The sequence below is a fragment of the Salibacterium lacus genome, from assembly GCF_042684865.1.
GTDB classification, from domain to species: Bacteria; Bacillota; Bacilli; order Bacillales; family Marinococcaceae; genus Salibacterium; species Salibacterium lacus.
Window position 1 is genome coordinate 112843 of record NZ_JBHUML010000002.1, and the last position, 110593, is coordinate 223435.

General features: G+C 46.0%; 140 protein-coding genes and 2 pseudogenes (2 of these 142 running past the window's edge). 115 read left to right on the forward strand and 27 right to left on the reverse strand.

Going from position 1 to position 110593, the window contains the following annotated elements; genetic code table 11:
• The 3 genes from recD2 to ACFSUB_RS00980 all read left to right on the forward strand — a co-directional run.
• Positions 1-444 carry the final stretch of an SF1B family DNA helicase RecD2 gene (gene recD2 / locus ACFSUB_RS00970; protein WP_380711318.1) on the forward strand. It extends 1854 nt beyond the left edge of the window, so the window shows 444 of its 2298 coding nt (coding positions 1855-2298); the start codon falls outside the window, past its left edge; it ends in the stop codon at positions 442-444.
• A gap of 103 nt (positions 445-547) precedes the next feature.
• Positions 548-739 carry a hypothetical protein gene (locus ACFSUB_RS00975; protein ID WP_380711319.1) on the forward strand — a complete coding sequence of 64 codons (192 nt, stop codon included), beginning with the start codon at positions 548-550 and terminating at the stop codon, positions 737-739.
• A gap of 105 nt (positions 740-844) precedes the next feature.
• The gene (locus ACFSUB_RS00980) at positions 845-1921 is read left to right on the forward strand and encodes an AI-2E family transporter (RefSeq protein WP_380711320.1); all 1077 of its coding nucleotides are present in this window, start codon (positions 845-847) and stop codon (positions 1919-1921) included.
• A 99-nt stretch (positions 1922-2020) separates the two neighbouring features.
• Here the strand turns inward: ACFSUB_RS00980 and ACFSUB_RS00985 are convergent, their stop codons facing one another.
• The gene (locus ACFSUB_RS00985) at positions 2021-2164 is read right to left on the reverse strand and encodes a hypothetical protein (RefSeq protein ID WP_380711321.1); all 144 of its coding nucleotides are present in this window, start codon (positions 2162-2164) and stop codon (positions 2021-2023) included.
• Between the two features lie 69 nt (positions 2165-2233).
• Here ACFSUB_RS00985 and alaS point away from each other — a divergent pair, with 69 nt between their 5' ends.
• The 10 genes from alaS to ACFSUB_RS01035 all read left to right on the forward strand — a co-directional run bounded on the left by alaS (position 2234) and on the right by ACFSUB_RS01035 (position 10768).
• Positions 2234-4870, forward strand: coding sequence for an alanine--tRNA ligase (gene alaS, locus ACFSUB_RS00990; protein WP_380711322.1), 2637 nt, complete (start codon positions 2234-2236; stop codon positions 4868-4870).
• A 226-nt stretch (positions 4871-5096) separates the two neighbouring features.
• Complete coding sequence (locus ACFSUB_RS00995; RefSeq protein ID WP_090925686.1) at positions 5097-5369, forward strand: IreB family regulatory phosphoprotein; 273 nt, start codon at positions 5097-5099, stop codon at positions 5367-5369.
• Positions 5366-5794 carry a Holliday junction resolvase RuvX gene (gene ruvX / locus ACFSUB_RS01000; protein WP_380711323.1) on the forward strand — a complete coding sequence of 143 codons (429 nt, stop codon included), beginning with the start codon at positions 5366-5368 and terminating at the stop codon, positions 5792-5794. The genes ACFSUB_RS00995 and ruvX overlap by 4 nt, the downstream gene beginning before the upstream one ends.
• A gap of 13 nt (positions 5795-5807) precedes the next feature.
• Complete coding sequence (locus ACFSUB_RS01005) at positions 5808-6101, forward strand: DUF1292 domain-containing protein (RefSeq protein WP_380711324.1); 294 nt, start codon at positions 5808-5810, stop codon at positions 6099-6101.
• Positions 6102-6213: 112 nt separating this feature from the next.
• Complete coding sequence (mltG, locus tag ACFSUB_RS01010; protein ID WP_380711325.1) at positions 6214-7341, forward strand: endolytic transglycosylase MltG; 1128 nt, start codon at positions 6214-6216, stop codon at positions 7339-7341.
• A 164-nt stretch (positions 7342-7505) separates the two neighbouring features.
• Positions 7506-8147, forward strand: a complete 642-nt coding sequence (locus ACFSUB_RS01015) for an O-methyltransferase (protein ID WP_380711326.1) — start codon at positions 7506-7508, stop codon at positions 8145-8147.
• A 138-nt stretch (positions 8148-8285) separates the two neighbouring features.
• Positions 8286-8762, forward strand: coding sequence for a transcription elongation factor GreA (gene greA / locus ACFSUB_RS01020; protein WP_380711327.1), 477 nt, complete (start codon positions 8286-8288; stop codon positions 8760-8762).
• Between the two features lie 199 nt (positions 8763-8961).
• On the forward strand, positions 8962-9711 hold the full coding sequence (locus tag ACFSUB_RS01025) for a YrrS family protein (protein WP_380711328.1): 750 nt from the start codon (positions 8962-8964) through the stop codon (positions 9709-9711).
• 33 nt (positions 9712-9744) lie between these two features.
• Positions 9745-10440: a 5'-methylthioadenosine/S-adenosylhomocysteine nucleosidase gene (mtnN, locus tag ACFSUB_RS01030; protein ID WP_380711329.1), complete on the forward strand. Its 696-nt coding sequence runs from the start codon at positions 9745-9747 to the stop codon at positions 10438-10440.
• Positions 10441-10528: 88 nt separating this feature from the next.
• Positions 10529-10768: a YrhC family protein gene (locus ACFSUB_RS01035; protein WP_090925694.1), complete on the forward strand. Its 240-nt coding sequence runs from the start codon at positions 10529-10531 to the stop codon at positions 10766-10768.
• Here ACFSUB_RS01035 and ACFSUB_RS01040 read toward each other — a convergent pair whose 3' ends face one another.
• The 3 genes from ACFSUB_RS01040 to ACFSUB_RS01050 form a co-directional block, all read right to left on the reverse strand.
• The gene (locus ACFSUB_RS01040) at positions 10769-11389 is read right to left on the reverse strand and encodes an NUDIX hydrolase (protein WP_380711330.1); all 621 of its coding nucleotides are present in this window, start codon (positions 11387-11389) and stop codon (positions 10769-10771) included. It lies immediately after the preceding gene.
• Between the two features lie 38 nt (positions 11390-11427).
• On the reverse strand, positions 11428-13410 hold the full coding sequence (locus ACFSUB_RS01045) for a S9 family peptidase (RefSeq protein ID WP_380711331.1): 1983 nt from the start codon (positions 13408-13410) through the stop codon (positions 11428-11430).
• Between the two features lie 323 nt (positions 13411-13733).
• Positions 13734-14030 carry a HesB/YadR/YfhF family protein gene (locus tag ACFSUB_RS01050; protein WP_380711332.1) on the reverse strand — a complete coding sequence of 99 codons (297 nt, stop codon included), beginning with the start codon at positions 14028-14030 and terminating at the stop codon, positions 13734-13736.
• Between the two features lie 134 nt (positions 14031-14164).
• On the opposite strand from ACFSUB_RS01050, the pseudogene ACFSUB_RS01055 reads away from it, so the two are divergent.
• Positions 14165-14602: pseudogene (locus ACFSUB_RS01055) on the forward strand (sigma-70 family RNA polymerase sigma factor); the annotation flags it as partial.
• 2 nt (positions 14603-14604) lie between these two features.
• Here ACFSUB_RS01055 and ACFSUB_RS01060 read toward each other — a convergent pair.
• The 8 genes from ACFSUB_RS01060 to ACFSUB_RS01095 form a co-directional block, all read right to left on the reverse strand.
• Complete coding sequence (locus tag ACFSUB_RS01060) at positions 14605-16170, reverse strand: recombinase family protein (RefSeq protein WP_380713144.1); 1566 nt, start codon at positions 16168-16170, stop codon at positions 14605-14607.
• Positions 16171-16234: 64 nt separating this feature from the next.
• Positions 16235-16846 (reverse strand): hypothetical protein, encoded by a 612-nt coding sequence (locus tag ACFSUB_RS01065; protein ID WP_380711333.1) that lies wholly within the window; start codon positions 16844-16846, stop codon positions 16235-16237.
• Positions 16843-17403 carry a hypothetical protein gene (locus ACFSUB_RS01070; protein WP_380711334.1) on the reverse strand — a complete coding sequence of 187 codons (561 nt, stop codon included), beginning with the start codon at positions 17401-17403 and terminating at the stop codon, positions 16843-16845. The genes ACFSUB_RS01065 and ACFSUB_RS01070 overlap by 4 nt, the downstream gene beginning before the upstream one ends.
• On the reverse strand, positions 17360-18613 hold the full coding sequence (locus ACFSUB_RS01075) for a hypothetical protein (protein WP_380711335.1): 1254 nt from the start codon (positions 18611-18613) through the stop codon (positions 17360-17362). Before ACFSUB_RS01075 ends, ACFSUB_RS01070 begins: the two co-directional genes overlap by 44 nt.
• Before the next feature lie 129 nt (positions 18614-18742).
• A complete protein-coding gene (locus ACFSUB_RS01080) occupies positions 18743-19093 on the reverse strand; it encodes a hypothetical protein (protein ID WP_380711337.1) in 351 nt (116 codons plus the stop codon).
• Positions 19068-19682, reverse strand: a complete 615-nt coding sequence (locus ACFSUB_RS01085; protein WP_380711338.1) for an ImmA/IrrE family metallo-endopeptidase — start codon at positions 19680-19682, stop codon at positions 19068-19070. The genes ACFSUB_RS01080 and ACFSUB_RS01085 overlap by 26 nt, the downstream gene beginning before the upstream one ends.
• A 77-nt stretch (positions 19683-19759) precedes the next feature.
• A complete protein-coding gene (locus ACFSUB_RS01090) occupies positions 19760-20410 on the reverse strand; it encodes a DUF4352 domain-containing protein (protein WP_380711339.1) in 651 nt (216 codons plus the stop codon).
• Between the two features lie 70 nt (positions 20411-20480).
• On the reverse strand, positions 20481-20816 hold the full coding sequence (locus tag ACFSUB_RS01095; RefSeq protein WP_380711340.1) for a helix-turn-helix domain-containing protein: 336 nt from the start codon (positions 20814-20816) through the stop codon (positions 20481-20483).
• 162 nt (positions 20817-20978) lie between these two features.
• Here ACFSUB_RS01095 and ACFSUB_RS01100 point away from each other — a divergent pair, with 162 nt between their 5' ends.
• Positions 20979-21218 (forward strand): helix-turn-helix domain-containing protein, encoded by a 240-nt coding sequence (locus ACFSUB_RS01100; RefSeq protein ID WP_380711341.1) that lies wholly within the window; start codon positions 20979-20981, stop codon positions 21216-21218.
• Here ACFSUB_RS01100 and ACFSUB_RS01105 read toward each other — a convergent pair.
• Positions 21210-21431, reverse strand: a complete 222-nt coding sequence (locus tag ACFSUB_RS01105; protein ID WP_380711342.1) for a hypothetical protein — start codon at positions 21429-21431, stop codon at positions 21210-21212. The genes ACFSUB_RS01100 and ACFSUB_RS01105 overlap by 9 nt on opposite strands.
• A gap of 29 nt (positions 21432-21460) precedes the next feature.
• Here ACFSUB_RS01105 and ACFSUB_RS01110 point away from each other — a divergent pair, with 29 nt between their 5' ends.
• The 12 genes from ACFSUB_RS01110 to ACFSUB_RS01165 all read left to right on the forward strand — a co-directional run bounded on the left by ACFSUB_RS01110 (position 21461) and on the right by ACFSUB_RS01165 (position 28143).
• The gene (locus ACFSUB_RS01110) at positions 21461-22237 is read left to right on the forward strand and encodes a phage antirepressor KilAC domain-containing protein (RefSeq protein WP_380711343.1); all 777 of its coding nucleotides are present in this window, start codon (positions 21461-21463) and stop codon (positions 22235-22237) included.
• Between the two features lie 18 nt (positions 22238-22255).
• The gene (locus ACFSUB_RS01115) at positions 22256-22501 is read left to right on the forward strand and encodes a hypothetical protein (RefSeq protein ID WP_380711344.1); all 246 of its coding nucleotides are present in this window, start codon (positions 22256-22258) and stop codon (positions 22499-22501) included.
• 72 nt (positions 22502-22573) lie between these two features.
• Entirely contained in the window at positions 22574-23221 is a 648-nt protein-coding gene (locus ACFSUB_RS01120) for a hypothetical protein (protein WP_380711345.1), read from the forward strand.
• Complete coding sequence (locus tag ACFSUB_RS01125; RefSeq protein WP_380711346.1) at positions 23218-23499, forward strand: hypothetical protein; 282 nt, start codon at positions 23218-23220, stop codon at positions 23497-23499. The genes ACFSUB_RS01120 and ACFSUB_RS01125 overlap by 4 nt, the downstream gene beginning before the upstream one ends.
• Positions 23496-23660: a hypothetical protein gene (locus tag ACFSUB_RS01130; protein WP_380711347.1), complete on the forward strand. Its 165-nt coding sequence runs from the start codon at positions 23496-23498 to the stop codon at positions 23658-23660. The genes ACFSUB_RS01125 and ACFSUB_RS01130 overlap by 4 nt, the downstream gene beginning before the upstream one ends.
• Before the next feature lie 151 nt (positions 23661-23811).
• Positions 23812-24024: a hypothetical protein gene (locus tag ACFSUB_RS01135; RefSeq protein WP_380711348.1), complete on the forward strand. Its 213-nt coding sequence runs from the start codon at positions 23812-23814 to the stop codon at positions 24022-24024.
• Entirely contained in the window at positions 24018-24176 is a 159-nt protein-coding gene (locus ACFSUB_RS01140; RefSeq protein WP_380711349.1) for a hypothetical protein, read from the forward strand. The genes ACFSUB_RS01135 and ACFSUB_RS01140 overlap by 7 nt, the downstream gene beginning before the upstream one ends.
• Before the next feature lie 70 nt (positions 24177-24246).
• Positions 24247-25188: a YqaJ viral recombinase family nuclease gene (locus ACFSUB_RS01145; protein ID WP_380711350.1), complete on the forward strand. Its 942-nt coding sequence runs from the start codon at positions 24247-24249 to the stop codon at positions 25186-25188.
• A gap of 11 nt (positions 25189-25199) precedes the next feature.
• Positions 25200-26042, forward strand: a complete 843-nt coding sequence (locus ACFSUB_RS01150) for a recombinase RecT (RefSeq protein ID WP_380711351.1) — start codon at positions 25200-25202, stop codon at positions 26040-26042.
• A gap of 243 nt (positions 26043-26285) precedes the next feature.
• Positions 26286-27167 carry a hypothetical protein gene (locus ACFSUB_RS01155; protein WP_380711352.1) on the forward strand — a complete coding sequence of 294 codons (882 nt, stop codon included), beginning with the start codon at positions 26286-26288 and terminating at the stop codon, positions 27165-27167.
• Positions 27064-27873 carry a DnaA ATPase domain-containing protein gene (locus tag ACFSUB_RS01160; protein WP_380713145.1) on the forward strand — a complete coding sequence of 270 codons (810 nt, stop codon included), beginning with the start codon at positions 27064-27066 and terminating at the stop codon, positions 27871-27873. Before ACFSUB_RS01155 ends, ACFSUB_RS01160 begins: the two co-directional genes overlap by 104 nt.
• A gap of 126 nt (positions 27874-27999) precedes the next feature.
• Positions 28000-28143 carry a hypothetical protein gene (locus ACFSUB_RS01165; RefSeq protein WP_380711353.1) on the forward strand — a complete coding sequence of 48 codons (144 nt, stop codon included), beginning with the start codon at positions 28000-28002 and terminating at the stop codon, positions 28141-28143.
• A 33-nt stretch (positions 28144-28176) separates the two neighbouring features.
• On the opposite strand, the gene ACFSUB_RS01170 is transcribed toward ACFSUB_RS01165, so the two are convergent.
• Complete coding sequence (locus ACFSUB_RS01170) at positions 28177-28407, reverse strand: hypothetical protein (RefSeq protein WP_380711354.1); 231 nt, start codon at positions 28405-28407, stop codon at positions 28177-28179.
• A 186-nt stretch (positions 28408-28593) separates the two neighbouring features.
• On the opposite strand from ACFSUB_RS01170, the gene ACFSUB_RS01175 reads away from it, so the two are divergent.
• The 37 genes and pseudogenes from ACFSUB_RS01175 (at position 28594) to ACFSUB_RS01355 (ending at position 53349) form a co-directional block, all read left to right on the forward strand.
• A complete protein-coding gene (locus tag ACFSUB_RS01175; RefSeq protein ID WP_380711355.1) occupies positions 28594-29364 on the forward strand; it encodes a DNA-methyltransferase in 771 nt (256 codons plus the stop codon).
• 40 nt (positions 29365-29404) lie between these two features.
• Complete coding sequence (locus ACFSUB_RS01180; protein WP_380711356.1) at positions 29405-29932, forward strand: Holliday junction resolvase RecU; 528 nt, start codon at positions 29405-29407, stop codon at positions 29930-29932.
• Positions 29933-30001: 69 nt separating this feature from the next.
• A complete protein-coding gene (locus ACFSUB_RS01185) occupies positions 30002-30205 on the forward strand; it encodes an XtrA/YqaO family protein (RefSeq protein ID WP_380711357.1) in 204 nt (67 codons plus the stop codon).
• Positions 30202-30771, forward strand: a complete 570-nt coding sequence (locus ACFSUB_RS01190; RefSeq protein ID WP_380711358.1) for a hypothetical protein — start codon at positions 30202-30204, stop codon at positions 30769-30771. Before ACFSUB_RS01185 ends, ACFSUB_RS01190 begins: the two co-directional genes overlap by 4 nt.
• 222 nt (positions 30772-30993) lie before the next feature.
• Positions 30994-32238 (forward strand): SIR2 family protein, encoded by a 1245-nt coding sequence (locus ACFSUB_RS01195; RefSeq protein WP_380711360.1) that lies wholly within the window; start codon positions 30994-30996, stop codon positions 32236-32238.
• A 125-nt stretch (positions 32239-32363) separates the two neighbouring features.
• Entirely contained in the window at positions 32364-32927 is a 564-nt protein-coding gene (locus tag ACFSUB_RS01200) for a hypothetical protein (RefSeq protein ID WP_380711361.1), read from the forward strand.
• A 29-nt stretch (positions 32928-32956) separates the two neighbouring features.
• Entirely contained in the window at positions 32957-33490 is a 534-nt protein-coding gene (locus ACFSUB_RS01205) for a hypothetical protein (protein ID WP_380711362.1), read from the forward strand.
• Positions 33491-33577: 87 nt separating this feature from the next.
• On the forward strand, positions 33578-33706 hold the full coding sequence (locus ACFSUB_RS01210; protein WP_281244712.1) for a hypothetical protein: 129 nt from the start codon (positions 33578-33580) through the stop codon (positions 33704-33706).
• The gene (locus tag ACFSUB_RS01215) at positions 33699-34160 is read left to right on the forward strand and encodes a helix-turn-helix transcriptional regulator (RefSeq protein WP_380711363.1); all 462 of its coding nucleotides are present in this window, start codon (positions 33699-33701) and stop codon (positions 34158-34160) included. The genes ACFSUB_RS01210 and ACFSUB_RS01215 overlap by 8 nt, the downstream gene beginning before the upstream one ends.
• A 130-nt stretch (positions 34161-34290) precedes the next feature.
• Positions 34291-34761, forward strand: coding sequence for a hypothetical protein (locus tag ACFSUB_RS01220; protein ID WP_380711364.1), 471 nt, complete (start codon positions 34291-34293; stop codon positions 34759-34761).
• Between the two features lie 235 nt (positions 34762-34996).
• Entirely contained in the window at positions 34997-35341 is a 345-nt protein-coding gene (locus ACFSUB_RS01225; protein ID WP_380711365.1) for an HNH endonuclease, read from the forward strand.
• Positions 35342-35345: 4 nt separating this feature from the next.
• Positions 35346-35507, forward strand: a complete 162-nt coding sequence (locus ACFSUB_RS01230; protein WP_380711366.1) for a hypothetical protein — start codon at positions 35346-35348, stop codon at positions 35505-35507.
• Positions 35508-35606: 99 nt separating this feature from the next.
• Complete coding sequence (locus ACFSUB_RS01235) at positions 35607-36107, forward strand: phage terminase small subunit P27 family (RefSeq protein WP_380711368.1); 501 nt, start codon at positions 35607-35609, stop codon at positions 36105-36107.
• Between the two features lie 3 nt (positions 36108-36110).
• Positions 36111-37667: a terminase large subunit gene (locus tag ACFSUB_RS01240; RefSeq protein WP_380711370.1), complete on the forward strand. Its 1557-nt coding sequence runs from the start codon at positions 36111-36113 to the stop codon at positions 37665-37667.
• Between the two features lie 151 nt (positions 37668-37818).
• Positions 37819-39831 carry a phage portal protein gene (locus ACFSUB_RS01245; RefSeq protein ID WP_380711372.1) on the forward strand — a complete coding sequence of 671 codons (2013 nt, stop codon included), beginning with the start codon at positions 37819-37821 and terminating at the stop codon, positions 39829-39831.
• Entirely contained in the window at positions 39812-40609 is a 798-nt protein-coding gene (locus ACFSUB_RS01250; RefSeq protein ID WP_380711373.1) for an HK97 family phage prohead protease, read from the forward strand. The genes ACFSUB_RS01245 and ACFSUB_RS01250 overlap by 20 nt, the downstream gene beginning before the upstream one ends.
• Positions 40602-41831 (forward strand): phage major capsid protein, encoded by a 1230-nt coding sequence (locus tag ACFSUB_RS01255; RefSeq protein WP_380711374.1) that lies wholly within the window; start codon positions 40602-40604, stop codon positions 41829-41831. The genes ACFSUB_RS01250 and ACFSUB_RS01255 overlap by 8 nt, the downstream gene beginning before the upstream one ends.
• Positions 41832-41883: 52 nt before the next feature.
• Entirely contained in the window at positions 41884-42087 is a 204-nt protein-coding gene (locus ACFSUB_RS01260; protein ID WP_380711375.1) for a hypothetical protein, read from the forward strand.
• Positions 42087-42653 (forward strand): head-tail connector protein, encoded by a 567-nt coding sequence (locus ACFSUB_RS01265; protein WP_380711376.1) that lies wholly within the window; start codon positions 42087-42089, stop codon positions 42651-42653. The genes ACFSUB_RS01260 and ACFSUB_RS01265 overlap by 1 nt, the downstream gene beginning before the upstream one ends.
• Complete coding sequence (locus ACFSUB_RS01270) at positions 42650-42979, forward strand: phage head closure protein (RefSeq protein WP_380711377.1); 330 nt, start codon at positions 42650-42652, stop codon at positions 42977-42979. Before ACFSUB_RS01265 ends, ACFSUB_RS01270 begins: the two co-directional genes overlap by 4 nt.
• Entirely contained in the window at positions 42976-43329 is a 354-nt protein-coding gene (locus ACFSUB_RS01275) for an HK97-gp10 family putative phage morphogenesis protein (protein WP_380711378.1), read from the forward strand. The genes ACFSUB_RS01270 and ACFSUB_RS01275 overlap by 4 nt, the downstream gene beginning before the upstream one ends.
• On the forward strand, positions 43326-43724 hold the full coding sequence (locus tag ACFSUB_RS01280) for a DUF3168 domain-containing protein (protein WP_380711379.1): 399 nt from the start codon (positions 43326-43328) through the stop codon (positions 43722-43724). The genes ACFSUB_RS01275 and ACFSUB_RS01280 overlap by 4 nt, the downstream gene beginning before the upstream one ends.
• A gap of 3 nt (positions 43725-43727) precedes the next feature.
• Positions 43728-44144 (forward strand): phage major tail protein, TP901-1 family, encoded by a 417-nt coding sequence (locus ACFSUB_RS01285; protein WP_380711380.1) that lies wholly within the window; start codon positions 43728-43730, stop codon positions 44142-44144.
• A 50-nt stretch (positions 44145-44194) separates the two neighbouring features.
• Positions 44195-44542, forward strand: coding sequence for a hypothetical protein (locus ACFSUB_RS01290; RefSeq protein WP_380711381.1), 348 nt, complete (start codon positions 44195-44197; stop codon positions 44540-44542).
• A 104-nt stretch (positions 44543-44646) separates the two neighbouring features.
• Positions 44647-44817, forward strand: a complete 171-nt coding sequence (locus tag ACFSUB_RS01295) for a hypothetical protein (RefSeq protein WP_380711382.1) — start codon at positions 44647-44649, stop codon at positions 44815-44817.
• 51 nt (positions 44818-44868) lie between these two features.
• On the forward strand, positions 44869-47130 hold the full coding sequence (locus ACFSUB_RS01300; RefSeq protein ID WP_380711383.1) for a phage tail protein: 2262 nt from the start codon (positions 44869-44871) through the stop codon (positions 47128-47130).
• Between the two features lie 11 nt (positions 47131-47141).
• Positions 47142-48014: a phage distal tail protein gene (locus ACFSUB_RS01305; protein WP_380711384.1), complete on the forward strand. Its 873-nt coding sequence runs from the start codon at positions 47142-47144 to the stop codon at positions 48012-48014.
• A complete protein-coding gene (locus ACFSUB_RS01310; protein ID WP_380711385.1) occupies positions 48015-49100 on the forward strand; it encodes a siphovirus ReqiPepy6 Gp37-like family protein in 1086 nt (361 codons plus the stop codon).
• Positions 49101-49102: 2 nt separating this feature from the next.
• Positions 49103-49885 (forward strand): hypothetical protein, encoded by a 783-nt coding sequence (locus ACFSUB_RS01315; RefSeq protein ID WP_380711386.1) that lies wholly within the window; start codon positions 49103-49105, stop codon positions 49883-49885.
• Positions 49885-50301, forward strand: coding sequence for a hypothetical protein (locus ACFSUB_RS01320; RefSeq protein WP_380711387.1), 417 nt, complete (start codon positions 49885-49887; stop codon positions 50299-50301). The genes ACFSUB_RS01315 and ACFSUB_RS01320 overlap by 1 nt, the downstream gene beginning before the upstream one ends.
• Before the next feature lie 13 nt (positions 50302-50314).
• The gene (locus ACFSUB_RS01325; RefSeq protein WP_380711388.1) at positions 50315-50506 is read left to right on the forward strand and encodes a hypothetical protein; all 192 of its coding nucleotides are present in this window, start codon (positions 50315-50317) and stop codon (positions 50504-50506) included.
• A gap of 37 nt (positions 50507-50543) precedes the next feature.
• On the forward strand, positions 50544-50765 hold the full coding sequence (locus ACFSUB_RS01330; RefSeq protein WP_380711389.1) for a hemolysin XhlA family protein: 222 nt from the start codon (positions 50544-50546) through the stop codon (positions 50763-50765).
• A 14-nt stretch (positions 50766-50779) separates the two neighbouring features.
• A complete protein-coding gene (locus tag ACFSUB_RS01335; protein WP_380711390.1) occupies positions 50780-51055 on the forward strand; it encodes a holin in 276 nt (91 codons plus the stop codon).
• A complete protein-coding gene (locus ACFSUB_RS01340) occupies positions 51036-51830 on the forward strand; it encodes an N-acetylmuramoyl-L-alanine amidase family protein (protein ID WP_380711391.1) in 795 nt (264 codons plus the stop codon). Before ACFSUB_RS01335 ends, ACFSUB_RS01340 begins: the two co-directional genes overlap by 20 nt.
• A gap of 192 nt (positions 51831-52022) precedes the next feature.
• A complete protein-coding gene (locus ACFSUB_RS01345; protein ID WP_380711392.1) occupies positions 52023-52523 on the forward strand; it encodes a DUF4825 domain-containing protein in 501 nt (166 codons plus the stop codon).
• Between the two features lie 61 nt (positions 52524-52584).
• Positions 52585-52914: pseudogene (locus ACFSUB_RS01350) on the forward strand (sigma-70 family RNA polymerase sigma factor); the annotation flags it as partial.
• A 75-nt stretch (positions 52915-52989) separates the two neighbouring features.
• Positions 52990-53349, forward strand: a complete 360-nt coding sequence (locus ACFSUB_RS01355; protein WP_090925698.1) for a hypothetical protein — start codon at positions 52990-52992, stop codon at positions 53347-53349.
• Positions 53350-53673: 324 nt separating this feature from the next.
• Here the strand turns inward: ACFSUB_RS01355 and ACFSUB_RS01360 are convergent, their stop codons facing one another.
• From ACFSUB_RS01360 to ACFSUB_RS01395, 8 genes are all read right to left on the reverse strand, one after another.
• A complete protein-coding gene (locus ACFSUB_RS01360) occupies positions 53674-53946 on the reverse strand; it encodes an HU family DNA-binding protein (RefSeq protein ID WP_090925699.1) in 273 nt (90 codons plus the stop codon).
• 183 nt (positions 53947-54129) lie between these two features.
• Positions 54130-54501, reverse strand: coding sequence for a monovalent cation/H(+) antiporter subunit G (mnhG, locus tag ACFSUB_RS01365; protein WP_380711393.1), 372 nt, complete (start codon positions 54499-54501; stop codon positions 54130-54132).
• The gene (locus ACFSUB_RS01370) at positions 54482-54763 is read right to left on the reverse strand and encodes a Na(+)/H(+) antiporter subunit F1 (protein ID WP_380711394.1); all 282 of its coding nucleotides are present in this window, start codon (positions 54761-54763) and stop codon (positions 54482-54484) included. The genes mnhG and ACFSUB_RS01370 overlap by 20 nt, the downstream gene beginning before the upstream one ends.
• Positions 54760-55239 carry a Na+/H+ antiporter subunit E gene (locus ACFSUB_RS01375; protein ID WP_380711395.1) on the reverse strand — a complete coding sequence of 160 codons (480 nt, stop codon included), beginning with the start codon at positions 55237-55239 and terminating at the stop codon, positions 54760-54762. The genes ACFSUB_RS01370 and ACFSUB_RS01375 overlap by 4 nt, the downstream gene beginning before the upstream one ends.
• A 5-nt stretch (positions 55240-55244) precedes the next feature.
• Entirely contained in the window at positions 55245-56729 is a 1485-nt protein-coding gene (locus ACFSUB_RS01380; RefSeq protein ID WP_380711396.1) for a Na+/H+ antiporter subunit D, read from the reverse strand.
• Entirely contained in the window at positions 56722-57063 is a 342-nt protein-coding gene (locus ACFSUB_RS01385; RefSeq protein ID WP_380711397.1) for a Na(+)/H(+) antiporter subunit C, read from the reverse strand. The genes ACFSUB_RS01380 and ACFSUB_RS01385 overlap by 8 nt, the downstream gene beginning before the upstream one ends.
• Positions 57063-57485: a Na(+)/H(+) antiporter subunit B gene (locus tag ACFSUB_RS01390; RefSeq protein ID WP_380711398.1), complete on the reverse strand. Its 423-nt coding sequence runs from the start codon at positions 57483-57485 to the stop codon at positions 57063-57065. The genes ACFSUB_RS01385 and ACFSUB_RS01390 overlap by 1 nt, the downstream gene beginning before the upstream one ends.
• Complete coding sequence (locus tag ACFSUB_RS01395; RefSeq protein ID WP_380711399.1) at positions 57482-59893, reverse strand: Na+/H+ antiporter subunit A; 2412 nt, start codon at positions 59891-59893, stop codon at positions 57482-57484. The genes ACFSUB_RS01390 and ACFSUB_RS01395 overlap by 4 nt, the downstream gene beginning before the upstream one ends.
• 200 nt (positions 59894-60093) lie before the next feature.
• On the opposite strand from ACFSUB_RS01395, the gene ACFSUB_RS01400 reads away from it, so the two are divergent.
• The gene (locus tag ACFSUB_RS01400; protein WP_380711400.1) at positions 60094-60315 is read left to right on the forward strand and encodes a hypothetical protein; all 222 of its coding nucleotides are present in this window, start codon (positions 60094-60096) and stop codon (positions 60313-60315) included.
• Positions 60316-60353: 38 nt separating this feature from the next.
• Here the strand turns inward: ACFSUB_RS01400 and sda are convergent, their stop codons facing one another.
• The gene (sda, locus tag ACFSUB_RS01405) at positions 60354-60503 is read right to left on the reverse strand and encodes a sporulation histidine kinase inhibitor Sda (protein WP_090925707.1); all 150 of its coding nucleotides are present in this window, start codon (positions 60501-60503) and stop codon (positions 60354-60356) included.
• Positions 60504-60888: 385 nt separating this feature from the next.
• On the opposite strand from sda, the gene ACFSUB_RS01410 reads away from it, so the two are divergent.
• Genes ACFSUB_RS01410 through ACFSUB_RS01445 form a run of 8 tightly spaced genes read left to right on the forward strand, consistent with a single transcriptional unit; the run spans position 60889 to position 65968 of the window.
• Positions 60889-61407: a YqeG family HAD IIIA-type phosphatase gene (locus ACFSUB_RS01410; RefSeq protein WP_380713146.1), complete on the forward strand. Its 519-nt coding sequence runs from the start codon at positions 60889-60891 to the stop codon at positions 61405-61407.
• Complete coding sequence (gene yqeH, locus ACFSUB_RS01415) at positions 61404-62513, forward strand: ribosome biogenesis GTPase YqeH (RefSeq protein WP_380711401.1); 1110 nt, start codon at positions 61404-61406, stop codon at positions 62511-62513. Before ACFSUB_RS01410 ends, yqeH begins: the two co-directional genes overlap by 4 nt.
• Entirely contained in the window at positions 62513-63367 is an 855-nt protein-coding gene (gene aroE, locus ACFSUB_RS01420) for a shikimate dehydrogenase (protein ID WP_380711402.1), read from the forward strand. Before yqeH ends, aroE begins: the two co-directional genes overlap by 1 nt.
• Position 63368: 1 nt before the next feature.
• Complete coding sequence (yhbY, locus tag ACFSUB_RS01425) at positions 63369-63662, forward strand: ribosome assembly RNA-binding protein YhbY (RefSeq protein WP_380711404.1); 294 nt, start codon at positions 63369-63371, stop codon at positions 63660-63662.
• Between the two features lie 14 nt (positions 63663-63676).
• On the forward strand, positions 63677-64249 hold the full coding sequence (locus ACFSUB_RS01430; protein ID WP_380711405.1) for a nicotinate-nucleotide adenylyltransferase: 573 nt from the start codon (positions 63677-63679) through the stop codon (positions 64247-64249).
• Positions 64242-64823 carry a bis(5'-nucleosyl)-tetraphosphatase (symmetrical) YqeK gene (gene yqeK / locus ACFSUB_RS01435; RefSeq protein WP_380711406.1) on the forward strand — a complete coding sequence of 194 codons (582 nt, stop codon included), beginning with the start codon at positions 64242-64244 and terminating at the stop codon, positions 64821-64823. Before ACFSUB_RS01430 ends, yqeK begins: the two co-directional genes overlap by 8 nt.
• Positions 64824-65177 (forward strand): ribosome silencing factor, encoded by a 354-nt coding sequence (gene rsfS, locus ACFSUB_RS01440; protein WP_380711407.1) that lies wholly within the window; start codon positions 64824-64826, stop codon positions 65175-65177.
• Between the two features lie 14 nt (positions 65178-65191).
• Positions 65192-65968 carry a class I SAM-dependent DNA methyltransferase gene (locus tag ACFSUB_RS01445; protein ID WP_380711408.1) on the forward strand — a complete coding sequence of 259 codons (777 nt, stop codon included), beginning with the start codon at positions 65192-65194 and terminating at the stop codon, positions 65966-65968.
• A 10-nt stretch (positions 65969-65978) separates the two neighbouring features.
• Here the strand turns inward: ACFSUB_RS01445 and comER are convergent, their stop codons facing one another.
• A complete protein-coding gene (gene comER, locus ACFSUB_RS01450; RefSeq protein ID WP_380713147.1) occupies positions 65979-66827 on the reverse strand; it encodes a late competence protein ComER in 849 nt (282 codons plus the stop codon).
• 80 nt (positions 66828-66907) lie between these two features.
• Between comER and ACFSUB_RS01455 the strand changes: the two genes are divergently transcribed.
• The 3 genes from ACFSUB_RS01455 (at position 66908) to ACFSUB_RS01465 (ending at position 71232) form a co-directional block, all read left to right on the forward strand.
• The gene (locus tag ACFSUB_RS01455; RefSeq protein WP_380711409.1) at positions 66908-67531 is read left to right on the forward strand and encodes a helix-hairpin-helix domain-containing protein; all 624 of its coding nucleotides are present in this window, start codon (positions 66908-66910) and stop codon (positions 67529-67531) included.
• A 75-nt stretch (positions 67532-67606) separates the two neighbouring features.
• Entirely contained in the window at positions 67607-68902 is a 1296-nt protein-coding gene (locus tag ACFSUB_RS01460) for a homocysteine synthase (RefSeq protein ID WP_380711410.1), read from the forward strand.
• Complete coding sequence (locus ACFSUB_RS01465; RefSeq protein WP_380711411.1) at positions 68899-71232, forward strand: DNA internalization-related competence protein ComEC/Rec2; 2334 nt, start codon at positions 68899-68901, stop codon at positions 71230-71232. The genes ACFSUB_RS01460 and ACFSUB_RS01465 overlap by 4 nt, the downstream gene beginning before the upstream one ends.
• A gap of 134 nt (positions 71233-71366) precedes the next feature.
• Here the strand turns inward: ACFSUB_RS01465 and ACFSUB_RS01470 are convergent, their stop codons facing one another.
• A complete protein-coding gene (locus ACFSUB_RS01470; RefSeq protein WP_380711413.1) occupies positions 71367-71504 on the reverse strand; it encodes a YqzM family protein in 138 nt (45 codons plus the stop codon).
• A gap of 299 nt (positions 71505-71803) precedes the next feature.
• Here ACFSUB_RS01470 and holA point away from each other — a divergent pair, with 299 nt between their 5' ends.
• Positions 71804-72862 carry a DNA polymerase III subunit delta gene (gene holA / locus ACFSUB_RS01475; protein WP_380711414.1) on the forward strand — a complete coding sequence of 353 codons (1059 nt, stop codon included), beginning with the start codon at positions 71804-71806 and terminating at the stop codon, positions 72860-72862.
• A 125-nt stretch (positions 72863-72987) separates the two neighbouring features.
• On the opposite strand, the gene rpsT is transcribed toward holA, so the two are convergent.
• Positions 72988-73254, reverse strand: coding sequence for a 30S ribosomal protein S20 (gene rpsT, locus ACFSUB_RS01480; RefSeq protein ID WP_380711415.1), 267 nt, complete (start codon positions 73252-73254; stop codon positions 72988-72990).
• Between the two features lie 166 nt (positions 73255-73420).
• Between rpsT and gpr the strand changes: the two genes are divergently transcribed.
• The 38 genes from gpr (at position 73421) to ACFSUB_RS01670 (ending at position 109646) form a co-directional block, all read left to right on the forward strand.
• Positions 73421-74530, forward strand: a complete 1110-nt coding sequence (gene gpr, locus ACFSUB_RS01485; protein ID WP_380711416.1) for a GPR endopeptidase — start codon at positions 73421-73423, stop codon at positions 74528-74530.
• A 439-nt stretch (positions 74531-74969) separates the two neighbouring features.
• Positions 74970-76112, forward strand: a complete 1143-nt coding sequence (gene spoIIP, locus ACFSUB_RS01490) for a stage II sporulation protein P (RefSeq protein WP_380711417.1) — start codon at positions 74970-74972, stop codon at positions 76110-76112.
• Between the two features lie 14 nt (positions 76113-76126).
• On the forward strand, positions 76127-76420 hold the full coding sequence (locus ACFSUB_RS01495; protein ID WP_380711418.1) for a hypothetical protein: 294 nt from the start codon (positions 76127-76129) through the stop codon (positions 76418-76420).
• Positions 76421-76519: 99 nt separating this feature from the next.
• A complete protein-coding gene (lepA, locus tag ACFSUB_RS01500; protein WP_380711419.1) occupies positions 76520-78346 on the forward strand; it encodes a translation elongation factor 4 in 1827 nt (608 codons plus the stop codon).
• Complete coding sequence (gene hemW / locus ACFSUB_RS01505; RefSeq protein WP_380711420.1) at positions 78343-79515, forward strand: radical SAM family heme chaperone HemW; 1173 nt, start codon at positions 78343-78345, stop codon at positions 79513-79515. The genes lepA and hemW overlap by 4 nt, the downstream gene beginning before the upstream one ends.
• A gap of 125 nt (positions 79516-79640) precedes the next feature.
• Positions 79641-80675, forward strand: a complete 1035-nt coding sequence (gene hrcA, locus ACFSUB_RS01510) for a heat-inducible transcriptional repressor HrcA (RefSeq protein ID WP_380711421.1) — start codon at positions 79641-79643, stop codon at positions 80673-80675.
• Positions 80676-80724: 49 nt separating this feature from the next.
• Complete coding sequence (gene grpE, locus ACFSUB_RS01515; protein ID WP_380711422.1) at positions 80725-81294, forward strand: nucleotide exchange factor GrpE; 570 nt, start codon at positions 80725-80727, stop codon at positions 81292-81294.
• A 37-nt stretch (positions 81295-81331) separates the two neighbouring features.
• Complete coding sequence (dnaK, locus tag ACFSUB_RS01520) at positions 81332-83167, forward strand: molecular chaperone DnaK (RefSeq protein ID WP_380711423.1); 1836 nt, start codon at positions 81332-81334, stop codon at positions 83165-83167.
• 212 nt (positions 83168-83379) lie between these two features.
• Complete coding sequence (dnaJ, locus tag ACFSUB_RS01525; RefSeq protein ID WP_380711424.1) at positions 83380-84501, forward strand: molecular chaperone DnaJ; 1122 nt, start codon at positions 83380-83382, stop codon at positions 84499-84501.
• Positions 84502-84541: 40 nt separating this feature from the next.
• Positions 84542-85504, forward strand: coding sequence for a 50S ribosomal protein L11 methyltransferase (prmA, locus tag ACFSUB_RS01530; RefSeq protein WP_380713148.1), 963 nt, complete (start codon positions 84542-84544; stop codon positions 85502-85504).
• Between the two features lies 1 nt (position 85505).
• Positions 85506-86252, forward strand: coding sequence for an RsmE family RNA methyltransferase (locus ACFSUB_RS01535; protein ID WP_380711425.1), 747 nt, complete (start codon positions 85506-85508; stop codon positions 86250-86252).
• Positions 86253-86258: 6 nt separating this feature from the next.
• Positions 86259-87593, forward strand: coding sequence for a tRNA (N(6)-L-threonylcarbamoyladenosine(37)-C(2))-methylthiotransferase MtaB (mtaB, locus tag ACFSUB_RS01540; protein ID WP_380711426.1), 1335 nt, complete (start codon positions 86259-86261; stop codon positions 87591-87593).
• A gap of 21 nt (positions 87594-87614) precedes the next feature.
• Positions 87615-88286, forward strand: a complete 672-nt coding sequence (gene deoC / locus ACFSUB_RS01545; protein WP_380711427.1) for a deoxyribose-phosphate aldolase — start codon at positions 87615-87617, stop codon at positions 88284-88286.
• A gap of 177 nt (positions 88287-88463) precedes the next feature.
• The gene (gene rpsU, locus ACFSUB_RS01550) at positions 88464-88637 is read left to right on the forward strand and encodes a 30S ribosomal protein S21 (protein WP_090925731.1); all 174 of its coding nucleotides are present in this window, start codon (positions 88464-88466) and stop codon (positions 88635-88637) included.
• A 20-nt stretch (positions 88638-88657) separates the two neighbouring features.
• Entirely contained in the window at positions 88658-89101 is a 444-nt protein-coding gene (locus tag ACFSUB_RS01555) for a GatB/YqeY domain-containing protein (protein ID WP_380713149.1), read from the forward strand.
• Between the two features lie 232 nt (positions 89102-89333).
• The gene (locus ACFSUB_RS01560) at positions 89334-90659 is read left to right on the forward strand and encodes an NfeD family protein (RefSeq protein ID WP_380711428.1); all 1326 of its coding nucleotides are present in this window, start codon (positions 89334-89336) and stop codon (positions 90657-90659) included.
• Between the two features lie 19 nt (positions 90660-90678).
• The gene (floA, locus tag ACFSUB_RS01565) at positions 90679-91692 is read left to right on the forward strand and encodes a flotillin-like protein FloA (protein ID WP_093335281.1); all 1014 of its coding nucleotides are present in this window, start codon (positions 90679-90681) and stop codon (positions 91690-91692) included.
• Between the two features lie 36 nt (positions 91693-91728).
• A complete protein-coding gene (locus ACFSUB_RS01570; protein ID WP_380711429.1) occupies positions 91729-92244 on the forward strand; it encodes a hypothetical protein in 516 nt (171 codons plus the stop codon).
• Between the two features lie 105 nt (positions 92245-92349).
• Positions 92350-92646 carry a sporulation protein YqfC gene (yqfC, locus tag ACFSUB_RS01575; RefSeq protein WP_380711430.1) on the forward strand — a complete coding sequence of 99 codons (297 nt, stop codon included), beginning with the start codon at positions 92350-92352 and terminating at the stop codon, positions 92644-92646.
• Positions 92639-93814: a sporulation protein YqfD gene (gene yqfD, locus ACFSUB_RS01580; RefSeq protein ID WP_380711431.1), complete on the forward strand. Its 1176-nt coding sequence runs from the start codon at positions 92639-92641 to the stop codon at positions 93812-93814. Before yqfC ends, yqfD begins: the two co-directional genes overlap by 8 nt.
• Before the next feature lie 53 nt (positions 93815-93867).
• The gene (locus ACFSUB_RS01585) at positions 93868-94842 is read left to right on the forward strand and encodes a PhoH family protein (protein ID WP_380713150.1); all 975 of its coding nucleotides are present in this window, start codon (positions 93868-93870) and stop codon (positions 94840-94842) included.
• Complete coding sequence (ybeY, locus tag ACFSUB_RS01590) at positions 94839-95303, forward strand: rRNA maturation RNase YbeY (RefSeq protein ID WP_380711432.1); 465 nt, start codon at positions 94839-94841, stop codon at positions 95301-95303. Before ACFSUB_RS01585 ends, ybeY begins: the two co-directional genes overlap by 4 nt.
• Complete coding sequence (locus ACFSUB_RS01595) at positions 95287-95679, forward strand: diacylglycerol kinase family protein (protein WP_380713151.1); 393 nt, start codon at positions 95287-95289, stop codon at positions 95677-95679. Before ybeY ends, ACFSUB_RS01595 begins: the two co-directional genes overlap by 17 nt.
• 19 nt (positions 95680-95698) lie before the next feature.
• Positions 95699-96100 (forward strand): cytidine deaminase, encoded by a 402-nt coding sequence (locus ACFSUB_RS01600; protein ID WP_380711433.1) that lies wholly within the window; start codon positions 95699-95701, stop codon positions 96098-96100.
• Positions 96090-96995 (forward strand): GTPase Era, encoded by a 906-nt coding sequence (gene era, locus ACFSUB_RS01605; protein WP_380711435.1) that lies wholly within the window; start codon positions 96090-96092, stop codon positions 96993-96995. Before ACFSUB_RS01600 ends, era begins: the two co-directional genes overlap by 11 nt.
• Positions 96996-97091: 96 nt before the next feature.
• Positions 97092-97226, forward strand: coding sequence for a YqzL family protein (locus tag ACFSUB_RS01610; RefSeq protein WP_380711436.1), 135 nt, complete (start codon positions 97092-97094; stop codon positions 97224-97226).
• Positions 97227-97246: 20 nt separating this feature from the next.
• On the forward strand, positions 97247-97990 hold the full coding sequence (gene recO / locus ACFSUB_RS01615; protein WP_380711437.1) for a DNA repair protein RecO: 744 nt from the start codon (positions 97247-97249) through the stop codon (positions 97988-97990).
• Between the two features lie 294 nt (positions 97991-98284).
• A complete protein-coding gene (gene glyQ / locus ACFSUB_RS01620) occupies positions 98285-99172 on the forward strand; it encodes a glycine--tRNA ligase subunit alpha (RefSeq protein WP_380711438.1) in 888 nt (295 codons plus the stop codon).
• Positions 99165-101249, forward strand: coding sequence for a glycine--tRNA ligase subunit beta (glyS, locus tag ACFSUB_RS01625; RefSeq protein WP_380711439.1), 2085 nt, complete (start codon positions 99165-99167; stop codon positions 101247-101249). The genes glyQ and glyS overlap by 8 nt, the downstream gene beginning before the upstream one ends.
• Before the next feature lie 150 nt (positions 101250-101399).
• Positions 101400-102041 carry a helix-turn-helix transcriptional regulator gene (locus tag ACFSUB_RS01630; RefSeq protein ID WP_380711440.1) on the forward strand — a complete coding sequence of 214 codons (642 nt, stop codon included), beginning with the start codon at positions 101400-101402 and terminating at the stop codon, positions 102039-102041.
• 28 nt (positions 102042-102069) lie between these two features.
• Positions 102070-102888 (forward strand): pyruvate, water dikinase regulatory protein, encoded by an 819-nt coding sequence (locus ACFSUB_RS01635; RefSeq protein ID WP_380711441.1) that lies wholly within the window; start codon positions 102070-102072, stop codon positions 102886-102888.
• Between the two features lie 95 nt (positions 102889-102983).
• Complete coding sequence (locus ACFSUB_RS01640; RefSeq protein ID WP_380711442.1) at positions 102984-103430, forward strand: DUF188 domain-containing protein; 447 nt, start codon at positions 102984-102986, stop codon at positions 103428-103430.
• Positions 103431-103508: 78 nt separating this feature from the next.
• Positions 103509-105335: a DNA primase gene (gene dnaG, locus ACFSUB_RS01645; RefSeq protein WP_380711443.1), complete on the forward strand. Its 1827-nt coding sequence runs from the start codon at positions 103509-103511 to the stop codon at positions 105333-105335.
• A gap of 131 nt (positions 105336-105466) precedes the next feature.
• Positions 105467-106585 (forward strand): RNA polymerase sigma factor RpoD, encoded by a 1119-nt coding sequence (gene rpoD, locus ACFSUB_RS01650; RefSeq protein ID WP_026700327.1) that lies wholly within the window; start codon positions 105467-105469, stop codon positions 106583-106585.
• A 107-nt stretch (positions 106586-106692) separates the two neighbouring features.
• On the forward strand, positions 106693-107247 hold the full coding sequence (locus ACFSUB_RS01655) for a hypothetical protein (RefSeq protein ID WP_380711444.1): 555 nt from the start codon (positions 106693-106695) through the stop codon (positions 107245-107247).
• A gap of 146 nt (positions 107248-107393) precedes the next feature.
• Entirely contained in the window at positions 107394-107750 is a 357-nt protein-coding gene (gene cccA / locus ACFSUB_RS01660) for a cytochrome c550 (RefSeq protein ID WP_380711445.1), read from the forward strand.
• Between the two features lie 59 nt (positions 107751-107809).
• The gene (locus ACFSUB_RS01665) at positions 107810-108541 is read left to right on the forward strand and encodes a tRNA (adenine(22)-N(1))-methyltransferase (RefSeq protein ID WP_380711446.1); all 732 of its coding nucleotides are present in this window, start codon (positions 107810-107812) and stop codon (positions 108539-108541) included.
• Positions 108528-109646, forward strand: a complete 1119-nt coding sequence (locus ACFSUB_RS01670; RefSeq protein WP_380711447.1) for a Nif3-like dinuclear metal center hexameric protein — start codon at positions 108528-108530, stop codon at positions 109644-109646. The genes ACFSUB_RS01665 and ACFSUB_RS01670 overlap by 14 nt, the downstream gene beginning before the upstream one ends.
• A 209-nt stretch (positions 109647-109855) precedes the next feature.
• Here ACFSUB_RS01670 and ACFSUB_RS01675 read toward each other — a convergent pair whose 3' ends face one another.
• Positions 109856-110593 carry the 3' portion of a 4-hydroxy-3-methylbut-2-enyl diphosphate reductase gene (locus tag ACFSUB_RS01675; protein ID WP_380711448.1) on the reverse strand. Its footprint extends 210 nt past the window's final position, so only the last 738 of its 948 coding nucleotides appear in the window; its start codon lies beyond the right edge, outside the window — the gene reads right to left on this strand; it ends in the stop codon at positions 109856-109858.

Sequence of the window (110593 nt, forward strand, 5' to 3'; positions counted from 1 at the left end):
GATGTCATTTTACAGCTCGTCAATAACCCGGAAGAGCAGGTATACAACGGAGACCGGGGGATGGTGGAAGCAATTTTTGAAGCAAAAGAAACCGTCGATAACCAAATGCAGATTGTTCTTTCTTTTGAAGGAAAGGAAGTCACCTATTCCCGTCAGGATCTAAACCAGATTATGCTTGCCTATTGTTCATCGATTCATAAAGCACAGGGCAGTGAATTTCCGATTGTCGTTGCACCTGTGTTGATGTCCTACCGGAGAATGCTGAAACGTAACCTGCTGTACACAGCCATAACGAGAGCGCGGGATTATCTGATTATAGCCGGGGAGGAGCGTGCCATCCGGTTTGCGATTGAAAATGAAAGCAAAGATGAACGGTATACGATGCTGAAAGAAAAACTGACAGAAAAAGAAGAATCAGATCCGGAAGAAGTGGAAGACATCTGAATGAAGCTGCTGTTGTGGTCCGTTTTCCACGTATAGAAAAGAACAGGTAAGGGCAGGATGGATACTGTTTTTAAAATCATAATGAAAAGGAACGGTATGCCTTATGCACTGCCCATACTGCAAATCAAAGTTAACGGGAAAACTCGGAACAAATCATTATTACTGCTGGGACTGTTTCGTCGAATGGACGGTGGAAAACGGGGAATACACCCTTTATCAAGTCGAAGAAGACGGTTCTCTGTGCTGCCTGGACGATCTGTTTGGAAAGCACTGGTACCTTGAAGACGAAGGGTAATCAGTAATCGTTTGTTTTTCCGGAATTGACGGAAGGTTCGTGATAGCGGTATTCATAAAGCGCCTGTTTTTGTTCCATCCTAATCAAAAAGGGGTGGAACTGTTTATGAAGCCTGAACGAATAGGAATATGGACGCAGCGTCTTGTCATTATTGCTTTAATCTTCGTGCTCTTGTATGTTGTCTACCTGCTCCAGCCGGTGTGGATGCCGGTTCTCGGCATGGCTTGGAGAGTGCTTTTTCCTTTTTTGACGGCTGCCATAATTGCTTATCTGCTGCATCCCCTGATTGATGTGCTGCACAAATGGCACGTTCCCCGCCCGCTGGCTATATTATCCGTGTACATCTTTTTTTTCGGCGGCGGAAGCTGGCTCATCTGGTATTACAGTCCGGTCGTTGTTCAGGAATTGCAGCGCTTTATCCAAAGTCTGCCGTTTTATATAGATCAGACATATGAATGGATGACGAAGTTTCACCGCCGGGTGGACATGCTTCCTTCCGGGGTTCATGATCACATTGAACTGTCCTTTCGGGAAACAGAGAAAAGAGCAGCTGAAACACTGCGTGGGTTGGCAGGACGCTGGAAAGACCTGCTGGATGCTGCAGTGACACTGATTCTCCTGCCTTTTCTCGTGTTTTATCTATTAAAAGATTACCGCGCCTTTCAGAAACTCGTGAAGCGGTATACCCCTCGGAAATGGCAGGATGAAGCCCACCTGCTTGCTGTTTCCATCGATGAGGCACTAGGAAGTTATATCCGCGGCCAGTTTATCGTAGCCGGTACGGTTGGTCTGCTGTCGACAGTTGCTTTGTTTTGGATGGACATACCAAGCGCGCTTATACTCGGACTTTTTATCGGCTTGACCGATATCATCCCTTACTTCGGGCCGATACTTGGAGCTGTACCTGCGGTTATTGCAGCCGGCACGGTATCGATGAGCAAAGCCGTACTGACCGGAGCTGTACTTTTTGTTATCCAACAGGTGGAGGGCAATCTACTGTCCCCCTATATTGTCGGCAGAAATGTCCATATGCACCCGTTGATGATCGTATTTGCTCTTCTGCTGGGATTTGAAACAGCCGGGGTAATCGGCCTGCTTCTGGCTGTCCCGCTGTTCGTCGTTGTCCACCACGTGATTCGTACGTTTCATTCTTATAAAAACGGCAGAGAGAATGAAGATTGACATATATCGTGATATCTTATATAACTAAAGAAGCATGGAAATACCATATGAAACGTGAAGATGGGAAAAGTAGACGAAACCCCCCGTACAGAGACCGTTTTACGAGGCTGCGATAAGACGGCGGGACGTTCCGTTGAAAGCTGTCCCGGAGCGCAGATAAACACTGCCGTAACGCTGCGTTAAAGCGTAAAAGTTGACAGGCTCTCTGGTGGAGTCTGTAAACAGGGTGGTAACGCGAGACATCTCGTCCCTGCATGGAGCGGGACGGGATTTTTTTCGTACATATATAATGAAGACAGGAGGAATCATGGTATGACGGTTCATACGTCTGCAGAAGTAAGACAGCAGTTTCTTGATTTTTTCAAAGAAAAAGGACATGATGTAGAGCCAAGCGCATCGCTTGTGCCTCACGAAGATCCGACTCTTCTCTGGATAAACAGCGGAGTGGCGACGCTCAAAAAATATTTTGACGGCCGTGTCATTCCCGGGAACCCGAGAATGGTGAACGTCCAGAAGTCGATCCGCACCAACGATATTGAAAATGTCGGCAAGACAGCAAGGCATCATACCTTTTTTGAAATGCTTGGGAATTTCTCCATCGGAGACTACTTCAAAAAAGAAGCCATTGAATATGCCTGGGAGTTTCTGACGAGTGAGCGCTGGATTGGGTTTGAAGAGGAACGGCTTTCGGTGACTGTTCATCCGGAAGATGAGGAAGCTTATGAGTACTGGAAAAATGATATCGGTATTCCTGAAGAGAGAATCATCCGCCTGGAGGAGAATTTCTGGGATATCGGGGAAGGCCCGAGCGGCCCGAACACAGAAATATTCTATGACCGCGGACCGGCGTACGGGAGTGACGCGGCAGATCCGGAGCTTTATCCCGGAGGCGAAAACGAGCGGTACCTTGAAATATGGAACCTCGTTTTCTCCCAGTTCAACCATAACCCGGACGGAACCTACACCCCGCTCCCAAAGAAAAATATTGATACAGGTATGGGTCTGGAGCGGATTGTATCTGTCATTCAAAAAGCACCGACCAACTACGATACGGATCTGTTTCTCCCGATTATCCACCGTACCGAACAGATTGCCGGGGTGACGTACGGCTCGTCAGACGACAATGATACAGCACTGAAAGTCATTGCCGATCACATCCGTACCGTTAGTTTTGCGATCGGGGACGGGGCGCTTCCTTCCAACGAAGGACGGGGATACGTGCTCCGGCGGCTGCTGCGCCGGGCTGTCCGGTACGCCAAAATGATCGGACTGGAACGGGCGTTCATGTTTGAACTGGTTCCTGTTGTCGGAGAAATCATGGAAGATCATTATCCCGAAGTGAAGGAAAAAGAAGCGTTTGTTCAAAAAGTCATAAAAAATGAAGAAGAACGTTTTCACGAGAGGTTGAGTGAAGGTCTTGCCATTCTCTCGGATATCATGAAAAAAGAGAAAGAAAACAACAGCAGTGTTATTTCCGGTAAAGATGTGTTCCGGCTCTATGACACGTATGGTTTCCCTGCAGATCTTACGGAAGAGTACGTAACCGAAGAAGGGTTCTCCATCAACGAGCAGGAATTCGAAGAAGAGATGCAGGCCCAGCGTGACCGGGCACGTGCAGCCAGAAAAGACAGTGGATCCATGCAGACACAGGATGCCGTGTTGTCTGACATAACGGTCGAAAGCACATTCATAGGGTATGACATGCTGCAGACAAAAGCAAAGATACAGGTGATGGTGCACGACAAGGAAGTCATTGACACGATTTCAGAAGGGATGACGGCCCATGTCATCCTGGACCAGACTCCGTTTTACGCCGAAAGCGGCGGTCAGGTCGCGGATAAGGGAGTCCTTTATCACAATGAGGCAACAGCGGATGTAGTCGATGTCCAAAAAGCACCGAACGGCCAGAACCTTCATACCATTACCGTAACCAAAGGCTCATTCGGGACGGGTGCGGATGTAGACGCCGTTGTGGAAGAACGCAGCCGCGTGGATATCGTGAAAAACCACACAGCCACCCATCTTCTGCATCAAGCGCTTAAAGACGTTCTCGGGGAACACGTCAAGCAGTCCGGTTCTCTTGTTGAACAGGACTACCTCCGCTTTGACTTTTCCCATTTCGGGCAGGTTACCCCGGAAGAAATGGAACAGATCGAACAAATGGTAAACGATAAAGTCGCCCGTGCGATTCCGGTTGTCATTGAAGAAATGAAGCTGGAAGAAGCAAAAGACATGGGAGCCATGGCGCTGTTCGGGGAAAAATACGGAGAAGACGTACGTGTGGTGCAGGTCGATGATTACAGTATCGAACTGTGCGGCGGCTGTCACGTTAATAACACGGCGGAAGTCGGCATTTTTAAAGTGGTGTCGGAAGCCGGTATCGGCGCCGGGGTCCGCCGTATAGAAGCCGTAACCGGCAGAAAGGCATTTGACTACATTAATGAACAATTGTCCCTTTTGGAAGAAACAGGCGCACTGCTGAAAGCCAAGACAGTAAAAGAAGTGCCGCAGCGCGTCGAAGCTCTGCAGCAGCAGGTGCGGGAGCTGCAGCGTGAGAACGAATCCCTGTCTTCCAAACTCGGCAACATCGAAGCAGGCAGCCTGATGAATGAGGGGGTGACTGTTGACGGTGTGTATGTCATTGCCAAAGAAGTACAGGCTCCGGATATGGACGCTCTGCGAAACACAATGGATGAATTGAAACAACAGCTGGATTCCGGTATTATTGTGCTCGGCACTGTTAATGAAGGAAAAGTCAACATCACTGCCGGTGTAACGAAAGACTTGATAGAACGGGGCTATAAAGCAGGGGATATCGTGAAACAGACTGCTTCCATCTGTGGAGGAGGCGGCGGTGGCCGTCCGGATATGGCACAGGCCGGCGGCAAAAATCCGGATAAACTTCCGGAGGCTCTGGCAGCCGTGGAAGACATCGTCCGTCGTTCATAAGACACCAATTGTTTGCGTTTTGAGATCCGGGCGCAGATGTCTGCGTCCTTTGGATCTGCAGGAGGAAGGTTCATTCTACGCCTGTACAGGATGCCGTCTGCTTTTCTCAAATCCATTTCCTAAACAGGGATAATTAGTGTACAATAAGGACAGGCTTAAAACGGCTGTTACGGTTGATACCGTACGTTCAGAAAGCGGAAGTATGTAGGCAGAGGAGGTGTATGGAATGGATTATAATGACAGCACCATGAAGTTTAATGTCCAGGACGAAACGACGGACAAAGACGCGGGGGATGTACTGCTGGCGGTATATGATGCCCTTGAGGAAAAAGGGTACAATCCCATCAATCAGATCGTCGGCTACCTGTTGTCCGGTGATCCTGCATACATTCCAAGATATAAAGAAGCCAGGACGCTGATTCGTAAATTGGAACGTGATGAAATTATAGAGGAACTGGTACGTTCTTATTTAACAGCGCACAGGAAGGAGAACGAATGAAGGTACTGGGGATCGATGTTGGAAATAAGCGCATAGGAGTGGCAGTATCCGATGCGCTGAGGTGGACCGCACAGGGACTGGAGACGATTCACGTCAAGGGGGAAGATCCCCTGGAATCGTTCCCCCGTATTCATGAACTTCTAAAAGAACATGAAGCACATGAAGTTGTCGTCGGACTTCCAAAAAACATGAACGGAACAATTGGACCGCGCGGAGAACAGTGTCTGGATTTCGCGGAAAAATTAAGAGAAGAGTATGATGTGCAGGTTTCCATGTATGATGAAAGACTGACCACCCGGGCCGCAGAACGGACCTTGATTGAAGCGGATGTCAGCCGGAAAAAAAGGAAAAAAGTGGTCGACAAAATGGCTGCCGTCATGATTTTACAGGGATACTTAGATCAGGAACAATCAGGTTCCATATAATGGAGGTATAAAAATGGCTGAAGAAGAAAATGAGCGTATTGTGATTCCGGACGAGGATGGAAATGAACATTTATTTGACCTGCTTTTTACGTTTGATGTGAATGAGACAGGTTATTCCTACATGGTACTCACGGCTGCCGGGGATCAGGAGAGCGAAGAGGAAGAAATTGAAGTGTTTGCTTTCCGGTATGAAGAAGGAGAAGAAGAGGGCGAAGAATTATCTCTTTATCCGATCGAAAGCGATGAAGAGTGGCAAATGGTCGAAGAGATGGTTGAAACGTTCAGTGCAGAGGAAGATGAGGAATAAGTTTTTTCCTTCCAAAAGTCTTGCGGAGCAGTGCTCCGCAGGATTTTTTTTCGTCTCCAGGGGATTATTGACGGATACTGTATAATGGAATCGATGGGAGGGGAAAACAGCAATGTTTCGACGAACAACAAAAGAGGGCCTGACAGAAAAAGAGAGGCAGGCCGGTATTGTCAGAAAAATCATTCTAATTACCCTGGCTGTTCTTGTGACGCTGGCCGCGGCAGCTGCTATCGGGGGCTGGCTGTACATATCATCTTCTTTGGAGCCGGTGGACAAAGACTCTGAAGAGCAGGTGTCAGTGGAAATACCAATTGGTTCGAACGCTTCCGACATAGGTTCCATACTCGAGGATGCAGACGTAATAAAGAATGGGATGGTATTTCAGTACTACGTGCGCTATAAGAACGAACAAGGATTTCAGGCGGGCACGTATGAATTGTCTCCTTCCATGAATATAGATACTATTATTGACCAGCTGAAAGAAGGAACAATGATGAAAGAGCCCTCTTTTTCCTTTACGATTCCGGAAGGAACGTGGTATAAGGGTATCGTTCAGACGATGGCAGAGGCGGGCCCCCATGACGTCGAAGAAATCAGGACAAAGCTTGCCGATGAAGAGTATCTGAATCAGCTGATTGAAGAACACGATGCTTTAACAGACACGGTGTTGAATGAAGAAATACGACATCCACTCGAAGGCTATCTGTTTCCTGCCACCTATGAATTTGTTGACGAAAATGCATCAATTGAAGAAATCACCACCCGCATGATTGAACAAACAGAGGAAATTATGGTAGAATTTTCGGAACAAGTGGAGGAGTCGGATTATACGTTCCATGAACTCTTGACACTTGCTTCCATTGTCGAACGGGAAGCCAGGCAGGAAGAAGATCGTCCGAAAATTGCCGGCGTACTGTTCAACAGACTGGAAGAAGGAATGCGTCTGGAAGTAGATCCAACGGTTTCTTATGCGATGGGAGAGCATAACTACATGACGTCTACAGAAGATCTGCAAACGGATTCTCCTTTTAACACGTATCAACATACCGGAATTCCCCCGGGACCGATTGCCAGTCCGGGACGTTCTTCCATTGAGGCTGTCATGAATCCTGAAGATAATACCTATCTTTTTTTCTATGCACGGCCGGGCGGAGAAGTCATTTATAATGAAAAGTATGAGGACCACCGCGAGGTTCAGGAGCAATACCGGCAGGAATGGGTGGAAGCCCGGGAGGAATAAGGGAAACATGGCGGACAAGAGGTCATAAATGAATCCGCAGAACGGCTTCTCCGATCCACAAAGGGGGAGGCCGTATTTTGTAGTAAAAATAAAAAGGGAATCCCTGTAAAACAAACAGGGATGTCTGTTTTCACTCCCAAAATCAAAAATACAGAGGACAGCTTATGAAAGATCAATCAGCAATACAAACGTACATGGAATGTCTGCACGGAGACGATCATACACTTTTTCGTAACATGGAGGCTTTGGCACAGCACGAAAACATTCCCATTATGGAAAAAGACGCGATGGAAGTTGTGCTGCAGCTTTTAAAGCTCCATGACAGCCGCCGCATTCTGGAAATAGGAACAGCAATCGGCTATTCCGCCCTGCGGATGGCCTCGGCCCTGCCTGACGCGCGTATCATATCCGTGGAAAAGAATGAAACAGCACATGCAAGAGCGCTTGAATTCAGGGAAAGAAGCGGTTTGGCGGACAGAACGTCTTTTTACGCATGTGATGCCCTCGATGGGGAGGCGTTTCTTGACGAAGAAGATGCGTTTGATGTACTCTTTATTGATGCTGCAAAGGGAAGGTACAGAGATTTTTTTGATACGTATTTTCCTTATGTAAAAAAGAACGGACTGGTGATCAGCGATAACGTGTTCTTCAGGGGGCTGACAGCAGAGCCGGAGAAAGCTTCCGGAAGGCTGCGGCCGATGGTCGATAAAATCCGGACCTTTAATGACTATCTATCCGCCCATCCGGATGTACGGACGTCGTTTCTTCCTGTGGGAGACGGTGTGGCTGTCAGTAAAAAGACGTAAAAAGACGTAAAAACGTTTGAAATTCAGCCGGAGGATGCGTATGATAATGGCAGTATAAGCCAAATGTTGTTTGCTTTTCCGGCTTCCTTAAAAGATGATCATGCAGGAACATTAATTGGAAAGAGGAGTGACAGTGATATGGCAGAAGAAAAACAGCACTACATGACAGAAGAAGGGAAACGTAAACTCGAAGAAGAATTTGAACAATTAAAAACAGAAAAACGGCAGGAAGTCGTTGAACGAATAAAAATTGCGCGTAGTTTCGGTGATCTCTCGGAAAACTCGGAATACGATGCGGCCAAAGATGAACAGGCGTTTGTAGAAGGACGTATCAATCAAATCGAGCAGATGCTGAAAAACGCTGTTATTATAGAAGAAGACACGACGAATAATTCGGAAGTCGCACTTGGAAAGTCAGTGAGATTCAAAGAAATTCCGGAGGGGGACGAAGAGGTGTACACCATTGTTGGAAGCGCTGAATCTGATCCACTGGAAGGAAAAATATCCAATGACTCCCCGATGGCCCAGAGTCTTCTCGGACGCAAGGTAGGCGACCGCGTTACCGTGAATACGCCTGGTGGAGAATTCAACGTTGAAATCGTGGAAGTAACGTAACGTTTTTCCCTTTATGAAGGAGAGAGCAGTGTCTGCCCGGCGGACACTGCTCTCTTTTCGGTCCTGGATCTATTATGATAACGGCACTGTTATAGGAAAAACGGTATAATTTCTATTTTCCCCTCGCCACATCGGAAAAAATTTTATATGATATGGGTAGACACGTTATGGAAATAGACCATACAGGCAGGTGAGAAGGATGAACAATGACCAGGGATTTAATGAGCAGAATCGATATGAGATGAGAAGACGAAAGCGCATGAACCGTGTTTTGAATGTCTCTATACTGGCAGTAGGGGCGCTTATTCTGTTTTTTGCGGTCCAGCTGTTTCTGCCGGGAAGTCAGGAAACTGCGGAAAATGACGTGTCAGAGCCGCAGCAGAGTGAAGAGACAGAGCCATCGGAAAAGGAGACAACCGAAGAACAGACGGCTCCGGAGCAGGAACAGACCGCACCGGATGAGAACCAGAACACGAACAATCAGCAGGAAAATCAAAACCAGGACAACCAGCAGAATGAAAACCAGACGCAGGAAAATAGGGACTCAAATGAGGGCCGTTCGACAGAAGACAGCAGCAATAACGATACAGACAGCGAAGAAAGTGACAACGGCGAAAATGCTGTTTCCATTCCTGAAGGCGGCGGTCCAGATCAGGAAGAATGGGAGCCGATTGGTACAGAACAGTCCGGCTCGTTCCGTCATGATTTCGACTCAAGCAGTCAGAACTGGGCGGAAATGGAAGCTGCACTTCGTTACGCTTCCGGAATAAGCAGCGGCGAAGCTGAAGTATGGCGTATTGAAAACGGCGGAGGATCCAATCGAGCCGTAGGATATATAAGTACGTACGAAAACAGACAGACACCTTACAAAGTAACAATCGAATTTGTGGAAGACGAAGGATGGAAACCGGTAAATATAGAGCGGGCGGATTCCAATCCGGAATTATAAAAATAAACAAGCCGGAAAGGGACGTATAGGAAAATGAAAATAGCAGTAATCGGTGCGATGGATGAAGAAGTGGAATTGTTAAAATCGAAACTCGAAAACCGCCGCGAAGAAGAAAGCGGCGGCACCCGGTTTTTTTCAGGGAAGATGTACGGAGCGGATGTGGTGCTTATCCAGTCGGGCATCGGCAAGGTGAACGCAGCCGCTGCCACAACGCTTGTACTTGAAAAATACAAGCCGGATCTTGTGATCAATACCGGATCCGCGGGCGGGCTTAACCCCGAGCTGAACGTCGGGGACCTCATCGTTTCCAAAGAAGTGCGCTATAACGATGTAGATGCTACAGTATTTGGGTACGAATACGGCCAGGTTCCGCGCATGCCTGCTGGATACAGTGCTGACGCGGAACTGGTGGAAGAAACATTAACAGCCGCCTCCGCAGAACATATTCCTGTCAGAGACGGCCTTATTCTGTCGGGTGATTCGTTTATGAGCTCCGACAGCCGGATTGCATTTTTGAAAGAAACGTTTGAAGAGCCGCAGTGTGCAGAAATGGAAGCAGGAGCCATTGCCCATGTCTGTTACCGCTTTGATGTGCCGTTTGTTATTATACGAGCGCTCAGTGATGTGGCGGGAAACGATGCAAAACAGTCCTATGAGGAGTTTCTCGTACAGGCGTCAGAGAACTCAGCAGCCCTTGTGTCAGCGCTCATTGAGCAGAAAATGAATTAGGAGGAAAATGCCGGCATTCCCTCCAAAAACGGCCGGATCTTCTTTCTCTTTATCTATGATACGATGAAGAAAAAGGAGGGTCAGCCGGATGGGACAATCAAAAACAGCTCACGCAGGAAGAGCCGAAGATTTCCGTTCCTTCAGCAGAGTTTTAATCACGGCTTCCTGTTTTCTGTTTCTGGGACTGTTGCTTCCGGAAAGTATTCCGGCAGCCAAACAGCCTGAAATACTGGTCATCATCGGTATATTTACGACCGCTTCCGTTGTACTCCACTACGCAGGGAGTAAAGAACGGCAGCGGGCGGAAGAGGAAAATCAGCAGTTGTAATCAAGGAGAGGCTGTTTCGTCTACGAAATGTTTCATGATTCTGGCGGTTAGCCCCCAGATGACGTAGGAACCGTAATAATAAAAATACTCGTGGTGTGTTCCGGCACTCCAGGCATAACGTTTTCCGTTTGGTATGGATTCGAATGGGAACCCGGTTTCGGGCTCCACCTGCAGGTGAATGAGATGTCTGTCAGGCTCATTTTCTATGAAAAAAGAAAGCGGTACGGTAAACAATGTATCCACTTCTTCCTCATTGGGTTGAAAAGAAGCAGCCGGATCCAGAAAACCGGCGTAAGGAAAAATAATCTGACGAAACGGAGATATGATTTTATCGAGGCTGCCGGTAATGGCAGCCTCGTTTTGACGTATGCCGGTTTCTTCGCAAAGTTCACGAACGGCAGCCTCGGCAGGACTGTTATCCGTGCGGTCCACCATGCCGCCGGGAAAACAAATTTCACCGGGTTGGCGTTTCATGTGTTTGGCCCTTACTTCAAAGAGAACATAGATATCATCCTCTTTTTCTATTAACGGCAGGAAAACAGCGTAATGCCGCATCTGATGTTCGTCTATAATTCCCTGCCGGCGCCCGGAGAGCCGGCTGGTTATATCGTTTTTATTCAACCTTGGTCCCCCACTTTCTCCTCCCCGTCTCTGGACGGTTAAAGGTGTTTTTCAAACCACGCTGCCATATGCTGGAGGCGCTCCACCCTCAGAGCCGGAGCTCCATTTCGACTCAAATCGTGACCGGACTGGGGAAAACGCAGGAACATGGTTGGTTTCTCCAGATACTGCAACGCTGTAAAAAGCTGCTCGGCCTGTTCCATCGGGCAGCGGTAATCGTTCTCTCCATGCATAATCAAAAGCGGCGTATGGATGTTTTGCACGTATTTCAGCGGAGAGTGATCCCAAAGCTTATCCGGATCGTCATACACACGTGCGCCAATCTCCCAGTCCGTGAAGAAAAAACCGATGTCACTGACACCGTAAAAGCTGGTCCAATTGGATATGGAACGCTGTGTAACGGCTGCTTTAAACCGGTTGGTATGCCCGACAATCCAGTTTGTCATAAATCCTCCATAACTGCCGCCAGTTACGCCGACACGTTCTTTATCAATGAAGTCATATTGTTCGATGACATGATCGACCGCTGTCATTAAATCAGTATAATCTTTCCCCCCGTAATCGCCGCGGCAGGCGTTAACGAATGTCTGTCCGTATCCATGGCTTCCGCGGGGATTGGTATACAGCACTACGTATCCCTGTGCGGCAAGCATCTGGAGTTCATGAAAGAACGTATTGGCGTACATGGCGTGGGGGCCGCCGTGTATTTCAAGAAGCAGCGGGTAGCGTTGTCCTTCCTCAAAGAAAGCCGGTCTCATAAGCCATCCTTGAATGTCCCAGCCGTCTTCCGCTTTGGCTGTGACAGGTTCCGGAATGGAAAGATGCACGCTCTGAATAAAGTCTGCGTTGACGTCTGTCAGGCGGACCTTTCCTTTCTCCGGTTTTTCGATTTTATAGAAATCACCGGGGTTGGAGGGGTCGCTGATTCCCGCAATGAAAAAATCAAGACGTGGGTGATACGAAAATCCAAATACATGATTATCTTCTTCGTGAACCGGAGTGATTTCCCCTTCAAGATCCATTTGATAAATCCCTGTATTTCCGTTTTCACTGGCACTGAAGTACAGGTGTTTTTGGTCCTGTGCCCAGACCGGCGAAAGATCCTCCTGCCCGGCACGCAGATCACTCACTGCCGCATCCCCGATCTGTACGTCCCATTTTATCGTCACGCAGCGGCGCTCTTTTGTCAGAGGATTAATAACCCATACCTGGTTCAGAGTGGCTCCCTGATATTCCAGCTCGTGGCCGATGCAGGCGATTCTGTGTCCATCATGGGACCAGCTTGCATTAGAAAACACACCGGTTGAATCTGTCAGCTTTACTGTATCCCCCGTTTCGGTATCGATAATAAACAGATCCAGCACAGAAGATACATCCTCATCCGGATTACGGTTGGCGCTGAAGACAATTTGTCTGCTGTCCGGCGCCCACCGGGCCGAATGATGGTCGAAAGGACCGCTTGTCAGAACACGCGTCTCTTTTGATTTCATGTCCAGCAGAGCAAGCTGTGTCCTTCTGCCGCGGTGGAACCCGTTTCCTTCGCTTTTATATCGAAGACGCTCAATCTTAATTGGTTTCGTTTCATCCTTATCCGGACTTTCTTCCTCTGAGAAAATATCCTCATCGGCGCGGGCGGACGTTGTAAACAGCAGGTATTTTCCGTCCGGCGACCAATCCGGATCGGAGATACCATGTTTCAGGCTGGTGAGCTGACGCGGTTCTCCTCCCGCCGCTGACATGACCCACAGCTGATGGACACCGGAACGATTGGATACAAAGGCAAGTTCCGTTCCGTCGGGAGACCAGCGCGGTGAGTGATCACGGACCTCCCCGAATGTCCACTGCACCGGCATATCGTCTGTAAAGTGATGAATGAACAGGTGCGAATGATACTCTGTGTCATGGCGGACGGATGTTTGCACGTACGCATATTTTTCCCCATCGCTTGATAAATAAGGATCGTGAACAACTCGAATCTTCCTAATATCTTCAGGCGTTACAGCCCGTTTTTGATCAGCCAATGAAACGTCCTCCTTTTCTTTCCTTCCCCTCGGAATGCCACGAATCATGTCTGCATAGGAAAGCAGGAGGTGAAAGACGTGTCCAGGGGAAATGTTGTGAAATTAGTATAGTAAAGATAAGGAAAAACCTCAACGAACACAACCCGGATGTGATGGAGAAAAAAGGAGAGATAATCTGACAAACTGAATGAAAAGCTGGTTGTATCACTCTATACTAACACTTAAGGAAACTCCTATTCCTTTTGCCGACTTTTTACTTTCCTTGTTGGCATCTCTCTCTCCACTTGAAGCTGTCCGGAGGTTCGCTTTCCGGGCAGCCCTTTTTATTTTACGTCCACGTACTCGTAGTCAACCATATCGTATTTACGGCTGTATTTTACGTGCAGATCGTACCCTTCAAAATACCATCCGTCCTTTTCTTCCACATAAAAAACAATGCCGTTTTCTGTCGTCTGCGCCCACGGTTCATAGGGTTCGGCCTTAGTTACACCAAGGGAAAAGCCCGGATGGATAGGGGAGTGGCCGCCGTAGCGGGCAAAAAACCGAATCGAATCCCCTTCCTGTGCCTCCATTTCCTGTTCAAACCATTTTAACGCGGGTGCGCTCAAAGAAATATTCATGTCTGACAACCTCCCTGCCGTATTTTATCTATGTTCCAGTTTCCCCTAATGAAGAAGATAAAAACAATGCCGCTTGGACAAACAACGAAACCTCCTCCGCTGCATAGAATGTCAAAGAGAGGAGGGCGATACCATTGTCCGGAATTCTTGCTGCCGCACTGCTCATTATGAAGGAATTGGCGATGTTTGTCTCGTATGTCAAAAACAATGCTTTTCCACAGCCGCTGCCGAAAGAAGAAGAGAAAATACATCTGGAACGAATGCAGCAGGGAGACCAGTACTCCCGTAATCTGTTGATCGAACATAACCTTCGTCTTGTGGCCCATATCGTCAAAAAATTTGAAAACGCCAAGGAAGACACCGAGGACCTGATATCGATCGGCACCATCGGCCTCATTAAAGGCATTGAGAGCTATTCGCCTGAAAAAGGAACGAAACTTGCTACCTACGCGGCAAGGTGTGTCGAAAATGAAATACTTATGCATCTGCGGGCGCTCAAAAAGGTAAAAAAAGATATTTCACTGCACGACCCGATAGGAAGTGATAAAGAGGGCAATGAATTGCCCCTAATATGTTATACGTATTTAGGAGCAAAGGTATGAGGGAGGCGAGGGTAAATCACAAGTTCGAAGTCATCTAAACGCTGCTGTTTGTTTTTGGTGTAAACGGCTTTCTCGATTACTGACTTGAGAAGGGCGTTTTTCTTTTTGATGTCGTCTGTCTTCTTATATAAATCGAGGACGTTTTCGACATGGGGGATAATGTTTTCCTGGGCTGCTTCTCTTTCCTGCAGCAGTTCCATCTCTGATTGAGCGTTGGCAATGTTTGTGTTGATGTCATTAATGCGGTCGGAGATATTTTGCGATCTTTCCAGGAAGGTTTCCTCGTCATATACTCCGCGCTCAAGAAAGTCATGCAGCTTCAGTTTTTGTTTGTTCAGTTCCTTTAATTCCTTTTCCATGGATTGAATGGAGTTCTGTAAGATCTCAAGCTCGTTGGCATCTTCGTTTGACGTGTTATCCTCATTTCCATGATCCCAGTCAGCTTTATAGCGATCCAGCCAGTCTTGTAGGCCATTCAATACTTTCTGCTCCACGAACTCAATTTTGGAACTGCGGCAGCCGCAGTTTTTAGCGTTATTACACATGACGAATATTTTACCGTCTGTATAAGGGCGCCGGACCATGGTTTTCTCACAGTACCCACATTTAACAATACCGGCAAGGGGATTCGTTACACGGCCGCCAAGCTGATAAGGGACGTGATATCGTGTTTTTAAAATATCCTGGGCTTTTTCATACAGTTCCATGGATACAAGAGGTTCATGCTTACCTTCAACGTCCACCCATTCATCACGGGGGCGCGTTCGAGTGTCTTTGATTTTCCCTGGTGTCGTAGACTTCTTAATATCCTTGCGCTTCCACTGCAGCCGTCCGGCGTATACAGCGTTTTTAATGATGTTGAGGACAGCGCTTGGTTCCCATAGTTTCCCTGTGTAGGAAGGAGCGCTCATTTCATTGAGACGGTTCGCAATCTCAGCGCTGCCTAGGCGTTGATTGGAGTTATCCTCTGTGTACCAGGCAAATATCTTTCTGACAATCGGTGCCTGCTCAGGGTGGGGGACAAGAGTGCGGTGCTTTCCATCTTTGTGGATCTCATAGCCGTATGGAGCATTTGTAGCGATGTAATTGCCTTCTTCGATAGAGCGGAGACGGCCACCCTGCAGTCGGCGGTTAATGATCTTAAGTTCTTTACGGGACATGAAGGTTTCAAACTCGGTGTATTCCTCATCCCACTCATCGGAAAGGTCATACGTTTTCCGCGTGGTAATGATTTTTGTTTTAGCAGTACGGAAGGTGTCCAGTATCAAGCCCTGCTCCTGCATGTTGCCGCGGCCTAAGCGGTCAATATCCATTACCAAAACAGCATCATATTCGTTGTTCTCGACCTCTTTAAGCAGCTCGAGCATCTCGGGCCGGTGGACCAGGCTTTCCCCGGACACGATTTCCTGGCGGATCTTGGTCACGTTGAGGTTCAAATTCTTGGCTATTTTGAAGAGAGCGTTCTTGTGTTTGGCCAGTGTCTCACCATCGCCGCGGGCTTCTGCTTCAAGGTCAGCGCGGGATTTACGCAAGTACATACAAACGTTTTGCAAGGTGTAGCACCCCATTAGTATTTTGTTAAGTGTTTGTGTTAATATTTTATTAAATGTCAATATGTACGTTAGACAAATCTCTACGAATTGTTTGAATTAAAAGCATTCGATAATCAATTTGATTGTTTAATATTTCTTCGAGATCAGGATTAATACAGTTTTTGAGCTCATCGAGTTCTCGATAGTGATCATTGATGTTTTCAAAGGTATTTTGATTTAAAGATTCAGCCATCACATACTTAGCGTTGTGCCATATATCTGTGTTAAAGAGAGTGACACTGTTAACTTTATCATTAAAATCTGCTTTTTCTTTTATTTGAGAAAGCACTAGTTCATTATGTTTGAGTTCTGATTGTAGTAATGTAATCATATTACTAATGTTCTGAAGTTCTTTTATTTTTTCTTCATCTTTTTGCGATTCAATTTGATGTACAGCTACAACGTATGCTATTAAACCACCTAATATTCCACCAAAGAAATTACTAGTCGCAGTTAAGACGTTGATAAAATACGTTGACTCTCCTAATAGCCTTAAAACAAAAACGCTAAGACCTATTCCAAACATATAGATTAGTATATAGCAAAAAAAATTTATTAATTTATTTTCTATTGAAATTTCAAATATATTTTTTAAATATTTTAAAGTCCTTTTTTTGTTCATTTAGTTTTATCCCTTATATAATCTTCGAATTGCTTATTTCTGCTCGATGTTAACATATATGTAGTTTCGTTTGGACCTAAGACCTTCTTATAATCAGACATGGTGGAAGACTTTCCCAATAAATCATTATCCAATGCTTCGATTTGTGTTTTTGATTGATCTCTATCATCGAAGAAGCTACAGTCTTCCGGTGGTTCCATTAATTTAAAATAAACATGAACATTATGAGGATCTTTTTCAGGCAATACTAATTTTCCACAATCACATTCAATTTCCTCATCGATACTAAATATTTTATGTTGAGATCCACATTCACATTTATAAAATATAACTGGTGAAAATAAACTAACCTTCACTCCTATATTATAAAACATTAACGATGTATTATGATCTACATTCATTGTTAGCGAAAATTTAACAGGGCTTAAATTGCCTCTTTCAAAATTTGTGGTATGATCTTTTATAAATAGATCAAATTTTTTAACTTCGTTATCAAAGATATTATGTAAAGGACTATTTTTGTGATTTAAAATAGCTTCTAATTTTTCGCAATACATAATCATATATCTCCTTTTTATAAGAGTTTTGGCAAAATAGGACGAGTCTCAGTTCATTATGCTTTTCTGTGTGAAAACTCACTCCTAATCTTTTTCTATCTGGTGGGTCCATAAATTGTATCGTAGAAAGATTAATGCGATGCGACTCATCTAAACGTGCTTTTAAGTCATAGTAAATACTTGTGTCTAATAATGAACTATTTACATCGTTTGAGCGAGTTCTTGCTTCTCCTATTGCATCATCAATAAACTTCACATATGTTGGATATCCATTTATATCAAATATATCTTTAATATTTTTCATTTTTAAATGGCCATAATCTTTTTGAAATTGATATTTATAAAAATAATTTAGTACGTGCTTATTCAACATATCATAATCTTTTTTTGTTAGCGATATAGAAGAATCTATAGATTGTGTCCATTTTTTAATACTTTGGTTAACATCGTCTGAAATATTATTATTAACTTTATCTACTGAATCAGCTAAAATTGGTTCGGTTAAATTTCTTAATAGTTGCGTGATAATATTTTGGACTTTATCGGGTTTCATCATTAAATTTATTTCAAAAGCATTTTCCAACTCTTTAGCAATCTTTTGTCCCTCATCTGAGATATTAAAAGAACCTAATGAATCGTTATTCCAATCTTTCATTCTAATAAAAACAAGTTTGTTTTTAACATCAATTTCAACAGGGATATATTGCACACAATGCCTATAATCTTTGTCATAAATGAATTTGCTCAAAATAATTTCAATACTGGTTATATTAGAGCCTTCCTTGTGTACTGATGTATACAAAAGTCTTTTTTTTCCCTTGGGAAGCTTCTGTCTAATTTTATTAAAATGAGGAAAACTTGTGATTTCCTCACCTGAATGGTACTTAAGATTATTAATAAATCGTATTATTTGATTTTCATAATTTAAACTTTTTAATTTACTAGAGGTTATTTGAAAAATAAAAATATGGTTCATCTTTCCATATCTAAAATTATCAAGCAAGAATTCGTCTACATGTTCATTATCTATTTCGTCTTTATTGATTAATGAATTCAATATATTTTCATACATTGTGTCTTCACTTATGTCCTGATAATTGCCAGATCGATATTCTTTTTTTAATGCTTCTGAATGTTGGGTTTGCAAAAACTGCTTAATATTATCGTGACCAATTGATCGTAACACTGGTTTAGAAATGCTCTGGCTCAATTTAATACCTCCAAATGTAAAACGTGAAAACTATAACGATAAATAGACTTATCCTATAATACTAAATACTCATACTTTAATGGGTGAATTCGACAAAACTAGACACTAATTTACATCAATAATCGCCATTTATCGCAACAAAAGCGTTAAATCCATGGACATTACTTCCTCCAGGTCTTCGACAAGCATGATAAAGTACTCAGCTTCATCCAACATAGCTGGGTCATACCCGCTGCTTTCCAGCCGGGATTGAACCATACCGATATTGATGGCAAAGCTGGCATCATCGAACGGATCTCTGACGAGTTCACCCATATCGACAGACAGAATAGCCAAGTCAGCAAAATCTTCTTCATAGAAGCACTCCACGCTCTCAGGAACCGTGTAAAAAAGAAGGGAGCCGCGCTGCTCTCCATCTGTCTTAACAAGTACCCATTTTGCCTGCAGTTCACCATCAATCTCTTCGTAATAAACCCACATGGTTAATAACCTCCTGACCGGTTTGATTCTTGAGCTGATTCATTATTTTCCATGTCTCTCGAGTCCACTGGCTTGGGTTGTAAGAGCGAGATTTGAGGCTTCCTTTATACTCTGACGCCTTAGATTGTACTATATCAGACCGATAATTTCGGGATAATTGTTCCATTCTTTGTTTAACGATATCGACAGGCAACACTAAGTATTCAGCGATTTCAGCAGGTAGCATATTACTTTTCAGCAGCGGCCTCATAAATTCGTAAGGCATAGCTGCAAACAAACAAAACGTATGAGCTTGTCCCTCTAAATATTGTTTCATCATAAGAGGGAGGCGGCGTTGATCACCGTGGTGTTTTAGAACGTGCCCCAGTTCATGGAACAAGTCGTAACGTTGTTCATACTTAGATTTGAAAAGATTAATAAATATCACAGAAAACTCACCATCGGATATAGAAGTTGAACGAGTTTCGGTATCTTTTAGGACGATATTAAAAAAATTCACCAAGTTCTCCGTTTGTAAATCCTCTAATGAAGAAATACCACGTTTGCTGTACTCCGCTTCAATCCATTCTTCTAAATGTGTTTTAACCAATAGACTCACCCTTTATCAAACATACGTTCGACATTAAGTTTAAAAGATAAGCCTTGTCGAAACAAGGCTTATCATAATCATTCGCTTAGATTGATAACTTCAGTAACAGAGCCGAATATCCCTTCTTGAACTTCCACTTGCAAGTCGTCTGCTTCCGCAATATCAGGGGCAACATCGAAAACCACTTTTCCGTTTCTTTCCGATCCAGGGTTAACTTCTTCCAAAAAGAAGGTATCGCCCATTGTGCCATCTTCGTTCTGATTAGCACTCATGGAAGCCATCTCATCGGCTTCAAAGGTGGTTTCTCCCTGCTTCAGTTTCAAATAACCACTATTAACAGTGACAGCTTCATTTCCATTATTTTTGAATGTTATGTCAAGTACTAGATACATATCGCTTGCCTCTTCTGGCAATGAGGATGGCCCTACTTGCTCAGCAGTTGATCTGTTATTAACTGTATATTCAACTGCTCCAACTTCAACGGTATCACCTATAGAATATGTTGGTGCTTCTTCTTCAACTTCTTCATCGCTACCGGAAGAGTTGTCACTTGATTCTTCTCCGTTACTAGTTTCAGTGTCAGCTGATGTTTCTTCAGATCCGTTTGATCCAGAATCGCCACCCGATGTTTGTGAAGTATCATCACCGGAAGCAAAGATACTAATGATAATAATTAAGACGACTAATCCCCCAATAGAAGCAAGACACCCAATGCCGACTTTTTTCATAAATAAGACCCCCATATAAGAAAATTCACTTATATTTTACCTTTGATTATGACAAAAGTCTACATTTTAGTTACTTTCTTCCTTCTTCCCATTTCCTTTTCGCTTCTCGGAATTGTTTCAGCATTTCCTCCAGGTACTCTTCTTCATCCTCGGAAATTTCGCCGTCTCGGAAGAATATACTGGGCTGTTCAGGCGTCGGATCATCGGTGCGGCCGAGTAGGTAGTCTGCAGAAACCTCATAAAGATCAGCGAATTTACTTATTAAATCAGGATCCGGATTAGAATGTCCATTTTCATACCTCGATAACTGATAGTTAGTTATATCGAATTTTTTAGCAGCTTCTTTTTGATTAAGGTTGGCTGCTTCTCTTGATTTTCGCAACCGTTTAGGCCATACATTTTCCATTATGAGTGCCTCCACTACTTATTCCTCCCTCTATAATACCAAGTTTGCACATAAAGCAAAAACTAATTGCGAAAATCGCTATTTTATTGTTGACTTTGCAAAAATCGCGATATATAATGAAATCAATTAATTGCAATTAATGCAACAGATGGGAGCGAGAATATGGAAACAGTGAAGCTTGATAAAATCAAGCAACTCAGAAAAGAAAGAAAGCTATCTCAAAGCGATATGGCTGGTATATTAGGCTTTAATACACTATATCCTTATCACCGAAAAGAAAGCGGCGAGCAAGCTTTCACTGCTGATGAATTGCATAAGATAGCAAAACATTTCGGTTACAATTTAGAATATTTTTTTGAAGTCAATGTTGCGAAAAATGCAACAAAATCAACATCAGCTTAAGAATTCATGACCAGCCGCACTCAAACCGATGACTCGGTCACGCTTCATCTGCAGCATTCCTGCTTCGGTGATCCGGTCAATATGTAAGTTGATTGTGCTTGAATCTTCTTCCGGAAGGTAAATACGAGTTACTTCCGATAGATCGAAACTGAGCAGGCCGTCAGACACAGCTTCAACGAGTAGCAGCAGTTCACGAGTGAGTTCGGTATTCAAAAAATCATCCTTTCAAGGGAGGTAAGAGAATGAGCAATTTAATCACTTTTCAATTCGCAGGACAGCAAGTACGAACGGAAGTCATTAACGATCAACCGCACTTTTTACTGAAAGATGTATGTGACGTTCTTGGGCTCCCGCAGGTTTCCCGGGTGAAAAGCCGCCTTGAAGATGGGGTTACTGCCAGTAAGGTCATCCAAGATTCGTTAGGGAGAGAGCAATCGGCGACCTTCATAAACGAAAGCGGCCTTTACGACGTAATCATGGACAGCCGAAAACCGGAAGCCAAACAGTTTCGGAAATGGGTTACTTCCGATGTCCTCCCATCAATCAGAAAGCATGGCGCTTACATGACGCCGGAAAAAATTGAAGAAACGCTGATGAATCCAGATACCATCATTCAGCTGGCGACCAATCTGAAAGACGAACAGCAGAAACGACAGGCAGCCGAACAACAGCTTTTGCAGGACAAGCCGTATTCCACTTTCGGCAAAGCCATGTCGAACTCAAATGCGGCGGTGAACGTCGGAGCTTTTGCCAAGATGATTTACGAGCACCACGGTCTCCGGATCGGCCGTAATAAATTGTTTGCTTGGATGCGAGAGCAAGGATATCTGATTAAACACGGCCGCGAACGTAATAATCCCAAACAGAAATACATCGAAAAAGGGTGGTTTGATACGAGCGTGACCTTGATTAGTCGTACAGAAGGTGACGTCGAGAGCGTTACCACTCTTATTACAGGAAAAGGGCAGGTCGATCTCGCAAACATTCTTATCAACGAGTATATGGAAACATCCACTTAAAGAAGGAGGGCAGTCCACATGGATCAGCCGCATAAAATGTCACGAGGTGATGCACCAATGACTGACAAATATCAAGATCAATCCATGGAGTATTACGACGGAAACACAAAAATCAAGATTGTTGATCCGGGCCCGGTTTCTGCTGAGAAAGTGGAACGTATTTTAGAACAGTTTCATCGAATTGGTTGGTCTATATGGAAGGACCTGTCTATCGAAGAACAAAAAGCTATTAACGCAGAATACGACAAGCAGCGGGCTGATTAAGCCTGCGCGAATGGACAAGTTATCTATGATTCTATCGTACATTGAAAAATCAATTACTAGGAGGCAAACAAAATGCAGAACAAACCAGCGAAGGCGAGGCTTTATAATCCTTCAGCGATACCAAAGATACTTCAAACGGCTAGAGAGCGGGCGATAGTACCCGAACATCGAACCAAACGGTGGTTATCGGAGTACCTGGGAATTACATTAAATCGGCTGACTAATGTTGAAAATGGCACAGCCCAGGCACCCTTAGAACTATGCGTGGAATGGTGTGAAGCTGTTAAGGACGAAGAGGCCCAGGAACAGATTGAACATATCTATGGATTGAGCTTACCACCAACTGATCCAAGATTGCTTGAAAATGTAACAGGCCAGTTAGCGAATTTCGAGACGGAACTGGAAGAAGCGAAAATAGCGGCAGAGGAGATACGAAGACTGAGTCAGCGTTATCGTCCCTGGACCGGCTTTACTTCTCGAGATATTGACGTCTTACAAGAAAATGTGGCTCGACAGATATTAGATATTCAACATGCTGCAGATTGCTTATTAACTTCAATGAAACGGCAATGGGGATTGAATTTGGACTATGTTGAGGCGCAATGGATCAACAAGGCCATCAGCAATAATGTGATTATGCATAGAGTAAGCGATTATGAAGCCTTGCGAAAACGGCGGACTGATCAAGAGCGAATGATGCAGCTGGGAGGGCATAAATGAAATTAATTACTGATTTTGATGTGTTTGAGCATGAGTTAAACAAGCTACCCGAAGAATTAAAGCAAAAAATAGAAGAGGATGATAAGGGAAGAGAAATTTTTATTGGAGCAAAGATCCAAGTTGAAAAAAATACTGCTCTGATAATGCTTTTAACTTTGGAAGACATGTCTATTTACACGTATCTACATCGCACCGGTAGCACATCAAAAGATCGAATTCCTAGAGCTTATATGAAACTGTTTCAAGATTTAGAAGAAAGATTGGAGGAGATGAAATGAAAATAAGTGATGAATTGCTTGATTATGTAGCGGACGCGGATATGCACACAAAGATGAAAAACGTGCCTTATTCTACGGATTTAAGAAGTGTTGTAACCGTCGATTATCTTTTGGAACGCCATATAAAAAAAGCACCAGCTGAGGGTACAGCTAGCACTTAAGTGGGGTACTAAATTCTAGCTACATTGTAGCACTTAGGTTGATAAGTGGCAAGCCAGGACTGCGGCCTGGTCTTGCCGCAGGGGGCGGGAGCTATTAACGATGTTCCTGACTCCTGCGGTGCGACCGCGCCAGAAAGGAGAAATGATAACTATGCAAATTGAAAATCCCATGGTGTTACGGAATCCTGTGTTGGATCCAGATGAACCGGATTTAATTGGAAAGTGTGAGGATTGTGGCTGCGACATTGTAGCCCATGAGGAAGCGTTACTATTTGAAAACGATGTGCTTTTACATGAAGATTTTGCATGCTTAGCCAACTATATGCGAAAGCATGCTGTGAAGGTGGGGGAATCGAAATGCTAACTGAGAAAGATATTACATTTTACATCGTACAGCATATTAACGTTCTTGGGATGGAAAAGGGAGTCGATCAAGTCGCGAACCGATTGGCTTTTGACCGCGAAGATGTCCTTAACATTTACAAACAAAGAAATGCCGACCAGATGGCGGTCTGATCGGCACTTTAGGAAATATCGCATAACTATATTGTATTTCAATATTTCCAAAAATACAAGGAGGCTTGCTATGAGTGTTGTTATGACAAGAACAAAGGATATGGACAAAGCAGACTGGCTGGAATGGCGAAAGAAGGGAATTGGTGGGAGCGATGCTTCCGCAGTTCTAGGTGTCAATAAATATAAATCGCCGTTTGAGGTCTGGAACGAAAAAACAGAAGAACATGTGGCAGATGAAGAGGATCCAAGCGAAGCGGCATATTTCGGAAACCGATTGGAAGATTTGGTGGCTGAAGAATTTCAAATGCGAACAAACAAAAGAGTACGACGGAAAAATGCGATGATGCAGCATCCTGATTATCCTTTCATGCTGGCAAATGTAGACCGAGTGATTGTCAAAGAGGATGCCATTCTCGAATGCAAAACAGCAAACCAATTTTTCGCTAAGGACTGGGAAGAAGATCAAATCCCGGATGCGTATCTCGTTCAGGTACAGCATTATCTCGCTGTGACAGGCAAATCAAAAGCCTATATCGCTGTTTTAATCGGCGGTCAGAAGTTTGTATGGAAAGAGATTGAACGGGATGAAGAGCTGATCAACATGATTATCCAACAGGAGAAAAACTTCTGGGAGAACCATGTTATGGCGAATGTACCGCCGGCCATAGATGGATCCAGCGCTGCCGAGCAATACCTAAACGAACGCTTTCCCCAACAGGAAAAAGAGAAAGTGACCAACCTTGGTGTCCATGAAAAAGAAGCACTTCAGAAGCTCGATCAAATAAAAGCTGATATAAAAATGCTCGAGAAAGAAGAGAAAGAAATCAAGAACAATATTAAGTGGCAGATGCAGGACGCGGAGCTGGGGTATGTGAACGGTTATGAAGTGTCATGGAAAAATATCACCGCCAATAGGGTGGACACAGCAAAGTTGAAGCGAGAAAAACCGGCTCTAGCTGATGCTTACACTTACCAATCTCAGTACAGAAAATTCACCTACAAGGCATTATAGGAGGCTGTGATATGGCAACCAACCAATCTTTGAAAAACAACCTTTCGAATAAACAGAACGGCCAGGCGCCGTCAAATACGCAAGGAACCACTTTAAAAGGATTACTGGAAACACCCACTATTAAACGTCGGTTTGAAGAGAATCTTGGTAAACGCTCCAGCCAGTTTGTTACCAGCATTGTGAATCTATATAACGAAGAGAAGATGCTGCAGAAATGCGAGCCAATGAGTGTGATCAGCTCGGCCATGGTAGCAGCTACGCTGGACTTACCGGTCGATAAGAATCTCGGCTATATGTACATTGTTCCCTACGGTAATAAAGCAACACCGCAAATTGGTTACCGCGGCCTGATCCAATTAGCGCTGCGTTCCGGACAGTACAAAAATATCAATGTCGTAGAGATTTATGAAGGGGAGCTAAAGAGCTGGGATCGATTAACAGAAGAAATCGAAATCGATTTTGAAGCGAAGGAATCGGACAAAGTCATTGGATACGCCGGATACTTTGAATTAATTAACGGATTCCGTAAGACAGTGTACTGGTCCAAATCTGAGATTGAAGCGCACAAGAAGAAGTTCAGCAAGTCGGACTTCGGTTGGAAGAATGACTGGGATGCTATGGCTAAGAAGACGGTGCTGCGGAACCTGCTTTCGAAGTGGGGCATTCTCTCCATCGAGTTACAGACGGCCTACACCGAAGAAAATAAAGATCCGTCCGAGCGCAAGGAAGTGGGCTCTGATATAGATTACGTTGACGCTGAAGTGTCAGAGGTTAAGGAAGAAGCAGAAAACGAATCCGAAGCCAAAACAGAAGCTACTGAGCCTGCGCAGAACGAGATGCAAGACGTGCAATGACACACAATATACCGATCCCCGACTTCTATGTAGGTCTGACAAAAGGTAGTGAGAACCGGGGACGGCTCTTTAAACAGTATGTCCAAAGTTACATTCATAAATCCTATCCGGAAATGAGACTGTTGAAAATTGAGGGCATGACGGCGATCTGTGAAAGGAGATAATCCTATGCAAGTAAAGGCGCCAACTAAGTCACAAAAAACAGCACATCTAAGAGAAATTCCTTCATAAGGGGGTGAGACGGTGTCCGACACGTATTTTCGAGTATACTCCGGGTTACTCACTCCTCACCATAAGAAAAAGATAGGAGCAGCATTGTGGGAGTTCTTATGGTGCATTGATCGAGTCACCAATGAAAGTGAACAAGAAGGGCAAAAGTCGGGCACTGTTCTTGGTGGCTCCCCTGTATCATACAGCGATGTAGCAAATGATTTAGGAGTAGGCAAATCAACAGTAAAGCGCAATTTTGAACGGTTGGAAGAAGAAAACTACATTCACCTGAAACGAACCCCATATGGACATATCGTGACGGTCAACAAGTCAAAAAAATGGGGTGCCAAAAATGAGTATTCTGAGAGTGCCAAAAATGGCACGGGTGCCGAGAATGAAACGCGGGGTGCCAAAAACGGCACGCAGGGTGCCGAAAATGACCACTCTAATAAAGACAATACAGAGACACTACAGGGACAATACAACGTTGTTGTTGGTAACAAGCGCACGCGAGAGCAAGAATATCAAGACCAGTTAGATCAAATCACGGATACATTCATGGCATATCGCGGGAAGCCGGGCACGCCTCCCAGGGCCTCCGATTATGACCATGCCAGAGCAATATTAGAATCTGGGGTTTCTGCCACTGAAGCCTTAGCCGGAATTAAACAGGCGTTTGACAATTTTAAACCAAAATATACCGGGGATGAAATCACTTCTCTTGGCTATTGCAAAAAAATAATTTTGGCCAATCATTACGCCAATAAGCAAAGAAAGGAGGCATCGGCTAATGCAACAAGTACAAGCCGGTATGCAGGAAGTTATGGCCAAGCTCAGGGAGCGAGCAGAACAGGCGAGAAGCGATCCATCACAGGCGGCCAAGTCGGATGGATTAAGCCAGGAAAACGATCCTGAGTATGACTGCCCGAAGTGCAAGGACCAGACTGGGTATCTTGAAATCAGAGACGGTTACGAAGTCTGGGTGCGCTGCAGTTGTATCAAATGGCGCCAAGCACAAAAGCTGAAGCGGTCTAGCGAGATCACGGAAGAGTTCCGGAAGCTAGGATTCAAAAACTTTCGGACGTTCGGGAAACCGGAATTGATACTGGGAGCCTACGATTGCGCCTATAACTATTTTCAGAGCTTCGAAGAAATTAGAGAGAAGCGGCAGAACAGCATTATGTTACTCGGACAGCCGGGCACAGGGAAAACGCATCTTCTGATGGCTGTAGCCAACAATCTCATGCACAAAAAACAAATCGGAGTTCATTATTTCCCTTATGTCGAAGGTTTCAACGATTTTAAGAGTGATTTTGACAAGCTGGAAGAGAAGCAGGAGCGCATGAAAAACGCTGACGTGCTGTTCATTGACGATCTGTTCAAGCCAGCAAAGGGAGTGCCACGGGCTACCGACTGGCAGGTGGAGCAGACCTACGCCGTTATCAATCATCGATACTTGAATTACAAGCCAATTATGATTTCTTCAGAGCTTCCAATTGATCAAATGGTTGAAATCGATGAAGCTCTGGCAACCCGAATTTATGAAATGTGCAAGGATTATCTGGTGCTGATACAGGGCGACAAATTCCAGCTCAATCATCGATTGGAGGGCATGACGTGATTCAATCAGCAATCTATTTCCGCGGCCAAAAGGTTCCGGCGGAATTGTGGGAGAAACGAAAGGCTCAGCTTATGGAGATTTATTGGGAGAACGAACGGAAGCTGAAAGAAATGGAGGGTGAGGAGTATGGAGCTAAGGGGTCAGGTGCTTATTAAAGAATTGGAGCAGCAGGGATTTTTCTTGGCTTTGGATGGTCGGATGCTGAACGAACTTTCGGTACAGGAACTGGAACGTGAGAAAGTCAGGCTTCCTGAAGTTATACAACTGTAGCGAGTATGACGGATTATGCGAGTGAGGGGCATATTACATGCCCCAGCTTTTAAAATATTCAAAGAATCCCATGCCCATCGGGAAGAACCATATATAAGCGCCTAAAAGTGTAACTCCGGATAGTAGAAAGTTATCAACTGGTTTTGAAAACCTATTAAACAGAACCTTGTAAAGTAAACAAAGACCACTGATTGTGACTATTAAAACCACAGTAGGTCCAATAAACATCATGGTATTAAAATCTACCCCTTCAGTGATATTCATTATGTACCCCTTTCAACAGATTGTTGGTTAAATTTTACTACAAAAAAGTATCTTTTTCATCATTTTTCAGTTCGAATTACGACGATTATCAACTAAAAGAGACCCTAACAAAAGGGGCTCAACACAAATCCGGGAACAAGGGTTCCCTTCCGAATTTTATTTTATCATGCGGAAGGGAGAAAAGATATGACTATACAACCAAATACGATTTACAACATGGAATGCATCGAGGGGATGAAACAGATACCAGATAACTCCATCGACATGATTTTATGTGACCTTCCTTATGGAACGACGCACTGCAAGTGGGATGAGATTATCCCGTTCGATCAATTATGGGAGCAATACAAACGCGTCATTAAAGACCGTGGCGCCATTGTACTCACAGCTAGCCAGCCGTTCACTTCTAGATTGGTCGCAAGTAATATGAGCTGGTTTCGGTATGAGTGGATATGGAAGAAAGGGAAGCATACAACAGGGTTCCAGAACGCTAAACGTATGCCGTTGAAGAACCATGAGAACATCTGTGTTTTCTATAAAAAGCTTCCGACGTATCACCCGCAGGGCTTGCTGCCGTTGGTCAAAGTTAAAAGAAAGAAGAGGAAAAGCACAGGTGGGATTTTTAAAGAGGATGATCAAAGCTTAATGAAAGATCACACGACGACGCATACCAACTATCCGAAGTCTATTGTGGATTTCCCGAGAGATAAGAACACCTTTCATCCCACTCAGAAACCTTTAATGCTCTTTGAATACCTGATCAAGACTTACACTAATAGAGGCGATACGGTGCTGGATAATTGCATGGGGGCGTTTACGACAGCAGTCGCGGCGGATAACACAAGGAGGAACTGGATTGGTTTTGAGCTCGACAAAGAATATTGTCATGAGGGCCTTAGACGTATCAACGAAAACCGACATGATTTAGGTATGACAGAGGTGAGAATTACCGAATGAATGGACAATGAATCTATTAGAAAGGTTGAGGAGGGACAGAATGAAACAAACGCAGGGTAATAGAGGGATGGGGTTTGAAAACCTAGTGAATACGGCGAACACGCAGTACAAGAACAAGGGGCTGGCGCTGATCTCGAAGCGCCCGACCCCAGTTAAGGTGCTGCAGTCGAAAGGAACCAACATTCAAAAGGCGGTATGGGAAGCGAAGTCCAGCGTGGATTACTCGGGAGTCTATAACGGCAAGGCCATCGAATTCGAGGCTAAGAGCATAGGCGGCAAACGATTCGATCTTAAGAACATCCATGACCATCAGATCCAGCACCTGAAAAATGCAGAGCAACATGGAGCCGCTGTGTTCCTTCTCATTGAGTTTCGGGATACTCGGGAGGTATTCTTCACGCCACTATCACTTATTACACTGGCGGCGAAAAATGCGGCGCGGGGAGGGCGTAAATCGATTCCTATCGATGACTTTCAGATTTATACGGATTTAGTGAGGCAGGGCAGAGGGGTTCCTTTAGATTATTTGGCTTTCGTGGACAGGCATGTGGAGAAAGTGACCGGTTGAGAACAATAAAAAAGCCGCCCCTCTCGGAGCAGCTCACCACTATAGCTAGTATATCAGGGAGGGGCTACTATGAAAAGAATGCAAGAAATCGACATAAATCCTAGCACTGGAGAACTAGATATTGATATAATGGAACAAAATTCCTCGTTTGCCATTGTGGTGTCTAACGGAAAAGCAAAGCTGACGGAGCTTCCGGATCATGGAGAGGCTAAGATTGTCATGCATCAGGGCAAAGTAAAGAGGATAAGGTTTGATGAGGGGGAGGATTTTTGAGTATTGGTGAAGTTGTAACAGTTATTATTATGGTGTTTGGTTTTCTTATTTTAGGGTTAATAAAAAAGACTCCCGACCATGTACTGAATAGAAGTTTAGAAAGTTTTAAAAGCGATTTGCAAAAAGAATTGGTTAATTTTAGGATATCAGGAGAAAACTTACATCCGGCAAAAATTGAAGAATATATGCATTTCACTAAAGTATTTACACAACTTATGGAATTAAGTAAATTAAAAGACCCAGAAAAACAAGTCGAAGAACAAAAAAAAGTATATGATGGCTTAACAAGATTTGGTTTTTCGGCTATTCTTTTTGGTAGTGATGAAACAGTGAAAAAATATGTTGAGATAAGAAAATATACCACTCTACCATCGGATAAATTAGGCGAAAATGAAAAAGCTCTAATGCTTTTATTAATGAGTGAATTAATTATTTTGATGAGAAACGATCTAGGAAATTCTAATAGTAATGTTTCTTCTGATGATTTTATGCAAATAGTAATAAAAGATTGGGAGATAAGCAAGGAAGAATTTAAAAGAAAAGCTGGTAATGCAATTAAATTATAATTTTCTATGGAGTTTAGCAATTTAAAAATTATGAATTAAATAAAGAAGGTCATTTAGGTAACATGGAAGGGTTTAGAGTTATTGTGACTGATCGAGAGGATCAGGTTAAAATGAGGGGAAAGATCTTGAAGTTTAATAGTTATAAATAAGAACAGATTTTCTTAAAAATATTTTAAGGAAGTATATAAATTCCGCCATATTAAACGGAAAAACTTAGTTGCAGTGAAGATAGGAGGGAGATCAATTGGGGTAACAGTTATACTAGGGGCTGGAGCAGCTATAGATATAGGCGCTCCAGCCACATTGAGAATAACAGATATGATTACTAAAGGTCACTTAAGCAGATCAGAACCTTGGGTTTTTATCAGGGAGTTAAAAGAAAAACTTGATGATTACTACAATTGTAAAGCAAATTTTGAAGACTTACTACACTGTGTTGAAACATTATTAAATTATACAAGACCTTTAAAAGAATTGAATTCTAAACATAAACCTGTTTTAGGGGAATTCATGCAAATTATTGACCCCAAATATATTAATCATCTTAATTTATATAAGTCCAAAATTGAAATATTAGAAACCATTTTTGAAGAAATAAGAAAATACGATTCAAAATTTAATGTTCCTGAAAATCACAAATTTTATTCTAACTTTTGGTCTGATTTATGCAATTTAGTTTCAACTGATATATATAATTTGAATTATGATAGAACAATACAGAATTCTTTGATTGAAAACGGTATAGAATTTGAAGAGGGTTTTATAAATGATCCCCTTAGAGAAAATGTGAAGAAATTTAATCCTGAGAATTTGTACTCAGCTTCAAATAAAGTTGTCAATTTGCATGGATCTATTTACTTCGGTTTTAAAAAAGATCTTAGCAATGAAGACTTGCTGAATTATAACTTTCAAGATCTTTATTTACATTTATCTAGTTTAGATGCTAAAGAAACTTGGGGTAGGAAAACGGGAAGGTCTGATATACTAACACAGTCAGGGGAAAAAGTTATTTCATCCCCTATTATAACCGGACTGAGAAAACTAGAAAAACTTAATGTTGCCCCTTTTAATTTTTATCATTCATTGTTACCAATGAGTATTGTAAATAATAGTTCCTTGCTAATAATAGGGTATTCATTTGGAGATGACCACATTAATTCTTATATAGAAAAGCACAGGCTCATTCATGGGAAAAGTAGCAAAGTATGCTTAATAACATTCATGGATAAAGAGGATAAAAAAACCTGGCATCATAATATAAGTGAAATGAGTAAGCTGACTGGTTTTATTAATCATGAGATGTTTTCTTTTATTGCTAAAGCATCAAATGAATCAAATCCAGAGACTACTTTTGAATATAAAAATCCCCATGAATCACGTGATAAAAATTTCAGAATGTATTTTGGGGGATTTAAAGATACAGTAGATAACTATAAAAAAGAGATCCTGGAATTTTTAAATTCTTAAGCGTTCTAGCAGAGGACGCTTTGATTTACGGTTACAGCTGTGGATCTTGAGTCTCATAAAAAGAAGTGACAAATTGTCATGAACCAGGGCAAAAAAGAGGTCAAAGATGATGAGGGGGAGGAGTTTTGAAGGAATTATTAATTAATCCTGGGTTTTTAGGTTCTTTATCTGGGGCTGTGATTACAGGAACCATTGCTTTAATTGTTATGCAGGGAAACATAAAATTCGAACGGAACTTAAGAAACAAGGAAGAATTGAAGAAATATATTAAAGAAGCAACTTATCTTAAGATGTATGTAACAAGGTTAATCAGCACAATGAATCAATATACTAAATATCAAAGGGAAGAAGAGAATTTAGGTCAAGCTACTGACCAAGATGGTTTTCCTACCGACGAATTAAATGAAATCATGTTCGCAAAAAACATGATTGAGGAAGACGTTAAGCGTTATATTACTAAAATAAAAGGTTCAAAACGGGAGGACATCTTAGAAGAATACTTTGATGATTATCTAGAGATTATTGATATTACTGAAACTGGCATTGAGTATTTTTGGGAAAGAAGTATAAAAAATCGTACAGACGGGGTGGCTGACATTTTAAATGAAGAAATTAAGAAGCTTCAAGAGTCAAATGAAAAATTAAAAAAATCTATAGAAAAACAGCAAGGTAAAATAAGTGAGATTTAAAACTATCTACCTTACTAAGGGTGAAAAATTTGAACAAAACTAACGAAAAACTGGATGTTATTATTGAACTATTAAGTAAACCACCTTCTATTTGGTACGATCTCTTTATTGCCTTTTCAGGAGCGTTTGTTGGTTTTGCGTCTGCTCTGTTGATTCAACATTGGGTAATAAAACGTAATAGAAAAGAGAGATTACAAGAATTTGATAAATATTATATAGGGATAGAGAGTGCTGTTGGGAGTGTAGATAAGAGAATTGAAACATGTATTTCAACAAAAATGAAAAGTGATATCGATTTACATCTAGCGATTAATTCAGCGCAAAAACTCCAGAGAGACTTAAGGAATATCCCGCACGAAGTTATTCCACATGATATATTTCAAATTCGAAGGAAAATGTTATATGATATTTCCGGAATGTTAAGACATCTGGAAATGTTTTTAGAATTTATTGAAGCAATTATTATATCTGAAAAAATTAAAATAGAAGAATTGGAAGAATTACATGAACGATTTGTATCAAATCACCAAGAATTAAAAAATAAATTGAAAAAAATACGTTAGTTCTACCAGCTCACTGGAGGACGCTCAGATTTACGGTTACAGCCGTGGATCTTGGCGTCCTCTTTTTTATTGATTGGAGGGTGCTGCATGACCAAGAAAAAGCCGAAAGAGAAGCTGACTGACAAGGATTTGAAGGAACTGATGGGTGTGAATAGACCGACGTACGGACGTGGCAGCGGTGGATCCATAAAGCAAAAGGGGCGATTCTATGAATAAGCGACAAATCGAAGCGCTGTTGAAAGATTATCACTGGATGATGAACAGTATTAAACTGCTCCGTGAATCAATGGAGGATGCCGGAGAGAAACTCACAGCCCAATATGGTATTGAATCCGTTATGCCGAAAGCACAAGGTGGTGGCCAGAGTGATCCGGTGGCTAAAGAGACAGCCAGACGCGAAAAGCGTTGGAACAAGGTCGCTCAGTATGAGGAGAAGGTAAAGCTCATTCAAGATCGTATTCACTTGATCAAGGACGACCGGGAAGTTGAGGTGTTGCATTGGTTACTCGAGGGGAAATCTTTAAGGTGGATTGGTAAGCATATGGGATTGTCTCACTCTCATGTGAACCGTATTCGAGAATCCATTGTAGGTAAAATTGCAGAAAATGTTCCAGAGGTTCCAAATGTTCCAGAAGAAACAGATTTTGCGGTAGTTACATCCCCATGCTAGACTGGAAGGCAGGACGGGGTGGACATAGACTCCATTACAGCAGGATACAAAATCGTACAAATCATAGACCCTAACAGGTCTTATTCTTTAAAATAGAGCCATCACTAAAACTTAGGACGGTGGCTTAAATATGACAATTGGTAGTTTACTCTTAAATTTATTTTTAGGTTTAATTTCAGGGTCGGTTGTTTCTTGCTATTTTAAGAGGAATGAAGAAGAAAAAGAGTATAGAGAGTCTGTTTATTACGAAAAACAAAGTGTCGCATTTCATCTCCAAGAGGTTAGAGGAGAGCTTACGTTTTTAATTGATGAAACTCCAGACAAGTATGATATAAAGCAGGTAAAACGTATAGCAAGCAAGAGAGTAATGACTGAAAATTTAGCAGCAGGAAAACATAACTATACAATCAGTGAACAAGATAAAGACGCTCTCTTAAAATACAGTAAAAAGCTTGAGGAAATTAAAAGTGGAATTGATACCACCATAAATAATGCACGTATCAAAAAATGGGACGAGGAGATAGCGAAAATTATGATTGACGTTCTAAAAATCAAAGTACAAAAAACTCGAACGAACGGCCGTGGAGGGGGAAGGACGTAAATGGCAGCCGACCCATAAGAAAGCGGAGCAGGATTACCTAAAAGGCATAGAATAAAAGGAAAATGAGTGTTTGTGATTACCACACAATTGGCGAACCATTGAAACGGATAACCATCCTTTTTTTCTATGAAGGGGAATATCAATGAAACCATATGCCAAACAATTTTATAAATCAGCAGCCTGGCGGTATTGTCGTCAGGCTTATTTTGTGGATTAAGATCAGGAGTGATAGCTCATGCCCCGTAAACCAAAGAAGCCCTGCAGTTACCCCAGGTGTTCGGCCCTCACGTACGACAGGTTCTGTGACGAGCATAAGACTACATACACCAGGCAGGCAGATAAGAAGCGCGGTACAGCTACCCAGCGTGGCTATGATGCCAGGTGGCGGAAGGCCAGAGCCTGGTACTTGAAGCGTCATTCGCTGTGTGTCCATTGTCGCCAGAAGAATCGATACACACCGGCTGATGTTGTGGACCACATCATGCCACACCGTGGAGACTATGGGCTGTTCTGGGATGAAGAGAACTGGCAGAGCTTATGCAAGGCTTGCCATGATAAGAAGACTGCGAAGGAGGAATGAGAAGATGAACAGCACAGTACAAGTTAATGTCAAAGATATGAAGTCCGTGGGGAATTTGATTGAAGATGCTTGTAGTCTTGGCGAGGAATTACTTGAGAAAGAAGAATTGACGACAAGAGAGAAAAAGTTTTTGTCTACTCTTGATGAAGTGGTGGATAAATTTTGAGAGGGAGGGCGGGTCAAATCCCTAGAGAGTTTTCGCTATAGACCGTCGGGGCAGTCACGCGCGAAATTTCGCGATATTCGATGAGAGGGGGTAACGACGATGACCCAACGAGGAAGACCACCAAAACCATCCAATTTAAAAGTACTAGAAGGAAATCCGGGCAAGCGTCCGCTGCCCGAAGATGAACCTAATCCGAAACCAGTTTCTCCTAAACCTCCGACCTGGCTGAACACGGATGCTAAAAAAATGTGGAAGCGGCTGGAACCGGAATTGGAAAGCATGGGTCTGCTGACTGTTGTGGACGGTGAAGCTTTTGCTGCTGCTTGTCAGAGTTACGGCGTCTGGCTGGAATGTGAAAAGTTTTTCAAAAAGAAAAATCCTGAAACTGGTCAACGATACGGGCGGACGTATGAATATACAAACAAAGCCGGTGCCACGAATATAACGGAACGCCCGGAAGTGAAGATAGGGCAAAAGGCGTTGGCTGACTTCCGCGCTTTCTGTTCAGAGTTTGGGTTGACACCGGCAAGCCGAACCAGGCTTTCTACGAAATCCGGAGATAGCGAGGAGGATCCGATGGAACAACTGTTAGGTGGTTAGACTATGTACTTTGACGAAGCGAAAGCCCAGCGGACCATAAAATTTATTGAAAACCTGAAGCACACAAAGGATCCTTGGTATGGTGTAAATTTTGAACTGCTACCTTGGCAGCGTGAGATCGTATCCGATGTTTTTGGGACAATGAATGAAGACGGCTACCGGCAGTACAATACGGCTTACGTTGAAATCCCAAAGAAAAATGGGAAGTCCGAAATGGCAGCGGCGGTTGCTCTGTATATGCTGGGAGCTGATGGGGAACGCGGTGCAGAAGTTTACGGCGCTGCGGCGGATCGGCAACAGGCATCCATCGTTTTTGATGTGGCCATGGAAATGGTAGAGCAGAGCCCTGCTCTGAAAAAGCGTATCAAGCCGACCACCTCTCAAAAGCGGATGATTTATAAGCCGACCAATAGCTTTTACCAGGTCCTGTCTTCTGAGGCGTTCACCAAGCACGGACTGAACGTCCATGGCGTTATCTTTGATGAGCTGCACGCGCAGCCCAACCGAGAATTATATGATGTACTGACCAAGGGCTCAGGGGATGCCAGAATGCAGCCTCTGTTTTTTCTTATTACCACGGCGGGCGATGATCCAGACCGGACAAGCATCGGCTGGGAAGTCCACCAGAAAGCCCTTGATGTTTTGCAGGGACATCGGAAACTGACGAATTTTTACCCTAAGATTTATGGATTGGGCGAAGATGAAGACTGGACGGATGAGGAAAATTGGAAGAAAGCTAATCCCAGCATTGGTCATACCATCCGCATAGATACCGTGAGAAATTGGTACGAAGATGCGAAAGAAAGCCCAGCGGAAGAAAAAGCCTTTCGGCAGCTGCGTCTTAATCAGTGGGTGAAAATCAAAACCAGCAAGTGGCTCAGTTTGGATATTTGGGACGCTTCGACAGGTGCTGTTATTCCAGATAAGTTGAAAGGCCGGGAATGCTACGGCGGGTTAGACCTATCCAGCAAAATTGATTTAACTTCCTTTGTGTTGATATTCACCCCAACGGAAGAGGATCCAAATTACTACGTCCTCCCTAAATTTTGGATTCCAGAAGAGAATATCAAGGAGCGAGTGCAGCGGGATCATGTTCCCTATGATAGCTGGGTCCAGCAGGGATTGATACAGACAACCCCCGGCAATGTCATCGATTATGACTTCATCAAAAAAGAGATCATGGATGCTGCGGATATGTACGACCTGCAGGAAGTTGGATATGATAAATGGCATGCTGAACAGATAGCCATACAGCTGGAAGAGCAGGATATCAATATGGTCCCTGTTATCCAGGGGGCCAAGTCCATGTCCGAACCGATGAAAAATATTGAGGTTCTAACCCGGAAACAGCGGCTGAAGCATGGTGGCCATAAGGTGCTTCGTTGGAACTTGAGTAATGTGGAAACGAAAATGGATGAAAACGAGAACGTAAGACCGGTCAAAGGGAAGTCAATTGAACGAATAGACGGCTTTGTTGCTATGGTAAACAGCATGGCCAGAATTATCGTCTATGAAGACGATTCGTCCGTTTACGAGAACAAAGGCATTAAGGCCTTTTAAGGAGTTGGTCCGGTGGATGTAAGCGACATTTTAATTTTGACAGGCATTTTACTCATTGGCATTGGGCTATTTCTTATAAACCCAGTGCTTTTATTATTTCTAGGAGGCGGCCTTTTTATCTTCTTAGGCTGGACCAGAGAGGAGGTGACGTATGGGGCTGATAACGGATTGGATGAAAACGAGAACAAGCAGCACGAGTAATTTGGCCAGGCCGGAAACTTGGGCTATGAATATGTTCCGTGGCGGTAAATCAAAAACAGGCGTAAGCGTGAACGAGTATAAAGCGATGCAGTCCACGGCGGTATTTGGGTGCGTCCGAATCATATCAGAAACGATGGCCACACTCCCCCTGCCGGTTTACCGCCGGCTGGAGCCACGCGGAAAGGAACGTGCAAGAGATCACCATCTGTATGATCTTTTGCAGAATAAACCAAACGATGAAATGACGGCATTTACATTGAGGGAAACGCTCTCTGCTCATCTTTGCTTGTGGGGAAACGCTTATGCGGAAATTGAGTATGACGGAGCCGGGCGCCCGCGCGCGTTATGGCCGTTACTTCCTAACCAAACCTGGCCTGAAAGGGACCAGCGCACATACGAGATCTTCTACCACGTGACAACGCCGGATGGACACTATGTGAAGTTGCCCGCATCACGGGTGCTGCACATCCCAGGGCTGTCGCTGAATGGGTTGACGGGGCTTTCTCCTATCGGCATGGCCCGGGAAGCGGTCGGGTTGTCGCTGGCAACCGAAGAATTTGGCGCTAACTTCTTTGAAAATGGCACCAATATTGGGGCCATAGCGGAGCATCCAAAGCAGCTAACGGAACAGGGTTCTAAGAATCTGCGTGAAAGTATTAATGACACGTATGCTGGGCTAGGTAAAAGCCACCGCGTCATGTTGCTGGAAGAGGGAATGAAGTTCCAAAAAATAGGAATACCGCCTAATGACGCGCAGTTTCTGGAGACGCGGAAGTTTCAGACGGAAGAAATCGCCCGCGTTTTCCGGGTACCGCCGCACATGCTGGCTGATCTGAGCCAGGCTACCTTTTCGAATATCGAGCAGCAGTCCTTAGACTTTGTAAAAAATACGATGGGACCTTGGATAAAACGTTGGGAGCAAGCCATCAACACGAAGCTGTTTGGCAGGGACGGCCGCAAACACTATTTTGCAGAATTTGTGTTAGATAGTTTGTTGCGTGGAGATATCAAAACAAGGTATGAGGCGTATGCGATTGGCCGGCAGAATGGGTGGCTTTCCGCGAATGATATTCGGGAGAAGGAGAACGAGAATCCCCTTGACGGCGGCGATATCTATCTTGTGCCGCTGAATATGGTGCCGGCGGATAGCGTTACCCAGGATGATAATGACCCTGAACCTGATCCACCTCCTGACAGTCGTTCCGAAAAACGATCAGCTACCAGAGCACAAAGAAACGGTGTGGAGATTCGGGCGCGAACGACACGAAGCCACAAGCGCATGTTTAAAGAGGCTTTCCAGCGTGTGATTAATCGTGAGGAAGCCGATGTGATGCGCCAGGCGAAAAAACAGATGAGAGATCAAGAACAATTCGACAACTGGCTTTCTGATTTTTATAACGAACATGAAGATTACTTTGAAAAACAGATGATGCCGGCGTTGATGTCCTTTGGGGAAAACATTTTCGGGCAGGCAGCTAGTGAAGTCGGGGACGATCAAGATTTTACGCCAGAGGCTAAAGACTTTCTCCGGGAATACCATGCTTTAATGTTTCGAAGGCACGCCGGTCAGTCTGTCAAACAGCTCCGGACAGCCATGAATAACGCCATAGCTAATAACGAGGACCCTGTAGAAGCGCTGCAGGGTCGTTTTAATGATTGGAATGAACATGACAGGGCAGAGCAGGAAGCCTCAGAAGAAACGGTTCGTGCCGGCAGTGCTGTAGCAAAAGAAGCATGGATTGCTGCTGGTGTTATGAAAATACGCTGGGTTGGTGACGGCTCCCCCTGTGAGTATTGCCAGGAGCTAGACGGTCAGGTAGTCGGTATCAAGTCTTCTTTTGTTCGAGAAGGCGATGATGTAAACCCCGATGCTCCGGATGGAGGGTTAAAACCTTCCTCAAACATTAGCCATCCACCTTTACATGACGGCTGTGAATGCTCGATTGCAGCTGAACAAAATTAGAAAGGGTGAAAGTATGCCAACGCCTTTAGAATTACGCTCTGCTACAGCAGAGAAATTGGAAGAACGCTCGTTCGATATGACACGAGTTGAAACCCGTGAAGAAGATGGAAAAAACATTGTCGCTGGATATGCGGCGGAGTTTGAAAAAATGTCTGTTCCTATTTTTGGGTTCCGGGAGAAAATCAAGCGCGGCGCTTTCAGTAAATCGCTTAGCGATAACACCGTAAAGGCATTATGGAATCACAATACAGATATGGTGCTGGGAAGTACAAAGACCGGAACGCTAAGGCTGAACGAAGATGAGAGAGGCCTTGCGTTTGAATTGGATATGCCAGATACCAGTTGGGGCAGAGACGCTTTTTCCAGTATAAAACGGGGGGATGTTGATGGTGTCAGTTTTGGGTTTCGAGTCATCCAGGATGAGTGGGATCACTCGGATCCGGATGAAGCGATTCGGACGTTGGTGGAGGTGCAGCTGCATGAAATCAGCCCGACTGGTTTCCCTGCTTACCCACAAACCTCCGTGAGCGCTCGCTCTGTGTTGGGTTCCGTTGGGATTGATTTTGACGGACTGACGAATGTTATTAAGCGTTCGGAAAACGGAGCGGAGCTTACAAAAACAGATCAAGATCTTATACGTTCCACGGTGAAAGTCTTGAATAAATATGCCGGTGATGTCCAGGAGGGCGCACCGGCAGACGAGCAAGAAGCGCAGGAGCGCAGTATTGCTATGAGAAAAGCTAAATTAAAATTACTGGAGGTTGAAAACGATGGATAGAATTTTAAAGCTACGTCAAGAAAGAGCAAGATTGGTAAAGCAGATGCGGGAATTGATTGAAACAGCAGAAAGTGAGAAGCGCTCCTTGGATGAAGAGCAGTATCAGCGCATGGAGAAGGAAGTGGACCGGCTTGGAACAGAGATCGAACGAGAAGAACGGCTGAACGGTATTGAGAGTGAAATGGACCAGCGGGACGGTCGTTCTGCTCACCAAGATCCTAGTCAAGATCCACAGGGGCAGGAGCAACGTAACGTGCACCCGCGTGCCACAGAAGAATACCGTAATGCTTTCTGGAGAGCTCAGCGTGCAGGACGTAACGCTCTCTCCGCCGATCAATACGATCAACTCATGAACACGGAAGTGCGTGCTCTTGCAGTTGGTACGGACTCCGCCGGAGGTTACACTGTACCGGATGAATTTGAACAGCAGCTTGTTCAGGAACTGGAAGAACGTAATATCATGCGCGGACTTGCTACGGTTATTTCTACGTCTTCTGGCGCTCGTGAAATTCCGATTGAAGCGGATAAGGGTTCCGCGGCATGGTTAGATGAGGAAGCAGAGTACACAACTAGTGATGCTGAGTTTGCCCAGAAGGTGCTGAACGCGTATAAACTGGGTCGTATTATGAAAATTTCAGAGGAACTGCTTAACGATTCCGCCTTTAACGTGGAAAGTTACACCAGGAACTCCTTTGCACGCTCTTTCGCGGAAGCAGAAGAAGCAGCGTTTGTGAGTGGGGACGGATCGAATAAACCAACCGGTGTGTTCCAGGACGCCCAGGAAGGCCATACAGCTGCGGCTACTGATGCTGTCACAGCCGATGAGCTGATTGATTTGTTTCACTCCCTGCGCCGTCCGTATCGTCGCCGGGCCACTTTTATGATGGGTGATTCCACAGCAAAAGCTATCCGGAAACTAAAAGACAGCAACGACCAATATATCTGGCAGCCAGGGCTGCAGGCGGGACAAGCAGACCGCATTCTTGGTCGTCCGACAGCCATTTCTGACAACTCCCCAATACTTGCCGCCGGGAACTCTCCTATCCTGTTTGGGGATATATCCTATTACTGGATTGCAGACCGCCAGGGTCGTGTTATGCAACGTTTGGACGAGCTGTATGCTGCCACTGGACAAGTTGGTTTCCGCATGCGCCAGCGCGTAGACGGCAAGCTGATTCTTCCAGAAGCCGTGAAGAAACTTACAATGGCATCAGGATCCTAAGAATAGGGATTTTCATCCTTCTTCTCTCTTTTTATAGAAAGTAGGTGATGGTATGAAAGTTGAAGTTGTAAGAAATATCTCCGGCATTGGTTTCAGCTACTCGAAAGGCGTGCAGGATATAGACAAAGAACAGGCCGAAAAGCTGATAAAAGCCGGCCACGCTAAACCAACCGGCGAAGAAACAGCTACAAAAACCGCAGCGGAAGACACTACGACGAAGCGGAAGCACCCGGAAAAGAAAAAGAGTGATAGCTGATGCAGCGTAAATTGATTACTCCAGCTGCTGAATTGCCTGTTTCCCTCGGGGCATTGAAAGACCATCTACGGATAGAACACGATGATGAAGATGTCAGCCTGGAAAGCTACCTTAAAGCGGCTACCAAACACGCGGAACAAGTGCTAACGTACCGGGCTTTTATGACCCAGACGTGGCAGTTGATTCTTTCTGATTTTCAAGATGAAATATTGCTCCCCTATCCACCTTTGCAGTCAGTAAATAAAGTAACCTACAGGGGTAAAGCAGGAGAGGAACACGAAGTAGATGCTTCGATGTATATTGTGGATACTGATTCCGAGCCAGGGCGCATTGTCCGTAAAAAAGATAAGTCCTGGCCAACTGATTTAGATCAACACAACTCTGTCACTATTGAATTTACGGCGGGGTATGCTTCTTCTGACGATATTCCGGAAAACTTTAAGATTGGCTTGCTAATGCTAACCGCACACTTTTACGAGAATAGAGAGCCGGTACTTGTCGGCAGCATGATAAACACACTCCCTTTCACAATAGAAGCTTTATTTGAAAGGGTGTATACCGTATGAAACCGATACGAGCCGGAAAATTTAAACACCGTATTTCAATCTTGAAAGAAGATAGAGTCAGAAAGCCTGGTGGAGAATATGAGACCGACTGGGTGGAGCATTTGAAGTCACGGGCACGCGTTGTACCGCTCTCCGGTTCCGAACGTTATGAAGCGCAGCAGGTACAGTCTACCATGTCTCACCGTGTGGAGATGCGATATCGCCCGGGCATCAAACCGCAGATGCGCGTTGAGTATGATGGTCGTATTCTTAAAATTGAAGCTGTGTTGAATTTGGAGGAAGCAGACCGGGAGCTACACTTGATGACCAGTGAGGTGGTTACATGAAAGTAGAAGTCGAAGGCCTAGAAAAAACAATGAAAAAGCTCGATGATTGGGCTGCGGCTAAACAAAAAGGCATCAAAGATAATGTGTCTTCCACTGCTAAATTAGTGGAAGCATCCCAGAAAAGTAAAGTAGCTGTGCGTTCTGGTGATTTGAAAGATTCTATCGGCATTGTAGAAGAAGACAACGGCTTCACTACGAAAGTGGGGCCGAAAAATCCTGTTGGTAAACGCGCTCATTTCACGGAGCTGGGCACTGTGAATCACGGAGCCACTCCTTTTATTCGTCCTTCGGCTGAGATGAACAAAGCGCAATTTGTAGCAGGTCTGACGAAAGAGCTGAATACACCATGATTGTATCCTTTTGGGATGTACAGGTTGCATTGGACACCAGGCTCTATAACGATATTTCTGAGATGGTGACAGGCGTCTATGACAATCCTCCGGGTGGTGTAGAGTTTCCGTATGTCAATTACGGCGCTCCGACTAGCACACCGTTTGATACCAAGTTATCTCACGGCGCAGAAATCACCTTTCAGATTGACATATGGAGTCAAAATGGAACGAAAGAATGCTCTGTTATTATGGGCGCCATAGAGGAAGCTTTGGAGAATGAACCGTTGCCGATGGGTGACGGATTTTCTATGGCCATGAAGCGTTTGGAGTACGCAGAGATTTTAGACGATCAAGACGGAAAAACCAAACACGGGGTACTGCAGTACCGCGTGATAATTGAAAAGGAGGAATAGAAAATGGCCCGTGGCGTTAATTTTTTAATAAAAGTGAACACTGCCAATTCGGACACTCCTTCCTATGAAGCTGTTGCCGCTCAGCGGAGTGGTACCTTTAACAGGGGTTATGACACAATTGACATGACCAGCAAGGACAATAGCGGGTGGCAGGATTCCGATTACGGAAACGGTAATTGGTCCATCAGTGGCAGCGGGGTGTTGGAAGAAGAAGACCCAGCTCTTGATGCTTTGGATGCAGCATTTTTGGCGGCAGAAACCGTAATGGTGCAGTTTGAGTTTGCGAGCGGTAAAAAGTATGAAGGGGAGGCGGTTATCACTGATTTCAGTATAGAAGCGCCTCACGATGATGTAGCAACGTATTCTCTGGAGCTGACTGGCAAGGGTAAATACGAAGAAATTGAAGCATCCGCATCATAATCAGGAGAGGGTGAGCCCCTCTCCTTTTCTTTAAGAAGGAAGGTGACGATATGACAGAAATAACATTGGGCGGCGAAAAACGACAATTGCGCTTTTCCCATATTGCCATGAAATCGATGGAAGAACACTACAATATGGGGCTGGCACGGGTTTTCAAAGAGGTAGACATGGAATCAATCGATAACATGGCCGTGATGATATGGGCATGCCTGCGCCGTTTTGATAAAAGTGTAAGCATGGATGATGTAGAAATATGGCTGGATGACTCTATCGAAAACGGAGAAACGTCCTATGAAGAGATCGGGGAGAAGATTCAGGAAGTGTTCCAAAACAGCATGCTGGTAAAACAGGCGACACCAGAGTCTGAAGACAAATCAAAAAACAAAACAGGGGCTTAGATTGGGGGAGGCGTGAGCAGTACGCTTATGGTTGGCTTGATCTAAGCCCCAGTGAATTTTGGGACATGACACCGCGGGTTTTTGAGTTAAAGCTAGAAGGTTTGATGGAGAAAGAAGCCTGGACTGCGCTGCTGCAGAGGAAGGCGAAAACGGAGAAAAAGGTAAGCCTGGATAGCTTGTTAGGAAGAGAACCGGAAGTAGATCCAGACAAGGTTGTATCCATCAAAGAACATCAGGACTTGATGAAAGAAATGGAAAAGAAATTTGCAAAGTAACTCCTGTTTCAGGGGTTATTTTTTGTGCCTTGGAAAGGCAGGTGAAACAGAATGGCTACACTGTCAGAAATGAGCGTCAAAATCGGGGCGGATACCTCTGGCTTTGAAAAAGGGATGCAAAACGCAGCCAAGAAAATGGACTCTGTCGGCAAAGGAATGCGGAATGTCGGCGGTGCTATGACCAAATGGGTATCCGGGCCGATGGCTGGCGCGACAGCTGGACTTGGAGCACTTGTCGGCAAGACTGCCCAGGCAGGAGACGAGGCTGCTAAAAATGCCCGAAAAGTCGGCGTCAGCACGGAAGCTTATCAGGAATACCAATACGCGCTTGGCCAAGCGGGCATGAGTTCAGAGGATACAGACAAGGCCCTGGGGCGCCTTAACCAACGTATGGGGCAGGCGGCTGCTGGTAACGAAAAGTACGCAGACGCGCTTACGGGTGTGGGCGTGAACATGGAAGACGTGAAAAACGGCTCCATATCAACTGATGAAGCTATGATGCAGTCTCTTGAAACGTTAAGTGGTATGGAAAACGAACAGGAAAGGGCTGCAGCTGCTACCGAACTGTTTGGTACCAAGATGGCTCGTGAAATGATGCCGGCACTTGAAGCTGGGGCCGGAGGCATTGAAGATGCCCGTAAAAAGGCGCAGGAGCTCGGCATTGTTATCGGTGACGAAGCTGCTCAAAAATCAGAGGCTTTTAATGACAAAATGGAAGACTTGGGCGCGCGCATGAAAGGGCTGGGACAGGAAATCGGTTCTAAGCTCATACCTATCATTATGGACCAGCTCATTCCTGCGTTTGAGAATAATATTCTCCCTATGTTTGAGAAAGTCGGAAATAAAATCGTCGATGTTGTGGACTGGTTTACAAACCTCAGTCCTCAAATGCAAGGGGTGGCTGCAGCTGGTGCGGCTTTAGCAGCTGCCCTGGGGCCGATGCTTGTGGTTCTCGGAAGTATTGTCAGCGCCGTTACGAAGATCACTCCACTATTTACGGCGTTGGGGACTGTCATGGGGACGGTATCAGCCCCAGTTTTGGCTGTTGTGGCAGCTGTCGCCGCATTAGCTGCAGGACTGGTTTACCTCTGGAACACGAATGACGACTTTCGAGAAGCGCTTATCAGCGCATGGGAAAAAATAAAACAGGTCGGCATGACCGTGTTCAATACTGTTAAAGATTTTTTGTTACAGACATGGGAGCAGATTCAGTCCGAAACAAAGGCTGTTTGGGATTCAATCAAAAGTGCTGTACAGACAGTGATGGACGCTATTTCAAATATCATTGAAACCGTATGGTCGTACATTCAGACGCAATGGGATAAATACGGAGAGTATATTCTGGATGCTGCTAAGTCGATATGGGATCTCATTAAAACAACAATTGAGAATGCCATAACTATTGTCTCTAATATCATCCAGACGGTGATGAACCTCATTTCCGGCGACTGGGAAACAGCCTGGCAGAACATCAAGACGATTGGCCAGACGCTCTGGGATCAGATTAAAGCTGTGGTAGAGACAGCTATTGATATTGTGAAAAACGTTATCCAGGCCACAATGAAAGCCATTAAAAACATTATTCAAAGTATCTGGAACGCTGTTAAAGGCGTTATTCAATCGGTGTTAAATAGAATTAAAAACTTGATTTCAAACGCATGGAACGGTATTTCTAGTACAATTAGCAGTATTTTGAATGGGGTTAAGTCCACCATTAGCAGCATATGGAACGGCATTAAAAATACAATTTCTACCGTTGTTAATAACATCAGGAGCACGATAAGTGATATTTTTAATTCTTTATCTGATGTTGTAACTAGTGCTATGGATAACGTTAGTGGGGCAGTAAAGACAGGAATAAACAATGCGTACGAGACTATAACGGGCATAGTTTCTAAATTTTTCGATGCTGGTAAAAACATTGTTACGAGTATCGCTGATGGGATAAAAAGTGCAATGGGAAAAGTAACAGGGGCTATGGAAGATATGGTAAGTAAGGCTCGTGATTTCTTACCTTTTTCACCTGCAAAAGAAGGCCCTCTTAAAGATTTAAATAAATTGAATTTTGGAGGACCTATATCAGATTCTATATTAAAAGATAAAAGAGTTATCCAAAATGCCATGAATTCCGCATTAACAGTGAATGAACCCAAGATGAATTTAGGATCAACGTCAACTCCTTTAGAAAAGAAACGGAGTACAAAGGGAGCTGATATTAGGCTGAACCAAACGATAAATGGCATTCAGCCTGGTGATGTACAGCGTGAAACACAACGCGCACTTCGACGTCTAGCAACAGATTTTAATGTTTAGGAGGTGTCGATGTGAAAAAGAGAATTGAATATATCCCGCCGCATGGGGGGAGCGTAATATTCGGCACTTTCACACCGTTTCGTTTGATGGAAACGGAAGGATTCGGGAATACAAGGTTGTCTGAACAGGTGCAACGATCCCCATATCAAGTGGGGGAGTCATTATTAGGGGTAAGGGCTGATTCTCGCGTGCTAACCATGAGAGTGAAGGTAATAGGAAATAACACAAAGGAGCTAGACGAATGGAAAAATGAGCTTTCCAGAACTTTAGCCATGGACCCTACAACTGCTTTAAATGACGTACAAACAGGATTATTAAGATACTACCGTCAAAATCTAGCTACTGTCGAACTTCCTGTAATTCCAAGGGATAGTCCTCAATATTCCGATGAAACCCACCGTATATCAGAAGCTGATATAGAATTTTATAGCCCACATCCCTACTGGCGTGAAACGCAAGATACTTTTATAGAAATGATGGAATCGGGCGGTTTTGAGTTCCCAATGAACATGCCCTTAGAAATGTCCACGTTTAATTTACAGCAAGAAATCGAGAATCAAGGTGATATTCCGGTTCATCCTTTCTTCCGGATTTATGGCTCTGTCACGCAGCCACGGTTAATGAATTTAACCACCGATGAAATGATCGAGATATCAGGCAGTGTTGCGGAAGGGGAATATGTAGAAATTCAAACTGGGTTTGGGCGAAAGAGAATTGAGATAGTGCAAAACGGGACGAGAGAAAACGCCATGAATCGGTTAAATATTAACAACAGCACGTTCTTCCAGCTACAGCGGGGGATAAACACGATACGCTTTGAAGCGGATCAAAATACGAGCGGCAGGGCGCTTGTATATTGGCGTGCTAGATATGGGGGTGTGTAAATGTTCTATCTTTTAGATGGATCAACGAGAGAGCCAGTTGCTATCTTCGAGGACTATCAGAAATTAGAATGGAAGCGGTCTTTATATAGGCCCGGCACGTTCAATATGACGATAAACACAAACCAGTATAACGCACGGTATCTCCAAAAAAGGACAGTTTTTATACCTGATAATGATGAGCCAGTATTTATTGTAGAGCAAATAGAAGCTAAGGAAAATGAGAACGGAAAAGAAGATGAAACAATGACAGTTACGGGCCGTTCTATTGGGGGGATGTTTGAAGAGAGAATAGCCCTACCGCCAACCGATGATTCTCGTGACAGAGTTGACAACGTACCAGCAGAACACGCCATAAAACACTATGTCCGGCAAAATGCAGAATCAAACGCGGCGCCAGTTCGTCGTGTTCCAGGATTAGTGATTCAAGCCGGACAAGGACGTGGGGAAGCTATCACGTATAATGCACGGTTTCAAACCGTGTCCGAAGTACTCGAAGACATTGGAAATACTACCGGTTCAGGTTGGGAGATCCTTTTGAACGACAATAACGAATATGCGTTTGATACCATCCACGGCTTAGACCGTAGCGAAGACGTGTTCTTTGATGTGGAGTTTGATACCGCACTTTCTCAAAGTTGGTTAACCAGCGATATGGACCAAAAAACCTTTGCTTATGTCGCAGGTCAGGGTGAAGGCGTCGACAGGCAGATGGTTGAATACTATTTAGCTGATGATGAACCTGCAGGTTTTGACAGGCGAGAACTATTTGTAGACGCGAGAGACACCGATAGCGACTTGGACCAAAGAGGGCGCACGAAACTAAAGGAAACAGAAGAAGAGGATATATTCGAGACAGAAGTAGATCCGTTCGGCTCCTTTCAGTATCGCCGCGATTGGGATTTGGGTGATATTGTCACCATGAGAAATCGGAGATGGGGAATACAAAAAGCTGTCCGTATTGTAGCGGTGAAAACAGTTATTCAGGATGACAAAGAAATCATTACGGTAGAAGTAGGGCGTCCGTGGCCAACGATTAAGAGCAGGATTGAAACCCTGACAGAAGATGAAGCAGGGAAGAGGGTGTAAATATGCAGAGATACGCTTTTTTCAATTCAGAAGATGGCGACAGAGTTTATAGCGCGGAAGATTGGGCGCGTATATTCTCTCGTATAGCCAAAGATGGATACGTCGACGGAGAAGAAGAAGAATTAGAGGTATCAGCTACAGACCCCGAAACATTAGGGGTTCGTGTAGGGCTTGGCGCAGCATGGGTGCAAGGCCGCATTTACCAGATATACGATAGCGCAGAAACCTTGTCATTATCAGATGCAGACCTGGACAATCCCCGCATTGATCGAATTGTCGTTCGCCTTAATTACAGTGAAAGGCTGATCGAAGTTGCAGTGAGTGAAGGGCCACCTTCAACAAACCCTGAACCACCCGAGTTAACGCGTAATTCCTCTGCTTATGAATTATCATTAGCCCAGGTATATGTAGCCCCAGGAGTCACCAGCATTTCTGATACCGATATTACAGATGAACGGGAAGACGAAGAATTATGCGGGGAATCGTATTCTCTGGTAAACCGACCACTGGAAGAAGATTTATATAATCACCTGGCTAACAACGTTGTTCATGAAGTCGATTCTGATAATACGGAAATGACTTATTCCGGCGACGAATTGACCTTTGTGGAGGATTATAAAAACGGGTCCCTAGTAAAACAAACAGAGCTCACCTACTCAAGCGGCGATTTAACAGAAGTAAGGGAGCGGTATTATGACAACGAAGGCCATTTGACTGATGACTATACGTTGGTGCTGAATTATTCAAACGGTGATCTAACTTCTGTTACAAGGAGTGAAAATTGATGTGGCCAGTATTTGCAAGAATAGGGCGGGTAATATCAAAGCTGAATGAATTGGAAAGCACAATAGATAACATTATGAACCAGGTAAACACGATTGACAGTAATACAGACAGCCTAGAAAGTCGGTTGACTTCATCCAGGGCCAATAATCTTGATGATATAAGACCGAGCCATATAAGAAGTATTCAGTCTATTTCAGAAGGGATAAATTCAAGTGACGGACCCGGTGTATCTATTAGTATTTCCTCTGTCAATACCAGTAAGTCCTCCATTATAATGCACAATTCCGGAGATAGTAGTGATCCCGGAGGAAACCATCCTACGGTTTATTTTGAAAGTAGTAGTGAAATAACGGTTCTAAGAGATGTGGAAACAGGCAGTATATATTGTGATATTCAAATAATAGAATTTTGGTAAGGGAGGGGATAAAATGTTTTATTCAATTCAATTAAGAAAAGACGATACTGTAAAAACGGTGGCTTCTACTCCTGAAAAGTTAGAAGGGGAAAATATTATCCAGATAGACCCTGAAAAATATAAAAATCCTGGAGAAAGAAGAGGATTGATTTTCAAAAAGTACAACCGAAAAACCGGAGAATTTGAGGAACCGAACGCCGATTAATAGGGCGTATTTTTTATGCTTTCTTAAGGGGGCCAGTATGGAAGATAAGGTGGATGAAATCAAACATCGTGTAGAAAAAATAGAGGCATGGAAATCAAAAACGGAAACACGCATTGCTATTGTTGAAGCAGATGTGAAGACAGTAAAGAAGCAGCTTGGAAAAATCGAAAGTAACACCACTTGGCTCCTGCGGTTAATTGTAGGGGCTATTTTATTAGCTTTGTTGAGAATCTTATTTGAAAGTTCGATTATTTTATAAGGAGATGATGTAGCATGACGGAAATTTTGGCAACAGCAACGGCAGTGGCTCCAATTACAGCAGCATTAGTAGAAGCATTGAAGAAAACGGGATATATCCCGAAGAACCTCACGCCGATCTCAGCCTTGCTGGTCGGTTTTTTACTTGGCGCAGCAAGCTTACCTGTTTTTGAGATAGCTTTAGCTCATGCCATGTGGGCAGGTGGAATATCAGGACTCGCTGCTGTTGGCCTGTTTGAACTTGGCAAGCAGTCGAAAGGAGGTCGTACTAATGCCAATGATCGCACTTGATATTGGGCACGGTTCCGATACATTTCCACCTGACAAAGGAATATACCGAAATGGTAAAGCTTACCCGGAACACGAATTCAACTCTGATGTGGCCATGCGGCTCCAGGATATCTTGGAACGGCATGGCATTTCTGTTTGGCTGCCGCAGCCACCGAACTCAAAGGAAGTGAGTCTGACAACCAGGGTCAATGCAGCTAACAGACGTGACGTGGATCTTTATTGGAGCATTCACGCTAATGCCGGAGGGGCATGTGGTGTGTGTTCTTTCTACTGGTACACCTCAAACACCGGTAAAAGGCTGGCAAAAATGTTTGCAAAGCACATGGAAGCAGCAGGTTTTGAGACGCATGGAGATGGCACACATGCTTCTATGCTTGGAAGTTGGACTAACTTGTATGTCTGCCGTAAAACAAGCATGACAGCCGTTCTAACTGAAAATGGGTTTATGGATGATGACGGCGATTTTCAAGGTATATTCGGTAAGGACAAAGAAATATACCGGCAGTGTGTAGCTGAAACACATGCAAAGATACTCTGCGAATACTTCGGTATCCCGTATAAAAGTGTGAAATCAAAGGAGGAAGACGACATGAATGAAGTACTTGATGGCAATACAAAGGCAGCCTGGACACCAACAATCAAAAGGTGGGCGGATCCAGAACAGCAGCGAAATCCGATTGGCCAGTCCTGGGTAGAAAAAATCGAAAATGATGAAATGACGTATTCTGAGCTAATACGGTTGATGGGAGAAGAGAGGAAAAGAGGACTGGCATAAAAAAGAGCAGGAGGCTTTACTCTTGCTCTTTTTTTATTTAAAAGTTGATTGAATGTAATGTTATCATGATTTGCCTAATCGCTTTTAGGAGAAAAGTGACATTTTATAGGATGGCTATTTATAGAAATCATAGAGGTTTTGAATGATTGCTGATATACTAAAGAGTAGCAATAATGTCAAGGGAGGATTGAAATGAAAAAAATATCACGCTATATCTGTTCCTTCATGTTAATGTTACTCCTTCTTAATGGTTGTGGTTTAAATAATGGCGGGAATAACAGTTCAAGCCACGATATATTTCAACATAAGGGATCTGTGATTGGTGATAACAGTGCAGTAATTAATATAATTGGGCAATTGCAACGCAATCAGGAATTCGAGGAATTATCGCTTGAAACAAAAGAAAAACCATATGGAATGAGTATAAAGTATGGAAAAATCGATTCAAATATAACAGAAAAAGAATATAAAGAGACAGCAATTCATAACGCAACCTTCCTATTTGCGTTAATTGACAATGCGGAATGGGTTACCTTTGATTTTGACGATGATAAATATAAAATCGATAGATTACAACTACAGGATTGGTATGATGAAAATTTAAATAAATTTACTAATGAAGAAGAATTAGAAACCTTTGTCCAAAAAACAATAGACGAAAATAAAATAAATCAGTTTTTTACAAAGAGTTAACTTCTTCTTTATGAACGAGTAAGTTAAAGGAAGAAACTCGAAGAACGTATACATATAACATAAGAAGGGCAATGAAATTTCTCTTATCGATGTACTTGAGGAAGACGGCCCGGATGTGGCGGATCTGATTCAGCTGAATATGGAAAAAAAGCAGGTCGTCGCTTTTATGGATGTTCTCGATGAACGCGAAAAGGAAGTCATCGTCTTCCGGTTCGGGTTGGAGAAAGAAAAAGAAAGAACACAACGCGAAATTGCAAAAGAGCTCGGGATTTCCCGGAGTTATGTCTCCCGTATTGAAAAACGGGCGCTTCTTAAACTATTTCAGGAGTTTTATAAACAGCAGAAATATGGATCATCTACCGGGAACGCCAGAATAAATTTTATGAAGTAATATTAAACAACACACTCATTCAGGTGTAGGTGAATATCATGATGCTGAAGTGATTAATGAAAGGAGACAGCTCAGATGCAGAATGGTTATCAACCCCGGTGGGACCATGAGTATGAACGCAATATGCAGAAACAGTGCACACAGTACATGTATCACGATGTCGTAGTCACATTCAAGGACGGCAGCACAGCAGATGGTATTATTGAAAATGTGGACTCCGAAAAAATGCAGATGCTTGTCGGAGAAACGATGATGGCAGACAGCCATGAGAACGAGAGCAGCCGACAATACGGGGGAGGCTACGGCTACGGTCCGGAGCGCCGGAGATATCGTCGTTTCCGCCGCAGACAGTTTCCACTGGGAGCGCTGGCAGCGCTGGCGCTGCTTCCGTATGTCAGCCCCTATTCATACGGTTCCTATTATCCTTATTACTAAAAGAATAGTGGACGGAAGTACGAGGCTTCTGTCCACTATTTTTTCTTAGATGTTTTCCCGAGTTGATTAATGTATTAATGACTCCAGTTTTGTAAAAGTGGAATGAAAAGATGAAAAAAAGGTGACGCTTAGTTTGGGAAAGCTTCTCCCGCAATTATTATTTTCATGCTGACAGCAGGCACGGCAGTGTACGAGATGATCACAAAAAAGCTCCTCCCTCCGAATGGAGAGAGAAGCTTTGAAAGCAGGACAGGCTCCCGTGTGTATTTTTCGGCTCTTTGGATATGTTTCTCTTACGTTTCAAGGGAGCCTTTTTTGTCCTGATTAGTTGACAGCGTCTTTCAGCTGCTTTCCTGGACGGAACGCAGGGTTTTTCGTGGAAGGGATTTCGATTTCGTCTCCGGTCTGCGGGTTGCGCCCTTTACGTGCCGCACGTTCGCGTACTTCAAAACTTCCAAACCCAACGAGCTGGATTTTATCGCCTTTTTTCAACGTTTCTGTGATGCTGTCGAATACAGCGTCTACCGCTTTGGAAGCATCCTTTTTCGAAATGTCTGCCTGTTCGGAGACAGCATTGATCAAGTCTGTCTTGTTCATTACATAACTTCCTTTCTTTCCAAGAATATAGAGCCTTTACAATACAAATTTACTTACGAATCCTTGATATGTCAAGTAATGACGGGGAAATTACACAAAAAATGCCCGGGATTTACGTCTAGTATCGTCACATGACGTCATTTTATAACCCCTGACAAATAAAGGTTTTACATTTTAAGTAAATCAGTGACGTGAAGAAGGGCTCTGTTTTCGTTTTTTTTCCTTCAACTGATCCTGAATGCTGGAGTCCCATAATGTGACACCGGTGTGATAGGCCGCCCTTGAAATCAAATGACCCCCAACCGGAGCTGTGATGAAAACAAATACAATACCAAGCAGTATCCGGGCGCTGTACAGCCCTTCGCTCACTGCAAAGAAAAGAAAGGCAGCAATCAGAATACACATGACGCTTAATGTGGAGGCCTTTGTTGCCGCGTGACTCCTTGTATAGATATCGGGCAGTCGTAACAGACCAAAGGCGCTGATCAAACTCAAAACAGACCCTGTCAGCACGATGATACCGATAATCCAGCTGCTAATCTCGTCTGCGCTCAATGACAACACCCTTTTCGATAAATTTAGAGAACGCTACGGTTCCAATGAAAGCCAGTATCCCAAGAAGCAGAGCCACTTCAAGATAGGCTGTCGTTTCCTGAATAAGGGAGACGACGGCTGTGAGGCTGATCAGGTTAATTCCCATCATATCCAGGGCAATGACCCGGTCCGGCATGGAAGGGCCTTTGGCTGCTCTGTACAGTGTCAGAAGAATCGAAAGGGAAAGAATGGCGGCTGATACCGTGAGTATTCCCTGTATCATGTGCGGCTCACCTCCTGGATTGCTTTTTCAAAAGAGTCCCGGATATCTTGTTTGGCAGCTTCTGTATCGGGCAGATGCATCGCATGAATGTACAATGTTTTGTTATCCGGGGAGACATCGACGACGAGCGTCCCCGGGGTCAGCGTGATTAAACAGGACAGCACCGTCACCTCCCAGTTACGCTGAAGATGAATATCCATGGCGAAAATACCCGGCTTGATTTTTAGTTTCGGCTGCAGAATCTGTCCCACCACTTCCACAGCGGAAAGAATCAATTCCTTCAGAAAGATGAGAATGAGCTTCACTACTGAATAGATCCAGCCGAAGTAAAAACGCTGCGGAAAGAATCCCCGTAAAAAAAACAACACAGCCACACCTATGGCATATCCGCTGATAAATGATGCGAAGGTCCAGGCATCGTTCATAAACATCCAGATCAGGGCCATAAGAAGGTTGATCATTATCTGAAATGTCATCGTCATTACTCCTTTAGCACGGCATCTATATAGATTTGCGGGTCATGCAGCGTTTGGGCAGCAGTAGAGGCCAGTGGATAAATGGTTTCAGCACCGACCCCGATGAAAACAGAGACGGCGATTAAAAACGCACTTGGCAGAAGCAACCCTTTCGTGCTGCCGTATTGATCCGCTTGTTCAAGCTGTATTTTTCCGTAAAATCCGTATAAAAAGATACGGATCATCGAATACAGCACAAGCAGGCTGGCGGCCATCATCACAGCGATAATAACGTACTGACCGGCTTCAGCCCCTCCCTGAATGATTAACAGTTTTCCGATGAATCCGCTCAAGGGAGGTACCCCGACAAGAGCCATGACAGCTGTGAAGAACATCCAGCCAAGCCGGGGATGGTGCTTGATGAGCCCGCCCATATTCTTTAAGTGACTGGTGCCTGCTGCGATAACCATCGCCCCGATCAGTAAGAAAAGCGCGCCTTTAATGATAATATCATGGATCAGGTAAAAGATTGCTCCAGCCATACCGGTCTCTGTCAGCGTGGAGACGCCGAAAAGGACAAAACCCACCGCAGCAATCACGTTGTACACCAGTATTTTTTTGACGTCCTGGTGGGCAACAGCTCCGATAACTCCTATTACCATCGTACACGCTGCCAGTACCGCAAGCAGCTGGTGGGTGAATCCCGTGTCATGGGTGAAAATGATGGTATAGGTCCGAAAGATCGAATACATCCCGACTTTTGTAAGCAGCGCACCGAAAACAGCCGCGATGGCAGACGGCGGCGCAGTGTAGGATGCCGGAAGCCAGAAGTACAACGGAAACAGGGCACCCTTGAGACCGAATACAATCAAAAACAAAACGGCAATAACAGTCAGAATTGGAGCATCTGTCTCCAGGCTGCCGATCCGCTGGGAGAGCTGAGCCATGTTGAGTGTTCCTGTTACAGCATATAAATACGCAACCGCAATGACGAAAAATGCGGACGAAATAATGTTAACGAGCACGTATTTAAACGATTCCCGAAGCTGCTTTTTTGTACCGCCGTGCACGATAAGTATGTAGGAAGAAATCAACATTACTTCAAAAAACACAAACAGGTTAAAAATATCGCCTGTAAGGAAAGCTCCCATGACGCCCGTAATCAAAAACTGATAAAAAGCGTAAAAATAGAACTGTTCCCGTTCTTTTCCGATGCTGGACATTGCAAATAAAAGAATGGGAAGACTCACGACAGCCGTTGTAGTCGTCAACAGCACAGCGAGCATGTCCCCGACCAGAACGATACCAAACGGCGGAGTCCAGCCGCCGAGTTCAAGGGTTTGAATCCCTTCTCCATGGACCGTCCACAATATAAATACAGTGACAGCGATCAATGCCGCTGCGGACACGGTGCTCAGAACCCGTTGGAAGCGAACCTGCTTCCGAGGGAAAAGCAGTAGTATTCCTGTAAGAAGCGGCAGTAAAATCGGCCAAATCAACAAATTAGTCATAGGAATCCGTTCCTCTCATGTTTTCCGTGTTGTCCGTTCCGTTTTCGTTATAGGCCCGGTATCCGAGTACAATAAAAAAGGAAGTCACACCGAAGCTGATAACAATCGCGGTCAGAATGAGCGCCTGCGGCAGCGGGTCGGTGTAGGAAGAAGCCTCAAGGCCAAGAAGGGGCGGCGCTCCAGTTTTGAGACCGGCCATCGTCAAAAGCAGAAGGTGGGCACCGTGACTGATAACCGAAGTGCCGATAATGATTCTGATAATGTTTTTGGACAGCACGAGATACGTTCCGCCCATGAAAAGAATACCGGCTGCAACAGACATTAAGATCTCCATTAACGATCCTCCCCTATGGTCTGAATAATGGTGAGGGTAATTCCGACAACCACCAGGTATACACCAATATCAAAAATCAGTGCGGTGGCGAGTTCCAGTTCCCCGAGTACAGGAAAATGGCGATAGCCGTAAGTCTGGGACAAAAATGGGAGATCAAAGAAAAAAGATCCCATTCCTGTTCCGACGGCAACGAGCAGACCGGCTGCTGTGACATGTTTAAAATCGATCGGTAAAACACGCTTGACCGTTTCAAGATCATAAGCGAGCAGCAAAAGCACGAGAGCGGAACTTGTCATCAGTCCCCCGATGAATCCGCCGCCCGGTTCATGGTGTCCATTAAAGAAAATAAACACCGAAAACATCAAAATAATAAACAGGACGATATTGGTAACTGTCTGCAGTATGACATCATTTGACTTCACAGCTCATCCCTCCCAGCCAGTCGAAGTCGGATCATCGTAAATATACCGGCAGCCGCAATGCCGAGAACGAGTATTTCAAGCATTGTATCGAATCCGCGGAAATCAACAAGAATGACGTTCACCATGTTCCGTCCGCCGGCTTCTTTGTAACTTGCTTCCTTGAAAAAGCCGGATATGGACTCAAACATTCTCGAACTTCCGGCAGAAATCCCGATCAGAGTGACGGTTATACCAACGGCGGCCGAAATGATGAAATTCACGGCTTTGAAGCGTATAGGCTCCAGGTTTTTGGCAATCTGCGGCAGATGGTAAAAGCATAAAAGAAACAGAGCCACCGACACGGTTTCAATAATAAGCTGTGTTAAGGCAAGATCCGGTGCCCGGAAAATGACGAAAAACATTGCGACGGTATAACCTGCAATACCAAGGCCGATAATCATTGTCAGCCGGGATGTGGTAAACATCATGATGCCGACAGCGCCAATCAGCACAAGGAAAAGAATGCTCTCGTATATCGTAATCGGAGCCGTGTCCGATACGTCGATTGTAAATGCGCCTTGATAAAACATCGTGATCAACAGACATGCTGCGATAAAGGCGAAAATGTAGACCAGATAATGACGGATGAAACCGTTCATGTGAGCGCCCATAACTTTTTGTGAAAGCATTTCGCCTTTGTTGAGCGTCTGGTCATACAGGTTGTTAAACGATAACTTTTCCGGTAAAAGCCGGTAGACGCCGGTCCACTTTTTCATCCCAAGGTAAAGAAGAATGCCGGCGCCGATGACTCCCATCGTCATATAAAGTTCTGGGCTCCATCCGTGCCAGAAATAGATATCGATATCAAACTGTTCGCCTCCCTGAAGCAGGGCAGGAAGGATGGAGGCCATGGCAGGCGCGATAATCGTGTAGGATAACACGTTCGGGAAAAAGCCGATAACAATGACAAGACTGACGAGCACAATCGGCGCAAGCAGCATCCCAAACGGCGCTTCATGCGGTTTGGTGTCCAGCTTTTCTTTCTGGAGCGGGCCGGTGAATGTTTTAAACACGACGATCATGCTGTAAATAAACGTGAACACACTCGCAATCCAGGCCACGACCGGAAACACCATGCCGAGTGTTTCCATATTAAACTGCTGGAATTCGGTAATATTCACCATAGACGTAAAAAACAGTTCCTTACTTAAAAAGCCGTTGAACGGCGGCAGTCCGGCCATCGAGAAACTGCCGATGGCGGCAATTGTAAAGGTGATCGGCATGATCGTGATCAGCCCGCCGAGATTACGTATATCACGCGTCCCGGTTTCATGGTCGATAATACCGACCATCATGAAAAGGCTTCCTTTGAAGGTGGCATGGTTAAACAGGTGGAACAGGGCGGCCGTTGTTGCTCCGATAAACATGTTATTACTATTAGCTCCGTCGAAATGAAGAGCTGCCGCACCGACACCGAGCATGGATATTATCATGCCGAGCTGGCTGACGGTGGAGTAGGCAAGTATGCCTTTCAAATCGGTCTGACGCACAGCCGAGAAAGATCCCCAGAAAAGGGTGGTAATACCGAAACCGGCAACAATCCAGAGCCATTCACCACTGAGTGCAAACACCGGTGTCAAACGTGCAATCAGATAAATGCCGGCCTTTACCATCGTTGCCGAGTGCAGGTAGGCACTGACTGGTGTAGGTGCTTCCATCGCATCCGGCAGCCAGATGTGAAAGGGGAACTGTGCGGATTTTGTAAAGGCGCCGAGCAGAATCGTCAGCATGGCAGGCAGAAACAGGTCATGCGAAACAATGCCGGATGACTCGGCGATTGTCTCCTGAATGCTGAATGTTCCGGTAATGGAATAGAGAAGCACAAACCCAACGAGCATCGAAAATCCACCGAGCACTGTAACAAGCATCGATTTCAAAGCGCCGTACAGTGACTTTTCCCTTTCATACCAGTAGGAAATCAGCAGAAAGGATGACACACTCGTCACTTCCCAGAACAGATAGAGGACCATCATATTGTCGGAAAGAACGACGCCGAGCATCGCACCCATAAACATTAACAAAAAGGTGTAGAACGTATGTAATGATTCTTTTTTCTTTGATAAGTAATAAATGGAGTACAATACAACGAGTGCGCCGATCCCTGTGATGAGCAGGGCAAACAACAGCCCCAGCCCGTCTACATAAGCATGAAAGTTAATGCCAAGGGATGGAACCCAGGGAAAGACGGCAGAAACTGTTCCTTCTTCTGATGTGGTTGGTATGTACTGTAGAAAATAAACAAACAAAATGGCTGGAACGATGAAGACAAACCAGCCGGTATGTATAGACGGTATTTTTTTGTACAGCAGGGGAACAAACACAGCAGCAAGGAATGGAGCGATGATGGCAAGATGAAGTGCTGTAAACATATAGAACCTCCTTAGCAGTTTACGCGCTGCAAATTCTTTTCACATTATAACTTATATTCACCAGCCGTGCATCTGTAAGCATCTGTTTTTCAGGGCGTTTGGGCATTACTGATATATAGGTAGAAACAAGAAAATAAAAATTTTGTGAATGAAAAATCAGGATACGGTTCATAGTAATAAAAAAAGAAAAGGAGCATATCATGAAGCAGACCCATCTTTTTCAAGGGGGCGTGTTTTTTCTTCTTTTTCTGTTTATCCTGAGCGGAGCCTGGGTGGCGGATCAATATGTTGAACAAAAACGGATGGAAGCCTTTTACACGTATCCGGAAAATACAGAAACGATTTTACTGTCTGACGAGCCTGTGGAAAAAGACACGTTTGCACCAAGAGAATATGTTAAAATAAAAAGCCTTTCCGGATAGGGTGTACTCCGGAAAGGCTTTTTACTACTATTTCCCTCTTACATGGTTATAACCGGCTTCATGCATTTTTCCTGAAGGGAACGGTTCTTGATTTCCTGCTCAAGCACTAAAATAAAATCATCATTTAACTGAAGACGCAGAGCTTTTTCATACGCTTCAATCAGTAATTCATCCGATAACTGTTTCATAAGAGGGCACGACACCTCCTTGACGGTCTTCCTGTTATTACAACCTGGGTATACGGTCTGCGGGCTGCTCGCAGGTATGATTCCATCAGGAATTTCCAGCGTAATGTAGAAATAGTGTACCATGATGCCGTTGTAAGAACAACCGTTCGTTTTATCCACAGAGGCGGTGGATAAGTTGTTTATAATAGCTGCATGAAGTCTGAAAACCCTTCCTATTTCAATTTTTTTCATACGGAAAAAGTTATCCACATACAAGTTGATTTAAAATAATGTCGAAAACTTTTCATATACGGGTATGGTTTGAAAAATACCGTTTTTAACGATATACTTTCCATTTAGCAGGTGTTTGTACGGAGAAATTGAAAGGTAAAAGGGTGACACCGTGATTAAACAATTTATGCCCAATGAATACCTTCCGTCTGTTTTCGACTTGAACCTTGAGGATTTAAGCGAACGGCGGATTAAAGGGATTATTACAGATTTAGATAATACGCTCGTGGAATGGGACCGTCCGGAAGCGACGCCGGAGCTCCTGGACTGGATGTATTTTGTGAAACAGCAGGGTTTTCAAGTCACGATTGTATCCAATAACAGCAAAGAAAGAGTCAGTTCTTTCTCAGAGCCGACCGGGATTCAGTTCATCCACTCAGCGAAAAAACCGATGGGACACGCCTTCCGGAAAGCATGCCGGAACATGGGGCTGAAAAAAAGTGAAGTGGTGGTTATCGGCGACCAGGTGCTGACAGATGTATTCGGGGGAAACCGGGCTGGATTTTACACCGTGCTGGTTGTGCCGGTGAGCAAGAATGACGGACTCTGGACGAAAATTAACCGGGGTGTGGAACGCATGGTCCTGCGCCGTTTAAAGGAAAAAGGATTGATACAGTGGGAGGAATCAAGGTGAAGGAAGATAAACTTATCTGTCCCGGCTGCGGGGCGGGTATTCAAACAGAAGACCCGGAAAAACCGGGATACGTACCTCCGGCAGCGCTGAATAGAGAGATTGTGGTCTGTATGCGCTGTTTTCGTCTGCAGCATTATAATGAAGTGCAGGAAATTCCACTGCGAAACACCGATTTTACAAACCAGCTTCATGATCTGGCCAAGGAGGATGCTTTAATCGTAAAAATTGTAGATGCGTTTGACATCGAAGGAAGCTGGATACCGGGCTTTCAGCGCTATATCGGTCGAAACGACGTGCTGCTTCTTGTCAATAAAATGGATCTTCTGCCAAAGTCCATTAATGAAAACCGGCTGAAAGACTGGATACGCAGGGAAGCAAAGGAACAGGGGCTTAAACCGGCAGGTGTTATGCTCATGAGTGCGGAGAAAAAACAGAGCGTGGAGAAAGCAGCGGCCAAAATGGACGAACTGCGGCACGGGAAGGACGTCTATATTACCGGGTGTACCAATGTAGGGAAATCGACGTTCATTAATGCATTGATTGAAGCGTTCGGCGGAGATGAAGAACAGCGGATCACCGCTTCAGGGTATCCCGGCACGACGCTTGATTTAATTGACATCCCGCTTGATGACGGCCGCAGTATGTATGATACCCCGGGTGTTATCAATGAACGGCAGCTGGCGCACTATGTAAGCCGGAAAGATTTGAAGGCCCTGACCCCTTCAAGGGAAATCAAGCCTGTCATTTATCAGCTGGAAGAAAAACAGACACTGTTTATTGCCGGACTGGCAAGGATGGACTTTAATGAAGGCAACCGGAATTCTTTCGTTGTGTATGTGGACAATGAATTGTTAATCCACCGGACCAAGCTCGATAATGCTGATGCATTGTATGAAAACCATAAAGGGGAGATGCTGTCCCCGCCCGGCAGAGAAACACTTGAGGAGATGCCTGCCTTTGCGGAGCATACATTTCATATTAAACAGCCGAAAATGGACATCGTTATTTCCGGTCTCGGCTGGATAACGGTTGTGGAACCGGATGCGGTTGTGACCGTTTATGCGCCGAAAGGCACCGGTGTTACAATAAGAGAGGCGGTGATCTAATGAGTCGCGTGTTACATGCAGAAAATTTGTATGGGGTGATCGGTCATCCTGTCGGTCATTCCCTGTCGCCTCTTATGCACAACGACCAATTTCAGCATCAGGGGCTGCCTTCTTTTTATCATGCATTTGATGTGCTTCCGCAGCATCTTGAGGAGGCGGTGCAGGGACTGAAAGCTCTTGGTGTTTCAGGATTTAATGTTACTGTTCCGCACAAAATTGAAGTGATGCAGTACCTGGACGGGCTGGACGAAGAAGCCCGGTTAATCGGGGCGGTGAACACGGTCGTAAAGGAAGAAGATGGCTGGATCGGCTATAATACCGACGGAGAGGGATACGTGCAGTCGCTGTTGACAAAAACCGGGGATACGTTCTCTGATGCTGATATTCTTGTTATCGGTGCCGGCGGAGCGGCTCGTGCAGTAATAAGTGCTTTGACCGGTCATGGGGCAAAGCGGATAACCCTTGCGAACAGGACTTTTTCCAAAGCACAAGCTTTACAGGAACATGTGGCAGAAAGAGCCGCCATCCGCGCACTGCCAACCGAAGAAGCAGAAAAAGAAACGTCCTCATTTGATATTATTATTAACACAACATCTGTTGGTATGTCCCCCCACACCGAAAGTATGCCGTGGCCGGTCGAAAACCTGAAGCCGGGGTGTATCTGCAGTGACTTAATATACAACCCGCTGAAGACGAAGTGGCTGCAGGAAGCCGGGAAAGCAGGGGCGGATATTTTGAACGGAACAGGAATGTTTGTCGGACAAGGGGCCATTGCTTTCCAAAAATGGACGGGCGTACAGCCCGATACTGAACGCATGCATGATGTAGTGATGAAACAACTTGGAGGGAATTAAATTGTTGACGGGAAAGCAGAAGCGATTTTTAAGAAGAAAAGCACACGGACTTAAACCGGTATTTCAAATCGGGAAGGCCGGAATAACCGATAACCTTGTGAACCAGACAGCGGATGCGCTCGAAGCAAGAGAACTCATCAAAATCAATATGCTCCAAAACTGTATGGAAGATAAGCATGAGGCTTCTGATTCCCTTGCGCAGGGAGCCCGCGCTGACGTGGTGCAGGTTATAGGAAACACCATTGTGCTTTACAAAGAATCAAGTGAAAATAAAACGATTGACCTGCCGTCCTAGAAGGGATATATGATATGAAGAAAAAAATCGGTCTGCTCGGAGGGACGTTTGATCCGCCGCATCATGCGCATCTTATTATCGCTCAGGAAGCACTGACCATTCTGGAACTGGATGAAGTATGGTTCATCCCGGTGTATTCACCACCTCATAAGTCCCGGGATTATATGGCCGGGCCCAATGAAAGGCTGCAGATGACAAAGCTTGCCGCAGAGGGAAACCGCCATTTTTTCACTTCTGCTGTTGAACTGGACCGAAAAGGCCCTTCCTATACGCTGGATACCGTGAAACGGTTGAACAAGGAGTACCCGGACACTGACTTTTATTTCATTGTCGGCGGGGATATGGCAGCCGGCCTTTCATCCTGGAAGAACATAGAGGAATTAATGCAGCGTGTTACGTTTGCTGTGATTGACCGCCCCGGCTACTCTTTTCCAAAAAGTGGAGAAAGAATGTGTTATATTGAAGTTCCCTTAATGAATATTTCATCAACGATGATCAGGGAAAGAATCCAGCAGGGCAGAAATATCCGATATTATCTGCCGGAGCCCGTTCGGACTTTTATTAAGGAGAATAAGTTGTATGAATAGGAAAGAAGCACTTGAAACAGTAAAACCTCATTTGACAGAGCACCGCTACAGGCATACATTGGGAGTAAGAGATGCGGCGCTCACCTTGGCTGAAAAGCTGGGTGTCGATCAGGATAAAGCGGAAATGGCTGCTATTTTTCATGATTACGCCAAATTCCGCTCCAAAGACGAAATGCGTGGTATTATTAAGGAACAGCAGATGGACGAGGATTTTATTCATTACGGGGATGAACTGCTCCACGCACCGGCCGGCGCCCACTTGGTGAAAAAGGAAATCGGCATTACCGATGAAGAAATACTGTCCGCGATTTTTTGGCATACTACCGGCAGACCGGGAATGTCTGATATGGAAAAAGTTATTTTTCTCGCGGATTATATTGAACCGAACCGTAAATTCCCCGGCGTGGAACAGGCCCGGGAAAAAGCAGAGACCGACATTGACGAAGCGGTCCGTACAGCACTGTCTAATACGGTAACCTTTTTACTTCAGAAAAACCAACCGGTATTTCCCGGTACGTTAGAAGCCTACAATGATGTAACGTTTAAAAAGCAGCAAAACGAAGGAGGAGAATAAATGGAAGGAAAGGAACTACTCGAACTGGCCGCAGGTGCTGCTGATGACAAGAAAGCAGAACAGCTCACTGCACTTGATATGAGAGGGATTTCTCTGATTGCGGATTATTTTCTGATTGCTCATGGTAATTCGTATAAGCAGGTTCAGGCTATTGCCCAGGATATCAAAAAGCAGGCCCAGGAAGCAGGTAAAGAAGTCAAGCGTTTGGAAGGGTTTGACGAAGCAAAGTGGATTCTCATCGATCTTGAAGATGTCATTGTCCATTTGTTTCATAAAGATGAACGCCCGTATTATAATCTTGAAAAATTGTGGGGAGACGCTTCCACGGTAGACCTGGAAACAGTATCCAACTAGAAAGAGGTTGAAACATGGGGACTTACGCCGGCTTCGCTCAAGTGTATGACCGCTTGATGGAACAAGCTCCTTATGACGAGTGGCTCCTATGGATTAAGAAACTTATGGAGCAGGAAGATTCCCGGCCGCAAACCATACTGGATGCAGGCTGCGGAACGGGAACCATTCTTGTTGATCTTTTCGAAAGCGGATATGACGCAGAGGGGCTCGATGCCTCCCGGGATATGCTTGATGCCGCGGAGCAGAAACTGAGCGAGCGTGGTATTGCCCCGGCCCTTTATCACGAAGATATGCGTGCATTTCGTCTTTCCGGCTCATACGACGCGGTGGTTTCTTTTTGCGATTCGCTGAATTACATCACGGAGGAATCAGAGCTGCACGATACTTTCACCGCTTTTTACGAGCATCTGAACGACGGCGGGTCGCTTGTTTTTGATGTTCATTCGACCGGTTATGTGGAAGACGTGCTGCAGGATTTTTCTTTCGCTGATGCAGCCGCTGATGCAGCCTACATATGGAATGTCGTTCCCACCGGAAGAAAGTTGGAAGTACAACACGATCTCTCTCTTTTTATCCACCGCCGTGACAATGTGTATGAAAGATTTGACGAACGCCACCTGCAGCGTACGTTCCCTGTCTCGATATACTGCGCTGTTTTAGAAACATGCGGCTTCGAGGTCTGCGGTATTTACGGAGATTTTACCTTTAATGCTCCGGGAGAAGAGACGGACCGTATTTTTTTTCATGCAAAAAAAACTGTACAAAACCGTTCTGCCGGTATAAACTTATAAAAAAGCAGGCTTATTCTTCTACAAAAAGAGATGCCATTTCTTCTTTATCATCTTCGTATTTTTGATGAGTACGACCGATCAATTCCTCAAACATGCCTGCGCTTAACCTGCTCAGCACTTCCAGTCCTTCTCCTGTTACACCACCCGGTACATTGACTTTTTGGCATAGCTCCGGCAGGCTGTAGTGTTTTTCAGACAGCAGCCGGCCGTATGCCATCATCATCTTTTCCGCAAGCTTTTCCGCCTCCCCGTATTCAATATCTGTTTCGTCTGCAGCGGCCTCAATAAAACACTGTAGAAGGTAACTCATAAATGCAGGACCGCAGCTGACAATGTCGCTTGAGACCCGAAGCGTTTTGTCGGTAAGAGGGACGGGGTCACTGAATGTGCCGAGCCACTCTCTGAACACGACTTTCTCTTTTTCTGTCCAGTGGCTGCCGAACGTGAGAAGCAGTGGAGCGGTACCGGTTTTGTTTGCAATGGTAGGTACGGTCCGTACAACTCTCCGTGCCGGAAGACGTTCGAGATCTTCCAGCAGCACCGGACTCGTTATTGTTGCTACGATATGTTCCATCGTCAGATATTTTTTCAGTTCGTGAAGCAGCGGTCCGTATTGTTTCGGACGAACGCAGATAAAAATCACATCTGTACCGGCGAGCAGTTCTTTTATGCTGCCGGCTGCATGAACAAGTGGGTACGAGGCCTGAAAGTTTTTGTTTCGTTCAACCGACCGGTTATAAATATACAAACGTTCCGGCGGTACACTGTTCTGTTCCAGCATGACTTCAGCCAGCATTCCTCCCATATTTCCCGTTCCGATCAATCCTATGTTATCCACGCTGATCCCTCCTGTTTGCATATTCTGTAACAATCCGACTCCCACATCCTATGCGACAAATCTCTTAACTATTCCGCAAAAAAATGAAGGAGGTGAAAATCATGAACCGGAATCTGATGTACGCGGTTGCAGCAGGAAGTGCTGCTGTTGTTGTGCTGGTGGTTTTTCTTCTTTTGTTCTTATTTGACGGAAAAGGAGGGGGAAAGAACACAGAGAGGGAGGACGTGTTCTGGGAAGAAGAAGAGACGGCTGAAGCAGAAAAAGAAGAGACATCCGGACAGAAAGAGAAAAACGCCGGTCCTGTACATGTCGTTATCGATGTGAAGGGGGCGGTGAAAGAGCCCGGGGTATATGAGCTGAAAGAGGGAAAACGGGTGATAGACGCAATCGATGAAGCAGGCGGCATGACAGATCATGCAGAACCAAAGGCGGTCAATTTTGCTGAAAAGCTGTACGATGCGATGGTTGTCCGCGTGCCGGAAGAAGGGGAGGAAGAGCTTTCTGTACCAGGTTCTGCAGCGGAAGAAGGGGAAAAAGTCCGCATCAATTACGCAGAAACTGCGGAACTTGAAACGCTGCCGGGCATCGGGCCTGCCAAAGCGTCAGCCATTATTTCCTATAGAGAAGAGGAAGGGTTTTTTGAAAGCGGGGAAGATCTGCTGAATGTGTCGGGAATCGGCGAAGCATCACTTGAGCAGATGAAGGAAAGTCTGTCCTTTCATTAAATATAAAAAGGATTTCAACTATATGAATATTTTGATAATATAAAGAGGAACGCTGATATGAAAGGGGATATACAAGTGAGCGAACAAGATTGGAATTTCGAAACGAAAGCGGTTCACGCCGGGCAGGAAGCAGACCCAACAACGCAGTCGCGTGCGGTGCCGATTTATCAGACTACTTCTTATGAGTTCAAAGACACCGATCAGGCGGCGAATCTCTTTTCCTTGTCGGAATTTGGGAACATTTATACAAGGATCATGAATCCCACCCAGGACGTGTTTGAGAAACGAATGGCTGAACTTGAAGGAGGAGTCGGGGCTCTTGCGGCCGCGAGCGGAAGTTCCGCTATTCAGCTTGCAGTGCTGAATATCTGCGGCGCAGGCGATGAAATTGTTGCGTCAAGCGGACTTTACGGCGGTACGTACAACATGTTTGTACATACTCTCCCTAAGTTTGGAATTACCGTTCATCTCGTAGATGGAACCAACCCCGAAGCGTTTGCCGGAAAAATCAACGATAAGACAAAGCTCGTCTTCGGTGAAATGATCGGCAACCCGAACGGGGAAGTGTTTGATATTGAAGCAGCAGCAGAAGTTGCCCATTCCCATGACCTTCCTTTGATCGTTGATGCCACAGTCGTTACACCGGCACTCTGCCGTCCGATTGATTACGGTGCGGATATCGTTGTTCATTCCGCGACCAAATTTATCGGCGGACACGGGACAACCCTCGGAGGAGTGATTGTAGACAGCGGACGTTTTAATTGGAACAACGGAAAATTTCCGGAACTGAGCGAGCCCGACCCAAGTTATCACGGTGTAGTGTACACCGAAGCAGTCGGAGAATTGGCTTATATTCTCAAAGCCAGGGTACAGTTAATGCGTGATCTCGGCCCGGCTCTTGCTCCGATGAATTCCTTTCTTCTTATTCAGGGACTGGAGACACTTCATCTTCGGATGGAAAGACACTGTGAGAATGCGGAGAAAATCGTTGACTATCTTGAAAAAAGCCCTTACGTGGAATGGGTGAACTATCCGGGGCAGCCGTCTCATCCTACGTTTGACAAAGCGGAAAAATATCTTCCCAAAGGCAAAGGCGCCATTCTTACATTCGGCATTAAAGGGGGAGTGGAAGAAGGAAAGGCTTTTATCAATGCCTGCAAACTCCTGTCCCACGTTGCCAATGTCGGCGATGCTAAGACGCTGGTCATCCACCCGGGGAGCACCACCCACCAGCAGCTGACCGAAGAAGACCAGAAAGCGGCCGGTCTGACGCCGGATCTTATCCGTATATCTGCCGGTATCGAGCACGCAGACGATATTATCGCAGATATTGAACAGGCGCTTGAGAAAAGCCAGCAAAGCGTGACGTGAAAAAAGACACCGTATGGTTTGTATGGAGTGGGGCAGCCGCCGTCCATTTCGTCGTTTCAGGCGGGATATGGGCAGTCGGAGCGGCGGTGTGCCCTCTCTTTCTTTTATTGTTCCGAAAGAGCGCTGCATCTATTGCTGTTTTCATCCTCGTATTGATGCTGTTTTCGCTGCGCGCGGTATGGGTGGAGAACGCTCATGTTTCTTCGTTAAGCGGAGAAGAAACCGTCATTCAGGGAACAATTGAAGATGGACCGCACCGGGATGGCAGTCTTGTCCGCTATACCCTCCAGAAACAGGACAGCGAAAGAGTCCAGATCCGTTTAATGCTTCAGGAAAAAACGGAAATACCCATCTCCGCCTCCTACGCTCCAGGCAGTATATGTTCTATCCGGGGAGCCTTAAGTTATCCTTCCACTGCTTCCAACTTTCATGCATTTGATTACAGGCGGTATGTAAAACAACAACACACCTACTGGGAAATGGAGGCTGCCTCTGTGGAGGACATCCGGTGCAGCGGTATGAGCCGAAACCCTTTGTATATGTTGAAGGGATGGAGATACGAAGGCGTGCAGCGTATTGACACCGCATTCCCGGAACCACTGAAAGGTATTGCGGCAGCTCTTTTGTTCGGTGAACGGGACCTGCTTGAAGCAGATACAGAAACCGATTATCAATCGCTTGGATTAATCCATCTTCTTGCCGTATCAGGTCTTCATGTTGGACTTCTTTGTGCCATGCTTTACTTTCTGTTGCTTTGTATAGGACTGACAAAAGAAAAAGCAGAGTGGGTCCTGCTTATACTGCTGCCTTTTTATACGATACTCGCCGGGGCTGCTCCTTCTGTTCTGCGTGCGGCAGGTATGGTATCGGCTTTTATTATATGGGACAAAACGGGAAGAAAAAGCATGGATCCTTTTTTCGTTCTCTGTCTTGCCGCGCTTCTTTTCTTATTCATCCATCCTTATTACCTCTACCATATCGGCTTTCAGCTGTCCTTTCTTATCAGTGCGTCTCTTCTTCTTTCGAGAAACATATTACACCAAAAGAACAGATGGAAAATGGCTTTTTATGTGAGTGTTATCGCTCAGTTTGCCGGGCTTCCTGTTATTTTGTTTCATTTCTATGAGTTTTCGTTCCTAAGTATTGTCCTTAATCTCGTGTTTGTACCTTTCATTTCTGTTATTGTCCTTCCGGGTGTCATCGTTTTGTTTGCCGTTTCGTTTCTGAATGCGGCGCTGTTTTCTCTGGCTGTGGTTCCCCTGCAGGAGATTGTATCATTTGCTCATGTCATGCTGTCTGCTGCCGGAAGCTGGAATGCGTTTACGTATACCGGTGGAAAACTGTCCCTTGTTTTAACCGGATTACTGGGTACTGCGGTTTACTTATTTTTCATCCGGCTTGAACAAACAGGAAGGTACCGCCGCCTTCTGCTTCCGGCTCTGCTTGTTGCGGGAACGCTGACGTTTCAGAAAGCTCTTCCGTACATGGATAACCGGGGCTACGTTACGATGCTTGATGTCGGTCAGGGAGACAGTTTCGTAATTGAACTTCCGTATCGCAGGGCCGTCTACCTGATTGATACAGGAGGTGTGCCGGATTTTCCGAAGGAAGAATGGGAAGAAAGAGAGGAGCCGTACGATCCGGGAGAGGATGTTGTGGTGCCATTTTTAAAGGCAGAAGGAATCACGACTCTTGATAAATTGATTCTTACGCATGGAGATATTGATCATTATGGAGGTACGCCCGCCTTACTCGAAAATGTGGGAATTAAAGAGGTTCTATACGGAAAAGGCGGAAATTTTAAAGAGGCGGAAGCGGCCCTGCTGGATACTGTATGGAAAAAGGGGATTCCTATCGTTCCAGCCGGCCGGGGACTGGCCTGGCATGCAGGAAGCAGTTCGTTTCAGGTGCTTGCTCCTGACGGGGATGAGCCGGCAGGCAATGAACGTTCCGTTGTTCTGCGGGCTGACCTTGGAAATACGAACTGGCTGTTCACAGGGGATATAGGGCGGTCAGGGGAAGAAGAACTGCTGTCTGAGTTCCCGGATGTAAAAGCCGATATTCTGAAAGCTGGACATCACGGCAGCCGCACCTCCAGTTCACCGGCATTTATCGAGCAGCTGGGAGTAAAGGCGGCGCTAATCTCCGCCGGACGCTGCAACCGTTTCGGGCACCCGCATGAAGAGACACTGGAAACGCTTGAAAAAGCGGGAGCACAGGTCTACCGGACAGATGCAGCGGGAGCAGTACAAATTACGTTCACCGAAGACCGCATCCGCGGAGTCCGGCAGGCGGCACCAGAAGGCGGTCAGAACTGTGAAGAGGGGTGAGGAAGAGCTGGTCATCTGCACTGGAATAAGAGAAGCTGCCCCGGTTGGACGGGACAGCTTGTTCCTGCTGCAGCGCACGGCGCAGTATATGGAAACTCGGAAGAGATCAGAGTACCATGTTCATTGAGTCCGTTTTAAAAGCCGCCTGCCACTTCAATCACCGTAGCTACTACCATGATAATGGTGAAAAAAGCAAAAGGCACAACGAAACCGACGACAGAGTCGATCAGGTCATTACGTTTACTCTGCACGTCCCTTTCAAATTCATTCACGGCCCATTCCCTCCTTATGGATGCACTTCTTCGTTCATTATAAGACAAGTAAGAACAAAAATCCATATCTGCTTCACGATTCTGTCAGGTCGAATAAAAGAAGGGTGACACTGCCGGAGCTGTAAACAGTTGTCACCTATAACCGGGAGGGACATAGGATAAACTAAAAAATGAACCCCGGATATCGTTGATAAAAAGTTGTCCTAGGCCTTTTTATCAACGTTTATAATAAATGGAAAGTGCCTCACGTGCACTTTCCTTTTCCCTCCTTGTTGCCAAAAATAACGAGGAAGCATAAGATGGAAGGAAACGAACATTGCTATAGGGGTGCTGCATGGATGGACTACATTCCGCTTTTAAACGACATCGAAAATCAAAATATCGCGCCGCTTTACTTATTATATGGAACAGAGGCGTACTTAATAACCAATGTGATGGAAAAAATAACGGCAAATACGCTGGCTGAAGAAGAACGGGATTTTAATCATTCCGTCTATGACATGAAGGAGGTCCCGGTGGAGACGGCTCTGGAAGAAGGGGAGACGCTGCCTTTCTTTGGGTCGGGACGGGTCGTCGTACTGAAAAACTGCTACTTTTTAACAGGAGCAAAAGACAAAGAGAAAGTGGAACATAATCTTTCTTATCTGGAAGAATATATCGACAATCCCCCGAAAGAAACGGTCATGATTTTCACCGCTCCGTATGAAAAACTGGATGAACGGAAAAAAATCGTCAAAAAGCTGAAAAAACAGGGTGTTTTTTTGGAAGCTTCTTCTTTTGATGAAAAAAATATGGGGCAGTGGATCGAACGTTTCTGCGAAACAAGGGGCGTATCGATAACATCCGGGGCGAAAGAGAAGATGATGCAGCTGGCCGGGAAAGATATGATGATGCTGTCTTCGGAGATGGATAAATTGGCGTTGTACGCCGGAGAGCAAAGGCAGATTACAGAAGAGATGGTGGAGGAGCTGGTCCCGCGCAACCTTGAGGACAATGTATTTGAATTGGTGGACCACGTCGTGCACGGCCGGGCGGAGCAGGCGTTTCGCATTCACTATGACCTGATGAAACAAAATGAAGAGCCCATTAAAATCCTGACCCTCCTGGCCAGACAGTTCCGCATGATTCTGCATGTTTATCAATTAAAGAAGACAGGCTATTCCCGTCAGAAAATGGCGTCGAGGCTGAAAGTACACCCTTACGCTGTAAAAGTAGCGGAAGAACAGAGCAGAACGTATTCTGAAACCCGGCTGAAAGAAGTACTTCAGAAACTGGCCGAAGCAGATGAACGGATAAAAACAGGAAAAATGGACAAACACCTGCAGCTGGAACTAAGTATAGCCGGTCTGGCAGTATAAGAAAGGCGCAAGCGCACGGGAAGAAACCCTGAGCGGCCGGCCGCTGAAGCCGGACCTCAAAACACCGGCATTTTATACTTTTTCATCCATAAAAAAACGACTCTGCAGAGGAGTCGTTTTCATTATTACTGCGCGATTTCGTTGAAACGCTGATTCATTTTTGACTTGGCTCTTGCTGCTGTATTTTTATGAATCATCTTTTTGTCAGCAGCTTTGTCCACTTTTTTCGTCGCCAGGGAAAGAAGATCTTTGGCACCTTCTACATCCTTGTTGTCTGCCTTCTTGTTGAATTCCTTGATGGCAGTGCGCATGGCTGACCTGAAGGCATGCTGCTTGACGCGCTTGGATTCATTAACAATCACGCGTTTTTTCGCCTGTTTAATATTTGGCATGTTGTCACCTCCCTTGTTTTGTTCCATTTTGCACGTTCTGCAGAGAATGAAACACAAGAGGATTCTATCAAAAAACAGATCGACGTGCAAGGCGAATAACAAGCTTATTCCAGTACATACTACATAACAACAGCAAATCAGGATGCAATGAAAGCAGGTGGATAAGATGGAACTGGATATGTCTTCCTACAATGTGCGTACCGATCTCGCAGTGGAAGAAAAAGAACTGTTGGAAGAAAAGGAACTGAACCGCCCGTCGGACCAGAATATCGAAAGCGGTATCCGGGTTCATGAAAAAGAAGAAAACGGCGTCAAAATAACGAACGTAACCATCACGGAAGCAGGCGCCGAAAACACAGGTAAAGAGGCGGGCGAGTATCTGACCTTTGAAGCACAGGGTGTTCGTAAACAGGACACGGAACTGCAGCAGGCCATGGAAGCCGTACTTGCCCGGGAAACAGCGGGTTTTTTAAAACGCCTCGGCATTAAAAAGGATGCTGCCTGTTTAATTACAGGCCTTGGAAACTGGAATGTAACCCCGGACGCTCTTGGCCCTATGGTTGTTGACAAGCTCGTTATCACCCGCCATCTTTTCATGGAAGCGCCGGAACAAGTGGAAGAGGGTTTCCGTTCTGTTAGTGCTTTTTCCCCGGGGGTGATGGGGCTGACCGGGGTGGAAACGAGTGAACTTATTGCGGCGGCAGTGGAGAAAACAAAACCTGATTTTGTGATAGCCGTTGACGCCCTTGCTTCCCGCTCGATTGAACGGGTGAACACCACGATTCAAATGTCGGATACGGGCATTCATCCCGGCTCCGGTGTCGGCAATCAACGGCGTGAGTTAAGCAGAAGAACGCTCGGTATTCCCGTCATTGCGATAGGTATACCAACGGTGGTGGATGCCGTGACGATCACGAGCGACACTATCGATTTTATGCTGAAGCATCTTGGCAGGGAAATGAAAGACAAAGACGCTCCCGGCGATGCCCTGGCGCCGGCCGGTATGGTCTTTGGCGAAAGAAAAGAACTGCATGAGGAGGACCTTCCGGCTGATGACAAGCGCCAGGCTGTGTTTGGTATGGTAGGCGGTCTGGAAGAACAGGAAAAAAGGCAGTTGATTCAGGAAGTTTTAGCTCCGCTGGGTCACAATCTGATGGTGACGCCCAAAGAGGTGGACGTGTTCATGGATAACATGGCCAATGTCGTCGCCGAAGGATTGAACGCAGCCCTGCACGAAAGTATTTCCCAGGAAAGCACCGGCACGTACACAAAGTAAAATGAAAATGAAGGTATTTTAAGAGTCTGGGACAAAACCTCTATAAGGTAGAAAAATGCCGAACGATTTAAGAAAAAATCGTTCGGCATTTTATGGTACATCTTCCATCACTTCGTCAAAATAGGGCTCTTTCCGCGGGCACGGCTCGAGCCTCCTCGGGAGAAACCCGCTTCCTGCGGGGTCTCGAGACACGTGCTGTTCCCGCAGGAGAAGCCCTATTTTGACTACGTTCAGGATGCGTGTTACCTAAAACGTTCGTTTTTCACTCTCTGTTTTTAATTTTGTCCCACACTCTTTTTTAATAAGACAAATATAAAGGGGCTTTGTTTGGGGCCATCTTCATGTCCGGATGCTCTCTCGGGCGTCCTGCGTTTTTCTTTTAATCTCCCGTTCTACTCTATCAGTTTTTTCTCATAGAGTAGAACAGGGAGGGAGCGGCATGTGGAGTGAAGTGAAAAATAAGCAGAACAAAAATATATGGACAAGTCTCCGTAAATGGGCGGCAGGAACCATAGGAGGGTTGTTGTTTATGATGGTTTTTATTACCATTCTCACGGCCGAGGGGCAGGACAATTTATTTTCTTCCAGGCAGTTACATACATGGAGTTCAGAAATTCAGCAGCATCTTCTTCTGTCGGCCTTTCAGTTTGAAAATCATTATTTCGATCAGGCTGTTCCACCTGAAGAAGAAAGCACCCCGGTGCCGACTCTGCTGTTTGAGTTTCTAACGAGACTGGATTTTCATGAGCCGAGAACGATGCTGGGTATGGAAATACCGGGTTTTGCGCTGTTTGATGGAAATATCGTAGTGGCCGGGGAAGGAACGGATTTCACGACCATGCCGATAGAATCCGCACCACCTATGGAAGTGCTGATGAAAGAGAGAAAGGCGGCGGATGATAGACTTCAGGTGCTCGATACGGAAGAAGAAACAGAAAATACGCAAACCGGGGAAGCCGTCGCTCACATCGTTCATTCCCACAGCCGCGAATCGTATTATCCGGAACTTGAAGAAAATGCCGACAGCGCTTTTCACCAGGATGTCAACATCACGATGGTGGGAAAACATCTTGGAAAGGAACTGGAAGAAAGAGGGGTTCAGACTTTCGTTGATACGACGGACATTACACAAAGACTCCATCAAAAGGGATGGGAATTCCCGAGATCTTATGACGTGTCCCGTAACGTTATCCAAAATGACATAAAAGAAAACAAGCAGCTGGAAATGTTTTTTGATCTGCACCGGGACTCCCAGCCCCGGGACGTCACCACTGTGACGGTGAACGGAGAAACAATGGCCAAGACCTTTTTCGTCATCGGAAAAAACCATCCTCAGTACGAAAAAAATCTGGCCATGGCAAAAGATTTAAACAGCAGACTGGAAGCCTCCTATCCGGGACTGAGCAGAGGGGTGCTTACCAAGGGAGGCGGCGGTGCAAACGGGCGGTATAACCAGGATCTTTCTGAACAGTCTGTCCTCGTTGAAATCGGCGGCGTCGAAAATACTCTGGACGAAGCGTACCGTACAACAGAGGCGCTGGCGGAAGTGATCAGTGCCTACCATGAAGAAATGAACAAATAAAGAGGAGGATCGTTATGAGAATATTGACCATTCTGCTGGCAGCGGCGGTATTTTTTCTGGTTGGAATGATGACAGGTATCCATGTGTCCGAACAGTACCGGGAGCGGCCGCAGGACGTATCCCGGCCTGCTGCATACGAGCAGGAAGAAACCGTAACAAAGGCAGTCGAGGGAGAAACCGATACAGAAGCAAAACTGCTCGAACGCCAGAAACGGTTGAAAGAGACAAAGGAAATCAATGTATTTTCTGATATTGGAAAGAGACTGGATGTGTTTGCGCCTGCTTCTGAGTCTTCCCGGGAATATTGAAGTGAAGGTTCCCTGTTGATATAATGAAGGATAGTGTCAGTGAGCGGCAACCTTCGCTGCAAAAGGTGCAGTGTTATAATTAGCAGGAGTGATAAAAGCATGAGTGAGGAAAACAGAGAAAGCAGGCAGAAAAATATCAGAAACTTTTCGATTATAGCCCATATCGACCACGGGAAATCGACGCTTGCGGACCGTATTCTCGAGACGACCCGTTCGCTTCCCGAACGCGAAATGAAAGATCAGATGCTTGACGCTATGGATCTGGAACGGGAGCGCGGCATAACAATCAAACTCAATTCCGTCCATTTAAAATACGCCCATACCGACGGCGAAGAGTATACGTTTCATCTCATAGATACACCGGGACACGTCGACTTTTCCTATGAAGTCTCCCGCAGCCTGGCCGCCTGTGAAGGGGCGCTTCTTGTCGTTGACGCTTCGCAGGGAATTGAAGCGCAGACGCTTGCGAATGTTTATTTGGCTGTAGATAATGATCTGGAAATCATCCCCGTCATTAATAAAGTCGACCTGCCGAGCGCAGAACCGGAAAGGATAAAAAAAGAAATTGAAGACGTGATCGGGATCGATGCTTCCGATGCGGTATACGCCTCTGCGAAAAGCGGACTCGGAACCGATGAAATACTATCTCAGGTGATCGATAGAATACCGGCTCCTTCCGGAAAGATAGAGAACCCGCTGCAGGCGCTCATTTTTGATTCGCTGTATGATACATACCGCGGGGTTATCTCCTATATCAGAGTGGTGGAAGGCTCGATTCGTCCAGGAGACAAAATCAAGATGATGCAGACCGGAAAAGAATTTGAAGTGGGCGAGGTTGGTGTGTTCACCCCGAAACCGGTCGCAAGCGAAGAACTGACCGTCGGGGATGTCGGATTCTTAATCGCCAACATCAAAAATGTCAGTGATTCAAAAGTAGGCGATACCATCACCCATGTCAATCAGCAGGCAGCAGAACCACTTCCGGGCTATAAAACGATGAATCCGATGGTGTTCTGCGGTATGCATCCGGTGGATGCGGGCGACTACAGCGCACTTCGGGATGCCCTCGAGCGGCTTGAGCTCAATGACAGTTCCCTGCAGTTCGAAGCAGAAAGCTCCCAGGCCCTTGGTTTTGGCTTCCGGTGCGGCTTTTTAGGTCTTCTGCACATGGAAATCATCCAGGAGAGGATTGAAAGAGAATACGGCATCAGCCTGATTACGACAGCGCCAAGCGTTATTTATCATGTTTATTTGACTGATGGAGAGGTGCTCGAAATTGACAATCCATCCAATATGCCGGACCAGCAGAAAATTGAACTCGTGGAAGAGCCTTTTGTAAAAGCAGCCGTTATGGTGCCGAATGATTTTGTCGGCGCGGTAATGGAACTCTGCCAGAAAAAAAGAGGGGAATTCACCGATATGCGCTATCTCGATGAAAACCGGGTGAATATCGTGTACCACCTCCCGCTCACCGAAATTGTGTATGACTTTTTTGATCAGTTAAAGTCCAATACAAAAGGGTATGCTTCCTTTGAGTATGAACTTACCGGATATCGGGAATCCAATCTTGTCAAAATGGACATTCTGCTCAACGGAGAGCCTGTTGATGCGCTTTCAGTTATCGTACACCGTGACATGGCATATGAACGCGGCAAGATTATTGTGGACAAACTGAAAGACCTGATTCCGCGCCAGCAGTTTGAAGTGCCGGTTCAGGCAGCCATCGGCAACAACATCATCGCACGTTCCACCATTAAAGCCATGCGCAAAAACGTACTTTCCAAATGTTACGGCGGTGACGTCACCAGAAAACGTAAACTTCTTGAGAAACAAAAGGAAGGAAAGCGCCGGATGAAAAGTGTCGGCAAAGTAGATGTGCCGCAGGAAGCGTTCATGTCTGTCCTGCGGATGGATGATGACCAATGATGAGCGCACAGACACAGGTTCTGTCATCTCCGGCTTCGATTTATGTTCACATCCCTTTCTGCAGATACATCTGTTTTTACTGTGATTTTAATAAATTCTTTATTGAAAACCAGCCGGTGGATGATTATATTGAACACTTGGGGCAGGAAATGAAGCGCACCCTGCCGGAAACAATCCCTGTTGATACCGTTTATGTTGGAGGAGGGACACCGACAGCCCTCTCAACAGAACAACTGCGCCGGGTGCTCCGGGACGTAAAAGAGCGTACGGACTCCACCCGCCCGCTGCGTGAATTCTCGGTGGAAGTGAATCCGGGAGAAGCGGACCTGGCTAAGTTTGACATGATGAAAGAAGAAGGGGTCACGCGCCTGAGCATCGGGGTCCAGACGTTTAATGACACCCTTCTTGAGAAAATCGGCCGGGGACATTCGGCGGCCGAAGCAGTAGAGACCGTTCAGCTGGCAAGAGAATCCGGCTTTGATAATATATCGATCGATTTAATGTTCGGTCTGCCGGAGCAGACGATGGAAGACTGGAAAGACACCGTGAGCCGGGCTGTTCATCTTGATATTGATCACGTTTCCGCTTATTCGTTGAAAATCGAGGAAAAAACAATGTTTCACAACTGGTACCGGCAGGGTAAAATAAAGCCGCTGCCGGAGGATACGGAAGCAGATATGTATGAAGTGCTGGAAGAAGCTCTCGATGATGCCGGATTTCACGCCTATGAAATAAGTAATTTTGCGAAGCCGGGTAAAGAAAGTGAACATAACAAAACGTACTGGAAAAACGAAGAGTATTACGGCTTCGGGGCAGGCGCCCACGGGTATGTGAACGGAGTGAGATACGCTAATCTTGGTCCGCTTCCCCACTATTTAAAAGCGGTGAAAGCAGGGGGGGATCCGGTGAAAGATACACATGAAGTGTCGCGGACCGAGAACATGGAAGAAGAAATGTTCATGGGGCTCCGGATGAAAGAAGGCGTATCGGCTCAGCGTTTTTACCGGAAGTTCAACTGCTCATATTATGACATTTATCCGGAAGCGCTCCAGGAACTGACGGAGGATGGGTTGCTTTATGATTCGGGAAGCGCCCTGCAGTTGACGGAAAAGGGGAGACTTCTCGGCAATGAGGTGTTTGCCCGTTTTCTTCTGGATGAAGAAGGCTGACAGACCGGATTCTCTTCCGTTTATGGAAAAACATTCTGTTTTGTTGACAAACATCATCCCTTTTGATAACTTTACAATAGATTTAGCACTCGGATATCCGGAGTGCTAACAGAGGTGATGTTGTCATGCTGACAGACCGGCAGTTATTCATTTTACAGGCTATTGTAGATGGTTATATTCATTCTGCGGAACCTGTCGGATCCCGCAGCTTATCGAAACAGAGCGGCATGAGCTACAGTCCGGCGACGCTCCGCAACGAAATGGCGGATCTGGAGGAAATGGGTTTTCTGGAAAAACCGCATTCTTCTTCCGGGCGCATCCCTTCTGAGCGGGGCTACCGTCACTATGTAGATCATCTACTGCTACCTCATCAGCTTTCGAGCAGGGAAATTCATGACTTAAGGTCATTGTTTGCCCGGAAGGTAATGGAAACAGAGCAGGTGGTAAAGCAGTCGGCGACGATATTGTCTGAATTAACGAGTTATGCTTCCATCGTACTCGGGCCTGAAATATTCGAGTCGAAATTGAAGCAGGTGCAGATTATTCCGTTAAATGACCGGAACGCTGTAGCTATTCTCGTCACCGATACCGGACACGTCGAGAATCATACCGTGTCGCTTCCGGAAGCCCTGAACAGCAGTGATCTTGAAAAAATAGCTAATATCCTGAATGACCGCCTGCGCGGGATTCCGCTGTATCAGCTCCAGAATAAGATTACGACAGAAGTAGCCGGGCTGCTGAGACAGCACATAACCAATTACCGGGAAGCTTTGTCATTCACCGAAGAAACCCTTCAGAAAAGCAGTGAAGAAAAAGTGTATTACGGAGGGAAAGCCAATCTGCTCTCCCAGCCGGAGTTCAAGGACGTTGATAAAGTCCGTATGATTTTTGAACTGCTTGAAGAAGACCACACGATGCATGAACTGCTGAAACCGGAACAGAGTGGATTAATGATACGTATCGGCCAGGAAAATGCGAATCAGGCATTTGAAGACTGCAGTATCATCTCAGCTTCTTATTCCTTTAACGGCAATCCGGTTGGTACCATCAGTATTGTTGGTCCGACGAGAATGGAATATCCACGGGTGATCGGTCTTATTGAGCATTTATCCAGAGATTTGTCGAAAGTTCTGACAAACTTGTATACGGACCGCTCGTAAAGCTCCGGTCACTGTTTGGAAATAATCGCGTGCAGCGGGAGGTGAACGTATGAAAGAGAATTATACTTCCACAGAAGAAGAGGCAAAAGAAGAACAGGAAGAAACCGCAGAGGCAGCTGATGCCCGGGACACGTCAGTTGAACAGGAAGATGTAAAAGAGCCTGCTGAGGAAACAGAATTGGAAAAGGCACAGAGAGAAGCAGCCGAATGGCAGGACAAAGCTCTGCGCGTTCAGGCTGATCTGGACAATGTGCGCCGGAGGGCAAAAGAAGATAAAGAGCGGGACGCAAAATACAGATCCCAGTCTGTTATTGAGTCCCTTCTTCCGGTCCTTGACAATTTTGAGCGGGCTTTGAATGCAGCGACAGACCAGGAAGAAGACGGTTCCCTTCTACAGGGTGTCAACATGGTTTACTCCCAGTTTTTCGAAGCGCTGCAGCAGGAGGGTCTGGAAGTTATACCGACCGAGGGGGAAACATTTGACCCTCATCAGCACCAGGCGGTCATGCAGGTGGAAGAAGAAGGGTTTGAATCCAATCAAATCGTGGAAGAACTTCAAAAGGGTTATAAATTAAAAGATAAAATAATCCGTCCTGCTATGGTAAAAGTAAATGCATAAAAAAACAGAAAAAGTATTATAGGAGGCTGACGAGACAATGAGCAGAATTATAGGAATTGACCTTGGTACAACGAACTCCTGCATCGCAGTAATGGAAGGCGGCGAAGCACAGGTTATCCCGAACCCGGAAGGTAACCGCACTACTCCTTCTGTTGTTGCGTTTAAGGATGGAGAACGCCAGGTTGGGGAGGTAGCCAAGCGCCAGGCTATTACGAACGAAAACACCATCCAGTCCATCAAGCGTCACATGGGAACGGAGCATACCGTTGAAATCGAAGGAAAAACGTATACACCGCAGGAGATTTCCGCTATCATTCTCCAAAAACTCAAGGATGATGCAGAAAGCTATCTCGGAGAAACAGTAACGAATGCCGTTATTACGGTTCCGGCCTATTTCAATGATTCCCAGCGCCAGGCAACAAAAGATGCCGGTAAAATCGCGGGACTGGAAGTAGACCGTATCGTGAACGAGCCGACTGCGGCTTCTCTTGCCTATGGTCTGGACAAAGAAGACGACCAGACAATCCTTGTTTATGACCTTGGCGGAGGTACATTTGACGTATCGGTTCTCGAACTTGGCGAAGGATTTTTTGAAGTAAAATCAACGTCCGGCGACAATAAGCTCGGCGGGGACGATTTCGACCAGGTTATCATCGACTACCTTGTCTCTGAATTCAAAAAAGAAAACGGCATCGATCTTTCCCAGGACAACATGGCAGTGCAGCGTTTGAAAGACGCAGCGGAAAAAGCGAAAAAAGATCTGTCCGGTGTGGCTCAGACTCAGATTTCCCTGCCGTTTATTACAGCAGACCAAAACGGCCCGAAACACCTGGAAATCAGTTTGACCCGTGCGAAGTTCGATGAGCTTTCCTCCGATCTTGTGGAAAAAACCATGGGACCTGCACGTCAGGCACTCAAAGACGCTGATATGAAAGCAACAGACATTGATAAAGTCATCCTTGTGGGCGGTTCCACCCGCATTCCTGCTGTACAGGATGCAATCAAGAAATTAACCGGCAAAGATCCGCATAAAGGCGTGAACCCGGACGAAGTGGTAGCCCTTGGTGCAGCTATTCAGGCAGGTGTTCTGGCCGGAGATGTGAAAGACGTTGTACTCCTTGACGTGACGCCGCTGTCCCTTGGTATTGAAACAATGGGCGGAGTAACCACAAAATTAATCGAGCGTAATACTACGATCCCGACGAGTCAGTCCCAGACATTCTCGACTGCTGCTGACAACCAGCAGAGTGTTGACATTCACGTGCTTCAGGGTGAACGTGAAATGGCCGCGGACAACAAGTCTCTCGGCCGCTTCCAGTTGAGCGACATTCCGCCGGCTCCACGCGGTGTTCCGCAGATTGAAGTAACGTTTGATATCGACGCCAACGGTATTGTGAACGTACGTGCCAAAGACTTGGGTACAAACAAAGAACAGTCCATCACGATCACTTCATCGTCCGGCCTTTCCGAAGATGAAATTGAGCAGATGGTAAAAGATGCCGAAGAGAACGCAGAAGCCGACAAAAAACGTAAAGAAGAAGTAGAAACCCGCAACGAAGCGGACCAGCTCGTCTTCACAACAGAAAAGACACTGGAAGATCTCGGTGAGAATGTAGATCAGTCCGAAAAAGACAACGCAGAAGAAGCGAAGAACAAAGTGAAAGAAGCACTGGAAGGCGAAGACATCGAAGCTATCCAAACAGCTAAAGATGAACTTCAGGAAATTGTTCAGCAGCTTTCCACTAAGCTTTATGAGCAGGCAGCCGAGCAGGCGCAGCAGGCTCAGGAAAATGAAGGGGATTCCGGTGACGATGCAGTAGACGCGGATTACGAAGAAGTAGACGACAACGATAACGACAAAAATAATAAGTAATTCCCGCCCCTTTATGAGTCATTTGCACAGGGAGACGAAATAGAAAAAAGTCTGCACGAGGAGTTGTCCCGAAAGAAAGGTTAAGCTGAGCTTTGCTTAGGGTCAGCTCCTTTCTTTTTTTGTGCCTCCAGTTTTGAGGCGGACTTGAAGAAATGAAGACAGGAATGATAAGATAATCCTTATGGATTAGTGAACGGGAGTGGATGCAAACGATGAGTAAACGCGATTATTATGAAGTGCTCGGTGTCAGCAGCGAAGCCTCTGACGACGAAATAAAAAAAGCATACCGGAAACTTGCACGTCAATATCACCCCGATGTAAACAGTGAAGAAGGCGCGGAAGAGAAGTTTAAGGAAGTCAAAGAAGCCTACGATGTATTAAGTGACTCACAGAAGAAGGCTAATTATGACAGGTTCGGCCATTCTGATCCAAACCAAGGATTCGGCGGTGCCGGCGGCGGAGCCGGAGACTTTGGCGGTTTCGGCGATATTTTCGATATGTTCTTCGGCGGCGGCGGCCGCAGAGATCCCAATGCGCCCCGCCAAGGCGCCGACCTGCAGTATACGATGACGTTGTCCTTTAAGGAAGCAGCTTTCGGTAAAGAAACCGACATTGAAATCCCCCGGGAAGAAGAATGCGAGACCTGTGATGGAAGCGGTGCAAAACCGGGGACCAGTCCGGAAACGTGTACGAAGTGCGGGGGAAGCGGCCAGCTGAATATTGAACAGAACACACCGTTTGGCCGTGTCGTGAACAGACGCGCCTGTGACCAGTGTCAGGGAACCGGACAAACCGTGAAAGATAAATGTTCGACCTGCGGCGGCCGGGGCAGTATAAAACGCAACAAGAAGATTAAAATCACTGTTCCTGCCGGTGTGGATTACGGACAGCAGATCCGTGTTGCCGGTGAAGGAGAAGCAGGAGCCAATGGTGGTCCGCCGGGAGATTTATTTGTCGTATTCAATGTACAGTCCCATGAGTTTTTCGACCGGGACGGCGACGATGTTTACTGTGAAATGCCGCTCACGTTTGCCCAGGCAGCCCTTGGCGATGAAATAGAAGTACCAACGCTGCGAGGTAAAGTGAAGTTGAAGATCCCGGCAGGAACACAAACCGGAACAAACTTCCGTCTGCGCGGAAAAGGTATTCCGAATGTGCACGGCCGCGGTCAGGGCGATCAGCATGTAAAAGTACAGCTCATTACACCGAAAAAACTCGATGAAAGACAAAAAGAATTGATCCGTGAGTTTTCCGAATTAAGTGGGGATGAGCAGGTGGAAGAACAGCACCAGAATTTTTTTGAAAAAGTGAAACGCGCGTTTAAAGGTGATTAATTCTGCCCGGCAGAGTCTTTAAAAAATGGAGCTGGTGTTAGTGAAATGGCTGGAGTTTCGAATTCATACAACCCAGGAAGCGGTGGAGCCGATTTCCAATATTCTGCATGAGGGCGGAGCAAGTGGAGTGGTGATTGAAGACTCTGAAGATCTTTACCGCGACTGGGATGGAACCGAGGATGAAATTTACGATCTAAACGGCTCAGAGTATCCGGAAGAAGGAGTTGTACTGAAATCCTACTTTTCGGTAAGCAGCTTTGTCGGGGAAACGCTGGAAGAAATCAAACAGTCTATCAATGATCTGCTGCTGCATGATATCGACATCGGACGAAATGAAGTGAGTATTACCGAAGTCGAGGAAGAAGACTGGGCCCACGCCTGGAAACAGTACTACAAACCGGTCAAGGTGACGGACACTCTCACTATTACTCCTTCCTGGGAGCCTTATGTGCCTGAAAGCAGGGAAGAAAAAGTGATAGAACTTGATCCCGGGATGGCTTTTGGCACAGGGACGCACCCAACCACCGTTTTATGCCTGCGGACCCTTGAACAGGAAATCAGGGGGGGAGAAGAAGTGATAGATGTCGGCACCGGTTCCGGCGTACTGGCTGTTGGCGCAGCCAAATTCGGAGCAGCAGGTGTTCTTGCACTTGACCTTGATCAGACAGCAGTGGAAGCCGCCCGTGAAAACACTGCGTTCAACCATGTGGAAAATACGGTGACGGTGAAACAAAACAACTTACTCGATCATGAAACCCGCCAGGCTGACATCATTATTGCCAATATACTGGCCCACATCATTATCCGACTCGCTCCTGACGCATGGAGGGCTTTGAAGCCGGGAGGACTTTTCATCACTTCCGGCATTATTTCAGGGAAGAAAAAAGAGGTCATGGAAGCATTGGAAAAAGAGAACTTTGAGGTTGTTCGTACACAGGACATGGAAGACTGGACAGCTGTAACAGCTGTGAAAAAACAGAAGCAAAAAGTCCGGGGTGGATAACGTGCAGCGTTATTTTGTAGAACCTGAACAAATGACGGAAAACAATGTAGTCATTACAGGGGAAGATGTCAAACACATTTCCAAAGTCATGAGGCTTGAGCCCGGAAGCCATATCGAATGCCTGAATAATCAGGGGCGCCGGACACACTGCAGGATCCAAAGCGTGGATAAAGAGACGGTGGAGGCAGACATTTTGGAAGATATAAAAAGCAGCCCGGAACTTCCGGTTTATGCCGCTGTCGCCCAGGCGTTGATTAAAGGAGATAACCTTGACCTGGTCGTGCAGAAGGGAACTGAACTGGGCGCGCGCTCCTTTCTGTTGTTTGCAGCAGGTCGATCTGTGGTAAAATGGGATAGCAGTAAAGTGGAGAAGAAACTCCAGCGGCTCCGCAAAATTGCCAAAGAAGCAGCGGAACAATCCGGAAGACAGTACATTCCGGATGTTTCGTATTATGCCTCCACCCGTGACATGATAGAGGCAGCTTCGGCATATGAAGCGTGCCTGTATTTGGATGAAGAAACGGCAAAAAGCGGTGAACATCAGGCTGCGGCAGATATTTTTTCTTCCCGCCCTCCATCCATTCTGGCTCTTATTGGTCCAGAAGGTGGAATCAGCCGTGAAGAAGCACAGGCTCTTGATCAAAACGACTGCCGGCCTGTCAGTCTGGGGCCGCGGATTTTACGGAGCGAATCCGCTTCTCTCTATTTTCTTTCCGCCCTGTCCTATCATTATGAAATATTGAGGTGAACATATATGTCTTCTGTTGCCTTTCATACCCTTGGCTGTAAAGTGAATCATTATGAAACAGAAGCAATCTGGCAGCTGTTTAAAAATGCTGGATATGAACAAGAAGAATTCGAAAAAAGTGCAGATGTCTACGTCATAAACACCTGTACCGTCACCAATACCGGTGATAAGAAAAGCCGTCAGGTGATCCGTCGTGCGGTGCGTAAAAATCCGGATGCAGTGGTGTGTGTAACAGGCTGCTACGCTCAGACATCGCCTGCTGAAATTATGGATATTCCAGGCGTGGACGTTGTGGTAGGAACCCAGGATCGTTCCAAAATGATCGGGTATATTGAGCAGTTCAAAAAAGAACGGGAACCGATTAACGGAGTAGGAAACATCATGAAAACGCGGGTATACGAAGAGTTGGATGTTCCTGAATTCACGGACCGCACAAGAGCGTCCCTGAAAATACAGGAAGGCTGCAACAATTTCTGCACGTTCTGCATCATTCCATGGGCCCGGGGCCTTCTACGCTCCAGAAAACCCGAAGATGTTCTGAATCAGGCGCATCAGCTTGTAGAAGCCGGATATAAAGAAATTGTACTGACCGGTATTCATACCGCTGGATACGGCGAAGACATGAAAGACTATAATTTCGCCGCTCTCTTGAAAGAACTGGAAAAAGTGGAAGGTCTGAAGCGCCTGCGGATTTCGTCCATCGAAGCCAGTCAGATTACCGATGAAGTCATTGATGTTATAGACCGCTCCCGAAAAATTGTCAATCATCTCCATGTGCCGCTGCAGTCCGGTTCCGATACGGTGTTGAAGCGGATGAGAAGAAAGTATACGACAAAATATTATGCCGAGCAGCTCGATAAACTGAAGCAGGCCCTTCCGGGTCTTGCTGTTACCACCGACGTCATAGTCGGATTCCCCGGTGAAACCGAAGAAGAATTCCGGGAGACGTATCAGTTTATCAGAGACAATAAATTCTCCGAACTGCACGTCTTTCCATTTTCAAAAAGGTCCGGCACACCGGCTTCCAAAATGGACGGCCAGGTGGACAGCGACATCAAACAAAACAGAGTGCAGCAGCTGATTGAACTGTCGAATCAGCTTGCAAAAGAATATGCCGGCGATTATGAAGGCAGAGAGCTCGATGTTATACCGGAAGAAAGAGATGAAGAGACAGGGCTTCTTACCGGTTACTCGTCCAACTATCTGCGCGTTAAATTTGAAGGAGAAGAGGAATTGACTGGTTCTATCGTCAAAGTGAAGATTACAAAAGCAGGATATCCCTATAATATGGGCGAATTTATCAGAGAAGCCCGGGAAGAAGAAGACAGAGTGCTTGCATAGCCTCAAGAAAGGGTGAAGGATATGAGTAGTTCCCTTGCTTCCACCATTGATCACACACTATTAAAACCTGAATCCACTGCTGAACAGGTGGAAAGCCTGTGTCGTGAAGCGGCAGAGTATGAGTTTGCATCGGTTTGTATCCATCCGTCCCATGTGGCTGGTGCAGCTGCCATTCTGGCAGACACCCCGGTGAAAGTGTGCACAGTCATCGGTTTCCCCCACGGTGCGGCGTTGTCTTCCGTAAAAGCCTATGAAACAAAAGAGGCCATCAGACTGGGGGCCTCAGAAGTCGATATGGTCATCAATATAGGAGCGCTGAAAAGCGGCAGAGAAGATGAAGTACGTTCCGATATTGAATCGGTTGTTCAGGCGGCTTCCGATCAGGCGCTCGTTAAGGTGATTATTGAAACCATCCTTCTTTCTGATGAAGAAAAAGAAACGGCATGTCGTGCTGCTGTTCAGGCAGGGGCGGATTTTGTCAAAACCTCGACAGGATTTGCAGGCGGCGGCGCCACGCTTGAAGACGTTAAATTGATGAAGCGTGTGGTCGCCAATCAAGCGAAAGTAAAAGCAAGCGGAGGCGTGAAAGACCAGCAGACAGCGCTTGCGATGATAGAAGCCGGTGCGGAAAGAATCGGTACCAGTTCCGGTGCTGCGATTGTTTCCGGAGAAAGCGGCACATCATCCTATTAAACCGTTATGCTTGTATTATAGAAAGTATTGATTTTTCGATTATCATGTTATATAATTTGTGAAAATAGTTGTTTTTTCCATGAGGGAAACGGTTTGTTATCCGCAGCCCGGATGGACAGCCGTGATTATCCTGCTGGAAGAATCAGCTGTACTGGTTGTTTGGAGGGGGGGATTCAGATGGCTGAGACCCGTGTTCGCAAAAACGAGAATATTGATGCTGCTCTTCGCCGTTTTAAGAAAGATCTTTCGAAAGAAGGAACAATGGCTGAAGTACGTAAGCGCAAATTTCACGAAAAACCGAGCGAAAAGCGTAAGAGAAAATCAGAAGCGGCTAGAAAGCGTAAATCATAATTGAAAGAAGGTGCTTCACGCTGCAACTCATGGATCGTTTGAATGAAGATGTAAAACGTGCCTTGAAAGCCAAGGATAAAAAAAGGCTTTCTGTTCTCAGGGGTGTTAAATCTTCCCTTCATAATGAAGCGATTAAAGAAGGCAGGGAGCTGCAGGAACAGGATGCTTTGAGTGTTCTGAACCGTGAATGGAAACAACGCAGAGAGTCCCTCCATGAGTTTGAGAATGCGGGAAGAGATGATTTAACAGAAGAGATAGAAAAGGAACTTGCTATTCTATCTGAATATATGCCCGAATCACTTTCTGAAGAAGAGCTGGATCGTATTGTACAGGAAACCATCACTGAAACCGGTGCTTCATCAGGCAGTGATATGGGAATGGTCATGTCCGCTGTCATGCCGAAAGTGCAGGGGCGGGCGGATGGAAAACTGGTAAATCAGTTTGTCCGGAAACATTTGACCTGAGAAGAAAGCATTCCTCCAAACCGGGGGAATGTTTTTTTATCAAGCATAAAAGAAGTTAATGATCTAATATTCCCGGTACAGTCGATGTCGTAGGTGAATACATAAAAAAATGATATACTAAGGATAATGACAGCCGGAACTGAAACCGGACCACGGTTTATTCGTAGATAAAGGGACGGACTACCCAGCCGGCATGCAGGAAAAAGGAAACATCAGGGAAAGAGGGAGTGAAATGGTTCATTTCGTGAGAAAATCGGCGGCCCTGCTTCTGTCTCTGTTTGTGCTGTTTGTGGTGCTTCCACATAATGAAGCCGAAGCTGCCGAAAATGATAAAGTATATGTCATCCCGGTGGAACAGACGGTGGAAAATGGGTTGAAGGCATTTCTGGAGCGAGCGGTGGAAGATGCCGAATCAGCTGGTGCCGATCACATTATCTTTGAAATCGATACGCCGGGCGGTGCAGTGGATGCCGCAGGGGACATTGCCTCCCTGATGGAGGATGCCTCCGTGCCGACGACCGCGTATGTAGTGGAAAAAGCGATGTCGGCCGGCGCTTTTCTGGCACTTAGCGCCGATGAAATCGCAATGGCTCCCGGAACGCAGATGGGAGCAGCGCAGGTCATTAACGGTTCCGGCAATGCCGCAGGTACGAAAGCCCAGTCGAGCTGGGAGAAGAACATGCAGAATGCCGCTGAATTGAACGGCCGTAACCCAGAGTACGCCTTGGCGATGGCGGACCCTGCTGTTAATCTGCCGGAATACAGCGCGGGAGAAGGGGAATTGTTAACGCTTACGGCATCAGAAGCTGCAGAAGTGAACTATGCGGAGTACACACCTGAAAACAGGGAAGCCCTGCTGCAGGAGCTGAATCTTGCAGACGCGGAAGTGGAAGAAATAGAGGTGAGCGCAGCCGAGAAAATAGCACGGTTTGTAACAAATCCGGTATTAATTCCGATTCTGCTTTCCCTCGGAAGTATAGGACTGATTATGGAGCTTTATTCACCGGGATTCGGCATTCCCGGTCTTATAGGCATATCATCTCTTGGTCTGTTTTTCTTCGGCCATATGATCGCCGGGTTTGCAGGGTATGAAGCCTTGATTCTCGCCGGTGCGGGGCTGACGCTTCTGGCAGTCGAGATATTCATCCCCGGTTTTGGCATATTCGGTCTTCTTGGAGCCGGAGCCTTTATCGGCAGTCTGTTTTTTGCTTCCTATTCCGCGCTGAACATTGCCGTTTCCATTCTTATTGCGCTCATACTCTCTGTGGTCACCGTAATCCTGATGTTTTCAGTATTTAAAAAACGGGGGCCGGTGAAGCGTTTTGTGCTTGAGGATTCGGTAACGACAGAAGAAGGTTTTATTTCCAATGAAAGCCGCTCCGAGTTGATTGGACGCACCGGGGTATCCATAACACCGCTTCGTCCCTCAGGTTCCATCCAGCTCGGAGAAGAAAGGCTTGACGTTGTATCGGAAGGAGGATATATTGAAAAAGGACTAGATGTAAAAATTGTGAAAGCAGAAGGCTCCAGAATTATAGTGCGTAACATATCTGAATAAAGCTGAAGGAGGTTCTTTTATGGATCCGTCCGTGAATTTAACATTAATTATTGTACTGGTGCTTGCCTTTATTCTTCTGGCTCTCTTGTTTACGTTTGTGCCGATAGCACTTTGGATTTCCGCCCTCGCAGCGGGAGTTAAAATCGGTATTTTCCAGCTGGTTGGTATGAGGCTCCGCCGTGTTATTCCAAAAAGAGTGGTTAATCCGCTGATCAAAGCGGAAAAAGCCGGTCTCCAGATTGAGCTGAATAAACTGGAAGGCCATTATCTTGCCGGAGGTAACGTCGACCGGGTGGTCAATGCTCTGATTGCCGCCCAGCGTGCCAATATTGAATTAACATTTGAACGCTGTGCCGCCATTGACCTGGCCGGCCGTGATGTACTGGAAGCCGTCCAGATGAGTGTTAATCCAAAAGTTATTGAAACACCGTTTATTGCCGGTGTTGCGATGGATGGTATTGAAGTGAAGGCGAAAGCAAGAATCACCGTCCGTGCCAACATTGACCGCCTTGTAGGGGGGGCCGGCGAAGATACGGTAATTGCCCGTGTCGGGGAAGGTATTGTATCGACGATTGGTTCTTCCAAAGACCATAAAGCGGTTCTTGAGAATCCGGATTTAATCTCCCAGACGGTCCTGAAAAAAGGCCTGGATTCCGGCACGGCTTTTGAAATCCTTTCCATCGATATTGCCGACATTGATATCGGCAAAAACATCGGCGCCGGCCTTCAGACGGATCAAGCCGAGGCGGATAAAAATATCGCCCAGGCGAAAGCTGAAGAACGCCGTGCGATGGCAGTAGCCCACGAGCAGGAGATGAAAGCCCGCGTTGAAGAGATGCGTGCCAAGGTTACCGAAGCAGAAGCTGAAGTACCAATGGCTATGGCTGAAGCATTCAAAGCCGGTAATCTCGGGGTCATGGATTATATGAACTATCAGAATATCAACGCTGATACAGATATGAGAGGAGCCATCGGCAGAGAAACCAAAGGAAACGATGACGATGGCAGCAGTCAGACCGACAATCCATTGTAAAAATTCCAAGGCAGTCAAAAAGAAAGGGTGGTCCCTTTGGAAGCCTTGATTGAACTGATTTTCGGCAACATTTTGATACTGGGCTTGATCGTTGGCGGCTTGATTTCCCTGTTCGGACGCATCTATTCCGGTAATAAGGAATCGGGGGAAGAAGCCGGGCCGAATCAGCAGAACGAAACCGGACAGGAAGTTCGGAAGGAAAACCAGCGGCAGTCCGGCAGTAGAAGACCAACCAGTCCGGTGCCGGAGGCAGAACCATCACCAGGGGGTTCTCCTTCAAGCCCGGGGAACGGATATGAACAACAGATGGAAGAGCTTCGCAAAAAGCAGGAAAGAGCTAGGGAGCTCACCAATGAAACACTCCGTTCCCCGGGGTCTCCTTCGGCTCCTGCAGCTTCCGGTGAAAACCGGGTGACGGCATCTGGTATTGCCCCCGTAACCCCTGAGAATGCAAAGCAGGGGATACTGTGGGCTGAAATATTAGGAGCTCCTGTTTCCAAAAGAAACAGGCAGCACGGGACCTCTTACAGAGCCCGCAGCCGCATGCAGTAAAATACGGAATCAAGCACGTCCGGGATATAATCCCGGGCGTTTTTTTGTGCAGGAAGGGGGATACATCCTGAAAAACGTCATAGGATGTGAATAGGGGTGTAAGAGATGCTGGAACAGTGGAAAAGCTGGCTGACAAGAAAATTAACGGTACCGGAAGATGTGATCGTGGATACGCCCCGGTTGACCATGGTTGGTCAGCACCATTTACTTGTGGAGAACCATCACGGTGTCCGCAGTTTTTTTGAAAACAGGATTGAACTCCATGTGTTGGATAAGGAACTGATCATAAAGGGTGAACAATTTATTATAAAAAAAATATATCCGGAGGAACTGCTTATTGAAGGGGTTATTGAAGAGATAACGTATAAAGATGGCAGGAAGGAGGGAGGAATAAATGGGTGAACATAAGGGATGGTTCGGCGTACGGGTCCGGGTTGCCGGGCAGCGGGTGGAAGATGCTGTGAACGAGTGTATCCGCTATTCTTTGGAACTGAAAGATATCAAAAGAATAGACAGCCGCTGTGTAGAATTTTCTACGATGTCACGTAATCTATCTATGTTGGAAAAAGTGGTAAATAACGTTGGGTGTGATATGGAAGTGGCGTCCCCTTCAAAAACAGGCAGAATGAAAACGGCCGCTTCGCATCGATGGGGAATGGGGGCCGGTCTTGGAATTTTTGCATTGACCCTCGTTCTGCTTTCGAAAATGATTTGGAACGTTGATATTCACGGAGCTTCCCCTCCTCTGGAGCAGGAACTTGAGGGGCATCTGGAGGAGATGGGAGTCAAACCCGGCGGATTTCAATTTCTTGTTCCGGATGCGGATACGATTCAAACACTCCTGATGGAGGAGGTCGAGGGAACGACCTGGATCGGCCTGCATCAACATGGGACAAGCTTTCAATTTGAAGTTGCCGAGCAGTCCCTGCCAGACGAAACAGACAACCCCTCCCCACGACATCTGACGGCTTCCAAAACAGCTGTGATTCAACGAATTTTTGCTGAGAAGGGAAAGCCGGTTGTAGAGAAGAATGAGCTTGTCCATCAAGGGGATCTTCTCATTTCGGGTTATATCGGAGAGGGAGAGGAAACAGAAGCGGTGCCGGCTTCCGGAGAAGTATGGGGCGAGACATGGTATGAGGTGACCGTTTCTCTTCCGAAAGAGAGACTGCAGGAAACGCTGACAGGAAAAGAGGCTTCGACATTCAGACTTCAGGCCTTTCAACTAAACCTGCCGATCTGGGGATTTCAAGCGGATGAGCAATTCAGCGATCATGTTCTAAGTCAAAAAGAGTACCGTCTTTCTGCATGGAATCAAAGGTTTCCCTTTTCCTTTCATATCGAAAAATATAAGGAACGCCAAACGACAACCCAAAAGACTGAAGATATCATTACTCAGACAAAGAAAGCGGCAGACACAAAAATGAACCACTATCTGCCTGAAGATGCCAGAATTATGTCGGAAAAAATTTTGCACGAGAACGCCCGTAATGGTAAAGTAAAACTAGTTATGCACTACAAAGTGCTGGAAGATATCAAATCGGAAACACCGATCATCCAAGGAGAATGAGAAGATTGGCAGAAAAGCATGTCATTGAACTGGAAGTGCAGGATACGAATGAAATGCAGGATTTATTCGGTCCTCATGATATATATCTACAGCGGATAGAAGAAAAACTGGATGTTGCCATCACCACCCGTGGCGAATCACTGGTTGTGACAGGCACACAAGAAGCCGCTGCGCTTATAGAGCGGGTGCTGGAATGCCTTGTGCGTCTGCTGCGAAACGGCATCAAGCTTTCAGAAAGAGATGTTATCTATGCGGTGCAGCTTGCCCGCGAAGACAAATTGGACCAGCTTGAAGATCTTTATCAGGAAACAATTGCGGTCAATGTGAAAGGAAAACCGATTGTCGTGAAAACACTCGGTCAGAAAGAATACGTAGATACCATCCGCAGGAAAGATCTCATTTTCGGAATCGGCCCCGCGGGTACCGGGAAAACATATCTGGCTGTTGTTATGGCGGTAAATGCCTTGAAAGAAGGCGGCGTAAAAAAAATTGTTTTGACACGTCCGGCAGTGGAGGCCGGCGAGAGCCTCGGCTTTCTTCCAGGGGATTTAAAGGAGAAGGTGGACCCCTACCTGCGCCCGCTCTATGATGCTCTTCATGATATATTCGGAGTGGAGCACACGGCCCGTCTGATGGAGCGGGGAACTATTGAAGTAGCTCCGCTTGCCTACATGAGAGGAAGGACTCTGGAAGACGCCTTTGTCATTCTTGATGAAGCGCAGAATACGACCAGAGAACAGATAAAAATGTTTCTGACAAGACTCGGCTTTGGATCAAAGATGGTTGTGAACGGGGATTTAACCCAGGTGGACCTTCCAAAAGGTCAGCAGTCCGGGCTGAAAACCGCAGTCCATATTCTCAACCATCTTAAAAACATCGGGTTTATTTATCTGCAGCCAAGTGATGTGGTGCGGCACACGATTGTCCAGCAGATTCTCGATGCCTATGAAGAGGCGGAATCCCCGCGCAGCACCGGAAACCGGGGAGAACGCTCCGGAACGACGAGCGCTCAGGAGGGAAGTAAATGAGTACGGTGGTTGTAGACTTAATTGATGAAACTGAATCAGTATCCGATGAACTTCGAAAACTTCTGACAGACGTTTTGAAGCAGGCCGCTTCAGCCGAAGATGTACCGGAACAGGCGGAACTTTCTGTGACCGTGACAGACAATGAAACGATACAGGAGATAAACAGTCAGTACCGGGACCTGGATAAGCCGACGGATGTCATTTCGTTTGCCTTGAATGAAGGGGAGGAAGACCCTCTGCATACGGACATGCCGGACCTGCTCGGTGATATCATCATCAGTCTGGAAAAAGCAGAAGAACAGGCTGAGGCATACGGACACAGTCTAAAAAGGGAGATTGCATTTCTGGCGGTGCACGGACTGCTTCATCTTCTCGGTTACACGCATGAGGAACCGGAACAGGAACGGATGATGTTCGGTCGTCAGGAATCGATACTGCGTGACTATGGACTTGAAAGATAGGAAACGGACAACAAGGCAGCGCCTCTTCCGTTCTTTTTGCTGTGCCTGGGCGGGGTTGACACTGGTTGTTCGGCATGAACAGAATATGAAGTTCCACCTTCTGGCCGCAGCAGCGGCTGTTATCTGCGGTTTCGTTTTTTCGATCCCGCTTTTTCACTGGATGATACTTGTCGTGATAATAGGGGGAATGCTTGCCCTTGAGGTCATGAACACAGCAGTGGAGCGCGTGGTGGATATGATAACAGAAGACTATCACCCCGCCGCAGAAAAAGCGAAAGACATTGCCGCGGCGGCTGTTTTAGTGTACAGTGCTGCAGCCGTGGTTATTGGGATTCTTATTTTCTATGAGCCGGTTATGAGCCGGTTGTTTTCATAAATGAAGGAGTGATACAGAAATGTTAGATCAGGAACTTATCGAGAAAGCAGGAGCAGCAAGAGACAAAGCATATGTTCCCTATTCCGGATTCGCAGTTGGTGCAGCTGTGTCCACAGAGGATAGCCAGGTATTTACAGGATGCAATATAGAAAATGCTTCTTACGGTCTGACCAACTGTGCCGAGCGGACAGCTGTTTTTAAAGCAGTAAGCTCCGGTAAAAAAAATATCAACGGAATCGCTGTCACGGCAGACACGCCTGGACCGGTCGCTCCGTGCGGGGCATGCAGGCAGGTTCTGTCCGAATTTTTGAGTCAGGATGCCCGGATTATTCTGGCAAACCTCAAAGGGGATATCAACGTCACAACGATGGCTGCATTGCTCCCGGGAGCTTTTGAAGCAGAGGACATGAATGATGAGTGAAGGATTCAAGTCGGGCTTTGCCGCCATTATCGGCAGACCGAATGCAGGAAAGTCAACCCTTTTAAATTATGTTCTCGGTGAGAAAATTGCAATCATGAGTGATAAGCCGCAGACGACGAGAAATCGTATTCAGGGTGTGTACACAAGTGATGAGGCCCAGGTTATTTTTATCGATACTCCGGGTATCCACAAACCGAAACACAGACTCGGTGATTTTATGGTTCAGTCCGCTGTCCAGACCCTTCAGGATGTAGATCTTATTCTGTTTATTATTGATGCAAATGACCGGTTCGGGCCCGGCGAAGCGTATATTCTCGATCAGCTGAAGAACGTTTCCACTCCTGTTTTTCTCGTCATTAACAAGATTGATCAGCTCCACCCGGACAAACTTCTGGAAAAGATTGATGGCTACCGGCATCGTGCGGACTTTTCGGAAGTTGTACCGATTTCAGCTCTGCAGGGAAACAATGTGGACACGTTAATCGAGCAGATTACCGGGTATCTTGAAGAAGGTCCGCAGTTTTATCCGGAAGATCAGCTTACCGACCATCCCGAACGATTTGTTGTAAGCGAACTGGTTCGGGAAAAAGTCCTTCATCTCACCGAAGATGAAGTTCCTCATTCCATTGCTGTTTACATCGAAGATATGAAAGAGCGGGAAGAAGGTGCTGTTTATATCGCAGCAGTCATCGTGGTGGAACGTTCTTCGCAAAAAGGCATCATTATAGGAAAACAGGGAAGTATGCTCAAAGAAATCGGGAAAAGGGCAAGACTGGATATCGAATCCCTCCTCGGTTCCAAAGTGCATATCGACCTGTGGGTTAAAGTGCAGAAAGACTGGCGGAACAGCCGTTTTCAGCTCAATGAGTACGGCTATTCGGAAGAGGAGTACTAATCAGGCAAATATTACAGGGCATGTTCCTGGAAGAAGCCAGACATCCTAAGTCTTAAGCAGTCTATACGACGATCCGTGAAAGAGAGGGTGTCTGCTATGCTTGATAAGGAACTGCTGCCTTGGGATTTATTTTATTTGACCGGAAATATTGATGCTTATCTGCTGGCTAAAGAAACCGAACAAAGTACCCTGGAAAGCATCGAAGATAGTACCGGGGAGGAACTGGAATAACAGGGCAGGGAAGGACAATCATGCTTGAAAAAGCGGAAGGAATTGTACTGCGTACGTTTGCATACGGGGAAACAAACAGCATACTCAAGCTTTTCACAAGAGAAGCCGGAAAAATATCGGTCATGGCACGGGGCGCAAAAAAACCTAAAAGCAGGCTGGCCGCAGTCGCGCAGCCCTTTGTATATGCCTATTTTTTGTATTATAGATCAACCGGCATGAAAACATTGAATCAGGGGGATACCATCGACTCGTTCCGGACAGTACGGTATGATATTGTCCGGACGGCGTATGCCTCCTATATTGCGGAACTGCTTGATAAATTGACAGAGGAGCAGGAAAAAAATCCGTTTTTATTTGAACTGGTACTGCAGCTTTTGCAGCGGATGAATGAGGAAGATGACGCAGAAGTGCTTGTCCGTATTTTTGAAATGAAAATGACGGCACAAGCGGGTATTAAACCGGTGCTGGAAAAGTGTACTCATTGCGGCAGCCAAGAGGGGACGTTTCATTTTTCCGTTAAAGAGGCAGGGTTTCTGTGCCACCGCTGTTTTCATGTGGATGAACGCAGAATTGCCATACAGCCGAAAACGGTACAGCTGCTGCGGACATTTTTTCATCTTGATATCGGCCGCTTTGGTGATATTTCTATTGGTCGGAAGACAAAAGACGAAATCAGGCTTGTGCTGGATTCCTATTACCAGGAATACACCGGCCTTCAATTGAAATCGAAACGGTTTCTTGAGCAGATGGAAAGATGGGAATGAACGATCTGCCGTACTTGACAAAAGGATGATACGTTCAGTATGATACTTATACATGATTGATAGTGCGTAGAAGGAAAGTAGTAATGATCCTCTGATTCCAAAAGCGAGCGCAGGATGGTGGAAGCTGTGTGAATGATGATGATGAAGGCGTTCCGGAGCATACGATATTTTTAAAGCGGCCTGCCGGCAGAAGGCAGGCAAATAGGGTGGAACCGCGGATCTCAAAGACCCGTCCCTATATACCCGCCTGGTATATAGGGACGGGTCTTTTTAGTGAATAAAGGAGGCTGGCTTATGAATGTACAGGACATGATTTTAAAGCTCCAGAATTTCTGGGCCGAACAGAACTGCTTGATTATGCAGGCATATGACGTCGAAAAAGGGGCAGGCACGATGAATCCGATGACTTTTTTGCGAAGCATCGGCCCGGAGCCCTGGAATACAGCGTATGTGGAACCTTCGAGACGACCGGCGGACGGGAGATACGGGGAAAATCCGAACCGTCTTTACCAGCATCACCAGTTTCAGGTGATTATGAAGCCGTCCCCGCTTGATATTCAGGATATCTACCTGCGCAGCCTGGAAGAGCTCGGCATTAACCCGAGAGAACACGACATCCGTTTTGTGGAAGACAACTGGGAAGCGCCGACCTTGAGCGCATGGGGTCTGGGCTGGGAAGTCTGGCTCGACGGCATGGAAATTACCCAGTTTACATATTTCCAGCAGGTCGGCGGCATTGACTCGGATCCGGTGGCTGTAGAAATAACGTACGGCATTGAACGAATTGCTTCTTACATCCAGGACAAGGAAAACGTATTTGATCTGACCTGGGTGGACGGTTTTACGTACGGTGACGTCTTTTTGCAGCCGGAGTACGAACATTCCCGTTATACGTTTGATGTGGCAGATCATGACATGCTCTTTAAGGAATTTGCCGTTTACGAGAAAGAAGCACAGCGCGCGTTGGAGGAAAAACTTGTATTTCCGGCCTATGACTACGTACTGAAATGTTCCCACACGTTTAATCTGCTTGATGCCGGAGGTGCCATTTCGGTAACAGAACGAACCGGGTATATTGCCAGAGTACGAAACCTGGCCCGCAAATGCGCGGCTGCCTATTATGAAGAACGGGAAAAGCTCGGCTTCCCGTTGTTAAAAGAGGAGGGATCCCGTTATGAGTAATCGGCATTTTCTGCTTGAAATCGGAATGGAAGAAATGCCGGCCCGTTTTGTGACAGACGCGATGCAGCAGCTGCAGCAGAAAGTAGGTCAGTGGCTGACGGAAAACCGGCTCGCTTATGATTCCATTGAGGCCTTTTCCACCCCGCGCCGTCTTGCTGTAAGAGTCAACAATCTGGCTGGTATGCAGGAAGATGTAGTCGAAGAGGCAAAGGGTCCCGCCCGTCAAATTGCTGTCGACGAAGAAGGAAACTGGACAAAAGCAGCAGCTGGATTTGCCCGCGGTCAGGGTGCTGAATTGGATGATCTTTATTTTCAGGATGTAAAAGACAGTGAGTATGTCTTCGTCCGTAAAGAAGAAAAAGGTAGACCAGCCGCTGAAATACTGAAAGGAATAGACGGCGTCATCACGAGTTTGACATTCCCCAAGAATATGCGGTGGGGTACGTATGACCTCCGATTTGTCCGTCCGATCCACTGGCTGACCGCATTGTTCGGCAGCGAAGTCATTCCGTTTACGATTACCGATGTAGACAGTGGAAGACGCTCCTACGGCCACCGTGTGCTCGGCGGGGCAGCAGATATCCCTGATGCCGGGTCTTTTGAGCAGACACTCCTTGATCATTATGTGATGGTCGAACCGGAAAAGCGGAGAGAAACGATCCGCCGGCAGCTCCATGATATGGCAGAAAAACAAAACTGGCATATTCTTATTACCGAAGATCTGCTGGAAGAAGTGAATAACCTGGTGGAATACCCGACGGCGCTTTTCGGAAAGTTTGAGGAACGTTTTCTGGAACTTCCGGAAGAAGTACTTATTACTTCCATGAGGGAGCATCAGCGCTATTTTCCGGTGGAAGACAGAAAGGGAGAACTTCTTCCTTACTTTGTTACTGTACGTAACGGAAACGCCGAACATCTGGAAAATGTTCAAAAAGGAAATGAAAAAGTGATTCGGGCCAGATTATCCGATGCCGTATTTTTCTATGAAGAAGACCAGAAACTGACACCTGATCATGCAACGTCGAAACTCGATTCGATTGTCTTTCAGGAAGACCTTGGAACCATCGGCGACAAAGTCCGCAGAGTCCGGGATCTTGCTTCGTCGTACGGAACCCTATTTCAACTCAATGAAAAAATGGCAGCTGATACAAAACGGGCCGCAGAGATCTCCAAGTTTGATCTTGTCACATTGATGGTGGATGAATTTACTGAACTGCAGGGACTTATGGGAGAAAAATATGCGCTGCTGGCAGGAGAAAACCCGGAGACGGCCCAAGCCATCCGCGAACACTATAAACCAAAACACGCTTTTGATGACGTACCCGTTTCCCAGCCTGGGGCAGTACTCGGTCTGGCTGAAAAGATGGACACCATAGCCGCCTGCTTCGGTATTGGTTTAATCCCGACCGGCTCCCAGGATCCGCATGGTCTGCGGAGACAGGCAGCCGGAGCAGCCAGGATTTTAATGGAACATAACGTTGCCGTGCCGCTTGAAACGTTTGTCCATCAGGCAGTTCGTGAAGCAGAGAAAGCAGAACTGCTTCAGGAGCACGCCCCCGCAGTGGAAGAAGAAATTCTGTCCTTTTTCCGCCTGAGACTGAAAACACTGCTCGGTGAACAGGAGATCCGTCATGATATCGCTGATGCTGTTCTTGAAAATCCCGGAAGCCAGGTGCGTGAAATAACCGCAAAGGCAGCTTTCCTGCAGTCCATCTCAGAACATGCATCATTTAAAGACACAGTCGAAGCATTAAGCCGGGTGACAAACATTGCCCGGAAAGCGGAAGACAATCTTCCTGCTGTGGATAAAGAGCTGCTGCAGGCAGATGAAGAAGTACAGCTGTATCAAGCCGCTCAAACACTGGAGAATGAACTGCCGAATGCCCTTGAAACGGCCGATATCCAGACTGCTTACAAACACCTGGAAACGTTAAAGCCGTTTATTCATTCCTACTTTGACCGCGTGATGGTGATGGCTGATGATGAAGCATTAAAGAACAACCGTCTTGCCATGATGAAGCACTTATCCTCTGAAATCAGCCGCTTTGCTGATTTCAGGCAGATTGTATTTTCTTAGGTAGTTTAGTTGTGACCGGTATTGTGCCTGCCGGGACTTGAGTTAGTCTGTTCAGAGATAAAACCTCTGCATGGTCATCTTTCGCACATTAGGATATAATAAAGGAAAGAAGCAGACCGCTGCAGGAAAAGAAGCGGCCTAAAGGCGGTGATGATAATCGAACTGTCGGACCGGCAGGAATATATTCTTAATATCGTAAAAGAAAACGGACCGATCACCGGAGAACACATTGCTGATAAGTTATCGTTAACCCGTGCCACCCTCCGTCCGGATCTTGCCATATTAACAATGGCCGGATTTCTGGATGCACGGCCCCGGGTGGGCTATTTTTTCACCGGTAAAACAGGATCCCAGCTTTTGACGGAAAAGGTGAAAAAACTGACGGTTCAAGATTACCAGTCGATTCCAGTCGTCGTTAACGAATCTCATTCTGTATATGATGCGGTCTGCACGATGTTTCTGGAAGATGTCGGTACTCTGTTTGTCGTCAATAACCAGGCTGGTCTTGTTGGTGTGCTGTCCCGTAAGGATCTGCTCAGAGCAAGCATCGGGAAACAGGAACTGGAAGCGATGCCTGTGAGCATTATCATGACCAGGATGCCCAATATCGCAGTGTGTAAAAAAGACGACCTGCTTATTGAAGTAGCCAACAAGCTGATTGAAAAACAGATTGATGCCCTTCCGGTGGTGAAAGAAACAGAAAACCACCAGTATGAAGTGACAGGCCGAGTCACGAAAACAAATATGACCAAAGTGCTTGTCGATCTTTCACATGACCGGATGGACGGATAGAAAAATTTTGACGGCAAGGAGGATGGGGATGGAATCAAATACCGGACAGCGTCCGATTGTGTACGTCGTCTCCGATTCTGTCGGAGAGACCGCGGAATTGGTTGTGAAAGCGGCAGCCAGCCAGTTCGGAGAACGCGGCATGGAAATCCGCAGAATTCCTTATGTAGAAGATGAAGGAACCATTGAAGAAGTTATAGAGCTTGCCAAAGAAGTTCAGGCTATGATCGCCTATACACTTGTTATTCCGGAAAAAAACGATTATCTCTTAAAACGGGCGGAAGAAGAAGGAGTAGAAACGGTTGATATCATCGGGCCGATGCTCGAAAAAATGACGACTGTCTCCGGTATGAATCCCAAATACGAGCCCGGACTCGTTTACCGGTTAGACGAAGATTATTTCCGAAAAGTGGAAGCAATAGAGTTTGCGGTGAAATACGATGACGGACGGGATCCCGGCGGCATTCTGCGGGCGGATATTGTACTGGTGGGAGTGTCAAGAACATCCAAGACACCGCTGTCCCAGTACCTTGCCCACAAACGGCTCAAAGTTGCCAATGTGCCGCTTGTTCCGGAGGTGGAACCGCCGGAGGAATTGTTCAGAATCTCCTCGAAAAAGTGTATTGGACTGACAATCAGTCCGGAAAAGTTGAATGACATACGGATGGAACGGCTGAAATCGCTGGGACTTAAGGCAGAAGCTAATTATGCCAAACGGGAACGGATTGAACAGGAACTGGCTCATTCCCGGAGAGTGATGGAACAGATTGGCTGCACGGTTATCGATGTATCAAGCAAAGCAGTGGAAGAAACGGCGAATTTAATCGCGAATATGTTTCAGAAAAGCTGAGACCCGGGAAGAAGTACTATCTTTTTGATAAAAAACGAAATTTCTTAAACAGGAAGCAGGATTTTGTTAAGAACTGTCGAATGAGAAAGGGTGGATTGTTAATAGCTATTTACACAGACGCTGATGCCTGTCCTGTTAAACAGGAAATTGATTCATTCGCTTTTGAGCACGGGATTCCTTCTTATTTTGTATTCAGTCTTGCCCATGTATCGAATCGATCGTACCATTCCATTCCGGTCGTTCTCGATAATGAACCGGAAGCGGTGGATGTCTACATCCATAATCATGCCGGGCGCGGCGATATTATCATTACCGGAGACAATGGGCTGGCTGCCATGATGCTGCAGAAAGGCACAGTTCCTGTTTCGCCTCGGGGGACGGTGTTTCGTGAGAAGGATATGGATGCGCTGCTGATCGGCCGCTATGAAGGTATAAAGGCTAAACAGAAAAAAACCAGAATAAAAGGACCTCCTCCCATGACAAAAACGGACCGTCTCAGATTCGTACAGGCATTGAAAGAGCTTCACGGGGAGCAGAAATAATCACTTATACAGGGAAGCTTTCTTCAGCGGGTAGTTTTACGGAGGCTTGCACCGGTAGATAAAGCGGGGGATGAAGTGTTGGCAGGTCTTATACCGGAGGAAACCATTACCGAGGTACAACAATCCCTTGATATCGTTGACGTTGTCAGTGAACATCTTCAGCTGAAAAAGCAGGGAAAGCATTACATCGGCTTATGTCCGTTTCACGGGGAAAAAACACCGTCTTTTTCCGTTTCACCCGACAAACAGCTGTACCACTGCTTCGGGTGCGGGGCCGGTGGAAATGCGATAACGTTTGTGATGGAAATGGAAGGCTTGTCCTTTGTAGAGACGGTGAAAAACCTGGCGGACAAAAATGGGATCGCTGTGCCGGATGCCGTATCCGTCTCATCCGGTCCAGGAGAAAATGGCGAACCAACGTCCCGCAGTGAAGGGCATGAACTGGCGGCCAGGTTTTATCACCATGTGTTAATGAACACCGAACAGGGTAAACAGGCGTATGACTACCTTGAAGCGCGGGGGATTACTGCAGAGTTAATGGAACGTTTCCAGCTTGGATTTTCCCCTGATCAGCCCGAGGTGTTGAAAGGTCTGCTTGATAAACGTGGTTTTGATCTTGAGGAGATGGAAGAGCAGGGCCTTCTATACCGGCAGGAATCTACAGGGGAACTTCGGGACAGATTCCGGAACCGGATAATGTTTCCGATTCGCGATTTACGAGGCTGGACGGTCGGATTCGGCGGAAGAACGCTTGGTGGAGCGGAGCCGAAATATCTGAACAGCCCGGATTCAGCATTATTTCATAAAAATGAACTGTTATACGGGTTTGATGTGGCAAGAAAGGCAGTCCGCAGAGAAAATGCCGCTGTACTGTTTGAAGGGTATTCTGATGTCATCGCTGCGAACAAGGCAGGTGTTGATAACGGACTGGCGTCGCTTGGAACTTCTTTAACTGACAGACAGGCCCAGATCATCCGCCGTAATACCGAACGTATTATTATCTGTTACGATGGAGATAATGCCGGGCAGGAAGCGGCTTGGAGAGCGGGTGAAGTTCTTGAAAAACAAGGGTTAAGCGTAGAGGCGGCTATGCTTCCCGCCCAGACTGATCCTGATGACTACATCCAAATGTATGGAACAGACCGTTTTCAAAAAGAAATCATTGAAACGGCTCTCCCTTTTATGAGCTTTAAAATTCAGGCTTTAAAGAAAGATAAAAATCTCCAGGACGAAGGAGATAAGCTCCGTTATATCGAAGAAGTTTTAAAAGAGATGACGGCTCTTTCCCGTGCGGTCGAGCGTGACTTTTATTTAAGACAGCTGGCCGATGAATTTTCGCTTTCTCTGGATGCCCTGAAACAGGAACAATACCGGGTTTACAAAGAACAGGGCGTAAAGAGGCATCCCGCTCCCAATGGAAGAGATCAGGAAAAAGAAGAGAGGCGGCGGGGATTTGACCACTACTCCGGCGCGAGACTTCATCCGGCCCATCATAATGCGGAACGGTATCTTCTGGCTCATATGATGCGCGACCGGGAGGCCTGCATGGAAGTACAGGAAAAACTCGGCGGTGATTTTAATCTGGATCACCATGCTGCTCTTGCCGCTCACCTTTACGCCTACTACGGAGAGGGGAACCAGGCTGATACCGGATCTTTTATTAACCACCTGAGTGATCCGGAACTGATAAAGGAAGCATCGGAAATCGCAATGCTTGACATTACCGAACACATGTCGGAAAATGAATTAGCTGACTATGTGGACAAGATTAAAAACTATCCAAAGTGGGTAGAAATAGAACAAATACACCAAAAACTAAAAGAAGCAGAACGAAATCAAGACGTTGAACTGGCTGCCAAACTTGGAAATGAAATGATTAACATGAAAAAAGACTTGAAAAAATAAACTCCTTAGAGTACGATAGGGAGTTATTTTGAATTTTTTCCGGCGAATTGCTGAGAATAAATACGGTACAGTCCCCGGATAGAAGTTCAAATAAGAAACAGCGGTTTGAAGATTGGAAGGAGGGATCGAGGATGGCTGAAAAACCAACGCGCCCGCTCGCGGAAGGTGAAATGTCGATCGATCAAGTGAAAGAACAGTTACTCGAAACCGGTAAAAAACGGGGAGTTCTCTCGTATGCTGAAATAACAGAAAAACTGGCACCTTATGACCAGGATTCAGAGCAGATGGACGAGTTTTTTGAATACCTCGGAGAACAGGGCATCGATCTGCTGAATGAAGGGGAGGAAGTCCCCAGCATGGAACAGGTGGAAAAAGAAGAAGAAGAGCTCGACTTAAATGATCTCAGCGTACCCCCGGGTATTAAAATTAATGATCCTGTCCGTATGTATCTAAAAGAAATCGGCCGGGTCCCTCTTCTTTCCGCTCAGGAAGAAATTACGTACGCCAAACAGATTGAAGAAGGCGATGACGAAGCGAAACGCCGCCTTGCTGAAGCGAACCTCCGTCTTGTTGTTTCCATTGCCAAGCGCTACGTCGGACGCGGCATGCTCTTTCTTGACCTTATTCAGGAAGGGAATATGGGGCTTATCAAAGCCGTTGAAAAGTTCGATTACGACAAAGGGTTTAAATTCAGTACGTATGCGACGTGGTGGATACGCCAGGCTATTACAAGGGCTATTGCCGATCAAGCCAGAACAATCCGTATCCCCGTTCATATGGTGGAAACAATCAATAAACTAATCAGAGTCCAGCGCCAGCTCCTTCAGGATCTTGGACGCGAGCCGACACCGGAAGAAGTTTCCAAAGAAATGGATTTGACTCCGGATAAGGTACGCGAGATTCTGAAAATCGCACAGGAACCTGTATCCCTTGAAACGCCGATTGGCGAAGAAGATGATTCCCACCTCGGAGACTTCATTGAGGATCAGGAAGCAACAGCACCATCAGACGCGGCAGCGTATGAACTGCTCAAAGAACAGCTCGAAGATGTGCTCGATACGTTGACAGATAGAGAAGAAAACGTACTTCGGCTCCGCTTCGGTCTGGATGACGGAAGAACCCGCACACTGGAAGAAGTAGGGAAAGTGTTTGGTGTCACAAGAGAGCGGATCCGTCAGATCGAAGCCAAAGCACTCCGCAAACTGCGTCATCCAAGCAGAAGCAAACGTCTTAAAGACTTTCTCGATTAAATGGAAACAGCACGATTGCCTCTCCATCCGCCAAGGGGCAATCTTTTCCTGTTTCAGGAACAATACGGCGTGTGGTAACTTCTGCGTCCGGACAGAGGGGAATTCGCATGGATGAATACAGAAGAGATATTTTGATAAAAGAAATAAAATACTGGAAGGCGAATCAACTGCTGCCGGATGATTACTGCAATTTTCTGCTGATGCTTTATTCAGAAGGGGAAGAGGCTGAAGAGATAAGCGGTGAATCTCCGCCTGTTTCCGCCTCCCGCCCCCCGCAAAAGCGGTTTATTGTTATGCTTTGTGCGGCTGTGGCGGCAGTGGTTTTAACATTTATTGTTATCCATTTTACTTCTTTTTCCCTTCTATTGCAAACGCTCTCGCATCTGGTGCTTGCTGTCTTTGTCTTTGGTATGGCTGTGTATGCCCGGAAACAGGATGGTATGCTGTTCCACCTTCTTATCTCAGCAGGTGCTGTCATTTTTTTTACGGGCAGTACAACAAGCGTTATGCGTTTTGAAGAAAGCAATGTGCTTCTTTATGTGACGATTCTTTTAAACTGCTCCATTTGGTTTGCTGCCGGTTATTACCGGAAGCTTCCCTATCTTTTATGGGCGGGGGGAGCAGGTGTGCTTCTCACCAGCCTATTTATTTTTATTTTGTAAACACCGGGGATAAGTGAACACAGTGTGACAAAAACTATAAAAGTGCGCGTAGAGACTTTTCTTGGCAGGAATAATAAAGTAAAATGAAAAGGAATGCATACTTGTAAGAGTACAATATATGTACATAGGCTAAAGGGGGAAAGGTTATGAAAGGAAAGCCTCTCATTCCGTTTTTTCTAATCGCGGTTGCCGGTCTTGTTCTGACAGTGGGGCTGTCCCTTGTTGGTGTCAATCAGCAGGCAAATGAAGGAGAAGAGGGATCGCAGCAGGATCCGGTTGCACGCGGGGAGCAGGTCGTGAACGAAAACTGTATCAGCTGTCACGGCGAAAACCTGGAGGGTGGCAGCGGCCCTAATATTTCAAACGTTGGAAATGACATGTCGGCTGAAGAAATAGCTGACATTGCACAAAACGGCGTCGGGGACATGCCTGCTGGTGTAGTTTCATCGGCGGAAGACGCGCAGGCGGTAGCTGAATATTTGCTTTCGCTGTCTGAAGAATAAAGAAGGAGGAGGACAGCTCCTCCTTCTTTTGCCATGTAAAGAGAGGAATCCATGAAATCATGAACCATGATAATGTAACGAAAAGACTGCGGGCTGTGGCCGGGCATATACGGAAAGGTTCTGTAATTGCTGATATTGGAACGGATCACGGTGCCATCCCTATTTTCGCTGTCAGACACAATGTGGCAGCTTCTGCTGTAGCTGCCGATGTGAATGAGGGGCCGCTTGCTGCTGCCCGTACCAACATAATAGAAGAGGGGCTGGAGAACCGGATACAGGTCCGCTCTGGAAACGGTCTTCACGCCCTGCACAAAGAGGACAGCGTGGATACGATTGTCATATCCGGTATGGGAGGGACGTTAATCTCAACCATACTGGAAGAGGGCAGTGCGCTGCTGAACGGCGTGGAACATCTCATTCTTCAGCCGAACATGGGGGCAGAGGAAATCCGCCGGTGGTTACGCGCAAATGGGTGGAAGCTTGAATCCGAGGAAATGATCGAAGAAAACAGCCGTATCTACGAAATTCTGACCGCGGTTCCCGGTGAACCTGATATTCCCTACAGCAGCATATCCTTCGTACAGGAAATGCAACTTTTATTCGGCCCCTTTTTAATGAAGGAGCAGAATCATGCTTTTATAAAGAAATGGATGAGGGAAAAAGAAGAATGGGAACGAGTGCTGCGACAGCTGAATAAGGCGGAAAAGCCGGAGCAGGTGGAGGATAAAAAGCAGGAGCTCAGGAGAAAAATCCGAATGGCAGAGGAGGTCCTTTTCGATGAAACAAGCTGATGGACAAATGATTATAAACGCCTTTGAAACGTGGGCGCCGCGCTCCCTTGCGATGGAAAAAGACAACGTCGGCTTAATGGTTGGAACGTTGAACAAGCCGGTGCACCGGGTTCTCACGACACTGGATGTCTCCATGGAAGTGGCAGAGGAGGCAGTGGAAAAAGACATAGATTTAATTATAGCCCACCATCCTTTGATTTTTAAACCGCTGGCATCACTCGAAACGGCCGGTGGAAAAGGATCCATTATAGAAAAATGCATCAAGAACGATATCGCCGTGTACGCAGCCCATACCAACCTTGATATTGCAGACGGCGGAGTTAATGATATGCTCGCCGAAACTCTTGGCCTGGGAGACACAGAAGTGCTTGTTCCTACGACAGAAATCCCTTTGAAAAAAGTAACCGCATTTGTGCCGGAAGGGCATGTTGAAGCTGTTCGCTCCGCTCTTGGAAATGCAGGAGCGGGGCACATTGGGGATTACAGTCACTGTACATTTTCAGCAGAGGGAACAGGCACCTTCATTCCGGGAGATAATACCGATCCATATCTCGGCACTCAGGGAAAAATGGAGTTTGCAGCAGAAACACGGATGGAAACCGTCGTTCCGGAAACACTGCTGCCTGGAGTCATTCAAGCACTGGAGAATGCCCATCCGTATGAAGAGCCGGCATATGATGTGTACCCCCTTGATATGGAAGGGGAAATCATGGGGCTCGGCAGAACCGGTTATCTTCCTGAACCTCTTTCGTACGAAACGTTTATCGATCTTGTGAAATCGACTTTTGGGATCAAGCATGTCCGCACAGCCGGTACGGAACCAAAGGAAGTACGAAAAGTGGCTGTGCTTGGAGGAGACGGCAATAAGTTCTGGACCCACGCCCTTCACAGTGGGGCGGATGTGTATATTACCGGGGATCTTTATTTTCATACTGCTCAGGATGCGGCGCTGGAAGGATTGAACACAATCGATCCGGGACACCATATTGAATATGTTATGAAAGAAGGAGTGAAACGTAAAATGGAGCATTTGCTGGACATATCACCCTATGCTCTAACATTTTACGCATCTGCCGTCTCTACCGACCCTTTTTCGTTCCGGTAAACTCAGACAGAAAAAAGGCGTCCGGGACAAAACTTCTATAAGATAGAAAAATACCGAACGATTTTTTAAATCGTTCGGTATTTTTCGTTGCTGAGACCAGCCGCTGCGCCAACATGCTTTGCTGCTATACGGCTTTTGACCAGAGACACAGAACATTTGTATTATCTAACTCATGATGTTCTTTTGTCCCAGACCCTTCTTTTAGTCCGTTATTCTGCTTTGCTTTTTACTTTCGGAAGGATTTTTGCTGTTTCTACTTTATTTTCTGTATTCCAGGTAGATGGATCATTTTCATCGTATTGTTTCAGAAACTCGATGACCTCTTTTGTAATCGGGGTCGGTGTCGATGCACCGGCGGTTACTGCGATGGTTTCGATTCCTTGCAGCCATGCGAGATTCAATTCGGTAATGTCGGTGATACGATGGGCCGGTGTACCGGCGTTGCTTTCGGAAACCTGTGCGAGCCGGTTTGAATTGTTACTCTTTGGATCCCCGATGACAAGCAGTAGATCAGCATCTCCGGCCTGTTCTGAAACAGCCTCCTGACGCACCTGGGTGGCCATGCAGATTTCATTGTGAATTTCAGCGGTTGGATAACGCTCCAACGCTGCGTTCATAATATCAGAAACATCCCACTGGCTCATGGTTGTCTGATTGGTGATGGTGATGTTTTCGGTTGGAATGTCAAGTTCCTCGATATCTTCCATCGTCTCCACCAGATGAACGATGTCAGGTCCCATGCCTACTGCTCCTTCCGGCTCGGGATGTCCTTTTTTCCCAATGTAGATGACATGGTAGCCCGCTTCTCTATTGCTGCTTATTAATTCATGGGTCCGGGTTACATCCGGGCAGGTTGCGTCAATGGTGGTGAGTCCTTTTTCTTCTGCGAGTTCGCGGACCTCCGGAGATACGCCGTGAGCTGTAAAAATCACGGTCCCTTGTTCCAC

Bases quoted from the DNA above. Each gene is read 5' to 3' on its own strand.
- ACFSUB_RS01115 (WP_380711344.1), top strand. From the start codon at position 22,256: ATGGATCAGCCGCATAAAATGTCACGAGGTGATGCACCAATGACTGAC.
- ACFSUB_RS01145 (WP_380711350.1), top strand. From the start codon at position 24,247: ATGAGTGTTGTTATGACAAGAACAAAGGATATGGACAAAGCAGACTGG.
- ACFSUB_RS01025 (WP_380711328.1), top strand. From the start codon at position 8,962: ATGAACAATGACCAGGGATTTAATGAGCAGAATCGATATGAGATGAGA.
- ybeY (WP_380711432.1), top strand. From the start codon at position 94,839: ATGAGTACGGTGGTTGTAGACTTAATTGATGAAACTGAATCAGTATCC.
- ACFSUB_RS01060 (WP_380713144.1), bottom strand. From the start codon at position 16,170: ATGTACTTGCGTAAATCCCGCGCTGACCTTGAAGCAGAAGCCCGCGGC.
- ACFSUB_RS01245 (WP_380711372.1), top strand. From the start codon at position 37,819: ATGGGGCTGATAACGGATTGGATGAAAACGAGAACAAGCAGCACGAGT.
- recO (WP_380711437.1), top strand. From the start codon at position 97,247: ATGCTTGAAAAAGCGGAAGGAATTGTACTGCGTACGTTTGCATACGGG.
- ACFSUB_RS01340 (WP_380711391.1), top strand. From the start codon at position 51,036: ATGCCAATGATCGCACTTGATATTGGGCACGGTTCCGATACATTTCCA.
- ACFSUB_RS01455 (WP_380711409.1), top strand. From the start codon at position 66,908: ATGAACCGGAATCTGATGTACGCGGTTGCAGCAGGAAGTGCTGCTGTT.
- ACFSUB_RS01630 (WP_380711440.1), top strand. From the start codon at position 101,400: ATGATAATCGAACTGTCGGACCGGCAGGAATATATTCTTAATATCGTA.
- ACFSUB_RS01185 (WP_380711357.1), top strand. From the start codon at position 30,002: ATGAAAAGAATGCAAGAAATCGACATAAATCCTAGCACTGGAGAACTA.
- ruvX (WP_380711323.1), top strand. From the start codon at position 5,366: ATGAAGGTACTGGGGATCGATGTTGGAAATAAGCGCATAGGAGTGGCA.
- ACFSUB_RS01610 (WP_380711436.1), top strand. From the start codon at position 97,092: ATGCTTGATAAGGAACTGCTGCCTTGGGATTTATTTTATTTGACCGGA.
- ACFSUB_RS01170 (WP_380711354.1), bottom strand. From the start codon at position 28,407: ATGAATATCACTGAAGGGGTAGATTTTAATACCATGATGTTTATTGGA.
- ACFSUB_RS01280 (WP_380711379.1), top strand. From the start codon at position 43,326: ATGATTGTATCCTTTTGGGATGTACAGGTTGCATTGGACACCAGGCTC.
- ACFSUB_RS01135 (WP_380711348.1), top strand. From the start codon at position 23,812: ATGCAAATTGAAAATCCCATGGTGTTACGGAATCCTGTGTTGGATCCA.
- ACFSUB_RS01100 (WP_380711341.1), top strand. From the start codon at position 20,979: ATGGAAACAGTGAAGCTTGATAAAATCAAGCAACTCAGAAAAGAAAGA.
- rpsT (WP_380711415.1), bottom strand. From the start codon at position 73,254: ATGCCAAATATTAAACAGGCGAAAAAACGCGTGATTGTTAATGAATCC.
- ACFSUB_RS01165 (WP_380711353.1), top strand. From the start codon at position 28,000: ATGGAGCTAAGGGGTCAGGTGCTTATTAAAGAATTGGAGCAGCAGGGA.
- ACFSUB_RS01445 (WP_380711408.1), top strand. From the start codon at position 65,192: ATGGGGACTTACGCCGGCTTCGCTCAAGTGTATGACCGCTTGATGGAA.
- aroE (WP_380711402.1), top strand. From the start codon at position 62,513: ATGAGTCGCGTGTTACATGCAGAAAATTTGTATGGGGTGATCGGTCAT.
- ACFSUB_RS01095 (WP_380711340.1), bottom strand. From the start codon at position 20,816: ATGGAAAATGTATGGCCTAAACGGTTGCGAAAATCAAGAGAAGCAGCC.
- mtaB (WP_380711426.1), top strand. From the start codon at position 86,259: ATGTCTTCTGTTGCCTTTCATACCCTTGGCTGTAAAGTGAATCATTAT.
- rpsU (WP_090925731.1), top strand. From the start codon at position 88,464: ATGGCTGAGACCCGTGTTCGCAAAAACGAGAATATTGATGCTGCTCTT.
- ACFSUB_RS01310 (WP_380711385.1), top strand. From the start codon at position 48,015: ATGTTCTATCTTTTAGATGGATCAACGAGAGAGCCAGTTGCTATCTTC.
- yqfC (WP_380711430.1), top strand. From the start codon at position 92,350: ATGCTGGAACAGTGGAAAAGCTGGCTGACAAGAAAATTAACGGTACCG.
- ACFSUB_RS01255 (WP_380711374.1), top strand. From the start codon at position 40,602: ATGGATAGAATTTTAAAGCTACGTCAAGAAAGAGCAAGATTGGTAAAG.
- ACFSUB_RS01130 (WP_380711347.1), top strand. From the start codon at position 23,496: ATGAAAATAAGTGATGAATTGCTTGATTATGTAGCGGACGCGGATATG.
- grpE (WP_380711422.1), top strand. From the start codon at position 80,725: ATGAAAGAGAATTATACTTCCACAGAAGAAGAGGCAAAAGAAGAACAG.
- floA (WP_093335281.1), top strand. From the start codon at position 90,679: ATGGATCCGTCCGTGAATTTAACATTAATTATTGTACTGGTGCTTGCC.
- dnaJ (WP_380711424.1), top strand. From the start codon at position 83,380: ATGAGTAAACGCGATTATTATGAAGTGCTCGGTGTCAGCAGCGAAGCC.
- ACFSUB_RS01585 (WP_380713150.1), top strand. From the start codon at position 93,868: ATGCAGGATTTATTCGGTCCTCATGATATATATCTACAGCGGATAGAA.
- ACFSUB_RS01375 (WP_380711395.1), bottom strand. From the start codon at position 55,239: ATGACATTTCAGATAATGATCAACCTTCTTATGGCCCTGATCTGGATG.
- ACFSUB_RS01560 (WP_380711428.1), top strand. From the start codon at position 89,334: ATGGTTCATTTCGTGAGAAAATCGGCGGCCCTGCTTCTGTCTCTGTTT.
- ACFSUB_RS01065 (WP_380711333.1), bottom strand. From the start codon at position 16,846: ATGAACAAAAAAAGGACTTTAAAATATTTAAAAAATATATTTGAAATT.
- ACFSUB_RS01385 (WP_380711397.1), bottom strand. From the start codon at position 57,063: ATGGAGATCTTAATGTCTGTTGCAGCCGGTATTCTTTTCATGGGCGGA.
- ACFSUB_RS01665 (WP_380711446.1), top strand. From the start codon at position 107,810: ATGAACCATGATAATGTAACGAAAAGACTGCGGGCTGTGGCCGGGCAT.
- alaS (WP_380711322.1), top strand. From the start codon at position 2,234: ATGACGGTTCATACGTCTGCAGAAGTAAGACAGCAGTTTCTTGATTTT.
- ACFSUB_RS01430 (WP_380711405.1), top strand. From the start codon at position 63,677: ATGAAGAAAAAAATCGGTCTGCTCGGAGGGACGTTTGATCCGCCGCAT.
- ACFSUB_RS01395 (WP_380711399.1), bottom strand. From the start codon at position 59,893: ATGTTTACAGCACTTCATCTTGCCATCATCGCTCCATTCCTTGCTGCT.
- ACFSUB_RS01035 (WP_090925694.1), top strand. From the start codon at position 10,529: ATGGGACAATCAAAAACAGCTCACGCAGGAAGAGCCGAAGATTTCCGT.
- mtnN (WP_380711329.1), top strand. From the start codon at position 9,745: ATGAAAATAGCAGTAATCGGTGCGATGGATGAAGAAGTGGAATTGTTA.
- comER (WP_380713147.1), bottom strand. From the start codon at position 66,827: ATGCAAACAGGAGGGATCAGCGTGGATAACATAGGATTGATCGGAACG.
- ACFSUB_RS01225 (WP_380711365.1), top strand. From the start codon at position 34,997: ATGCCCCGTAAACCAAAGAAGCCCTGCAGTTACCCCAGGTGTTCGGCC.
- lepA (WP_380711419.1), top strand. From the start codon at position 76,520: ATGAGTGAGGAAAACAGAGAAAGCAGGCAGAAAAATATCAGAAACTTT.
- cccA (WP_380711445.1), top strand. From the start codon at position 107,394: ATGAAAGGAAAGCCTCTCATTCCGTTTTTTCTAATCGCGGTTGCCGGT.
- gpr (WP_380711416.1), top strand. From the start codon at position 73,421: ATGGAACTGGATATGTCTTCCTACAATGTGCGTACCGATCTCGCAGTG.
- ACFSUB_RS01160 (WP_380713145.1), top strand. From the start codon at position 27,064: ATGCAGGAAGTTATGGCCAAGCTCAGGGAGCGAGCAGAACAGGCGAGA.
- ACFSUB_RS01355 (WP_090925698.1), top strand. From the start codon at position 52,990: ATGCAGAATGGTTATCAACCCCGGTGGGACCATGAGTATGAACGCAAT.
- ACFSUB_RS01220 (WP_380711364.1), top strand. From the start codon at position 34,291: ATGACAATTGGTAGTTTACTCTTAAATTTATTTTTAGGTTTAATTTCA.
- ACFSUB_RS01325 (WP_380711388.1), top strand. From the start codon at position 50,315: ATGTTTTATTCAATTCAATTAAGAAAAGACGATACTGTAAAAACGGTG.
- ACFSUB_RS01050 (WP_380711332.1), bottom strand. From the start codon at position 14,030: ATGAATATTTCTTTGAGCGCACCCGCGTTAAAATGGTTTGAACAGGAA.
- holA (WP_380711414.1), top strand. From the start codon at position 71,804: ATGGAAGGAAACGAACATTGCTATAGGGGTGCTGCATGGATGGACTAC.
- greA (WP_380711327.1), top strand. From the start codon at position 8,286: ATGGCAGAAGAAAAACAGCACTACATGACAGAAGAAGGGAAACGTAAA.
- ACFSUB_RS01005 (WP_380711324.1), top strand. From the start codon at position 5,808: ATGGCTGAAGAAGAAAATGAGCGTATTGTGATTCCGGACGAGGATGGA.
- ACFSUB_RS01635 (WP_380711441.1), top strand. From the start codon at position 102,070: ATGGAATCAAATACCGGACAGCGTCCGATTGTGTACGTCGTCTCCGAT.
- ACFSUB_RS01070 (WP_380711334.1), bottom strand. From the start codon at position 17,403: ATGTATTGCGAAAAATTAGAAGCTATTTTAAATCACAAAAATAGTCCT.
- yqfD (WP_380711431.1), top strand. From the start codon at position 92,639: ATGGGTGAACATAAGGGATGGTTCGGCGTACGGGTCCGGGTTGCCGGG.
- sda (WP_090925707.1), bottom strand. From the start codon at position 60,503: ATGAAACAGTTATCGGATGAATTACTGATTGAAGCGTATGAAAAAGCT.
- hrcA (WP_380711421.1), top strand. From the start codon at position 79,641: ATGCTGACAGACCGGCAGTTATTCATTTTACAGGCTATTGTAGATGGT.
- ACFSUB_RS00975 (WP_380711319.1), top strand. From the start codon at position 548: ATGCACTGCCCATACTGCAAATCAAAGTTAACGGGAAAACTCGGAACA.
- deoC (WP_380711427.1), top strand. From the start codon at position 87,615: ATGAGTAGTTCCCTTGCTTCCACCATTGATCACACACTATTAAAACCT.
- ACFSUB_RS01670 (WP_380711447.1), top strand. From the start codon at position 108,528: ATGAAACAAGCTGATGGACAAATGATTATAAACGCCTTTGAAACGTGG.
- ACFSUB_RS01080 (WP_380711337.1), bottom strand. From the start codon at position 19,093: ATGTGGGTTTATTACGAAGAGATTGATGGTGAACTGCAGGCAAAATGG.
- ACFSUB_RS01330 (WP_380711389.1), top strand. From the start codon at position 50,544: ATGGAAGATAAGGTGGATGAAATCAAACATCGTGTAGAAAAAATAGAG.
- ACFSUB_RS01210 (WP_281244712.1), top strand. From the start codon at position 33,578: ATGACCAAGAAAAAGCCGAAAGAGAAGCTGACTGACAAGGATTTGAAG.
- ACFSUB_RS01655 (WP_380711444.1), top strand. From the start codon at position 106,693: ATGGATGAATACAGAAGAGATATTTTGATAAAAGAAATAAAATACTGG.
- ACFSUB_RS01090 (WP_380711339.1), bottom strand. From the start codon at position 20,410: ATGAAAAAAGTCGGCATTGGGTGTCTTGCTTCTATTGGGGGATTAGTC.
- ACFSUB_RS01240 (WP_380711370.1), top strand. From the start codon at position 36,111: ATGTACTTTGACGAAGCGAAAGCCCAGCGGACCATAAAATTTATTGAA.
- hemW (WP_380711420.1), top strand. From the start codon at position 78,343: ATGATGAGCGCACAGACACAGGTTCTGTCATCTCCGGCTTCGATTTAT.
- ACFSUB_RS01180 (WP_380711356.1), top strand. From the start codon at position 29,405: ATGAAACAAACGCAGGGTAATAGAGGGATGGGGTTTGAAAACCTAGTG.
- mltG (WP_380711325.1), top strand. From the start codon at position 6,214: ATGTTTCGACGAACAACAAAAGAGGGCCTGACAGAAAAAGAGAGGCAG.
- ACFSUB_RS01270 (WP_380711377.1), top strand. From the start codon at position 42,650: ATGAAACCGATACGAGCCGGAAAATTTAAACACCGTATTTCAATCTTG.
- ACFSUB_RS01400 (WP_380711400.1), top strand. From the start codon at position 60,094: ATGAAGCAGACCCATCTTTTTCAAGGGGGCGTGTTTTTTCTTCTTTTT.
- yqeK (WP_380711406.1), top strand. From the start codon at position 64,242: ATGAATAGGAAAGAAGCACTTGAAACAGTAAAACCTCATTTGACAGAG.
- ACFSUB_RS01275 (WP_380711378.1), top strand. From the start codon at position 42,976: ATGAAAGTAGAAGTCGAAGGCCTAGAAAAAACAATGAAAAAGCTCGAT.
- ACFSUB_RS01600 (WP_380711433.1), top strand. From the start codon at position 95,699: ATGTTAGATCAGGAACTTATCGAGAAAGCAGGAGCAGCAAGAGACAAA.
- ACFSUB_RS01335 (WP_380711390.1), top strand. From the start codon at position 50,780: ATGACGGAAATTTTGGCAACAGCAACGGCAGTGGCTCCAATTACAGCA.
- ACFSUB_RS00980 (WP_380711320.1), top strand. From the start codon at position 845: ATGAAGCCTGAACGAATAGGAATATGGACGCAGCGTCTTGTCATTATT.
- ACFSUB_RS01150 (WP_380711351.1), top strand. From the start codon at position 25,200: ATGGCAACCAACCAATCTTTGAAAAACAACCTTTCGAATAAACAGAAC.
- ACFSUB_RS01235 (WP_380711368.1), top strand. From the start codon at position 35,607: ATGACCCAACGAGGAAGACCACCAAAACCATCCAATTTAAAAGTACTA.
- ACFSUB_RS01285 (WP_380711380.1), top strand. From the start codon at position 43,728: ATGGCCCGTGGCGTTAATTTTTTAATAAAAGTGAACACTGCCAATTCG.
- ACFSUB_RS01110 (WP_380711343.1), top strand. From the start codon at position 21,461: ATGAGCAATTTAATCACTTTTCAATTCGCAGGACAGCAAGTACGAACG.
- ACFSUB_RS01125 (WP_380711346.1), top strand. From the start codon at position 23,218: ATGAAATTAATTACTGATTTTGATGTGTTTGAGCATGAGTTAAACAAG.
- ACFSUB_RS01120 (WP_380711345.1), top strand. From the start codon at position 22,574: ATGCAGAACAAACCAGCGAAGGCGAGGCTTTATAATCCTTCAGCGATA.
- ACFSUB_RS01315 (WP_380711386.1), top strand. From the start codon at position 49,103: ATGCAGAGATACGCTTTTTTCAATTCAGAAGATGGCGACAGAGTTTAT.
- ACFSUB_RS01300 (WP_380711383.1), top strand. From the start codon at position 44,869: ATGGCTACACTGTCAGAAATGAGCGTCAAAATCGGGGCGGATACCTCT.
- ACFSUB_RS01260 (WP_380711375.1), top strand. From the start codon at position 41,884: ATGAAAGTTGAAGTTGTAAGAAATATCTCCGGCATTGGTTTCAGCTAC.
- ACFSUB_RS01290 (WP_380711381.1), top strand. From the start codon at position 44,195: ATGACAGAAATAACATTGGGCGGCGAAAAACGACAATTGCGCTTTTCC.
- ACFSUB_RS01175 (WP_380711355.1), top strand. From the start codon at position 28,594: ATGACTATACAACCAAATACGATTTACAACATGGAATGCATCGAGGGG.
- glyQ (WP_380711438.1), top strand. From the start codon at position 98,285: ATGAATGTACAGGACATGATTTTAAAGCTCCAGAATTTCTGGGCCGAA.
- ACFSUB_RS01595 (WP_380713151.1), top strand. From the start codon at position 95,287: ATGGACTTGAAAGATAGGAAACGGACAACAAGGCAGCGCCTCTTCCGT.
- ACFSUB_RS00985 (WP_380711321.1), bottom strand. From the start codon at position 2,164: ATGTCTCGCGTTACCACCCTGTTTACAGACTCCACCAGAGAGCCTGTC.
- ACFSUB_RS00995 (WP_090925686.1), top strand. From the start codon at position 5,097: ATGGATTATAATGACAGCACCATGAAGTTTAATGTCCAGGACGAAACG.
- ACFSUB_RS01370 (WP_380711394.1), bottom strand. From the start codon at position 54,763: ATGATACAGGGAATACTCACGGTATCAGCCGCCATTCTTTCCCTTTCG.
- dnaK (WP_380711423.1), top strand. From the start codon at position 81,332: ATGAGCAGAATTATAGGAATTGACCTTGGTACAACGAACTCCTGCATC.
- ACFSUB_RS01015 (WP_380711326.1), top strand. From the start codon at position 7,506: ATGAAAGATCAATCAGCAATACAAACGTACATGGAATGTCTGCACGGA.
- glyS (WP_380711439.1), top strand. From the start codon at position 99,165: ATGAGTAATCGGCATTTTCTGCTTGAAATCGGAATGGAAGAAATGCCG.
- ACFSUB_RS01360 (WP_090925699.1), bottom strand. From the start codon at position 53,946: ATGAACAAGACAGACTTGATCAATGCTGTCTCCGAACAGGCAGACATT.
- ACFSUB_RS01380 (WP_380711396.1), bottom strand. From the start codon at position 56,729: ATGACTAATTTGTTGATTTGGCCGATTTTACTGCCGCTTCTTACAGGA.
- spoIIP (WP_380711417.1), top strand. From the start codon at position 74,970: ATGTGGAGTGAAGTGAAAAATAAGCAGAACAAAAATATATGGACAAGT.
- ACFSUB_RS01320 (WP_380711387.1), top strand. From the start codon at position 49,885: ATGTGGCCAGTATTTGCAAGAATAGGGCGGGTAATATCAAAGCTGAAT.
- ACFSUB_RS01230 (WP_380711366.1), top strand. From the start codon at position 35,346: ATGAACAGCACAGTACAAGTTAATGTCAAAGATATGAAGTCCGTGGGG.
- ACFSUB_RS01345 (WP_380711392.1), top strand. From the start codon at position 52,023: ATGAAAAAAATATCACGCTATATCTGTTCCTTCATGTTAATGTTACTC.
- ACFSUB_RS01295 (WP_380711382.1), top strand. From the start codon at position 44,647: ATGGAGAAAGAAGCCTGGACTGCGCTGCTGCAGAGGAAGGCGAAAACG.
- ACFSUB_RS01215 (WP_380711363.1), top strand. From the start codon at position 33,699: ATGAATAAGCGACAAATCGAAGCGCTGTTGAAAGATTATCACTGGATG.
- ACFSUB_RS01140 (WP_380711349.1), top strand. From the start codon at position 24,018: ATGCTAACTGAGAAAGATATTACATTTTACATCGTACAGCATATTAAC.
- rsfS (WP_380711407.1), top strand. From the start codon at position 64,824: ATGGAAGGAAAGGAACTACTCGAACTGGCCGCAGGTGCTGCTGATGAC.
- ACFSUB_RS01495 (WP_380711418.1), top strand. From the start codon at position 76,127: ATGAGAATATTGACCATTCTGCTGGCAGCGGCGGTATTTTTTCTGGTT.
- ACFSUB_RS01265 (WP_380711376.1), top strand. From the start codon at position 42,087: ATGCAGCGTAAATTGATTACTCCAGCTGCTGAATTGCCTGTTTCCCTC.
- era (WP_380711435.1), top strand. From the start codon at position 96,090: ATGATGAGTGAAGGATTCAAGTCGGGCTTTGCCGCCATTATCGGCAGA.
- rpoD (WP_026700327.1), top strand. From the start codon at position 105,467: ATGGCTGAAAAACCAACGCGCCCGCTCGCGGAAGGTGAAATGTCGATC.